Origin of the sequence: Streptomyces sp. NPDC002490 (assembly GCF_040296045.1) — a bacterium.
GTDB lineage: Bacteria > Actinomycetota > Actinomycetes > Streptomycetales > Streptomycetaceae > Streptomyces.
Genome location: NZ_JBEOWM010000019.1, coordinates 1 through 87909, shown reverse-complemented (window position 1 = coordinate 87909; position 87909 = coordinate 1). Strand labels below are relative to the sequence as shown.

The window sequence follows — 87909 nt, the reverse complement described above, 5'->3', positions numbered from 1 at the left end:
GGGCCCGGCGCACGCCGCGGGTGGCGGGCGCCCCGCCCCCCACCCCCCCCCCGCCCCCCGGCCCCCCCCCCCCGGGGGGGGCGGCGGGGGCCGGAGGCCGCTGCGGAAGGCGTCAGGCGTCGATGCGCGAACGGTCGAGGGTCGCCGCGGAACTGGTGATGAACTCCTTGCGGGGCGCCACCTCGTTGCCCATCAGCAGGTCGAACACCTGCTCGGCGGCGTCGAGGTCGGCGATGTTGATCCTGCGCAGGGTGCGGTACCGCGGGTCCATGGTGGTCTCGGCCAGTTGGTCGGCGTCCATCTCCCCGAGGCCCTTGTAGCGCTGGATGGCGTCCTTGTAGCGGACGTTCTTGCGCCGGAACTCCAGCAGCGTCTCGCGCAGTTCCCGGTCCGAGTACGTGTAGACGTACTTGTCCTGGCCCCGCTTGGGCTGGATCAGTTCGATCCGGTGCAGCGGCGGAACGGCCGCGAAGACCCGGCCCGCCTCCACCATGGGACGCATGTACCGCTGGAACAGCGTCAGCAGCAGGCACCGGATGTGGGCGCCGTCGACATCGGCGTCCACCAGCAGGATGATCTTGCCGTAGCGGGCCGCGTCCAGATCGAAGGTCCGTCCCGATCCCGCCCCTATGACCTGGATGATCGCACCGCACTCGGCGTTCTTCAGCATGTCCGAGACCGAGGACTTCTGAACGTTGAGGATCTTGCCGCGGATCGGCAGCAGGGCCTGGAACTCGGAGTTGCGGGCCAGCTTCGCCGTGCCGAGCGCGGAGTCCCCCTCCACGATGAACAGCTCGCTGCGCTCCACGTCGTCGCTGCGGCAGTCCGCGAGCTTGGCCGGCAGCGAGGACGATTCCAGGGCGGTCTTCCGGCGCTGCGCGTCCTTGTGCTGGCGCGCCGCGATGCGGGTGCGGGCGGCGGCGACGACCTTGTCCATGACCGCCCGGGCCTGCGCCTTGGCGTCCCGCTTGGTGGCGGTCAGGAAGGCCTTGAGTTCCTTGGCGACCACGGCGGCGACGATGCGGTTGGCCGCGGAGGTGCCGAGCACCTCCTTGGTCTGCCCCTCGAACTGGGGCTCGGCCAGCCGGACCGTGACGACCGCCGTGAGGCCCTCCAGGGCGTCGTCCTTGACCACGTCGTCCTCGGCGACCCGGAGCAGCTTCTGGGCGCGCAGGACCTCGTTCACGGTCTTGGTCACGGAGCGTTCGAAGCCGGTGACGTGGGTGCCGCCCTTGGGGGTGGCGATGATGTTCACGAACGACCGCACCGTGGTGTCGTAACCGGTGCCCCAGCGCAACGCCACGTCCACGCCCAGTTCCCGGGTGACCTCGGTGGGCACCATCTGCCCCCGGTCGTCGAGGACGGGCACGGTCTCCTTGAAGGTGCCCTGGCCGGAGAAGCGCAGGACGTCGCAGACGGCCTTGTCGGTGGCCAGGTACTCGCAGAACTCGCTGATGCCGCCGTCGAAGCGGAAGGACTCCTCGCCCTTGCTGCCGCCCTCGCCCAGGCCGTACTCGTCCCGGACCACGATCGTGAGCCCGGGCACCAGGAACGCCGTCTGCCGCGCGCGCTGGTGGAGCGTCTCCAGGTTGAGCTTGGCGTCCTTGAGGAAGATCTGCCGGTCGGCCCAGTACCGCACCCGGGTGCCGGTGCGCGTCTTGGGGACGCGCTTGCCCTTGCGCAGGCCACTCGCGGCGTCGAAGGACGCCTCCGGGCCGGCGCCGGCGAAGGCTCCGGGCACCCCTCGCCGGAAGCTGATCGCGTGGGTGTTCCCGCCGAGGTCGACCTCCACGTCCAGCCGCGCGGACAGGGCGTTGACCACCGAGGCGCCGACCCCGTGCAGACCGCCGGAGGCGGCGTAGGCGCCGCCGCCGAACTTGCCGCCCGCGTGGAGCTTGGTCAACACGACCTCGACGCCGGACAGGCCCGTCTTGGGCTCGATGTCGACCGGGATGCCCCGACCGTTGTCCCGCACCTCGACCGAGCCGTCGTCGTGCAGGACGACGTCGATGTGGTCGCAGTACCCGCCGAGGGCCTCGTCGACCGAGTTGTCGATGATCTCCCAGAGGCAGTGCATCAGGCCGCGGCTGTCCGTCGACCCGATGTACATGCCGGGCCGCTTGCGCACCGCCTCCAGGCCCTCCAGGACGAGCAGGTGCCGCGCGGTGTAGTTGGAACCGTCGTCTGTCGCGGTCAGCAGCGCAGTGGACGGCACGGACGTCTCGGCGGTCACGCGGTTCGCTCCTCGCTGAATTTCAGATGGGGCCCGTGGGGGTGGGCCCCGGCTTCGGTAGCCGCTCAGAGGGTACCGAGCCCTGGTGGAGCCGTGTGTCACGCCACCCGCACACGCCATCAGCCTAGTCCACGATCGCACTCCCGTTCGATTCCCCGATGGGGTGAAGCACACATCACGTTCCCTTCCAGGCATGAACCATTTAGGCTCCGGGCACGTCCTCATGAACAACCGGCAACAGCCGGCGAGGACCGAACCGGACAACAGCGCGAACCCGTACGACACGAAGACACGCAATACGGCACATTCGCCGCCACCCGGCAGCAGACAGCCGCCCCGGAGGGATCGGAAAGATTTTTTCGGGGAGAAGCCGCGAGCGGGAACGTTTTCGGCCTGGTTGGATGTTGACCCTGGTACGACAGCTCGTCGAGCTAGAGAAGAGGCGACGTGACTACTGTTCTGACCCCCGCGAGCCCGCTGACGGCCGCTGACCGCTGCGATCGTTGCGGCGCCCAGGCTTATCTCCGCGTGGTCCTGTTGAGCGGCGGTGAACTGCTCTTCTGCGCCCACCACGGTCGTAAGTTCGAGCCGGAACTCAAGAAGATCGCCGCTGAGATACAGGACGAGACGGAGCGTTTGAACGCCGTCCCGGCCTCGGCCGAGGCCGAGGAACGCTGACACTTCGCATCCACGACGAGCCAGCACCGGCCCCGGCCGGCGAACCGGGCGGTCCCCGCACGACGGGGCCCGCCCGTTCTCCTTGGCCCGGGCCCGGGCGGGCTCAGTCGTCCGCGGAGTCCTCGGGAGCCGCGGGCTCCGGCCCCGTCACCACCGCCGACAGCCGGGTGTAGACGCCCGGACTGCCGGCACGACCGCACCCGCTCCCCCACGACACCAGTCCGATCACCTTCCCCCGCGCCACCAGCGGCCCGCCGCTGTCGCCCTGGCAGGCGTCCCGCCCGCCGTGCGGCGCCCCGGCGCAGAGCATCGTTTCGGCCAGGTACCGGCCTTCGGGTCCGCCCGGGTAGGCCCGTCCGCAGACCTCGTCCGCCAGCACCTGAACCTGGCCGGAACGCAGCGCGAAGGCGTAGTCGCCCCGCCCCGTGGCATCGCCCCAGCCGTAGACGGCGGCGGTGGTGCCCGGCGCGTACGCCTGGTCACCGGGTCCGGCGACCTCGATGGCGTACCCCTGCGGCAGGGGCTCCACGAGCGTCAGCACGCCCACGTCCCAGGCGTTCGTCGTCCGGTCGTGGCGGGCGCTCACCCGGACGTCCCGCACCCGCACCTCCACGCCCTCCGTGCCGCGGAGGTCACTGCGGCCCGCGATCACGGAGAGGTCTGCCGGTCCCGGTGCGGTGCCCAGCGCCTCCGGCCCCAGGCAGTGGGCGGCGGTCAGCACCGTCGTCGGCCCCACCGCGACCCCGCCGCAGAACTGCCCGGCCCGGGTACCCCCGAACCGGTCACGGCTGGACAGGGCGACCACCCACGGGTTGTCCGCCGCGGCGACCGGATGTCCCCCGACGACGAAGCCGTCCGCGGACGCCTCCTCAGGGCCCGCCGGGGCCAGTACGGCGGCGAAGGCCGCCAGGAACAGGGCACCGGACAGGGTGCGGGCACGGAGACGGGGCATGCGCTCTCCTCACTCGGGGTGTGCGGTGACCCACCCAGCGTCGGCCGGCCGGAGTCGTCCCGCACCCGCACGCCGCAGGCCCGGCCCCCGTCGGGGGCCGGGCCTGCGGACCGTGGCCGGGACCGGCCGATCAGTCGAGGTAGTCGCGCAGGACCTGGGAGCGCGAGGGGTGGCGCAGCTTCGACATGGTCTTCGACTCGATCTGGCGGATGCGCTCGCGGGTGACCCCGTAGACCTTACCGATCTCGTCCAGGGTCTTCGGCTGACCGTCGGTGAGGCCGAAGCGCATGGAGACGACGCCCGCCTCCCGTTCCGACAGGGTGTCGAGCACCGAGTGCAGCTGCTCCTGGAGGAGGGTGAAGCTGACGGCGTCGGCCGGGACGACGGCCTCGGAGTCCTCGATCAGGTCGCCGAACTCGCTGTCGCCGTCCTCACCGAGCGGGGTGTGCAGCGAGATGGGCTCGCGGCCGTACTTCTGGACCTCGATGACCTTCTCCGGGGTCATGTCGAGTTCCTTGGCCAGCTCCTCCGGGGTGGGCTCGCGGCCCAGGTCCTGGAGCATCTGCCGCTGCACGCGCGCCAGCTTGTTGATGACCTCGACCATGTGCACCGGGATGCGGATGGTGCGGGCCTGATCGGCCATGGCGCGGGTGATCGCCTGACGGATCCACCAGGTGGCGTACGTGGAGAACTTGTAGCCCTTGGTGTAGTCGAACTTCTCGACGGCGCGGATCAGACCGAGGTTGCCCTCCTGGATCAGGTCCAGGAAGAGCATGCCGCGGCCGGTGTAGCGCTTGGCCAGCGAGACCACGAGGCGGAGGTTGGCCTCCAGCAGGTGGTTCTTGGCGCGACGGCCGTCCTCGGCGATGATCTCCAGCTCGCGCTTGAGCTTGGGGGCCAGCTTGTCGGCGTTGGCCAGCTTGTCCTCGGCGAAGAGCCCGGCCTCGATGCGCTTGGCCAGCTCCACCTCCTGCTCCGCGTTGAGGAGGGGGACCTTGCCGATCTGCTTCAGGTAGTCCTTGACCGGGTCGGCGGTGGCACCGGCCGCGGCGACCTGCTGGGCCGGTGCGTCGTCCTCGTCCTCGTCGGACAGGACGAAGCCCTGGCTGCCGTCCTCGGCGGGCTCGTCACCGGGCTTGCCGGGAACGCCCGTCGTCTCCTCGGACGTCTCGTCGTCGAGGATCTCGTCGGCGTCCTTCTTGGTGGTCGCCCGCTTGGCCGTGGTCTTCTTGGCGGCGGTCTTCTTCGCGACCGCCTTCTTGGCCGTGGTCTTCTTGGCCGCCGCCTTCTTGGCGGGGGCGGCCTCCGCCTCGGACCCGTCGGCGGCCGCGGCGCCGGTGGCCGACGAGGGAGCGGCCTTCTTGGTGGTGACCGTCTTGGCGGCGACGGTGCGGGTCGCGGTCCGCTTGGCCGGACTCTTCGCTGCGACGCTCTTTCGGGTGCGCTTGGGCTCCGCGGCACTGACCATCAGCGTCACACCCTCTTCCTCGAGGATCTGATTGAGGCTGCGCAGTACGTTCTTCCACTGAGTGGCCGGAATCTGGTCAGCTTCGAAGGCCCGACGCACGTCATCGCCGGCGATCTGCCCCTCAGCCTTTCCCCGCTCGATGAGCGCCATGACAGAGACGGACTCGGCGATCTCCGGCGGGAGCGTACGGGATGTGCTGGCCGACACGAACAACCTCTCGGAACGTTGGAAAACGGCTTCCGGCCCCGTCCACGACGGACGGGTGCCGACGACCGCCGACTGGGGATGGGTCGACGACGCGCGGGCTCGGGTCCAGGAGATCGCAGCGCCGGCTACGGCTGCCGCACGTCCTCCTCGACTGTCACCTCTTAGGTCATCGCACAGTCCCCAGGAGCGTTACGGTCAATCTGCGTGGCCCGAGTCACACCTCGTACTTACCCAAAGCCTGCTAGACCCGACCAGAATCGGTCAGGGGTATGCGACCGGCCACTCCAACCCGATCTCACATGGCCGCACTCGATCAAGCTGCGGATCTGGCAGAACGAGCGCCCCGGGTGGGACCGGGGCGCTCCGGAAGCACTCCGGGTGGCGGTTCGCGCCGGAGCGGAATCCCCGCCCCGTTGCGCGACGGGAAGACGGTGCGCCCCCACCCGCCCTGGGTCGGGCGCCGGCGCGGAGACCGGCCCGGCGCGCCGGGGGTTCCCGGACGGCACGGGCCGGGCGAGCCTCCTGGGGCTCCACGAGGAGGCACCGAACCCCGTTCGCGCACGAGGGAACGGTTCCCCGCCGGGCCCCGGACGGGCGGCCCGGCACGGCCGGCGCAGCCCCGTTCGCAACGTCCTCCCGGGGCCGGGCGCCTCCGACGGGTGACGGTCGGGCTCAGTGCTCCCGCGGGGCCGGCACGACGTGCTCCACCTCGGGGTGGGCGGTCAGCAACTGACGCATCGCGGCCTCGGCCGCGGCGCCGTCCCCCTGGGCGAGCGCGTCGACGATGCGGGCGTGGTGGACCAGGGCCCCCTCGTGCGGTCGGTCACAGCCGGTGACCGGCCCGCCGGACACCTGGAGGGCCGCCGAGACGATCCCCGACAGGTGTTCCAGCATCCGGTTGCCCGCGGCCTGGATCAGCAGGCCGTGGAACTCGGCGTCCGCGCGGGCGAGGGTGACCGTGTCCCCCTGGCCGAGCGCGTGGCCCATGATCTCGACCATGTCGGTGAGCCGCTGCTGCACGTCTTCACGGCCGTGGCCGGCGGCGAGACGGGCCGCCAGGGGGTCGATGGTCCACCGCAGCTCGTTCAGTTCGCGGCGCTGGTCATCCCGCTGGGGCCCGAAGGCGCGCCACTCGATGATGTCGGGGTCCAGCAGGTTCCAGTCGCTGACCGGCCGCACCCGGGTCCCGACGTTGGGGCGGGCGCTGACCAGTCCCTTGGCCTCCAGCACGCGCAGGGACTCCCGGACCACGGTGCGGGAGACCTCGAAGCGCTGCCCGATCTCCTCGGGCACGAGCGGACGGTCGGCACCGAGATCACCGGAAACGATCATCTGGCCGAGCTGTTGGACGAGTTGGCCGTGCAGACCGCGGCCGCGGCTGCCCGCCGCTCGCCTGCCGACCCGACCCAGTTCCTGGTCGGAACCGTCCCAGACGGGAGTTCCGCGATCCGGGACGGAGGTCTCGGGGTAGGGGTAACGGTCGAGTCCGCCCGACCCGGACAGGCCGGACTCCGTGGCGCGGGCGGTGGTCATCATGGTGTGCGCAAGGGTACTCACGGATCCTTTGTCGGCCTTGCCCCCGGACGCCTTGAGGTCTTTGGTGAAAAGCACACGAAAGGGTGATCGCTCGCCCCTTCGCAATTGACGCCTTATCGGAAAGAAGTGAACGTCCCCTGGGAAGTCCTGCACACCCGGCGATCGATTGGGCCGGACCAGTGCGTCAACGCACTCTGCTGCGGCCCACGATGAGGAGGTACGCGCCCAGCAACGCGGTGAGCGAGAGGGCCAGGGCGCCCCCGACCGGTTGGGCGATCACCCGGAACGCCGCCGCGAGGTAGCGCTCCGCCCCGAAGGGCCACATCGTGAACTCGTGCAGTCGCGCCGGCAGTCCCGCGACGGAGCGCACCGAAGGCCCCGACAGCACCCTCTGCACCAGGGGGACCACCAGCACCGGCACGGCCAGAACGGCCGCCAGTCCCGCGGCCGTCGATCTGAACAGGCCCGCCGCGAGGACACCGGCCCAGGCGCAGCCGGTGACCAGCCCCAGCCAACTCGCCGCGAGCGTCGCCCACCGCTCGGGGAGTCCGCCGACGTCCGGCCCGTAGAGGAGGTGCAGGAGTGCCGCATCGCCGACCGCGGTGACCACGGCGAGGACGAGGGCGGTGACCGCCGCGACGACCATCTTGGCGCCGAGCAGTCCGAGTCGGCGGGGCACGGTGCCGCGGTGCGCCGCGAGCGCCGGGTGGCGGTACTCGTCCCCGAAGGCGAGCGCGCCGAGCAGGCCCGCGGCCAGGGCCGCCGGCGGTAGGGGGAGTTGCTCGGGCCAGCCGGCCAGCAGTCTCGGCTGCGGTGTGTGGCCGATCCCGCCCAGGACGACGGCGAGCACCGCCGAGGCGAGGAGCGCCGCCGCGCAGGTGCGGTATCCGGTGGCGATGCCGGTGGCGCGGCGCAGTTCGTAGCGGATCGGATGGAGCGGCGGTCGAGGGGGGCCGGCCGTGAAGGCCGGGGGCGAGGCGTCCTCCGGTTCACCGGTGTTCCCGGTGGCGGTCGGCGTCGGGGGCGGCTCGGCGGCTGGCGGACCGACCGGCTCCGCCGCCGGGCCGAGCGGGTCGGGGGTCCCTGCGTCCGCGGTCTCGTCGGCGAGTTGGTGCAGGAGGATGCCGTGCCGGTAGGCGGCTTCGCCGACCTCCGGGCAGTTGCTTCCGTACACGGCCAGGCGGTTGCCGTCCTCGGCCCGCACCTCGACCGGCCGTCGGGCGGCCCTGGCCTCCTTGGTGATGAGCTGGGCCAGCCGCAGGGCCTGCGGGCTGCGCACGACGACGCGGGGGCGCAGCCGGGTACGCGCGAAGTCGGCCGTTTCCTGGTCGGCGATGACCCGTCCGGCGTCGAGCGTGACCACGCGGTCGGCGTGGCGGGCGGCCTCCTTGGCGTCATCCGTGGTGAACAGGACCGTGCCGCCACAGGAGGCGTGTGACCGCAACAGGCCGTGCAACCAACGGCGTTCGGGAAGGGAGAGGCCGTTCGACGGGGCGTCGAGCACCAGGGTGTGCGGATCGGCGAGCAGCGCGCAGGCGAGGGCGAGGCGGCGGTCCGTGTCGCGCGAGAGGCGGCCGAGTCGTTCGTCGCCCAAGCGGTCCAGGCCCATGGCCTCCAGGACGTCGTCGGCGCGCCGGGTGCTGGCTCCGGCAGCGGCGCACAGCATCCTCAGGTGGCCCCGCACCGATCGGGCGGGGTGACCGGGGACATCACCCAGGACCACTCCCACCTCGCGCGCGGGATCGGGGATGCGGTGCAGGGGGCGGCCGCGGAAGTGGCCGACTCCGCGGCCCGGCTGGAGTTCGAGGAGCAGGCGGAGCACCGTGGACGTGCCGGCTCCGGGCTCTCCGAGCAACGCGGTGATCCGACCGGTCGGCGCCTCGAAGGAGACGTTGTCGACAGTCGACGTCCGCTCGCCGTCGTGTGGTGTGCTGGTCAGTCCGATGGCCTGGATCATCGCTTCTCCCGGGGGAGGACGACCGCTCGGCGGCCCGCGGGGCGCGCGCCCGACGGCGGGGCGGACGAACGTGTTGGGTACCCGAGCAAGATAGCGCGACGAACAAGACTTTTCGGTCATTGTGGAGTGCGGGAGTCGACGGGGCCGGACTTTCCGTGGTGCCGCCGTGCCGACCGCGTCCCGGTTGTGCGTCAGACCTCCGGCCTCAGCATGGGCGGGTTCAGGAGGGTGGCGCCCCCGGCGCGGAACAGTTGCGCCGGCCGCCCGCCCTGGCGCGTGGTCGTGCCGCCGGCGGGGACGAGGAACCCGGGCGTCCCGGTCACCTTGCGGTGGAAGTTGCGCGGGTCCAGGGCGACGCCCCAGACGGCCTCGTAGACCCTGCGCAGTTCCCCCACCGTGAACTCGGGCGAGCAGAAGGCGGTGGCGAGTGAGGAGTACTCGATCTTCGAGCGGGCCCGCTCCACCCCGTCGGCCAGGATACGGGCGTGGTCGAAGGCCAGGGGGGCCGGCCGCTCGTCCCCCCGGCCGGGACCGCTCTGCGCGAGCAGTTCCTCGACCGGTGCCCACCGGGCGTTGCTGGCGTCCCCTCCCGCCCGGGGTGCGGGCAGATCCGGGGCGAGGGCGAGATGGGCGACGCTCACCACCCTCATGCGGGGGTCCCGCTCGGGGTCGCCGTAGGTGGCGAGTTGTTCGAGGTGCGCGCCGTGCGGCCGGGTGGGGTCGGACGGGTCGTGGACGGACAGCCCGGTCTCCTCCGCCAGTTCGCGGGCTGCAGCGGCCGACAGGTCCTCGTCGGCCCGCACGAAGCCGCCGGGGAGCGCCCAGCGCCCCTGGAACGGGGACTCTCCCCGTCGCACCGCCAACGCGCACAGCGCGTGGCGTCGCACGGTCAGCACCACCAGGTCGACGGTGACGGCGAAGGGCGGGAAGGCTGACGGGTCGTAGGGGGGCATGTCCGTGATCATAGTCGTCTCCCTGACGATAAACACTCCCTTCCACGGTCCTGACAGATCCCTTTCGCCCCGCCGCCGCCTCCGGGGCGGCCCCTTCCGGGTTCCGGAAGGGGTGCGGCGGCAGGGCTCCGCACCCGGGCCCGGTGGCCCCTGCGCCGGCCGGCCGCCCCCCGCTCATTCGCTCCGGTCGTCCCCCGGCCCGGCGGCGCGGTCCGGGCCGGTGCGGGGCACCGGACGGGGGCGGGCGGTCGGGCGGGGGCGGGACTTCGGGCGGGCGGGGGGACCGCTGGGCAGCGGGCCGCGCGCTCCCCCGGACGCCCGCTGACGCGCCTTGGCGCGGCGGAGCGCCGCCCCGGTCCGTGCGGACCTCGGAAGGGCCGGGGCGGTGGCTCCCGGGCGGGGGCCGTGCGCCGCTTCGGCCGGGCCGGCGGTACGGCTGCGGCTTCCCTCCCGGCGAATGCACTCCCGGACCGTCTCGGGGCTCAGACCGTCGTTGCACGCCTTGTGCAGCAGCCGGGCGAAGAGGTAGTCCGGGTCGGCGGCCAGGGACATCGCCAGCGCCTCGCGCGCCTCCAGGTCGTCCCCGGTGGACCAGGCGACCCAGCCGGCGAGCGCCAGCGGCGCCGCCGCGTGGTGCGCGTACGGGCCGACGCACCGCCGGGCGAGCGTGCGCCAGAGCCTGAGTGCGCCGAGCGCCTCGGGCCCTTCCATCCACTCGGCCGCGCGGTCCCGGGTGCCGCGGTCCTGGAGGCCGATGAGGAGGGCGGCCGCGTCCTCGTGACCGAGCAGGGCGTCATCGGCGCGGTCCGCGGCCGCCGGATCGGGGGCGACGGGCGCGGCGCACAACCGGCTGACCGCGCCGCGGGCCCGTGCGAGGGTGGCCTCGGACACCTCGGGGCGACCGGTGCGGTCGCCGCCCGGAGGCATCAGCGCGGCGCGCGCCAGGTCGAGGGCCGCTTCCTGGGCCCGGGCCGCACCGCCCTGCCAGGGGGCGAACCGCGCGCGCAGGTCCTTCAGCGTCCCCCGCACCCGGATGCCGGCGTAGGCCGCCGCCGCGGCCAGCACGGAGGAGCCGGGCAGCCCCATCGGGAGGCCCTCCGGCGGGCAGCAGCGGTCGTCCGGGCAGCAGAAGGACCAGAAGGACCCCCCGGACAGGCACAGCGCCTCCACCACGGGAACCCCGAGGGTCCCGCACGCCCGGCGCAGGGCTCCGGCGAGCGGACGGAGCTCCTCCACGACCTGACGGCCCGCCCCGTCCCGGGCCGGTTCCCGGCAGACGAAGGCGATGACCGCGTCGGCACGGCAGCCCCGCAGTCGTGATCCGATCACCAGGGACCGGGCGAGCTCGTCCGCCGCGGCCTGCCAGTCCGCGGGGTGGGAGGGAATGCCGACGCGCACCCGTCCGCCGAAGCGGCTGTGCCCCTGCTGCCGGTGCAGGGCCAACAGGACGACGATGTCCTCGGGGCGGAAGCCGAGGATGTACGGGAGCGCGTCGGCCAGCTCCGCGGCGGAGCGCAGCTTGATGGGGTCTCCGAAGTCGGGGCAGTCGATGAGTCGGGCCGCGGGACCCGGACTCCGGGCGAGGTGCGCGGAGCCGTGGGCGGGGTGGTCGCCGGCCGCGGAGCCGTGGTCCTCGCGTCCGCGCTCGCCGGGCCCGGGGGTGTCGTCGTGGTTGGTCATGGATCGACGATCCCCCGGAATGAAATGTTCCGGTTCTTCCTGTGGATAACCCATGTCAGGGACACGCTGGAAGTTTTCCACAGGAAGGAGGGCTCGGTCGCGCGATGTCGGCCCCATCGGGTTGCATGGGGGCATGAGCGACGAAGACCTCCGCACGGCCGCCGACACCGTCCTCGCCCGATTGGTCGGCGCCCCCACCGCCCGACTGCGGGAGGACCAGTGGCGCGCGATCGAAGCCCTGGTCGCCGAACGGCGCCGGGCGCTCGTGGTGCAGCGCACCGGCTGGGGCAAGTCCGCGGTGTACTTCGTCGCGACCGCCCTGCTGCGCGAGCGGGGCAGCGGCCCCACCGTGATCGTCTCCCCGCTCCTGGCCCTCATGCGCAACCAGGTGGAGGCCGCCGCCCGTGCGGGCATCCACGCCCGCACGATCAACTCCGCGAACCCGGAGGAGTGGGAGACCGTCCGCGCCGAGATCGCGGCGGGCGCCGTGGACGTCCTGCTGGTCAGCCCCGAACGCCTCAACAACCCCGACTTCAGGGACAACGTGCTTCCCCAACTGACAGTGGCCACTGGCCTGTTGGTGGTGGACGAAGCCCACTGCATCTCGGACTGGGGACACGACTTCCGGCCCGACTACCGACGGCTGCGGACGATGCTCGCCGAGCTCCCGCCCGGTGTCCCGGTGCTCGCCACCACCGCGACGGCGAACGCCCGCGTCACCGCGGACGTCGCCGAGCAGCTCGGCACGGGCAACACCCCGCCCGACGACGGGTCGGACACCGGGAGCGCCCTGGTCCTGCGCGGGCCGCTGGACCGGTCCAGCCTCAGCCTCGGCGTCCTGACCCTGCCGGACGCCGCCCACCGCCTGGGCTGGCTCTCCGAGCACCTCGACGCCCTGCCGGGCTCGGGCATCGTCTACGCCCTCACGGTGGCCGCGGCCGAGGAGGTGACCGCCCACCTGCGCCAGCAGGGGCACACCGTGGCGTCCTACACCGGGAAGACCGAGAACGCGGACCGCCAGCAGGCGGAGGAGGACCTGTTGGCCAACCGCGTCAAGGCGCTGGTCGCCACCTCGGCCCTGGGCATGGGCTTCGACAAGCCGGACCTCGGCTTCGTGGTCCACCTCGGCTCCCCCGCCTCCCCGATCGCCTACTACCAGCAGGTGGGCCGGGCCGGCCGGGGCGTGGAGCACGCGGAGGTGCTGCTGCTGCCGGGCCGCGAGGACGAGGCGATCTGGCAGTACTTCGCCTCCCTGGCGTTCCCTCCGGAGCAGCAGGTGCGCAGAACCCTGGAGGTGCTCGCGGAGGCCGACCGCCCGCTGTCGCTGCCCGCCCTGGAGCCCCTGGTGGACCTGCGGCGCAACCGGTTGGAGACCATGCTGAAGGTCCTGGACGTCGATGGTGCGGTACGGCGGGTCAAGGGCGGCTGGACCTCCACCGGCCGCCCCTGGGCGTACGACGCCGAACGCTACGCCTGGGTGAACCGGCAGCGCTCCGCCGAGCAGGAGGCCATGCGGGAGTACGCCCGGACCACCGGGTGCCGCATGGAGTTCCTGCGCCGCCAACTGGACGACGAGACGGCGGCCCCCTGCGGCCGCTGCGACAACTGCGCCGGAGCCCGGTTCGAGGTCGAGGTCTCCGGCTCCGCGCTGGAGTCCGCGCGCGGCGAGTTGCAACGCCCCGGGGCGGAGGTGGAGCCCCGACGCATGTGGCCGACCGGGCTCGCGGCCGTGGGCATCGGCCTCAAGGGGCGCATCCCCGCCGGGGAACTCGCGTCGACCGGCCGGGCGCTCGGACGCCTCTCGGACATCGGCTGGGGCAACCGGCTGCGCCCGATGCTGACCCCGCACGCCCCCGACGGTCCGGTCCCGGACGACGTCGCGGGGGCCGTGGTGGACGTGCTCGCCGACTGGGCCCGAGGACCGGGCGGTTGGGCGTCGGGCACCCCGGACGCGGTGGCCCGGCCGGTCGGCGTGGTCACGGTGCCCTCGCTCGGCAGACCGCAGTTGATCGGCTCGCTGGCGCACCGGATCTCGGAGGTGGGGCGCATCCCGTTGCTCGGTTCCCTCGTCTACGCCCCGGGGCACGAGACCACCCACGTCCCGCGGAGCAACAGCGCCCAGCGGCTGAAGGCGCTCGACGGCGCGCTGACCGTCCCCTCGGAACTGGCGCTCGCGGTGAAGCGCGCCGAGGGGCCGGTGCTCCTGGTGGACGACCGGACGGAGACCGGGTGGACACTGGCAGTGGCGGCACGCCTGCTCCGCAGGGCCGGCGCGACCGAGGTGTTGCCCCTGGTGCTCGCCGTGCCCGGGTGAACCTCCGCTCCGGATGGGGCGGATGGGTCGGCGGCCGGAGTCCCCACGGCGCACGCGGGCGCGCCCGGCCGGCTCATCCGGCTTCGGCGGGGCGGAAGCGGGGTACGAAACCAAGATGGTGGAGGGTGACCGCGATTCCCCACATCTCGGCCCAGGGATATACGTAACGAAGAGCATCAAATCGGTCGACGGTCTCAATTGCTCGTTGCCGCAATCCCGTACGCCGGGAAGAATCGGTCTTGCTCCCCTGCGGCTCGCCGTCTCCCGAGAGGGTCACGCCGTGGTGCGCTCCCCCACGTCCGTTTTCGCCCCGAATGTGGGCGCGTAGCCGAAGGGAGGGCCGTGACCTTCGGATTTGCTCCGTCCAAGGCTGCATCGTTGTCTGCGTCCTCGACGCGTGAGGACCTGTCGACCGATGCAGCCAACCAACTGGCCCGGATGTTGGAACCCGCTGAATGGGCAGCGGCCGGGATACCCCTGCTACGGAACCCACGCGAAGTCGTCAGCGGGCTGCACGCCCGCCACCGACCGACGCCCGCCACCGCGGTCGTCGCCGTCCTCGATCCCGACGAGCGCCTCAGAGCGAGCGCTTCGTTCACCCGTCGTGCCGTCACGCCCGACGGGTGGGTGTTCCGCAACGCCCTGCTGGCCCAACTCCGCCGGGTGATCCCGCACGACCTCCGGCGCCGCGCCCCGGTCCGCACCGCGGTCCTGCTCTACTGCCGGGACGGGGACGCGCGCTGGACGCGGGAGGACGGGGCCTGGATGTGGGGGCTCCGTGACGCGTGCACCCTGCACGGGCTGCGCTGCGGCGCCTACATCACCCTGACCCGTGACGGATGGCAGGTGCTCGGCGAGGGACGCGGTGGCCGCAGGCCCAGCTCGCTCTCGTCCTCCCAGGACTTCGCCGCGGATCTGACGCCCCTGCCACCGCGCGCGGGTGGGGCCGCTTCCGACCTGATGCGGCGCGCGGCGGCACGCTGAGTCACCACCGACCGGACGGCAGGGCACCGGGACGCACCACGCGACCCGGGGCCCCGGCCGGCCGGCACGGGTGCTGCGGCTGCTCAACCCGCCCGCGGGGGGTGGTCCGGAAGGTTCCGGACCACCCCCCGCGGCGTGTGGTCAAACCCCCGCGCCCAGCATCTCGTTGACGCGCTGCGGGTCACCGCAGACGATCAACAAGCTGCCCGCCTTGGCCCGGGCGAGCGACAGGCCGGCAGAAACGTCTCCGCCGTTGACCGCGGCGACCACCACGGGCCGGGCCTCAGCCCGGTCCAGGGCCAGCGCATCGGCGTAGAAGACGTCGTCCCGGGCGTCGTGCTGCGCCCAGTAGCCCTCCTCGCCGAACGACAGCTCGTGGGCGGCCCAGGGGTGCTGCTCCCCGGTGGTGACCACGAGGATCTCCTCGGGGGACCGACCGGAGTCCAACAACAGGTCGACGGCCTCCTCCGCAGCGTCCAACGCGCCCTCGGCCGAAGCCGGGATCAACTGGAGCTGCGGAGTGCCGGCGGCCGGCGGCGCGACGGCTCCGGCGCTGGACGGCCCGCGCGGCGTGCGCTGCGCGGGAGGCGTGGGCCGGGGCGGACCCGGGCGCGGTGGCACCGCGGAACGCGGACCGGGTACGGGGCGGGGGGTCGGCGCGGACTGGCCACTGGCCGGGGTTGCGCGGGGACCCTGGGCACTCTCGTGAATCTGAGGCTCCTCGGGAATGAGAGGCATGAGCTGACATCTATCAAACGCCGGTGCGACTGGCCCCGGCGGGTGGCACATCAGTGCGGGCGAACGCGTCAGAAGTCGAAGCCGAGCTGGCCCTCGATCCCCGGAGCGCTCTCGTCCGCCCAGCTGCGGGCCTTCTTGAGGTGGCGCCACCGGGGCAGCCCGTCAAGATAGGCCCACGTCAGGCGGTGGTACGGGGTCGGCCCCCGCTCCGCCAGCGCGGCCCGGTGCACCGGTGAGGGGTAACCGGCGTTGGCCGCGAAGTCGAAGTCTGCATGCTCGAAGCCCAGTTCGGCCATCATTTTGTCGCGCCGGACCTTGGCGATCACGGAGGCGGCGGCCACCGCGACGCAGGACCTGTCCCCCTTGATCACGGTCCGTACGCGCCAGGGGGTGCCCAGGTAGTCGTGCTTCCCGTCGAGGATGACCGCGTCGGGGCGCACCGGAAGGCCCTCCAGAGCCCGTACGGCGGCGAGCCGCAGGGCGGCCGTCATGCCCAGGGCGTCGATCTCCTCGTGCGAGGCGTGCCCCAGGGCGTGTGCGGTCACCCACCCCTCCAGTTCCGCGGCGAGCGAGGTGCGCCGCTTGGGGGTGAGCAGCTTGGAGTCCGTCAGCCCTTCCGGAGGCCGTCGCAGTCCGGTGACCGCGGCGCAGACGGTGACGGGGCCCGCCCAGGCGCCACGACCCACCTCGTCGACGCCAGCGATGACTTTCGCCCCCGTGGTGGCGCGCAGCGAGCGCTCAACGGTGTGGGTAGGTGCTTCGTATGGCATGGCACCTGCCAGCCTACGCCGCCGTACGGGCCGGCCGACACCCGGTCCCGGTCACCGGCGCACCGGGCGCCTCCCGGCACGCGTCCCTCACCCATGTCACCCCGGTCGAGCGGGGCTTGGTGCCTAGCGCCGGGCGGGCAGCCATCCGGGCAGGGGCTCGGTGCGCTCCAGCCAGGCGCCGGGCGGCGATCCGTTCGACGCGTCCGCCGCCACGATCCCGCCGACGATCGCACAGGTGGTGTCGACGTCCCCGCCGACCTGCACGGTCTCCCAGAAGGCCCGGGCGAAGTCTCCGAGTCCCCGGGCCGCCGCCCAGAGGGCGAAGGGAACGGTGTCGTGGGCGCTGGTGCGCCGTCCGCACCCGAGCACCGCGGCGACCGTGCCGGCGTCCTCGTAGTCGAGCATGTCCCGGGCCCGCCTCACGCCCGCGTCGACGGCGCTGCGCGGCAACAGGGCGATGACCCCGTCGAGCAGGGCCTCGGCGGTCGGCGGACCGGCGGGGTCGGCCACCAGTGCCGCCGCCGCGGCCACGGCCATCGCCCCCGCCACGGCCTCGCGGTGCTGGTGGGTCGGGTACGCGGAGACCTCCGCCTGGTGCGCGGCCTGCTCCGGGTCGCCCGCGTACCAGGCGCCGAGCGGGGCGATGCGCATCGCCGCGCCGTTGCCCCAGGAGCCCTGGCCGTCGAAGAGGGCGGAGGCCAGTGCCCGCCAGTCGCCGCCCTCGCGCACGAGCCTGAGGAGCCGGTTCACGGCGGGCCCGTAGCCGCGGTCGAAGTCGTGCCGCGCGGCGAAGGAGGCCGCCAGCGCGTCCTGGTCGACACGACCGTGGGCGGTCAGCACGGCGACCACCGAGCAGGCCATCTCGGTGTCGTCGGTCCACTGCCACGGCCCTTCGGGCAGCTCCTGACGGCCCAGGAGGGGGCGGTGCGCCGGCACGAAGAACTGGGAGCCGAGCGCGTCTCCCACGGAGAGGCCGCTCAGGCTGGCGAGGGCCCGCTCCCGGCGGGCGTCGGACGGAGAAACGGCGGGGTCAGCAGTCATGGGCCCGCCACTCTAGCCGGTGATCCCGTACGGCTCCGGTTCGCGCCAGCGCCCGAAAGGCCGGTCCAAGACGTACTTGCCGTCCGCGCCGAGCTCCAGGACCCGCACCTCGCCGTTGCCCGGGTTGGACAGGGACTCGAATTCGGCCACGCTCCAGTGGAACCACCGCATGCAGAACAGCCGCATGGTCAGGCCGTGGGTGACCAGGAGGACGTTGGGCGGGTGGTCGGACTCCTCGAAGCTGCGGAAGAGGCTCTCCAGGAAGGCCCCCACCCGGTCGTACACGTCGGCGCCGGACTCCCCCTGGGCGAAGCGGTAGAAGAAGTGCCCGTAGGCGTCCCGGTACGCCTTCTGGAGCAGTACGTCCTCCCGGTCCTGCCAGTTCCCCCAGTCCTGTTCGCGCAGCCGGGGTTCCTCCCTGATCCGGACCAGGCCGGGGTCGAGCCGGAAGGCGCGGAGCGTCTGGTGGGTGCGCCGGTAGGGGGACACGTACACGCTGACGCGCTCGCCGCCGAACAGCTCCCGCAGGTGCCTGCCGGTCTCCTCGGCCTGGTGACGGCCGGCACCGGTCAGCGGGAGCGCGTGGTCGGGCTCCCGCTCGTAGACGGTGTCGTCCGCGTTGCCCTTCGACTCCCCGTGCCGGACGAGAACGATGCGCCGTGGTCGTGCCATGGGGGAACCCTAGATCGGGTTCGACGTTCGAGCGATCGCCGGATCACCGCGCGGCGGGTCGCCGCGGGCCGCGGAACGCGGCCCCGCCCGCCCGTACGGACGCCCCCCTCACACGGTCCAGGCGTCCTCCATGTCCACGACGTCCCCGCTCAGCGCGGCGATGTCGGCCTCGGTCTGCGCCCGCAGGGACAGCCGTTCGATGCGTTCGGTGCGGTACTTCCCGTGCTCGGCGTCGACCTTCCACATGGAGAGGATCAGGAACTCGTCCCCCGGGGCCTCGCCGAAGAGTCCGCGCACCATGCCGGGCGAGCCGGCCATGGCCGGGTTCCACACCTTCTCCTGCATCAGCGCGAAGTGCTCGGCGCGCTCGGGGTGCACCCGGCAGTGGGCGACCCGCAGCAGGTCGCTGTCGGTGAACCGGGGCTCGAAGCCCGTCTTCACGTCGAACCGGTAGTCGAACAGCTTCACCTGGGCGCGGGCGAAGGTACCGGCTTGGGAGGCGGCCAGGCGGTCGTGGGAGCGCGCCATGAACGAGTCGTAGAAGGCCCGGCTCTCCCAGAACGCGAAGACATGGGCGACACCGGGCCGGGTGCGGCTCCAGCCGCCGCCCTGCGCCCGGAACCCCGGCTCACCGAGGAGTCCCGCCCACTTCCGCTGTCCTCGTTCGAAGCCTCGACGGTCGACGACGGTGCAGCGAATCCACTTGACCAGCACCGCGCCATGGTAAGGCCACGGAGCGTTCCAGTGACTACGCTCCGGCGCAGTGCGCCCCCTGCAAGCCCCCGAAGAACGGGGGTGCGCGGGCCCGTGCACCGCCGTACGCCCGGGCGTGCGGACGGGACGGGCGGCCGTTCCCCGCCACCGCCCGGTGTCCGACCGGACACGGTCAGTGGCCCGTGGCACCATGGAGGACAACACGCACACGACGCCGGGAAGTTGGCTCGACCCGAGGGGGAACTGGTGAGTGGTGGTCTCAACAAGGGACTCACGAAAGTCGAAGTGGGCGTCCAATGGGACATGGCTCCCAAGGGGGCGGCGGCGCACGACCTGGACATCGTCGCCGCGACGTACACCGAGGAGGCCCTCGACGCGGCCCCCGCGTACCTGGTGCACTTCGGCAGCAGGTCGCCGGACGGCACGATCACGCTGAACCGCGACAGCCGCACCGGCCAGGGCTTCGGCTACGACGAGGTCATGGTGCTGGAGTTGGACCGGCTGGCCCCGCGGTACGCCCGGGTGGTCGTCGGGATCGCCATCCAACAGCCCGCGCAGGAGCTGACGTTCCGCGACATCTCGGGAGCGGGGGTCCGCATCCGCAGCGGCCCGCTGGACCTGGCCCGGCACGACTTCGCCGACGTGCTGGACCACAACTCCACGACGATCGCGGAGTTCACCCGGGACGGCGCCGGCACCTGGCAGTACCGCCGGGTGATCCGCGGCTACGACGCGGACCCCGCGGCCTTCGCCCGGCAGATGGGGCGGACGGGGCCGGTCTCCTGAGTCCGGGGTCCCCGCACGACCCCCCGGCGGCGGCCGACTGGCGCGCGGACCGGATCGGCAGCGCCCTCAGGGGCGAGAACCCCACCGTGCTGCGCCGGCTGGAGGCGGGGTTCGCGGTGATCGGGGACGTCCAGTTCCTGCCGGGGTACTCGGTGCTGTTGGTCGACGAGCCGGGAGTGCGCCAACTGTCGGACCTTCCGAGGTCCCGGCGGCTGTCCTTCCTCTCCGACCTGGACCGTCTCGGCGAGGCGGTCGAACGCGCCTGCCGCCGGCTGGACCCCGCCTTCAGACGTGTGAACCTGGAGATCCTCGGCAACACCGACGACTTCCTGCACGCCCATGTGTGGCCCCGGTTCCACTGGGAACCCCCCGAGTCGCTGCGCAGACCGGTGTGGCTGTACCCGCGCGAGCGGTGGAGCGACGAGCGGTTCGCCCTGGGACCGCGGCACGCTGCCCTGCGTCGGGCCATCGGGGCCGCACTGGACGGATCGTCCACCGTGCGGTGAGCGGGACCCCGCCGCGCCGGTCCGGGGACGGGACGGGGGCGCCGACCACTCGGTGGTCGGCGCCCCCTCCCCGCGCCCGCTCAGTGCCCTCGGCGCTCACCCGCGCGTCGGGCGACGGGCCACCGGTCAGCTGCAACCGCTGGTGGAACCGCAGCCCTCGCAGATGTAGCAGGACCCGGCGCGCTGCATCTTCGTCCCGCAGGAGAAGCACAGCGGGGCGTCGGCCTGGATGCCGAGCTGCATCTCCACCAGTTCGGCGCTGGTGTGCGCCTGCCGGGGAGCGGCCTCCGCAGCGGGAGCCTCCGCCTTCGGGGTGGCCACCGCCCGCAGCGTCTCGGTCTGCCGGGGGGCCGACTGGGCCAGGCCCTCCACGTCGACCTCGTCGTCGGCCGGCTCGTAGGAACCGGTCTCCAGGTGGCGCTGGCGTTCCTCGGCGGAGTGGATGCCGAGCGCGGAGCGGGTCTCGAAGGGCAGGAAGTCGAGCGCCAGGCGACGGAAGATGTAGTCGACGATCGACTGCGCCATCCGCACGTCCGGGTCGTCGGTCATGCCCGCCGGCTCGAAGCGCATGTTGGTGAACTTCGAGACGTACGTCTCCAGGGGCACCCCGTACTGGAGGCCGACCGAGACGGCGATGGAGAACGCGTCCATCATGCCCGCGAGGGTCGAGCCCTGCTTGGACATCTTCAGGAAGACCTCGCCGAGACCGTCGTCCGGGTAGGAGTTGGCGGTCATGTAACCCTCGGCGCCGCCGACCGTGAAGGAGGTGGTGATGCCGGGGCGTCCCTTGGGCAGCCGCTTGCGCACCGGACGGTACTCGACGACCTTCTCCACCGCGGCGCGGATGGTCTCCTCGGCCTTCCCAGCGACCTCCGCCTTGGCCTCGTCGTCCTTCTTCTTCGCCGAGAGCGGCTGGCCGACCTTGCAGTTGTCGCGGTAGATCGCGAGGGCCTTGACGCCCATCTTCCACGCCTCGAAGTAGATCTCCTCGACCTCTTCGACGGTGGCCGTCTCCGGCATGTTCACGGTCTTGGAGAGCGCGCCGGAGATCCACGGCTGGATGGCGGCCATCATGCGCACGTGGCCCATGGCGGAGATGGAGCGCTCGCCCATCGCGCAGTCGAAGACCTCGTAGTGCTCGGTCTTGAGGCCGGGTGCGTCCACCACGTTGCCGTGCTCGGCGATGTGGGCGACGACCGCCTCGATCTGCTCCTCCTGGTAGCCCAGGCGGCGCAGGGCCTGCGGGACGGTGCCGTTGACGATCTGCATCGAGCCGCCGCCGACCAGCTTCTTGAACTTGACCAGCGCCAGGTCCGGCTCCAGGCCGGTGGTGTCGCAGGACATGGCCAGGCCGATGGTGCCGGTGGGGGCGATCACGGACGCCTGGGCGTTGCGGAAGCCGTTCTTCTCGCCGAGCCGGAGCACGTCCTGCCACGCCTCGGTGGCGGCGGCCCAGATCGGGGTGTCGAGGTCGTCCGTGCGCACGGCGACGGCGTTGGCGTCGGCGTGCTGCTTCATGACCCGCAGGTGCGGCTGGGCGTTGCGGGCGTAGCCGTCGTACGCGCCCACCACGGCCGCCAGCTCCGCGGAGCGACGGTAGGAGGTGCCGGTCATCAGGGAGGTGATCGCACCGGCGAGGGCCCGGCCGCCGTCGGAGTCGTAGGCGTGGCCGGTGGCCATCAGCAGGGCGCCGAGGTTGGCGTAGCCGATGCCGAGCTGGCGGAAGGCGCGGGTGTTCTCGCCGATCTTCTGGGTCGGGAAGTCCGCGAACGAGATGGAGATGTCCATCGCGGTGATGACCAGCTCGACGACCTTGGAGAAGCGCTCCGCGTCGAAGGACTGCTTGCCCTTGCCGTCGTCCTTCAGGAACTTCATCAGGTTCAGGGAGGCGAGGTTGCAGGACGTGTTGTCCAGGTGCATGTACTCGCTGCACGGGTTCGAGCCGTTGATCCGGCCCGACTCGGGACAGGTGTGCCAGTGGTTGATGGTGTCGTCGTACTGGATGCCGGGGTCGGCGCACGCCCAGGCCGCCTCGGCCATCTTGCGGAAGAGCGCCTTGGCGTCGACCTCCTCGATGACCTCGCCGGTCATCCGGGCCCGCAGACCGAACTTCTCGCCGTTCTCCACGGCGCGCATGAACGTGTCGTTGACCCGGACCGAGTTGTTGGCGTTCTGGTACTGGACGGACGTGATGTCGTCGCCGCCCAGGTCCATGTCGAAGCCCGCGTCCCGCAGGGCGCGGATCTTCTCCTCCTCCTTGACCTTGGTCTCGATGAAGTCCTCGATGTCGGGGTGGTCGACGTCCAGGATGACCATCTTGGCGGCCCGGCGGGTGGCGCCGCCCGACTTGATCGTCCCGGCGGAGGCGTCGGCGCCGCGCATGAAGGAGACCGGGCCGGAGGCGTTGCCTCCGGAGGACAGCAGTTCCTTGGAGGAACGGATGCGGGAGAGGTTGAGGCCGGCCCCGGAGCCGCCCTTGAAGATCATCCCCTCTTCCTTGTACCAGTCGAGGATCGACTCCATGGAGTCGTCGACGGAGAGGATGAAGCAGGCGGAGACCTGCTGCGGCTGGGGCGTGCCGACGTTGAACCACACCGGGGAGTTGAAGCTGAAGACCTGGTGCAGGAGGGCGTGGGCCAGCTCGTGCTCGAAGATCTCGGCGTCGGCGGGCGAGGCGAAATACTTGTAGTCCTCACCGGCCTTCCGGTAGGTCTTCACGATCCGGTCGATCAGCTGCCTGAGCCCGGTCTCGCGCTGCGGGGTGCCGACCGCGCCGCGGAAGTACTTGCTGGTGACGATGTTGACCGCGTTCACCGACCAGAAGTCGGGGAACTCGACGCCGCGCTGCTCGAAGTTGATCGAGCCGTCGCGCCAGTTGGTCATCACGACATCACGGCGTTCCCAGACCACCTCGTCGTACGGGTGCACGCCCGGAGTGGTGTGGACACGTTCCATGCGCAGCCCCTTGGTGGCCTTCGCCCCCTTGGCACGGGAACTCCGTGCCGGACCGCTCGCCGTCTCTGTCATGCCGCCTCCCTGTATCGGGCCATAACGCCCTGAAGTGCCGTGTTCTTCCCACGACACGGTGTGCTGTTGCGCGCTGCGGGCACCCTGACCGTCGCCCCCAGCGAAATTAGGTGGTCGCCCTCGTCGACCTGTCGGGACCGGGTGGCCCCACCCGGTCCGACCGCGGGCCGGCCGCTAGCCGCCGGCCGGCGCGGGGGCCACCGGGCCCCGCAGCGCCTCGCAGCCGACGACCTCGGCGTCCGGGCCGTCGGCCCCGGACGCGCTCCCGGGCTGCTCCCGCAGCTCCGCGATGGCCGCTTCGAAGTCCTCCAGCGAATCGAACGCCCGGTACACGGAGGCGAACCGCAAGTAGGCGACCAGGTCCAGTTCCCGCAACGGGCCGAGTATGGCGAGCCCCACGTCGTGCGTGGTCAACTCGGCGCTACCGGTGGCCCGCACGGCCTCCTCGACCCGCTGGCCGAGTTGGGCGAGGGCGTCCTCGGTGACGGGACGCCCCTGGCACGCCTTGCGGACGCCGTTGATGACCTTCGTGCGGCTGAAGGGTTCGGTCACGCCACTGCGCTTGACCACCATCAGCGAGCAGGTCTCCACGGTCGTGAAACGACGGGAGCAATCCGGACACTGACGGCGCCTGCGGATCGACGTGCCGTCGTCGGTGGTACGACTGTCCACGACACGGCTGTCGGGGTGCCTGCAGAAGGGGCAGTGCATGTGGTTCCAGCCTCCTTCAGGGCACGTCTCCATGACTTCCGTACGGCACGCGCCGTCTGGAAGCAGCCCCCAGCATAGGCGATGACCGAAGCGGGTCGGACCGCGGGACCACAACTTCTGGGCTGCGACCGCAATCCAACCACTAGATCTGGGGTTTGGCCGCAATTCACCGCCCGTGCGTGTCGCGTATTCGCAGGGAAACCGGGCGGACGGCGAGCGCAGGAGGGACGGCCAACGGGCGGGCCGTGCGGTGACCTTCGCACGCGGGGAAGGACCGCTGCGGGCAAGGTCGACTCCGGCGGCTCCGGGGGCCCTGCGGAGATCACGCACGGTGGCCGCGACCCGGGTGCACGCGCGCCCCCGGCTCCGCCGCGGACGCCCTCCCCGGACACCGTAGCCGCCGCCTCCGACCGGCCGGGAGGCGGGGCGCCGACCCCGCCACCTCGACGGACACGGGCACGTGACCGCCGGCCATACACCGGACCGTCTCCACACGCAGGACGCTCGCCGTTTTTTCACTCGAACGTGTGTTTGGCGCAACCTTTCGAAAGCAACTACCGTTGGCTAGCTAGGGAGAACGTCCGAGAGGGGCTGCCGACATGACCACGACCGCCGACAGTGTCACCATCACCGCCCACGACCGCGGCCAGAACCGTCTGGAGTCAGTGCACACCATGACAGACGCGGCCACGAACGGGGAGGGGCCCAAGGCCGCACGCTCCCTCCCCGGACGACCTCCCGGCATCCGGGCGGACAGCTCGGGACTCACCGACCGTCAGCGCCGGGTCATCGAGGTGATCAGGGACTCGGTCCAGCGGCGCGGCTATCCGCCGTCGATGCGGGAGATCGGTCAGGCCGTGGGCCTGTCCAGCACCTCCTCGGTGGCGCACCAGCTCATGGCCTTGGAGCGCAAGGGGTTCCTCCGCCGCGACCCCCACCGCCCCCGTGCGTACGAGGTACGCGGTTCCGACCAGCCCTCGACCCAGCCGACGGACACCGCGGGCAAGCCCGCCGCCTCCTACGTCCCGCTCGTCGGTCGGATCGCCGCCGGTGGCCCGATCCTGGCCGAGGAGTCCGTCGAGGACGTCTTCCCGCTCCCCCGGCAGCTGGTGGGCGACGGCGAACTGTTCGTGCTGAAGGTCGTCGGCGACTCCATGATCGAGGCGGCGATCTGCGACGGCGACTGGGTCACCGTGCGTCGTCAGCCCGTCGCCGAGAACGGCGACATCGTGGCGGCCATGCTGGACGGCGAGGCCACGGTCAAGCGCTTCAAGCGGGAGGACGGCCACGTCTGGCTGCTCCCCCACAACGCCGCGTACCAGCCGATCCCGGGCGATGAGGCGACCATCCTCGGCAAGGTCGTGGCGGTGCTCCGCCGCGTCTGATCCGCCGCCCACGGCAGGACCACGCCCCCTGGCCGGCCCCGGAACCTTCTGCGCCTGGTTCCGGGGTCGTTTCCTGCCCGCCGCCGATGAGTCCGGCGGCGGGGCCGTGGGACCACGCCCGTGGGGCGCGCGCTCAGTCCTGCTTCGCCGCCGCATCGATGGCGGCCAGGGACCGACGGACCTGGTTGCGGTCCGTCGTGGACCAGAAGTCCGGGAGCGAGGACTTCAGGTAGCTGCCGTAGCGGGCGGTGGCGAGCCGGGGATCGAGGACGGCCACCACCCCCCGGTCCTCCGAGGCACGGACCAGTCGACCGGCTCCCTGGGCCATCAGCAGGGCCGCGTGGGTCGCCGCCACCGCCATGAAGCCGTTGCCGCCCGCCTCCTCGACCGCCTTCTGCCGGGCGCTCATCAGCGGATCGTCCGGGCGCGGGAACGGGATCTTGTCCATGACGACGAGCTGGCAGCTGGGCCCCGGCACGTCGACCCCCTGCCACAACGACAGGGTGCCGAACAGACAGGTCTCCGGGTCGGCCGCGAAGTTCTTGATCAACTCGCCCAGCGTTTCCTCGCCCTGGAGCAGGATCGGGAACTCCGGGAGGCGCGAGCGCAGCTCCTCCGCGGCGTTCTGCGCCGCCCGCATCGAGGAGAAGAGCCCCAGGGTGCGTCCCCCGGCCGCCTGGATCAGCTCCGTCAGCTCGTCCAGCATGTCCAGCCGGTCGCCGTCCCGGGCGGGCCGGTTCAGGTGCTTGGCGACGTAGAGGATGCCCTGTCTGGGGTAGTCGAACGGGGAACCGACGTCCACGCCCTTCCAGACCGGTTGCTCCTCGTCCCCGGCGGCGGCCGTGCCCTCGGGAGCCAGGCCCAGGGAGGCACCCACCCCGTTGAAGTCGCCGCCCAGCTTGAGGGTGGCGGAGGTGAGGATCACCGAGCGCTCCACGAACAGCTTCTCCCGCAACAGCCCCGACACCGAGAGCGGCGCGACCCGCAGCGACGCCCCGAAACGGTCGTGGCGCTCGTACCACACGACGTCGTACTCCGAGCCCTGGGCGATGCGCTCGGCGACCGCGTGCACCGTCTCGACGGAGGCCTGCGCCTGCTTGCGCACCGCGTCCTCGTCGACGAGGGACTTGTCGCGCGTCGCGCCCAGCGCCACGATGACGTTCCGGGCGGCGTCGCGCAGCGCCATCAGGGCGTAGCCGAGGTCCTCCGGGACCTCTTCGAGACGGCCCGGCAGGGCCAGCTCCATCACGCGCTCGAAGCCCTCGGCGGCGGTCTGGAGCTGGTCGGCGACCTTCTCGTCCACCAGCTTGGCCGCCCGCCGCACCGCCCGGGTGACCTGCCCGGAGGTCAGCTCGCCGGTGGCGGCCCCGGTGACCCGGGAGACGAGTTCATGGGCCTCGTCGACGATCAGCACTTCGTGCGGGGGCAGCACCGGCGCGCCCTCGATGGCGTCGATGGCGAGCAGTGCGTGGTTGGTGACCACGACGTCCGCGAGCTTGGCCCGTTCGCGGGCCAGCTCCGCGAAGCACTCGGCACCGTAGGCGCACCGGGTGGCGCCCAGGCACTCCCGCGAGGACACCGACACCTGGGCCCAGGCCCGGTCGGAGACGCCGGGGGTGAGGCCGTCGCGGTCGCCGGTCTCGGTCTCGTCGGACCAGTCCCGCAGGCGCAGCAGGTCCTGGCCCAGCTTGCTGGACGGCGCAGCGGCCTCGAACTGGTCGAAGAGGCCCTCCTCCTCGTCCTGGGGCATCCCCTCGTGCAGCCGGTGCAGGCAGAGGTAGTTGGAACGGCCCTTCAGCATCGCGAACTCGGGTCGGCGGCGCAGCAGCGGATGCAGGGCGTCCACGGTGCGCGGCAGGTCGCGCTCCACCAGCTGGCGCTGGAGCGCGAGGGTCGCGGTGGCCACCACGACGCGCTCCCCGTGGGCGAGCGCCGGCACCAGGTAGCCGAGGGACTTTCCGGTGCCCGTGCCCGCCTGGACCAGGAGGTGGGAGCCGTCGTCGATGGCGTCGGCGGTCGCTTGGGCCATGGCCACCTGGCCGGGCCGCTCCGTACCGCCGACCGCGGACACGGCGGCGTGCAGGAGCTCGGGGAGAGAGGACTTGGTCATAGACCGTCCAGCGTAGTCCGTGGGTGTGACAGCGGGGGCCCGGACCGCGGGCGCGGGACACGGCGGGGTCACGGCTCGTACAGCGGGTTGGGGACGGTGCCGTGCACGGCGGCGTGGGGGCGTTCGGCCCGGTCCCGGTAGCCGTCGAGGTGCAGCCGGTTGCGGTTCAGGCAGAGCCGGGCGATCCGCGGGGTCAGCAGGTCGAAGGCCTCGTAGCGTTCCTTGAGCTCCGGGAACCGGGCGTGGTGCCGCAGCACCTCGGCGCGCACCAGGGCCCAGAAGTCCCGCTCGTCCACCCCGAGCTGCTGTTCGCACAGGGGTGCCAGGTACCGGAACACGCCGACGAACAGGCCGGAGTGGATGAACTGGGTGAGGAAGCCGGGGGGTTCGGTGAGCAGGACCTCGCGCACGTCGTCGGGCATCGAGGCGTGCTCGGGAAGGCGTTCGGAGCTGACGTTGACGTCGTCGACGAAGTCCTTCACGGCCAGTCGTACGGGTACGTCCCGCTCGTCGAAGAGCACGATGGTGTTCTCCCCGTGGGGGGAGAACACGGTTCCGTACCGGTAGAGGAAGCGCAGCAGGGGCGGCAGCAAGGCCGCGAAGAGGTGGCGCAGCCAGGTGCGCGGTGCCAGGCCGGAGCGGGCGACCAGTTCGGCGGTGAACGACCGCCCGGTGGGATCGACGTGGAGCAGGGCCGCGAGGGTGCGGGCCCGTTCCCCGGGCCCGAGGTGGCGGCTCAGGGGCTCCCGCCAGATGGCCCCCAGCAGTTCCTTGTACTGGTACGGCACCTCGCGCAGGGTGTCGTAGACGGGGTGTTCGACGGTGACCGAGGCGACCTCCCCGAGGAGGACGACGGCGCACTCGTCGCGCAGGAAGGGATCCGCGTCCCTGAGGCCGAGCATCCAGCGGGTGACCGAGGGGGCGGCGAGGGTGCGCTCGGTGGGCAGTCCGCGCCAGACGAGGGTGTTGAGGACGGAGAGCGGCAGCTTCACGGTGTGCCGGGCGGGGCGGCTGAGGTTGAGGAAGGTGCGGATCGACTGCTGGGGCAGGCGGACGTCGCCGTCCGGGGGCAGCGGCACGACACGGCCGGCCGCCACCGAGGGGCTGAACAGGGGGAGGACGACGTCGTCCCACTGCCAGGGGTGCACCGGCAGGTACAGGTAGGCGGCCGGGTCCAGGCCCCGGCCGCGCAGGACGGCGGCGAACGTCTCCCTGGTGTCGGGATCGAGCTCGACGGAGTAGAGGTCGTCCGGGGTGTCGAGGCCGCTCACCCCGCGGTAGGTGGCGAGGTCCCGGTGGACCGCGATCCAGGGCAGCGGACGGGCGGCCCGGGCCTCGGGTGCCCAGCGGGCCGTGTCGGCGGCGGAGAACCCGAGCCGCCCCTTGTTGAGCACCAGCCAGGGGTGGCCCGTCTGGTGTCCTTCGAGTTCGGCGTACGGGAGCGCGGCGAGCTCGGCGGCCGGGAGCGCGGTGTGGTCGAGGCGGGCGTCGGCGGCGAGCGTCGCGGTCAGCTCGCGGATCACGTGGCCCAGGGTCGCGCCGTCGATGCCGAGGGTCCGGCGGGCCCGGGCGAGGAACTCCAACGGGTCGCCGAACGGTCGGGGCCAGGCTCCGGCGTCGGTGAGGGTGATGGTGTCGGGGTCGACCCGCCAGCAGTCGTAGGCGTGCCGGCGGGCGTGGAAGGTGAGGTGGCTGGACGGGGAGTCGAGGACGAGGGTGTGGGGCAGCAGGTCGGCGGCCCGGTCGGACCGGGGGTCCCGCCCCTCGGCCGCGTCCGCGGTCGGCGGCGCACCGGGGTCGCCGACCGGGGGACACCCGGCGGCGTCCGCGGCCCCGGGACGCGGGGGGCCCGGCTGGGGCACCGGCCGGATGATCTCCTCGTAGGCGAACTCCGCGAGCATCTTGGCGAGCAGCCGGCGGCCGGCGCGGGCCCAGTTCTCGCTGGTCAGCTCGGCGGGGACGGGGGGCGCGGCGGAGGTGGCGTCGGTGGTGGGTCCGGCGGACGGGCTCGGCACGGGTACTCCTCGGGAGGGAACCGGTTCGGGTGGGACGGTGTGCTCAGGGTGCGGAGTCGTGCGGGTGGGCGGGGGGTCGTTCCCGGATCATCAGCGCGGCCCGCTTGTCGGGGAGGGCCACCTCGGCGGCGAGCCGGAAGCCGGCGCGGCGGAAGGCGGCGACGGAGGCGCGGTTGCGGAGGTCGGGCTCCGCGACGACCCGGGAGCAGGCGGGCCGGTGGCGGAGGATCAGGGTGGTCACGGTCCGCAGCAGGAGGGAGCCGAGGCCCCGCCCCCGGCGGGCGGCACCGGCGACGAGCAGGTGGACGCCGGTGTCGTGGGGGCGGGCGGGGTAGTGCCGGGCGAGCGGGTCGAGGTCGGCCCGGTAGACCTCCCAGTAGCTCACGGGCGTGTCGTCGAGCAGGCCGAGGCAGGGGACGCTGTGCCCGTCGCCGTCGTGGAGCTGCTGGCCGAGGTGGCGGGCGGTGACGGCGGGGGGTCCGTCGAGTTCCCAGAAGGCGGCCACCTCGGGGTCGTTCATCCAGCCGGCGACCAGCGCCAGGTCACCGGGGAGCACGACCGGCCGCAGCCGGAAGGTGCCCGCGGACGTGGCGAGGGGGTGCCAGCCGGGGGGAGCGTCGAGACCGTCCAACGGGTCCTGCTCGGCACCGTGCCCCCCTCCCCCGGGCCGGGGCGCACGGTGCGCGGGCGGTGCGGCCCGGTCCTGCCCGGGGGGCAGGGGGCCGGTCCGGCCGCCGGGTCCGTCGCCGGTGGGGGTGGGGGGCACGGAGGCGTCCTCTCGGGGCGGGTCGGGGCGTTCCTCAGGGATGGAGCGGATTGGCGATGGTGACGTAGACGGATTGGGTGTCCACCGGGCCGACGAGCTCGTCGAGTCCGTGGAGCCGGGTCAGCAGGTTGGCCTTGCAGCGCAGGGTCGGGGTGTCCAGGAGCAGGGCGGGCAGGGTCGAGCCCGACCGGTCGGGCCCGGTGGCGGCCCCGTCCAGGAAGCCGCGGAGCACGTCGAGGAGGGTCCGCTCCTCGGCGAGCCGCTGCGCGCCGAAGGCGCCGATCAGTCCGAAGACGTTGTTGATGGCGAGGTAGTAGGCGAAGCGCTCGTCGGTGACCTCGTCGGAGACGAAGGTGTCGCTGTGCTCGCCGATGCCGGGGAGCCTGCGGTCGAGGGCCTCGCGGTGGGACTCCCGGAAGTAGTAGCCCTGGTTGTCCCGGTAGCGTCCGCCGACCGGCCAGCCGTCGCCGTCGAGGAGGAGCACGGTGTTCTGCTGGTGGGCCTCCAGGGCCACCCCGGCCACGCCGTCGAGCCAGAGCAGGGGGCGGACCACCTGGTGCAGGTAGCGCCGGAACCACTCGGCGGCGATCGCGCCGCGGGGGCGGCCGGTGCGGCCGGCGAGTCGGGTGATGACCTCGGAGAGCCGTGAGCGCATGGGGGTCGGGGCCGGGTGGGTGGCGTCGGGGAGGTCGGCGGAGGACCGGCGGCCCGCGGTGGGCCGGGGCGAGACCAGGCCGGCCACGCACAGGGCGTCGGCGTGTTCGGTGAAGGGGTTGTGCCGGATCATCACGTCCAGCCCCGGCACCGGCTCCCCGTCGGTGCCGGTGACGGCGAGCCAGGCGGGGTCGCGCACCACGTCGAAGCCGGGGTGGGCGGCCCGCCACTGGTCGGCGAGGCCGGTGCCCAGCAGCCGGTGCACCTCCACTCCGCGGTGGAGTTCCTTGCGGAGGTTCTCCCGGCGGGAGTTGGTGATCCGCAGGCCGAGGGACAGCTTGAGCATGGCGGGTGCGCCGGGGCGGTACAGGGTGCGCACCGAGGAGGTGGGGTACCAGTGCGGGCCGTGGGCGCCGAGGTCGCGCAGCAGACCGGTGTCGAACAGGTCGCGGGTGTCGGCGCGGAGCGCGAGTTCGCGCATCTGCCAGGGGTGCAGGGGCAGCACCGCGTACCCCTCGGGCAAGGGCAGGGGGGTGCCGGCGAGCCGGCTGGTGAGGTGGGTCGCCGGCACGGTCCGACCGCACTCCGTCCAGGCGGAGTCGCCGACGAGGACGGCGGGCGCCACGGCGAGCCAGTGCAGCGGGAAGGAGCCGCGCAACTCCGGTGAGTAGCGGGCGGATTCGGCGTCGGAGAGTCCTTCCCGGCTCTTGGGTGTGGGGTGCAGGGGGTGTCCCAGCACGAGCGCCTGCTCGCCGGCGAGGAAGGCGTCGTCCGACTCCTCGGGGTGGCGCCGCCGTCGGGTGAGGAAGGCGGCCGTGCGACGGGCCGAGTCGGCCACCCGACCGACGAGGTCACCGCCGTCGTCCCGGGCGCCGGACTCCCGGCCCAGCAAGGCGGCCAGGGTGACCGCGTCGATCGGCGGAGCGGTGTCGGGGGCGCCCTCCAGGTAGGGCGGGCCGAAGCGGTGCCATCCGGTGACGGACCAGTACTGCACCGGGACCAGCACGGTGGTGGTGCTGGCGGGCAAGTGTAGGCGCAGGATGCCGTGCTCGGGGGCGGTCAGGTCCTTCTCCCGGACCCAGCAGCGCAGGAGGTTCTCCACGGCCGCGGCCTGGGCGGCGGTGCGCGGGTCGGGGTGGTCCAGGAGGTCGACGGTGGCGCCGCGCAGTCGCTCCGCGTCGCGGCTTCCTCCCGTCTGCCGGGGTACCGTACCGGGCTCCGTCTCCCGCGGGGACGGCGCGCGCAGTCCTCGGGTCGGGGGGTGGGGACGGCGGTCGGGTGCGGGGGTGGCGTTCAACGGGGCTTCCTCGGGGGGTCGTTCGACCCGCGGGGTGCGGGTCCGGTCGTTCGGTGCCGGGTCGTTCCGGTCGGCTCCGGATGCGGTTGCCGTGGTCGGGGGCGCTGGGGTCCTCGGGGGCGGGCCCGGTGGGCCGGCCCCCTCATGGCCCTGGTCGGCGGGCGGTGGTGGTGGCGAGGGCGTCGGCGAGCCGGTCGAGGACCGCGGTCGCCTGTTCGTCGGTGAGGGTGAGCGGGGGCAGCAGGCGCAGCACGCCGGAGTCCGGACCGCCGCGTCCCAGGATGAGGCCCCGTTGCAGACAGGCGCGTTGGACGGCGGCGGCGAGCGCGGGGGCGCGGGACGGCCCGACGGTCCCGGCGGGTGCCGGGGTCTCGGGGTCCACCAACTCCACCCCGATCAGCAGGCCGCGGCCGCGGACCTCGCCGATGTGGGGGTGCTCGGCGGCCAGCTCCCGGAGTCGGTCGAGCATGTGGGCTCCGAGCCGCCCGGCACGGGCGGCGAGGCCGTGTTCGTGGACGTGGGCGAGCGTGGCGGCACCGGCCGCCCTCGCGAGTCGGTTGCCGCGGAAGACCTCGGTGGCGGCACCGCCGGGCCCGGGGTCCAGCGCCGTGCGGTGGACGAGGACGGCGAGCGGGAGACTGCCGCCGACGGACCGGGCCAGGACCATGATGTCCGGGGTCACGCCGCTGTGTTCGACGGCCCAGAAGGTCCCGGTGCGCCCGACCCCGGTCCGGGTCTCGTCGACGATCAGCGGGATGCCCCGGGCGGCGGTGACCTCCCGGGTGCGGCGCAACAGGTCGTCGGGGACCGGGAGCACGGTGTCGCCCCGGACGGGTTCGAGGAGCACGGCGGCGGGGTGGGGGGCGTCCGGTCCGGGATCGTCGTGGAAGGGTTCGGTACGGACCGCGGACGGTGCGGTGCGGCCGGCGCCGTCCACCAGGAGTCCGTCCCGGCCGGTGGCGGCACGGGCGAGGGCGAGTGCCTCCTGGACGGCGCGGGTGCCGGTCGGGCCGCAGAACCGGATCCGTGAGCACCCGACGAGCCCGGGGGGCAGGGTCCGGCGGAGCACGGCGACGAAGGGGTCCCCCGCCGGGGGGTCCGGCTCGGGCGAGGGGCCCACGGAGTCGAGCGCCCGGCGGACGGCCTCCAGCACCACGGGGTGGTTGTGGCCCAGGGGGAGCGTGCCGGCTCCGGAGAGGCAGTCGAGGTAGCGGCGGCCGTCCGGGCCTTCGACGGTGAGTCCACGGGCGCGCACCGGCACGATGGGCAGGGCGCGGGCGTAGGTGCGGGCCGCCGGTTCCCGTACCGGCTGCCGGCGGAGGGTTCCTTCGTGAGCGGTGGTCACCGCCGAGGGCGCCGGCTCGGTCACGGCCACGACTGGGTTTCCTCCCGCGGATAGGGGCGCGCGTGCCGGCCCGGGACGGGGACGGCACGGGGGGATCGCCGCCCGCGGCGGACCCCCCGTTCGTACCAACGACGGGACTCGCCCGGGATCACGGGGCAATCCCAAGATCCTTGCCGTGACGGAACCGTTGCCGTTCCGTCAGCCCGCGCGTACGGCGCCGCCATACTGTGGGGGAGCCGTACGGCCGGAACGGGCCTGGTGGGGGCGGTACATGGGGGTGCCCGTCGAAGGATTCCACCGGTTCCGCCGGTTTTCGGGGGGCTTGGCCTTCCCTCTGCCGGTCCGTCCCGTTCGGTCGGACCCGGCTCGTCCTCCGTCGTCCCGAACCAGGGGAGTCACACCATGCGATCCATACGCCCGCTCTTCACCGCGCACCGTGGAGGGGGCGCGCGCCGCAGGCGACCGGTGACGGTCGCGGTCGCGCTGGGCGCGGCGCTCGCGCTCACCGCGACGGCGTGCGGCAACGGGGACGACGGCGCGGGTGAGCCGACGGCGCAGGCGAGCGCGGCGGGTGACGGCAAGATCCAGATACCCGACGACATCAAGAACCGCCTCAAGGACCACGGCATCGACCTGGACAAGTGGCGCAACGGCGAGTGGAAGAACTGGGACCAGGACACCTGGCTGCGGGAGGCTCAGGACTTCGTCAACCCGATCATCGACGGGCTGTGGGACGAGGACCGGATGCGGGAGGCCGAGCAGCCCGACCAGGGGGTCGACGAGGGGGACATCGCGGATGACCAGGGGGTGACCGACCCGACGCCGGCGAAGGTGGCGGCCAAGCCGGTGAGCGCCCCGTACCAGTCCAGCGCGGCCGAGGCGGGCAAGGTCTTCTTCGACGGCCCGAGCGGTTCGATGGTCTGCTCCGCGACGGTGGTCGAGGACCCGGCGAACCCCGGCAAGTCGAACCTGGTCTGGACGGCCGGGCACTGCGTGCACGCGGGCAAGGAGGGCGGCTGGTACCGGAACATCGCGTTCGTGCCGTCCTACAACGGTGCGGGCAAGTCGGCCGCGGAGTTGGAGAACGCGACCCGCGAGGACGTGGCTCCGCTCGGGGTGTGGTGGTCCAACTGGGCGCAGACCTCCACCCAGTGGATCGAGCAGGGCGGTCCGACCGGCGGCGACGGCGCCCCCTACGACTTCGCGGTGCTGCACGTGACCCCGGAGGGCGGCGGCGGGAAGTCCCTGGAGGAGACGGTGGGTGCGGCGCTTCCGGTCGACTTCGACGCTCCGGCGATGGCGGAGATCGAGAGCATCACGGCGACCGGGTACCCGGCGGCGGCGCCCTTCGACGGGCAGCGGATGTTCCAGTGCCCCGACGAGCCGGGCCGACTGTCCCTGGCGGCCGATGCCCCGACGATGTACCGCATCGGCTGCACGATGACCAGCGGTTCGTCCGGGGGCGGCTGGGTCGCCCGGGGATCGGACGGCGAGCCCGCGCTGGTCTCGAACACCTCGATCGGCCCGGTGACGGCCGGCTGGCTGGCCGGACCTCACCTGGGTGCCGAGGCGAAGGGCATCTACGACGCGGTGAGCAAGAAGTTCGCCGGGCAGTGACCGGCGGCTGAACGCCGTCGGGCTCCCGTTCCCCGGGCGGGGAGCGGGAGCCCGGTGCGCACGGGCCGCTGGGCGACCGTCAGACGGAACTCGCGGCGGGTGCGAACGGCGCCAGTTCGGCGGCGAGTTCCTGGTGCACCCGGACCTTGATCAGGGTGCCCTCCGCGGTGTGCTCCTCGGAGTCCACCTCGCCCTCGGCGTGGGCGCGGGCGACGAGCCTGCCGTGGGTGTACGGCACGAGCGCCTCGACCGCCACCTCGGGCCGCGGCAGTTCGGAGTCGATCAGGGCCAGCAGTTCCGCCATGCCCTCGCCGGTCCGGGCGGACACGGCGATCGAGTGCTTCTCGATCCGCAGCAGCCGTTGGAGGACCAGCGGGTCCGCGGCGTCGGCCTTGTTGATCACCACGATCTCGGGCACTCCGGTGGCGCCCACGTCCCGGATGACCTCCCGCACGGCGGCCAGCTGCTCTTCCGGTGCGGGGTGGGAGCCGTCCACGACGTGCAGGATGAGGTCGGAGTCGCCGACCTCCTCCATGGTGGAGCGGAACGCCTCGACCAGGTGGTGGGGCAGGTGGCGGACGAAACCCACGGTGTCGGCGAGGGTGTAGACGCGTCCGCCCGGAGTCTCGGCCCGGCGCACGGTCGGGTCGAGGGTGGCGAAGAGGGAGTTCTCCACCAGGACGCCGGCCCCGGTCAAGCGGTTGAGCAGGGAGGACTTGCCGGCGTTGGTGTAGCCGGCGATGGCGACCGAGGGCACCTTGTTGCGGCGGCGTTCCTGGCGCTTGATCTCGCGGCCGGTCTTCATCTCCGCGATCTCCCGGCGCATCTTCGCCATCTTCTCGCGGATGCGGCGCCGGTCCGTCTCGATCTTGGTCTCACCGGGACCGCGGGTGGCGAGGCCGCCGCCCTTGCCGCCGCCCATCTGACGGGAGAGCGACTGGCCCCAGCCGCGCAGCCGGGGCAGCATGTACTGCATCTGTGCGAGCGCCACCTGCGCCTTGCCCTCGCGGGACTTGGCGTGCTGGGCGAAGATGTCGAGGATCAGCGCCGTGCGGTCGATGACCTTGACCTTGACGACGTCCTCCAGGTGGATGAGCTGCCCCGGGGAGAGCTCGCCGTCGCAGATCACGGTGTCGGCGCCCGATTCGACCACCAGGTCCAGCAGCTCTCGGGCCTTGCCGGAACCGATGTACGTGGCGGCGTCGGGCTTGTCGCGGCGCTGGATCACGCCGTCCAGCACCTGGGCGCCCGCGGTCTCGGCCAGGGCGGCGAGTTCCGCGAGGGAGTTCTCCGCGTCCCGGGCCGTGCCCGTGGTCCAGACGCCGACGAGGACCACCCGCTCCAGGCGGAGCTGCCGGTACTCGACCTCGGTCACGTCTTCGAGTTCGGTGGACAGACCCGCCACCCGGCGCAGTGCGGCCCGCTCCGAGCGGTCGAACTGGTCACCGTCCCGGGCGCCGTCGATCTCGTGGCTCCAGGCGACGTCCTCTTCCATCAGGGCATCGGCCCGAAGACCTTCAGTGCTGTTCAGCGGGAGACTCTGCGTGTCCTGGGAAGGGGAAGAAGAGGAGGTCATTGGATCCTAACGTCGATGGGAGCGGTACCGGGGTCGGGAGCACCGGCCCCCGCCCGGGCGGCGGGCGGCACCCGTCGCCCCTCTTCCTGTGAACGTGCGGGAGCGCCCGAGGATTCCCGGGCGACCGCGGGCCCGGAGCCCCCGGCCGGTGCGGTGCCGACCGGACGATGGTCGCACGGCACGGGGCGTCTCGTCACCGTGGTTTTCCCCGGGGTGCCGGGGAACCGCCGGGGCCGGGGCGACGGGGTCCCGGCCCTTGGAGCCCGGGGCGGGCGGCGGGCTGGCACGGGAGTACGGCTATCAGCCACCGCCGCCGGAACGGCGGCGGCTCGCTCGGACCCCACCCGACCGGCCCGGCCGGTGTCGCCCGTTCCGGGCCCGGGTCAGGACGGGGCCGGCCGGGTCCGGCTGACGTCGTAGACCCCGGCGACGTTGCGCATGGCCTTGATCAGGGCGGGCAGCCGGGCCGCGTCGGGCAGGTGGAGGGTGTAGGTGTGGCGGACCTGTTGCCGGGCCGGGGGCTCGACGGTGGCGGAGACGATGGCGACGCCCTCCTGCGCGATGGCCTCCGTGAGGTCGGCGAGCAGGTGGGGGCGGCCGAAGGACTCGGCGACCAGGGTGACGCGGTACTCGGCGGTGTCCCCCCAGCGCACGCCGACCTCGGGCCGTCCGACGTCCTTCATCCGGGTGACCGCGGGGCAGGCGACGCGGTGCACGGTGACCACTCCCCCACGGACCGCGAAGGCCGTGATCCCGTCGGGGGGCACGGGGGTGCAACAGCCCGCGAGCCGTACCGAGGCGCCCGGCAGGTCGACGACGGCGCCGGCGCCGTCCGGGCGGGCCGAGGGGCTGGGCTGGACGGCCCGGGGAGCGGTCTCGGGCGCGTCCGCGGCCTCGGGGTGATCGGCCAGCCAGCGTCCGATCGCGATGCGCGTGCCGGGTGCCACGGCGTGGTCGAGCCACTCCGGGGAGGCGCCGGCGGTCGGGTCCTGGCTCAGCAGGGGCTGCACGGTGTCCCCGTCGCGCAGGACGGTGCCGAGCGCGGCGAGGCGTCCGTTGACCCGGGCGCCGATGCAGGCGTGGGCCTCCTCGCCGTACTGCGCGTACGCGGCGTCCACACAGGTCGCGCCGACGGGCAGGCCCAGGGTGTGGCCGTCGGTGCGGAAGACGGTGATCTCCCGGTCCTGAGCCAGGTCCTCGCGCAGGGCGGACCAGAAGGTGTCCGGGTCGGGTGCGGACCGTTGCCACTCCAGGAGGCGGGAGAGCCAGCCCGGGCGGGTCGGGTCGGCGCGTTCGCCGTCGCCGGTCGCGGTCTGCGGATCGGCACCGGCCCCCGGGGGCACCGGGCCCTCGTCGGCGCCGGTCACGTAGGGGTTGCCGAGGGCGACGACGCCCGCCTGCGCGGTGCGGTGCATCTGGTGCGTGCGGACGAGGACCTCGACGACCTCGCCGTCCCGGCGGGCCACCGCGGTGTGCAGGGACTGGTAGAGGTTGAACTTGGGGACCGCGATGAAGTCCTTGAACTCCGAGACGACCGGGGTGAAGCAGGTGTGCAGTTCCCCGAGGACCGCGTAGCAGTCGGCGTCCTCGCCGACGAGGACCAGCAGCCGGCCGAAGTCGGCGCCCCGCAGTTCGCCGCGTTTGCGGTGCACCCGGTGGACCGAGAGCAGGTGCCGCGGCCGGATCTGGACCTCGACCGGGATGCCCGCCTCGCGCAGCACGGCGCGCACCTCGTCGGCGGTCTCGGCCAGGGGGTCCTCGGCGCGGGCGGCGTTCTCGCCGACCAGGCTCCTGGTGCGGGCGCACTCCTCGGGGTGGAGGATGGCGAACACCAGGTCCTCCAGCTCGGTCTTGAGCGTCTGGACGCCCAGTCGCTCGGCGAGGGGGATGAGGACGTCCCGGGTGACCTTGGCGATCCGCACCTGTTTCTCGGGGCGCATGACCCCCAGGGTGCGCATGTTGTGGAGCCGGTCGGCGAGCTTGATGGACATCACCCGGACGTCGTTGCCGGTGGCCACGAGCATCTTGCGGAAGGTCTCGGGTTCGGCCGCCGCACCGTAGTCGACCTTCTCCAGTTTGGTGACGCCGTCGACGATGAAGCACACCTCCTCCCCGAACTCGGTGCGCACCTGATCGAGGGTCACCTCGGTGTCCTCGACGGTGTCGTGGAGCAGGGAGGCCGTCAAGGTGGTGGTCTCGGCGCCGAGTTCGGCGAGGATCAGGGTGACCGCGAGGGGGTGGGTGATGTAGGGCTCGCCGCTCTTGCGCATCTGGCCGCGGTGCGAGGACTCGGCGAGGAGGTACGCCCGGCGCAGCGGATCGAGGTCGGCGTCCGGGTGGTGGGCGCGGTGCGCGTCGACGACGTGGCCGATGGCGTCCGGCAGTCCGTCCCGGGCGGTCGCTCCCCACACCGCCGCCCGACCCCACCGGCGTAGGTCCAGACCGGGACGACCGCGCCTGCGGTGCGCCTTGGGCGTGAGGGGAAAGGGGGTCGCAGGGTTTGTGGCCTCCGCGCTCATGGGCACCTCCGGCTGCGTCGACCGGCGGTGCGGAGCGGTCGCCTCCAGTCGTCACTGCTGGAGGTGTGCGGGTGGTCTCCCGTCCGGGCCGGTGCTTGATGCTACCGAGCCCACGACGCGCCCATGGCCCGCTCCCGTCGAGCGTGAAACGGATCACCCATTCGAGGGAAGCGCCGGGCGGGGCGGTTGCGTCGGCCCGATCCCCGTCCACCATCTCCGACCTGCGAAGGAGCCGTTCGGGTGAACATCGCGGGGGTGCGGGGGGTGTTGACGGGTCGTTCAGTGACCGGAGCCGCCCTCGGCCCCGGGGCTCCCCCGGGGGCCTCCGTGCGGGCGTTTCAGCGCAGTCGTGCGACCCGCCACACCGCGAGGACCACCACCACGCCCACCACCAGCGCGTAGAGGGCCGCGACCCGCCAGTCGACGCGCCGGCCGGAGCCGCGCTGCGGCAGTCCGGGCCAGGTGTGGCCCACCCGACGGGCGGCCATCATGCCCCAGCCCGCGGCGCAGGAGCAGATCAGCACTCCGAGCATGGCGACGACGGCTCCGCCGTCGCCGAACTCGAAGGCGAGGGGGAAGGCGAACATCAGCGAGCCGAGCGCACCGAGCCCCACCACGGGCGCCAGCTGCCACCAGCCCAGTTTGCGCCGGGGGCGCAGCTCGACCTCGTCCACCTCGGCCGCGTCCTCGGGGGCGGGGCCGTCCCCGGAGAGCGTTCCGGGGGCTTCGTCCGGACCGTCCGGGGTGAGTCCCTCGGGGGTCGGGGCGGGCACCCGGGGCAGCGGGGTCGGTCGGGGAACGGGCTCGTGCTGTTCCTCCGGCGCGGCGTCACGTCGAGGGCCGGCCTCCATCGCCACGCGCCCTCCCACTCCGGACTCCACTGGTCGATCGTCGCTCGATGATGGCACGGCGCAGTGGGCCGCGATGACGGGCGGGGCGTCCCGATGCCATCACGTGATCAGGCTGTGACCGGTCGTTCGAGCAACGCCAGCGCGCGCTCCGGGAGTTCCCCGTGGTCCTGCCGGGTACCGCTGAGCCAGTGCACCCGCGGGTCACGGCGGAACCAGGAGTCCTGACGGCGCGCGAAGCGCTTGGTGGCGCGCACGGTCTCGTCCCGCGCCTCCCGCTCGTCGCACCGCCCCGCCAGGGCGTCCAGGACCTGCTGGTAGCCGAGTGCGCGGGAGGCGGTGAGTCCGTCCCGCAGCCCTCGGGCCTCCAGCGCCCGCACCTCGTCCACCAGGCCCGCGTCCCACATGCGGTCCACCCGGGTGGCGATGCGTTCGTCCAGCTCGGGGCGGGGCACGTCCACGCCGATCTGCACCGTGTCGTACACGGAGTCGGGGCCGGGCAGGTTGGCGGTGAAGGGCTTGCCGGTGATCTCGATCACTTCGAGGGCGCGCACGATGCGACGGCCGTTGCTGGGCAGGATGGCGCGACCGGCCTCCGGGTCGGCCGCGGCGAGCCGGGCGTGCAGGGCACCGGGGCCGCGCAGCGCGAGTTCCTCCTCCAGGCGGGCCCGCACCCGGGGGTCGGTGCCGGGGAACTCCAGGTGGTCGATGGCCCCGCGCACGTACAGACCGCTGCCGCCGACGAGGATCGGCCAGCGTCCGGCGGCGAGGAGCCGGTCGATCTCGGCACGGGCCAGGCGCTGGTAGTCGGCGACGTTGGCGGTCACCGTGACGTCCCAGACGTCCAGCAGGTGGTGCGGGACGCCGCCGCGCTCCCGGGGCGTCAACTTTGCGGTGCCGATGTCCATCCCGCGGTAGAGCTGCATCGAGTCGGCGTTGACGACCTCGCCGCCGAGCTGCTGGGCGAGGAAGACGCCCAGATCGGACTTTCCGGCGGCGGTCGGCCCGACGACGGCGATGACCCGGGGTGCGGGGGGTGCGGTGCTCACCCCACCAGTCTCGCAAACCTCCCGGCGCTTCCCGAACGAGTTACGTGACGGGGCGCGCACGGGGTCGTTGCCTGTTGCGAGGTTCCGTCGCCGGTGATCGAGAACGGGGAACCGGGTGACGCAATGAGGCACCCCGGACGGCGAGGGATTTCACCCGAACAAGTAGGGTTTGGAGCACTCATGAGCGTTTTCACGCGGTTCTTCCGTAGGGCGAAGGGGCAGGACGGGGCTCCCGCGGCGGACCCGGCCCCCGCGGCTCCGGCAGCGGAGGCCGGGGACCAGCCGGTCGGGACCACCACCGAGGACGTTCCCGCCGGCGAGCGTCAGCCCGGATCCCCCGACGCCGCCGGAGCCGGAACGGCGTCCGCCCCCGAGTCCGGCGCCCCCGTGGAGATCCCCCAGCAGCAGTCCGCGGGGCGGGCCGCCGACAACGAGGCGGGCGAGGGCGCCCGCGCATAGGCCCCGTCGTCGCCCGGCGGACGCCGGTGCGACGCCGCCGGGCCCGGACGATCCGGGCCCGGCGGGCCCGTCAGTTCCAGAGCGCCACGAAGTAGCCCACCCCGTAGGGCGCCGCGTCGTACAGCAGCCGGCCGGTGAGGTCGCGCCCCTCCGCCGCCCCGTCGAGCACCTGCCAGGGCGAACGTCCCGAGACCATCAGCTCCCGGGCGAGGTCGGCGTCCAACCAGGGCAGGAACGCCTCGTCGTCGGCACGGGCCAGGGCGCGCGCGAGGTCGGCGTCCACCGCGGGGGCCCGCTCGTCCAGGTAGCCAGGTGCCTTCAGGTCGCGGCGCGCACTGCCCTCGCCCAGTACCAACAACCCCACCCGCTCGCCCGACTCCGCGGCCCGGGCCCCGTCCGCGCGGTTGTCCGCCCAGTCCCGGTCTGCGCCCGCGCTCAGCCCGCGCACCGGCCCCGTCCACCCGGCCCGGTCCAGCAGCCAGGCGCCGATCGCCAGGGGCAGGGGCAACGGGGGGCCCTCGGCGGGGGGCTCCGACCCGGGTCGGCCCAACCGCACGTCGAGCGGGACGCCGAGGCCGCGGAAGGTGCCGGGCACGCCCTGCGCGTGGGCGGTGGCCCCGGTGCCGGGCCCCGGGCCGACGACCACGATCAGCTCGGGGCGCGCCGCGAGCACCCCGCGCAGCGCCTCGTCGCACGCCGTGCGCAACCCGTCGAGTTCGGGTGCGGCGCCCGCGGCGACCTCGGGGACCAGCAGGGGCGGGCAGGGGCACAGGGCTGCGGCGACAAGCATGATCGGCAGCGTAGCCCGGCACCGGGACGCTTCCCAGCCCGCCCGGTGCGACCGGGCGGGCCGAGGGACTCAGCCGGCGTCGCAGGAACTGCCGCAGGCGCCTCCGGGCGCGGCGGGCAGCGGCTGCGGCGCCCCGATGCCGGGCAGGCCGAGCAGCACGCCGGCCGGCTTCGCGGCGGGCCGGGCCCGGCGCTTCTCCCAGGCGTCGCCCGCGCGGGTGCGGCGGACCTTCAGCACCTCGCCCTCGGCGAGGAGGTGGTGCGGCGCGGCGTAGGTGACCTCCACCGTCACCACGTCGCCGGGGCGCACCTCCTCGGCGGGCTTGGTGAAGTGGACCAGCCGGTTGTCGGGGGCGCGTCCGGACAGCCGGTGGGTGGCGCCGTCCTTGCGGCCCTCCCCCTCGGCGACCATGAGGTCCAGGGTGCGGCCGACCTGCTTCTTGTTCTCGTCCCAGGAGATGTCCTCCTGAAGGGCGACCAGGCGTTCGTAGCGGGCCTGCACGACCTCCTTGGGGATCTGGCCGTCCATCTCCGCCGCGGGAGTGCCCGGGCGCTTGGAGTACTGGAAGGTGAACGCCTGGGAGAAGCGCGCCTCGCGCACCACGTGCAGGGTCTGCTCGAAGTCCTCCTCGGTCTCGCCGGGGAAGCCCACGATGATGTCGGTGGTGATCGACGCGTGCGGGATGGCGGCGCGCACCTTGTCGATGATGCCGAGGTAGCGCTCCTGCCGGTAGGAGCGGCGCATCGCCTTGAGGACGGGGTCGGAGCCGGACTGGAGCGGCATGTGGAGCTGCGGCATGACGTTGGGCGTCTCGGCCATGGCCGCGATCACGTCGTCGGTGAAGTCCCGGGGGTGGGGGGAGGTGAAGCGGACCCGCTCCAGGCCCTCGATGGTGCCGCAGGCGCGCAGCAGCTTGCTGAACGCCTCCCGGTCGCCGATGTCGGAGCCGTAGGCGTTGACGTTCTGGCCGAGCAGGGTGATCTCCGAGACGCCCTCGGCGACCAGGGCCTCGATCTCGGCGAGGATGTCGCCGGTCCGGCGGTCCTTCTCCTTGCCGCGCAGCGCGGGGACGATGCAGAAGGTGCAGGTGTTGTTGCAGCCGACGGAGATGGAGACCCAGGCGGCGTAGGCGCTCTCGCGCCGGGTCGGCAGGGTGGACGGGAACGCCTCCAGGGATTCGGCGATCTCGACCTGCGCTTCCTCCTGGATCCGGGCCCGTTCCAGCAGCACGGGGAGTTTGCCGATGTTGTGGGTGCCGAAGACGACGTCGACCCAGGGGGCCCGCTGGACGATGGTGTCGCGGTCCTTCTGGGCCAGGCAGCCGCCCACCGCGATCTGCATGCCGGGGCGCTTGGTCTTCATGGGGGCCAACCGGCCGAGGTTGCCGTAGAGGCGGTTGTCGGCGTTCTCCCGCACGGCGCAGGTGTTGAAGACGACCACGTCGGCGTCGCCGTCGGAGCCCTCGGGCGCCCGGACGTACCCGGCGCCCTCCAGCAACCCCGAGAGGCGTTCGGAGTCATGGACGTTCATCTGGCACCCGTAGGTGCGCACTTCGTACGTCTTCGTTCCGTCCACCGTTCCGCCTGCCACGTCGTTGCCGCTCACCCGTCCAGGGTAAGGGTTGCGGCCGGCCGGCCCGGCGCCGTCCCCGGCGGGCCGGGGACGGGGGCGCGACCCGGGGCGGTCCTGAGTAGGCGTACTCATCCCCCGCGTCCCCGGCCCGCCTAGCCTCGGCGCAGGCGACGAGCGGCGGGAGGCGGCATGAGGTGGCGGCGGGGTTTCGGGGTGCCGGCGGCGGTGGCCCTGGCCGTGCTGGTGAGCGGCTGCGTGGCGTCGACCGGCGAGGACCGGGACCGGGCGAGGGAGACCGCCGAGGAGGTGTACCCCGGGGAGCTGACCGTGGTCGGGGCGCGGAGCCTGTTCCCCGCGTTCGAGGGCTCGGAGGTCACCTTCGCCGTGCGCGACGACCCGGACGCGGCGGTCGTCCTGCGGGTGGACGCCGAGGGGGACCGCTGCGACGGGGGCGCCTGCGGACCGGCCCTGCGCGCGGCGCGGGAGCGGGCGGAAGCGTCCGCACGGGCGTGGCGGGCCCTGGAGTGGGAGTTCTCCCGCTGCGGCCACGAGGTGCTCGGGGTCAAGGCGAGCGGGGGCACCGTGACCGAACCGTGGATCGCGGCCCGGCTGGACGACGGGAACGTGACGGCCGTGCTGCGCCGGATCGGCGGGTGCCTGGAGGCGTACGGCCGGGCCGTGCCCCCGCCCCGGACCGCCCCCGGCACGTCGGCGGGGGCCGTCGTCGTCCACGTCGTGGACCCGTCCGTGGTGGACGGCCTGCCCGAGCCCGCTGCCGAGGCGCCCACGCTGGTCGGCAGGACCTCGACGGAGCGGCACGCCGCGCTGGCCCGCCGGGCCTACCGCGCGGTGCTCTACCGCTGGACGCGGGAGGGCATCGAGCCGCAGCCCGTGTCGGCCCGTCTGGTCATGCCGTTCGAGGAGAAGCAGGCGTTCGAGGAGGAGGTGCACGCGAACGTCCGCGCCTGGCTGCGGCCGTACCGCCCGCACGCCGTGCTCTCCGCCTACGGCGGGATCTGGAAGCTGGCCGGGGGACGGGTCGACCGGCTGGAGGGGGTGGTGAAGTACTGCGACGAGCCCCGGGGGGGAACGGCCCGCCTGCGTCGGGGACCACACGCTGCACGTCACCGTGGACCGTGCGGGGCGGCTCGTCGGCGACCCGGTGGGCACCCGGGCTCCGGGGGGCCCGGCGGACCCTGGTCAGTCGCCGGGGTGAGCTGGCAGGATCGCGCGCATGGTCCCCGTCCTGTCCTCCCTCGGTCGCCGCCGTGCCCTCCGGGGCGGCACGGCCGCCCTCGCCGTGCTCGGGCTGCTGCTGTGGTGGCTGCTGCCGCTGGACGACGGGCCGCCGAACGACGAGATCACGGTGAGCACGGGCGTGCGGTCCGGCGTCTACGAGCGCTACGGCATGTTGCTGAGGACCGCGCTCAAGGAGGACATGCCCGACCTGGAGGTGCGGCTCAAGTCGAGCGAGGGGTCCCAGCAGAACGTCGAGCGGGTCGCGGCCGGCACCGCGGACTTCACCATCGCCGCGGCCGACGCGGTGGAGGCCTACCGCCTCGACCGGCGGCCGGGCGCCGACCGGCTGCGCGGTCTGGCCCGGCTGTACGACGACTACGTGCAACTGGTCGTCCCGCGCACCTCCCCGGTGCACGAGGTCGAGCAGTTGCGGGGCAAGAGGGTGGCGGTCGGCCAACTCGGCTCCGGCGTGCGGCTGATCGCGGAGCGGGTGCTGAGCGCCGGCGGCCTCGACCCGGAGCACGACATCCAGCCGGTCTCCATCGGCATCGACACCATGACCAGCGCCCTGAAGGCGGACCGGATCGACGCGTTCTTCTGGTCCGGCGGGCTGCCCACCGCCTCCGTGCACAGGCTGTCGGAGGAGCACGACATCCGGTTCGTGGAAATCGGCGGCCTGGTGGACGCGCTGCACGACCAGGGCGGCGCCTCCCGCTACTACCGGAGTTCGGTGATCCCGGCCGACGCCTACCCCTCGGCCCAGCAGGGGGCGGAGGTGACCACCCTCGCGGTGGCGAACCTGCTGGTCACCACGGACCGCGCGGGAACGGAGCTCACCGAACGGCTCACCCGCACGGTGATCGACAGCCGCGACCACATCGGCCGGAACGTCCACGCCGTCCAACTGGTCGACCTGCGCACCGCGATCTACACCGCCCCCTTGGAGCTGCACCGGGGCGCCCGACGCTACTACCGGTCGGTCAAACCCTGAGCGGGCGCGCCCGGATCAGCCGCCGTCCCGGCTCCGCGGCACGCTGACCGTCACCCGCAGTCCGTGCGGTTCCCGACGGGCGTAGTCGATCGTGCCGCCGCCCGGGGCCAGCAGGGCGCGGGAGATGGAGAGGCCGAGGCCCGAACCCTGCACGTTCTGGTGCCGGGGGGAGCGCCAGAACCGGTCCCCCACCCGTCCCAGTTCCTCGTCGGTGAGTCCGGGGCCGGCGTCCGTGACGACGATCCGCGACCGGGTGCCGGTGGCATCGACCGCGACCGAGACCTCGGACCCGTCCGGCGAGAACTTCAGGGCGTTGTCGATGACCGCGTCCAGGGCACTGGACAGGGCCACCGGGTCGACCCAGGCCGTCACGGGGGGCGTCCGCTGGCGCAGTCGCACCCCCTTGTCCTCGGCGAGAGGTCGCCAGGCGGCGGCCCGGTCCGCGGTGAGCTCCCCCACGTCCACGAGCCGCAGTTCGGCCTCGGCGTGCTCGGCCAGGGCCAGGTCCAGCAGGTCGTCGAGGACCCGGGCCAGCCGCTTGCCCTCGGTCCGCACCGAGGCGATCTCGGCGTTGCCCTCCGGGAGTTCCAGTGCGAGGAGTTCGATGCGCAGCAGCAGCGCGGCGAGCGGATTGCGCAGTTGGTGGGAGGCGTCCGCGACGAACGCGCGCTGCTGTTCGAGGACGTCCTCCACGTGATCGGCCATCTCGTTGAAGGAGCGGGCCAACCGGCGCAGCTCCGGCGGGCCGCCCGAGGGGGCGACCCGGGACTTGAGCCGTCCGGTGGCGATGTCGTGGGTGGTGGCGTCCAGCACCCGCACGGGTCGCAGCACCCACCCGGTCAGTCGGAGCGCCGCCCCGACCGCCACCAGCATCGCGGCGGACTCCCCCACCGCGATCCACAGCCATCCGCGCAGCGTCTTGGCGCGCATCTGCCCGGTCGGCGAGTCGGTGACGACGACGGCGACCACGTCACCGTCCCTGATCACCGATGACGCCACCACCAGCCGACCGTCCTGCCAGGGCCACACCTGGTCCGGGTCGTGGCCCGGCCGGGAGTACAGGGCCTGGGCGAACGTGTCGCGCACATCGCCCTGTTCGGGTAGGGGCCAGTCATCGGGGGCAGTGGCCATCATCCGGCCGTCGCGGTAGAAGACCCCCGCCCGGATGCCGTACACCGCGTGGTACCGCTGGAGTTCCTGGCGCAGGGTCTCCAGGCGCTCGTCGGTGGTCGCCACCCGCGAGCCGGGGCCGCGCGCCGTGACGAACTGGGCGAGGGACGCGAACCGGGCGGTGTCGTCGATGCGGTCGATGACCACCGTCTGCTGCTGCTGGGCGGCGACGCTCGCCCCCAGCGGGAACCCGAGGGCGAGCAGGACGCCGGCCATCAGGACGATGAGCAGCGGAAGGAGACGTGCGCGCACCCGCGGCCTCTACGGGGTGGGGGCGACGAGCCGGTAGCCCACGCCCCGTACGGTCTCGATGAGGGCGGGCAGGCGCAACTTGGACCGCAGGGACGCCACGTGCACCTCCAGGGTGCGCCCGGTGCCCTCCCAACTGGTGCGCCACACCTCGCTGATGATCTGTTCCCGGCGGAACACCACCCCGGGGCGCTGCGCGAGCAGGGCCAGCAGGTCGAACTCCTTGCGGGTGAGTTGGACGACGGCCCCGTCGACGCTGACCCGCCGGTTGGGCAGCTCGATGCGCACCGGCCCGAAGGCGAGCTCCTCGGTGCCGGTGGACGCCTCCTCCTCGGAGACCGTGCGCCGGCTGACGGCGTGGATGCGGGCGAGGAGTTCACCGGTGTCGTACGGCTTCACCACGTAGTCGTCGGCGCCCAGGTTGAGGCCGTGTATCCGGGAGCGGACGTCGGAGCGGGCGGTGACCATGATCACCGGAATGCTGGTGCGCTTGCGGATCTTGCCGCAGACCTCGTAGCCGTCCTGGTCGGGCAGTCCCAGGTCGAGCAGGACGACGGCGAACGGCGGCGTGTCGGGGGAGGTGGCGGGCAGCAGGGCGCGCAACGCCTCCTCGCCGCTGCGCGCGTGCACCACGCCGATGCCGTGGCGCGCCAGGACGGCCGACAGTGCGGCTGCGACGTGGTCGTCGTCCTCCACGAGGAGGAGTCTCATGCCGGCTCCCTCCGGTCCGCCTTCGATTCCCTTGCCGCTTCCGGCATTTGCCCCGTCGCCCCCTGCGTTCGGCCGGCCCGTACCCCCGGCGCCGGTGCCGTCCCGGCCGACGGGTGCCGTCCGGGGCGTGCGTCGCCCGGATCGCTGGGCGCGGGGCGCGGTCGTTTCCCTCCAGCATCCACGCGGATCGGAAAGGACCACGTCAAGGGGGTCTCGGCGGAGGGAGCCTACCGTTACGTACCCGGTACGCGCCCCGATCCACCTCCTCACGCGCAGTGATGCTCTGCTATCGGATTGTTATCCTCAAGTTCCCCTCAGATGTGATGACGATGACATCGGGGCGTCATTACTGTCCTCAACAACCGAGGAGGACGGAGCCATGGCCGATGACTGAAGATTCGGTGAACCGGAACGCCGCGCCGGCGGCCGAGGACCTGGTCGTCCTGAAGAACGTCAACAAGCACTTCGGTGCGCTGCACGTGCTCCAGGACGTCGACCTGACCATTGCCCGGGGCGAGGTCGTCGTCGTGATCGGTCCGTCCGGCTCGGGCAAGTCCACCCTGTGCCGGACGATCAACCGGTTGGAGACGATCGACTCGGGCGCCATCACCATCGACGGGCGCCCGCTCCCCCAGGAGGGGCGGGAGTTGGCCCGGCTGCGCGCCGACGTGGGCATGGTGTTCCAGTCGTTCAACCTCTTCGCCCACAAGACCGTGCTCGAGAACGTGGTGCTGGGGCAGACGAAGGTCCGCAAGACCGATCGCCCGGCCGCCGAGGCCAAGGCGCGCAAGCTCCTCGACCGGGTCGGCGTCGGCACCCAGGCAGACAAGTACCCGGCCCAGCTGTCGGGCGGCCAGCAGCAACGGGTGGCGATCGCACGGGCCCTGGCGATGGACCCCAAGGTGATGCTCTTCGACGAGCCCACCTCGGCCCTCGACCCGGAGATGATCAACGAGGTCCTGGACGTCATGCAGCAACTCGCCCGCGAGGGCATGACCATGGTCGTCGTCACCCACGAGATGGGCTTCGCCCGCTCCGCGGCCAACCGGGTCGTCTTCATGGCCGACGGGCGCATCGTCGAAGAGGCGGCACCGGAACAGTTCTTCAACAACCCGCGCAGCGACCGCGCCAAGGACTTCCTGTCGAAGATCCTGCACCACTGACCGCGCGCCCGGCTCCGGGACGCACCCCGTACCGCGGGGCCGGAGCCCGTGCCCGCACGCACCACCGTCGACCGGGGGCGGACGCCCGCCCGCACCGGCGCTCCGCCGACCCACCGATCCCGCCGACCGAAGGATCTCCCATGAAGCTCCGCCAGTCCGCCGCCGTGGCGGCCGTCGCCGTCCTCGCCCTGACCGCCACCGCCTGCGGCGGCGAATCCGGCAACGCCGGTGACTCGCCCGGCAAGGGCAACGCCGACAAGGACGCCCCCAAGCTGCCCACCTACGCGGTGGCCGAGGACGTCTCCGTCGACTCGCCCGTGCTCAAGGCGGCGCAGAAGAAGGGCAAGCTGGTCATCGGCGCCAAGAGCGACCAGCCGTACCTCGGCTTCGAGGACACCGACGGCAAGCGGTCCGGCTTCGACATCGAGATCGCCAAGATGGTCGCCGCCGACCTGGGGTTCGCCGTCGGCGACCTGGAGTTCAAGACCGTGGACTCCAACGTCCGCGAGACCGCCATCTCCAAGGGCGAGGTCGACCTGTACGTCGGTACGTACACGATCAACGACGAGCGCAAGAAGCAGGTCGGCTTCGCCGGCCCGTACTTCCTCGCCGGCGCCGACCTGCTGGTCCGCAAGGACGAGTCCGGCATCAGCGGGCCCGAGGGCCTCAAGGGCAAGAAGGTCTGCTCCATCAAGGGCTCCACCCCGCTCCAGGAGATCAAGAAGCCCAAGTACGGCGCCGAGACGGTGGAACTGTCGAAGTACTCCGAGTGCGTGCAGCAGCTCATCAACAACGAGGTCGACGCGGTCACCACGGACGACGCCATCCTCAAGGGCTACGCGGCCCAGCGCCCGGGCAAGCTGAAGGTGATCGGGAAGCCGTTCACCGAGGAGCCCTACGGCATCGGCATGGCCAAGGGCGACGCGGGCCTCCAGAAGGCCGTGACGAACGCCCTGGAAGCGCACCAGAAGAACGGCGACTACAAGAAGGTGTACGAGGCGACGCTGGGACTGTCCGGCTCCGCCTACGCCGCGCCGCCGGCGCTCGACCGCTCCTGACGCCGCTCGCTGACCGTCGTGCGGAGGCCCTCCGCACCGCCGCACGACGGAACACCGGCAGCACCGCGACCGCCCCGGGCCCGCCACGACGACGCCCGCCGGTGGCCTTCCCTGCCCGCCCGCCGCCCACGAGGACATCCCCGTGAACGTACTTCTCGACCATCTCCCGGAGTTCCGCGAGGGGTTCATCGGCACCATCCTGCTGACCCTGGCCAGCGGGCTGCTCGCGATGGTGTTGGGGCTCATCGTCGCCGGATTCCGCGTCTCCCCCATTCCTCCGCTGCGCCTGTTCGGCACGGCGTGGGTGACCCTGTTCCGCAACACCCCCCTGACCCTGCTCTTCCTCATCGCCTGGTTCGTGATCCCCGCCATCTTCATGCCGGGGCTGAGCCCGTGGACCAAGGCGCTGCTCGCCCTCGGCTGCTACACCTCGGCCTTCGTCTGCGAGGCGGTCCGCTCGGGCATCAACACGGTGCCCATGGGGCAGGCCGAGGCGGCGCGTTCCCTGGGCATGACGTTCTTCCAGACCCTGCGGCTCATCGTGCTGCCGCAGGCCACCCGGACCGTGCTGCCGCCGCTCAGCTCCATCTTCATCGCGTTGACGAAGAACTCCGCCATCGCGGGCGCCTTCAGCACCGCCGAGTTGTTCGGCGTGCAGAAGCTCCTCAGCGACAAGGGCATCGCCATCGCCTTGATCTTCCTCTGGGTGGCCCTCGGCTACCTGATCATCACCTTCACCATCAGCGGCGCGTTCAAGCTGCTGGAGCGACGCATGGGGGTCGCACGATGAGTTCGAGCGTCCTGTACGACGCGCCCGGTCCCAAGGCGCGGGTGCGCAACCGTCTGCTCAGCGTGATCGGCGCGGGCGCGATCGCGGGCCTGGTGGTGTTCGCCGTCTACCGCCTGCACGCCAAGGGCCAGCTGGAGCCCGAGGTCTGGAACATCTTCAACAACGCGGGGGTCCGCGCCAACATCCGGGACGGAGTCCTCAGCACCCTCAAGGTGTTCGCCATCGCGGGCGTGCTCTCGCTGGCACTGGGTCTGCTGCTCGCGGTCGCACGGCTGTCCGACCACAAGGTCGTCCGGGCCCTCGCCGCCGGATTCATCGAGCTGTTCCGCGCGGTGCCGCTGCTCATCACCATCTACGCCCTGTGGGTGCTGGTGCTGTCCTACCGCACCGACCTGGGCGTCATCGGGGAGAACTCCGCCTTCTGGGCCCTGGTCGTGGGACTCACGGTCTACAACGGTTCGGTCCAGGCCGAGGTGCTGCGAGCGGGCATCAACGCCGTGCCGCGCGGGCAGGTCGAGGCCGCCTACGCGCTGGGCCTGCGCAAGTCGCAGGTGATGGTGCTGGTCCAACTGCCGCAGGCGATCCGGGCGATGCTGCCCTCGATCATCAGCCAGTTGGTGGTGACCCTCAAGGACACCTCCCTGGGATACGTGATCATGTATCCCGAACTGCTCTACAAAGCAAGGGAGATGGCCAACAACATCATCGTGAACGACGAGAACCCGATCACCGCGGTGGTCATCGTCGTCGGCGCCATCTACATCGCCCTCTGCCTCGCCCTGTCCTCACTGGCCAGTTGGATCGAGAAGCGCGGCAGCCGGAGCAAGACCGGGCCGGCGGACCCCGGGCAACCGGTGGTGCCGGCACCCGCGGGCGCTGCCGACACGGGCACCGGCACCGCGGTGGGCAAGACCGACCGGCCCTGACCGGTGGTCGGGCTCCGGCGGCCGGCCACGGGGGTGCCGGCCGCCGGAGACGGTCTGTGCCCGACCGGCCCGGTCGCGTACCGTGGCAGCGGACCCGGGTGACCTGTGGGGTTGAGCCATGGAGGCACGGGCGGTGAGGTCATCGTCTCTGTCACTTGACGCGAGCACGGGCAGTGGGTTGCATACGTTCTGTGATCGCTCACCCCGCTCCCGTGCTCCGCTGCCGTGCGTTCCGTACACCTGACCAGCCGTCGCGGACTCTTCTCCGGGCAGGGGGCACCACACCGTGGACCCGGTGATCATCGTCGGCGCGGGGCCCGTGGGGCTGACGCTGGCCCTCTCCCTCGCGCGCTACGGAGTGCCCACCGTCCTGTTGGACGAGGGCCCCGGCAAGGACGAGCCGCGGCACGCGCGCACCGCAGTCCTGCACGGAGACACGGCGGAACTGGTGGACCGGCTGACCGGTGGCGCGCTCACCGCGCCGGACACCGGCACCCGCTGGACCGGTTGGCGGACCTTGCGGCGCAAGCAGTCCGGGCAGCGGACCGCCTTCGACGCCGACGCCCCGTCCCCGCTCCACCTCGCCCAGCACCTGCTGACCGCGGCGCTGCGGAGCGCGATCGAGGGGCAGAGCCTGGTCAAGGTCGCGGTGGACAGTCGGGTGGACGCGATCGAGCAGGAGAAGGACGGGGTGAGCGTCCGCACCCGGGGGGCCAAGGGCACCTGGTGGCGCGGCAGTTACCTGGTCGGTTGCGACGGGCCCCGGTCGACGGTGCGCAAGCTCCTGGACGTCCGCTTCCCGGGCCGCACCGCCGTCGAACGGCATGCCGTCGCAGCCCTGCGCACCGAACTCCCCCACCCGGGCGAAGCCTTGCTGCACCGGATGCCGCCGTGGCGACTGGCCGGCGACGAGGTGACCGGGCGGCCGTTGCCGGACGGGATGTGGCGGCTGGACTGGTTGCTGCCCCCGCAGAACGCGTTGGTCACCCCGGACGCCCTGGTGGCCCTGGTGCACGAGACCCTGACCGGTTGGAACGGGGGCAGCGCACCCGCGTACGAACTCGTCGACACCGGGGTCCACACCGTCCACCACCGGCTGGCCCGCAGATGGCGGGTCGGGCGGGCGTTCCTCGCGGGTGACGCCGCCCACCTCCTGGGCGCCCTCGGCACCCAGGGCCTGGGCGAAGGGTTGCGGGACGCGGAGAACCTCGCCTGGAAGCTCTCCCACGCCTGGCACCACGGTCCCGCCGAGGCGCTCCTGGACAGCTACCAGACGGAGCGCCGGGCCGCCGTCGCCGCCCGGCTGCGCGCCGCCGACCAGGCCCTTCCGCTGCTGCGCGGGGGCGGCGGGCTGCGGTCCTACGTTCCGGGGTCCGCCCGGGGGCGGGACGCCCTGCTCACGGACGGCCACCTGGGGCGCGGCCTGCTGGGGGCGCTGGGGGCGCACGCCCGCTCGCCGCTCACCCCGGCGCCCTTTCCGTCCGCGGTGCCGGTGGGCACCGCACCGGGCGAGCCGATGGCCGACGTCCGGGTGACCGCCGAGGACGGCACCTTCGTCCACCTGCGGGAGCGGCTGGGTCGGGAGCAGCTGATCGTGCTGCTCATCGCGCCGGGCACCGGGGTGTGGGAGCGGCGGCACTGGGCGAGCGCCGGGCTCATGCCCCGGCTCGCGGCGGCCGTCTCCGCGCTCCCCTGCCGTGCCGAACTCCTGGTCGCGGAGTCCTACCGGGACGCGCCGGCCCACTCCGTGCTGTTGATCCGGCCGGACGGCTTCCTGGTGGCGACATTCGACGGGGTGCAGGCGGCGGAGCTCCGGGCCGCGGCCGACACCGCTCTCGGCGGTGCGCACGCGTCATCGGACGCGTCCACCGACTGACCGGGACCGGACGGGGGCGGGCGGGGCCCTGTTGACCGGGTTCCGACGTCGTGGTCTACTCCGGCACGTGACCGACACCGATGTGCGCCTGTGGCGGAGGGTCCATATGGACCTGGTCCGCTACGCGGGCTGCGTGTGTCGCTGGTCCTGCTGACTTCGCCCTTCCCCTTCCGCACACCGCCGTTCGGTCCGGCTCGTCCGCGTGCGCCTCCTCGTGCACCGGCGTGGCCCGGTCCCCGCGGTCGTGCGCGTTCCCGCGAACTCCAGGACGGCAGCGTGCCCCCTTCCGCATCCCTCGCTTCCCCTTCCCCTTCTTCCCCTTCCCCCTCCGTCCCGTCGACCCGGGCGCCCGGCCCGGCGGAACTCCTCGACTTCGTCGGCCGCACCGCCGCGGACGGCGAGCTGATCGCTTCCCTGCCCCTCGATCCCGACGACCGCACCTGGGTCCGCCTCGACGGCCCGGGCGGCAGCGAGGCGTGGCTGATCGGCTGGCCGCCCGGAACGGGCACCGGCTGGCACGACCACGCCGGTTCGGTCGGCGCCTTCTTCACCGCGCGCGGTGCACTGCGGGAGCACTCCCTGAACGCCCGGCTCCCCACCGAAGGGTGGCGGAGCCTCGAACTCGACGAAGGGCTCGACCGCACCCGCCGGTTGACCGCGGGGCGGGGCCGCGCGTTCGGCCGTCACCACGTGCACGAGGTGCTGAACGACTCTGCGACCGCGCACGCCGTCTCGGTGCACGCCTACTACCCGCCGCTGCCGCACATCCGCCGCTTCAGTCGTTCCGGACCGCTCCTGCGGCTGGAGCACGTCGAGCGTCCGGAGGACTGGCGGTGAGCGACCCCGCGGACGCCGCCGGAACCGGTTCCGGCGCGGTGTCCATCGACGTCCACCTGGAGCGGGTCCGCGCCGGGCTGGACCGGCTCGCCCCCGGCGAGGCCCATGCCGCCGCGCGCGCCGGTGACGCACTCCTGGTCGACATCCGCTACGCCGCGCTGCGGGACCGTGACGGGCTGATCCCCGGGGCCCTGGTGATCGAGCGCAACGAGTTGGAGTGGCGACTCGATCCGCTGGGCAGCCATCGTGCCGCCGAAGCCCGCCACCACGACCTGCGGGTGGTGGTGATCTGCAACGAGGGGTACGCGTCCAGCCTGGCCGCCGCATCGCTGCACCGACTCGGACTGCACCGGGCCACCGACCTGGTGGGCGGCTTCCAGGCGTGGCGCGCGGCCGGGCTGCCGGTCACCGTTCCGAGGGGAGGGCCGCCGGGGAGCCCGCCGAAGGCCCCGACCGCCCCCGGCTGAGCCCCGTCCCGTCGTACTCCCCGGGGTGTCCCGCTGCCGGGGCACCCCGGTCCGGCCGCCCGTCCGATCGTGCGGCCCCCTCCGTCGGCTACGGCTCGGGGGGCTCGTACGCCCTGTGGCCGGGCTCCCACTGCTCCGCTTCCCGGCCGTCGTCGGCGTCCGCGCGCAACGCCTCCCTGACCACGCGCAGGGCGAGGCCCTCGGGGTAGCCCTTGCGGGCGAGCATGCCGGCGAGACGGCGCAGCCGCTTGTCGTGGGGGAGGCCGCGGGTGCCGGGCAGCTTGCGGGCCACCAGGGCACGGGCGGTGGCCTCCTCCTGGGCGGGATCGAGCTGGGCAACGGCACCGTCGATCACGGCCGGGTCGACGCCCTTGGTGCGCAGTTCCCGGGCGAGGGCACGACGGGCGAGGCCACGGGCGTGGTGCCGGGACTCCACCCAGGCGTCCGCGAACGCCCCGTCGTTCACCAGGCCCACCTCTTCGAAGCGGGTCAGGACCTCCTGCGCCACCTCCTCCGGGACGTCCTGCTGGTGCAGGGCATCCGCGAGTTGCCGGCGGGTGCGCGGGGCTCCGGTGAGCAGGCGCAGGCAGATCGCGCGCGCCCGCTCGGCGGGATCCCTGGGCGGCTCCCCCTGACCGGCCCTCGACGGAGAGGGGGAGCCGCTGTCGTGGCGGCCGCGCGGGCGCCCGCGGCGCCGGACGCCGCGGCCGGGTTCCTCCGCCGCCGGGTCGTCGTGGAGCTCCCGCCCCCCGTGACCGTCCGGCGCCGTTGCGTGACCGGGAGACGGGTCGGCCCCCCGGGGCCCCGGGGCCCCGGGGCGCTCCGACCAGTCGGTGCGCCGTGTCACGGGCTACGCCTTGGCCGCCGCGGTCTTGGCCTTGGTGGTCTTCGCCGCGGGCGCGGGGACCGCCTTGGCCTCCTCCGCCGTGGCCCCGGTGTCCGTCTCGCCCGCCGGCGCCTCGGGCTTGACCCCGACCCCCAGCTTCTCCTTGATCTTCCGCTCGATCTCGTTGGCGAGGTCCGGGTTGTCCTTGAGGAAGTTGCGGGCGTTCTCCTTGCCCTGGCCGAGCTGGTCGCCCTCGTAGGTGTACCAGGCGCCGGCCTTGCGGACGAAGCCGTGCTCCACGCCCATGTCGATCAGTCCGCCCTCGCGGCTGATGCCCTGGCCGTAGAGGATGTCGAACTCGGCCTGCTTGAACGGCGGGGCGACCTTGTTCTTCACGACCTTGCAGCGGGTGCGGTTGCCGACCGCCTCGGTGCCGTCCTTGAGGGTCTCGATGCGCCGGATGTCGATGCGGACCGAGGCGTAGAACTTCAGCGCGCGGCCACCGGTGGTCGTCTCCGGGGAGCCGAACATCACGCCGATCTTCTCGCGGAGCTGGTTGATGAAGATGGCCGTGGTCTTGGACTGGTTGAGCGCGCTGGTGATCTTCCGCAGGGCCTGGCTCATCAGTCGGGCCTGGAGGCCCACGTGGGAGTCGCCCATCTCGCCCTCGATCTCCGCCCGCGGGACGAGCGCGGCGACGGAGTCGATCACGATGAGGTCGATGGCTCCGGAGCGGACCAGCATGTCCGTGATCTCCAGGGCCTGCTCACCGTTGTCGGGCTGGGAGAGGATGAGGTTGTCGATGTCGACGCCGAGCTTCTTGGCGTACTCGGGGTCGAGGGCGTGCTCCGCGTCCACGAAGGCCACCTGACCGCCCGCCCGCTGGGCGTTGGCCACGGCGTGCAGGGTCAGGGTGGTCTTGCCGGAGGACTCCGGGCCGTAGACCTCGACCACGCGGCCCCGCGGCAGCCCGCCGACCCCGAGGGCGACGTCGAGCGCGGTCGACCCGGTCGGGATGACCTCGATGGGCTCGTTCGGCCGCTCGCCCAGGCGCATCACCGCGCCCTTGCCGAATTGTCGTTCGATCTGCGCGAGTGCGGCGTCGAGCGCCTTCTCGCGGTCGTTTCCTGCCATGGGTTCCACCCGGTGTGCTTGAGTCGATCGCTTCACGTCAAAGACGCTAACGCCTGCCACTGACAACGCGTCCCGACGCCGGTCCGGCCTGTGGACGACTCCGGTGACACGCTCACCGGCATCACCCTCACGGGCCCCGGAGGACCCGGTGATCCACCGGTTCCTCAGCGGCCACGTCGACGCGGACCCCTCTTATCAGAATAGATGTTCGATTTTCATGTCAAGCGTGCCGCGCACGGTCCGGCCCGCGACCGCACGGGCCGGACCGGACCGGACCGGGTCAGCCGGGGGTCCCGTCCGCCTCGGACGTGGTGCGGGCCGCCCCGCCGAACATCGCCCGGGCCCGGGCGATCCCGCCGGCCGGCACCGGCCGGCGGCGCCCCTGGACCCGGGGATCGTCGGTCACGTCGTACCGGCGCACGTACGCCCCCAGGAACGCCTGGAGGGTGGCGACGGCGGGAATGGCGATCAGCGCGCCCACCGCACCGAGCAGCGCGGTGCCCGCGATCACCGAGCCGAAGGCGACGGCCGGGTGGATGTCGACGGTGCGCGCGGTCAGCTTCGGCTGGAGCAGGTAGTTCTCGAACTGCTGGTACACCACCACGAAGACCAGCACCCACAGCGAGTACCAGGGGTTGATGGTGAAGGCGATCAGCATCGGCAGCGCCCCCGCGAGGTAGGTGCCGATGGTCGGGATGAACTGCGAGACGAGGCCCACCCACACCGCCAGCGCGGGCGCGTAGGGCACGCCGAGCACCTGGAACAGCACGTAGTGCGCGACGCCGGAGACCAGCGCCATCAGACCGCGCGAGTAGAGGTAGCCGCCCGTCTTGTCCACGGCGATCTCCCAGGCGCGCAGCACCTCGGCCTGCCGGGCGGGCGGCAGCACGGAGCACAGCGCGCACCGCAGCCGCGGGCCGTCGGCGGCGAAGTAGAACGAGAACAGCAGCACGGTCAGCAGTTCGAACAGCCCGCCGAGCACCTGCGCGGAGACGTCGAGCACCCCGGTCGCGCTGTTCTGGAGGTACTTCTGGAGCCAGTCCGAGTGGACGACGCTGTCCTGCACCTTGAGACGGTTCAGCTCGGTGCCGAACGTCGTGTTGATCCAGTTGATGACGGAGTCGACGTACTCCGGGAGGTCCTCGGTGATGCTGGCGATCTGATTGGCGAGCATCGATCCCATCATGGTGACGAAGCCCGCCGTCACCACCACCAGGCCGAGGAACACGGTGGCCGTGGCGACGCCCCTGCGCACCCCCCGCGAAGCCATCCAGCTCACCGCCGGCTCGATGGCCAGGGCGAGGAAGAAGGCGATCAGGACGTTGATGAGCAACCCGGTGAGCTGGTGGAACGCCCAGCTGCCGAGTTGGAAGCAGGCGTACAGGGCGAGCGCCAGGGCGATGGCCCTGGGCAGCCAGCGGGGCATCCGGGCGCCCCGGAGCGCCGCGCCCACGTCGGCGGCGGGCGACGGCGGCCGGGCTCCGGGGGCGGGTGACGACGGCCCCGGGGCCCCGCCCCCGCCGTCGGTGCCGTCGCTCTTCGAGGTGCTGGCCCCCGGGCGCGCCGGGTTCGCGCTGTCGTCCGTGTCTTCTATGGCTGCCACGCTGCCAGTTTGACGCACGTCGCCCGGGTTCCGACCCCGCCGGGCCTCAGCGCAGGTGCGCCGGCACGCCCGCCGCCTCGCAGACCGCCCGCCACACGTCCTTGGCCTCCCAGCCGTCGTCCAGCGCCTGATGCACCGTGCGCCCGCCCAACTCCGCCATCACGTGGTCGCGGGCGTAGGTGTCGGCGTACCCGGGTCCGAAGTGGTCCGCCATCCGCTGCCAGAAAACCGTCAACCGCATGCCCCCAGTATCCCGCCCCTGAGAGTGCAGCCGGGCCGGTACCGCTCCCCGCGCCATGATCGGCCTCTACGGTCGTGGCATGGCCGATTCCGGAGCTTTCCCCCCTCCCCCGCAGTCCGCCGCGACCCGCGGCGCCACCCCCTCGACCGGGGCCGCGCACCCCGGGCCGGCGCACACCCCCCTCGCCCGAGCGGCGGAGTTCCTGTGGCTCACCGCGCGGGTGCTGGAGCAGCGCAGGTTCGCGTACGAGTTCCTGGGCGTGGCCTGCGCCGACGCGGTGGAGGCCGCGCTGGACGCGTACCGCACCGCCGACGACGGCTACGGCCACGGCCTGGAACCGGACCTCCGGGGCCCCGTGAGCCAGCCGCTGCACGCCGCGCACGCGCTGCGGGTGCTGGACGCGATCGGGCGGTGCGGGGGGCAGCGGGTGGAACGGCTGTGCCGGCAGTTGACGTCCGCGTCGACGGCGGAGGGCGCCCTGCCCTCGGTGCTGCCCTCGCAGCGGGCCTACCCCTCGGCCCCGTTCGTCCCCGTCGTCGACGATCCGCCCGGGGACCTGCTGGCGACCGGCCCGGTGGTGGGGCTGCTGCACCGCAACGACGTCTGGCACGCCTGGCTGTTCCGGGCGACGGACTTCTGCTGGCAGGTGGTGGAGTCGCTGGAGAAGTCGCACCCCTACGAGATCGAGGCCGCGCTGGTGTTCCTCGACGCGGTGCCCGACCGTTCGCGGGCGGAGGCCGCCGCGGACCGGTTGGGGCGGCTGGTGCGGGAGCAACGGCTCGCGGTCCTCGACCCCGAGCGGCTGGACGACTTCCCGGTGGCCCCCGGCTACGCCCCCGCCGAGCACCACTACCCGCACCACTTCGCGCGCACCCCCCGCTCGCTCGCCCGCCGGTGGTTCACCGACACGGAGATGAACCGGTCCCTGGACGCCCTCGCGGCCCAGCAGCAGGGCGACGGGGGCTGGCCTATCCAGTGGCGGCTGTGGGCGCCCGGCACCGCACTGGAGTGGCGCCCGATCGTCACCCTGGACGCCCTGCGCACCCTGCGCGCGTACGGCCGGCCCATCGGGTGAGCCGGTCGGGCGGCGGCCGGCCCGGGACTCAGCCGGCCACCGCCCGCACGGCGGCCGTCACCACCACGGCCGCCCCCACGACCACCAGGAACGGCGCCCGCAGGAGCAGGGCGACCGCCGCGGCGGCCAGCCCGGCGGCCCGGGCGTCGAGGACCAGCGCGCGCCCGTCCGCGAAGGTCTGCTGGGCGGTGAGCGCGGCGAGCAGCGCGACGGGCACCAGGGCGGCCAGCCGGCGCACCAGGGGGCGCTCCAGGACCCCGGCGGGGACGAGCAGTCCGAGCAGCTTCGCGGCGTAGCAGCCGACCGCGGTGACACCGATCGCGATCCACACCATCGTCGTCGTCACCGGGCGACCCGCCTTCCCGGACGGTCCGGGGCACGGGGGGTCCGCCGTCCGCTGACGTAGAGGACCACGGGTGCGGCGAGGGCGGCGGCGAGCACGGGCACCCCGGCCGGCAGCAGCGGGAGCAGTCCGAGGCCCAACAGCACCGCGAGGCCCGCGACGGCGCGTTCGGCGGTGGTGCGCAGCATGGGGGCCAGCAGGGCGAGGAACACCGCGGGCGCGGCGGCGTCGAGCCCCCAGGCGTCGGTGTCGCCGATGGCGTCCGCGCCGAGCGCCCCGAGCAGGGTGGTGAGGTTCCAGAGCACGTAGAGGGTGAGCCCGGTGACCGTGAAGCCGATCCGGGCGGCCCGGCGGGTGGGCTGGGCGAGGGAGACCACCGCGGTCTCGTCGATGACCCAGTGCGCCGCCAGCGGACGCACCGCGCGCGGGAGGGCGAGCACCTGGGACAGCCGCAACCCGTAGAAGGCGTTGCGGACGCCGAGGAAGAAGGCCCCCGCCGCGGCGGTGAACGGGTTGCCGCCCGCGGCGAGCGCGCCGACCAGGGCGAACTGGGAGGCTCCGGTGAAGACCAGGAGGCTCAGGACGCAGGTCTGGAGGAGGTCGAGGCCACCGCCGGCCGCGGTCACCCCGAAGGCGAAGCCGGAGAGGCCGACGGCCACTCCGACGCCGAGCGCGTCCCGGACCACGGCGGCGTCGCGCTTGCCGGGTCCCTCCGGCCGGTCCGGTACGTCGGTCCTGCCGGCCGACGCGGCGGATATCCGTTCTGTCGCTTCTGTCACGCCCTCGACAGTACGACGAGTGCGCCGGAGGCTTCTTGTACGTTCTTGCGCCCCCGTTGGTAGGCGCCCGGGGGAACGCCGACGATCCGGGCGAAGTGGCGGCTGAGGTGCGACTGGTCGACGAAGCCCACGGCGAGGGCCACCTCCGCGGGCGGGGTTCCGGCGTCCAGCAGGTGCCTGGCCCGGCGCACCCGCGCATCGGTGAGCCAGGTGTGCGGGGGCATCCCGTAGGTGTCGCGGAAGGCTCTGAGCAGGGAGAACGGCGAGGTGCCCAGGGCGGCGGCGAGGCGCTCCAGGCTCGGCGGCCGGTCCAGGCCCTCCTCCAGCACGGCACGGGCCCGGGCGGCCGTACGGGCCCCGGCCGAGCGGACCGGACGCGCGGGCAGGGCGCCGCCGGCCCGGCGCAGCAGCCGGGTGACGGTGGCCCGCAGCAGCGTGTCGGCGGCCAGGGCGTTGCCCTCCTCGGTGGCCCGCAACAGGTCGACGCCGGGCAGCCCGGCGTACTGCCAGTGCCGTGCGCGCTCCTCCTGACCGGCCACGGTGCCCATTCTCCCCCGGCGGCCGGCCCCGCCCTCCGGGGCCGTATGCGCAGGTCGGGGGGAATGTCAGTGGCGGGGTGCAGGATGGGGGCATGGTGACGTCCGCTCTCGACGCGTTCTCCCCCGCGACCCGCGGCTGGTTCTCGGGGGCGTTCTCCGCGCCCACGAGCGCGCAGAGCGGTGCGTGGCGGGCCATCGGCGAGGGTTCCGACGTGTTGGTGGTCGCGCCCACCGGCTCCGGCAAGACGCTGGCCGCGTTCCTCGCCGCGCTGGACCGGCTGGCCTCCACGCCCGTGCCCGCCGATCCGAAGCAGCGGTGCCGGGTGCTGTACGTGTCCCCGTTGAAGGCGCTCGCCGTGGACGTGGAGCGCAATCTCCGCAGTCCGTTGACGGGCATCCGGCAGGAGGCGGTCCGGCTCGGGCTGCCGGAGCCGCAGGTGCGGGTCGGCATCCGTTCGGGCGACACCCCGGCCGCCGAGCGGCGCGGCCTGGCGAGCCGCCCGCCGGACATCCTGATCACCACCCCGGAGTCGTTGTTCCTGATGCTGACCTCGGCCGCCCGGGAGGCCCTGGCCGGGGTGGAGACCGTCATCCTGGACGAGGTCCACGCGGTGGCGGGCACCAAGCGCGGCGCGCACCTGGCGCTCTCCCTGGAGCGGCTGGACGCCCTGTTGCCGCGGCCGGCCCGGCGCATCGGCCTGTCGGCGACGGTCCGCCCGGTGGACGAGGTGGCGCGCTACCTCTCGCCGCACCGCCGGGTGGAGGTGGTGCAGCCGCCCTCGGGCAAGGAGTTCGACCTGTCGGTGGTGGTGCCGGTGGAGGACCTGGGCGAGTTGGGCGGCTCCCCCGCCTCCCAGGCCGGCGAGGACGGGGAGCGGCCCTCGATCTGGCCGCACGTGGAGGAGCGGATCACCGATCTGGTGCAGTCCCACCGCTCGACGATCGTCTTCGCGAACTCGCGGCGGCTGGCGGAGCGCCTGTGCAACCGGCTGAACGAGATCGCCTACGAGCGGGCCACCGGCACCCCGCTGGCCGAGGGGCACGCGCCGGCCGACCTGATGGGCGGCTCGGGCGCGGCCCGCGGCGCCCCGCCGGTGATCGCCCGGGCCCACCACGGTTCGGTCTCCAAGGAGCAGCGGGCGCTGGTCGAAGAGGACCTGAAGGCCGGCCGGCTGCCCGCCGTGGTGGCCACCTCCAGCCTGGAATTGGGCATCGACATGGGCGCCGTGGACCTGGTGGTGCAGGTGGAGTCACCGCCCTCGGTGGCGTCCGGGCTCCAGCGGGTGGGCCGCGCCGGGCACCAGGTGGGCGCGGTGTCGACCGGGGTGGTGTTCCCCAAGTACCGGGGTGACCTGGTGCAGTCCGCGGTGGTGACCGAGCGGATGCGGGCGGGCGCGATCGAGTCGCTGCGAGTGCCGGCGAACCCGCTGGACGTGCTCGCGCAGCAGCTGGTCGCGATGGTCGCCCTGGACACCTGGCAGGTGGACGACCTGCTGGCGCTGGTGCGGCGGGCCGCGCCGTTCGCCTCCTTGCCCGAGTCGGCGTTCACCGCGGTGCTGGACATGCTCGCGGGCCGCTACCCCTCCGACGCCTTCGCCGAGCTGCGGCCCCGCGTGGTGTGGGACCGGATCGCGGGCACGGTCACCGGCCGCCCCGGCGCGCAGCGCCTCGCCGTGACCTCCGGGGGCACCATCCCGGACCGGGGACTGTTCGGGGTCTTCCTGGCCGGTGCCGATCCCAAGAAGGGCGGCGGCCGGGTCGGGGAGCTCGACGAGGAGATGGTCTACGAGTCCCGGGTGGGCGACGTGTTCACCCTGGGCACCAGCTCGTGGCGGATCGAGGACATCACCCGGGACCGGGTCCTGGTCTCCCCCGCGCCGGGCGTGCCGGGCCGGCTGCCGTTCTGGAAGGGCGACCAGCTCGGCCGACCGCTGGAGCTGGGGCGGGCCCTCGGGGCCTTCCTGCGCGAGGTCGGCGCGCTGCCCCCCGAGGACGCCCGCGCGCGGCTGCGGGCCGCCGGGCTCGACGCCTGGGCCGCCGACAACGTCCTCGCCTACCTGGACGAACAACGGACGGCGTGCGGACACGTACCCGACGACCGGACGATCGTGGTGGAGCGGTTCCGCGACGAGCTGGGCGACTGGCGGGTGGTGGTGCACTCCCCCTTCGGCGCGCAGGTGCACGCCCCCTGGGCCCTCGCCCTGGGCGCCCGCCTCGGCGAGCGGTACGGCATGGACGCGCAGGTGATGCACGCGGACGACGGACTGGTGCTGCGCCTGCCGGACGCCGACCTGATGGGGCTGGACCTGCTGGACGCGGACCCGCCGGCCGCGCGGGGCACGGAGTACGACGCGGAGCAGGCCCCGGTGGGCGCCGCCGACGTGCTGTTCGACAAGGACGACGTCCAACAGGTCGTCACGGACCAGGTCGGCGGCTCGGCACTGTTCGCGTCCCGGTTCCGGGAGTGCGCCGCACGGGCCCTGCTGTTGCCGCGCCGCAGCCCCGGCAAGCGCACCCCGCTCTGGCAGCAGCGGCAGCGGGCCGCCCAACTCCTGGAGGTGGCGAGCGACTTCGGTTCCTTCCCGATCGTCCTCGAAGCGGTCCGCGAGTGCCTCCAGGACGTGTTCGACGTGCCGGGCCTCTCGGAGCTGATGGGCGACATCGCGTCCCGTCGGGTCCGGCTGGTGGAGGTCACCACCCCCGAGCCCTCGCCCTTCGCCCGCTCCCTGCTCTTCGGGTACGTCGCCCAGTTCCTGTACGAGGGCGATTCGCCGCTGGCCGAACGGCGGGCGGCGGCCCTCTCCTTGGACTCCCGGCTGCTGTCCGAACTGCTGGGCCGGGCGGAGCTGCGCGAACTCCTGGACGCCGAGGTGCTGGCCGAGTTGGAGGCCGAACTCCAGTGGCGCACCGAGGACCGCCGGGTCAAGGACGCGGAGGGCGTCGCCGACCTGTTGCGGCTGCTCGGCCCGCTGACCCCCGGGGAGTTGGCCGAGCGCGGTGCCGAGGAGGCGTGGGCGGCGGAGCTGACCGCGGCCCGGCGAGCGATCCGGGTCCGGATCGCCGGCACCGACCACTGGGCGGCCGTCGAGGACGCGGGACGCCTGCGGGACGCCCTGGGCACCGCACTGCCGGTCGGGGTGCCCGAGGCCTTCACCGAACCGGTACCGGACCCGTTGGGCGACCTCCTCTCCCGCTACGCCCGCACCCACACCCCCTTCACCTCGGCCGCCGCGGCCACCCGCTTCGGGCTGGGCCCCGCCGTCACGGATGGCGCGCTGCACCGGCTGGCGGCCGCGGGACGGGTCGTCCAGGGCGAGTTCCATCCCGCGGGCATCGGCCAGGAGTGGTGCGACACCGCGGTGCTGCGCCGCTTGCGCCGGCGCTCGCTGGCCGCGCTGCGGCAGGAGTTGGAGCCGGTGCCCGCGCCGGCGCTCGCCCAGTTCCTGCCCCGGTGGCAGCACATCGGCGAACGCGGCGGACTGCGCGGCCCGGACGGACTGGTCCGCGCCGTCGAACAGCTCCAGGGCGCGGCCGTCCCCGCGTCCGCCCTGGAGAAGCTGGTCCTGCCCTCCCGGGTCGGCGACTACGCCCCCAGCCTGCTGGACGAGCTGACGACCTCCGGCGAAGTGGTGTGGGCGGGGGCCGGCTCCCTGCCCGGCAAGGACGGCTGGATCTCCCTCTACCTCGCCGATGCGGCGCCCCTGCTCCTCCCCCCGCCCCATCCCTTGGAGCTGACCGAACTGCACCGGTCCGTGCTGGACGCCCTCTCCGGCGGCTACGGGCTGTTCTTCCGTCAGATCGCCGAACGGGTCCGGGCCACGGGTCACCCGGAGGCCACCGATCCGTCGCTAGCCGAGGCGCTGTGGGACCTGGCCTGGTCGGGTCGGCTGACCAACGACACCCTCGCACCACTGCGTGCCCTGCTCGGCTCCGGCCGCACCGCCGGTGCCACGGCGCACCGGGCCCGCCGTACCGTCCCCCGCGGACGGTACGGCTCGCTCACCGCCGCGGCCCGCCCGGCGGCCTCCCGCAGCGGTCCGCCCACCGTGGGGGGACGCTGGTCCCTGCTCGCCCCGGTCGAGCCCGACCCGACCGTGCGCGCCCACGCACTGGCCCGCACCCTGCTGGACCGGCACGGGGTGGTGACCCGGGGGGCCGTCGCGGCCGAAGGCGTCGAGGGCGGCTTCGCCGCGGCCTACCGGGTGCTGTCCGCGTTCGAGGAGAACGGACAGGCCCGGCGCGGCTACGTGGTGGAGGGCTTGGGCGCGGCCCAGTTCGCCGTGGACGGGGCGGTGGACCGGCTCCGGGCGGTGGCGACGGCTCGGGAACGCGGCGACAGTGCCCCGCTCCCGCCCGGGGAGGCCGACGCCTTCGACCCGGCTCCCCGTCGTCCGGCCCGTGGCGCCACCGCCGGCCCGCGCGCGGTGGTGCTGGCCGCGGCGGACCCGGCCAATGCCTACGGGGCGGCCCTGCCCTGGCCCGACCCGCCGACCGGTGCCGGTCACAAGCCCGGCCGCAAGGCCGGCTCGATGGTCGTCCTGGTGGAGGGGGAGCTCGCCCTCTACCTGGAGCGGGGCGGCAAGACCCTGCTGGCCTGGCCCACCGACCCGACGGCGGAGGCTGGCGCCTGGCGCAGCGACCCGAGGTTGACGGCCGCCGCCGAGGCAGTGGCCCGAGCGGGTCGGGACGGCGCCCTGGGCACGGTCACGGTGGAACGGGTCAACGGCACCCCGGCGCTGAACTCGACGTTCGGTGAGCTGCTGGAGGCGGCCGGCTTCCACGCCACGCCCCGGGGCCTGCGCCTGCGCGGCTGAGGCGTCGGGCCGGGGACGGAGCTCCGGCGGCTGCGACCCTCAGCGCACGTAGCGGCGGATGCGGTAGCGCAGCCCGGACGCGGACTCCCGCCACCCTTCGTCCTCCACCACGGCCGTCCAGCCGGCGTCCAGGACCGGCGCGTGGGTGTCGCCGTCCACCGCCGAGTCGATCTCCGTCACCGAGAGCGTCGTGGCGTGCCCCAGGGCGGCCCGGTAGATCTCCCCCCCGCCGATCACCCAGGTCTCGGTGGGCGTCTTCGCCCCGACCGGCTCGGCGGCCCGCGCCAGGGCCTCCTCGACGGAGCCCGCGCGTTCCGCGCCCCCGGCCGCCCACCGGGGATCACGGGTCACCACGACGTTGCGCCGCCCCGGCAACGGACGGAAGCGCGCCGGCAACGAGTCCCAGGTCCTGCGGCCCATCACCACCGGATGACCGAGGGTGGTCGCCTTGAAGTGCGCCATGTCCTCGGCCAGGCGCCACGGGATGCCCCCGCCCGCGCCGATCACGCCGGCACGGGTCTGCGCCCAGATCAGCCCGACGTTCACACCGCCACCGGCGCCTTGATGGGCGGGTGGTGCCGGTAGCCCAGCACCTCGACGTCGGCGTAGGCGTAGTCGAAGAGCGAATCGGCCCGGCGCAGCCGCAGCTCGGGGAAGGCGAACGGGACGCGCGAGAGCTGTTCGGTCACCTGCTCGACGTGGTTGTCGTAGATGTGGCAGTCACCGCCGGTCCAGATGAAGTCACCCGGCTCCAGATCGACCTGCTGCGCCACCATGTGGGTGAGCAGGGCGTAGCTCGCGATGTTGAACGGGACGCCGAGGAACAGGTCCGCGCTGCGCTGGTACAGCTGGCAGGAGAGCCTGCCGTCGGCGACGTAGAACTGGAAGAAGGCGTGGCACGGGGCGAGCGCCATCCGGTCCAGTTCCCCGACGTTCCAGGCGGACACCACCATCCGGCGGGAGTCGGGGTCCCGGCGCAGGGTGTCGAGGACCTCGGAGATCTGGTCGACGTGCCGACCGTCCGGGGTGGGCCAGGAACGCCACTGGGCACCGTAGACCGGACCCAGTTCGCCCTTCCCGTCGGCCCACTCGTCCCAGATGGTGACGCCGTGCTCGTTCAGCCAGCCGACGTTCGACTCGCCCCTCAGGAACCACAGCAGCTCGTACACGATCGACTTGAGGTGCACCTTCTTGGTGGTGACCAGCGGGAACCCGCGCGAGAGGTCATAGCGCAGTTGGTGCCCGAAGACACTCCGGGTGCCCGTGCCCGTCCGGTCGTCCTTGGCCGTCCCGGAGGTGAGCACCAACCGCAACAGGTCTTCGTACTGGGTATCCGCCACGTTCGCCGAGTCTACTCACCGGCCGCCGGCTCCCGCAGCCGCGCCCGGGAGCGGCTGCGAGGATGGGACCGGAGGCCGGCCGACACGGCGAGGAGGTGCGGCAGGTGCCCGAGGGCGACACGGTCTGGCAGGCCGCACGGCGGCTGCACCGAGCACTGTCCGGGCAGCTACTGACCCGGTCCGACCTGCGGGTTCCCCGTCTGGCGACGGCGGATCTGCGGGGCCGCACCGTCCTGGACACCACACCGCGCGGGAAGCACCTGCTGACCCGGCTGGAGGGCGGGCTCACCCTGCACTCCCACCTCCGCATGGACGGCTCCTGGCAGGTGTACCGGGCCGGGGAGCGCTGGCGCGGCGGCCCCGCGCACCAGATCCGGGCGGTCCTGGGCACCGGCACGGTCACGGCCGTGGGCTACCGGCTGCCGGTGCTGGACCTCCTGCGTTCCGCGGACGAGGCCCGGGTGGTCGGCCACCTCGGCCCCGATCCGCTCGGCCCCGACTGGGACCCGGAGCGGGCGCGGGGGAACCTGCTGGCCCGGCCCGGTCGCCCGCTCCTGGAAGCGCTGCTCGACCAGCGCAACCTCGCCGGCATCGGCAACGTGTACGCGGTGGAGCTGTGCTTCCTGCTCGGGGTCACGCCCTGGCTACCGGTCGCGGAGGTGCCGCCCGACCGGCTGGCCGCGCTGCCCGGTCTCGCCCGGGACCTGCTGGTGGCCAACCGCGACCGTCCGGTCCGGGTGACCACCGGCCGCCGCGACGAGCGGCTGTACGCGTACGGTCGGGCCCCGCGCCCCTGCCTGCGGTGCGGGACCCCGGTCCGCCGGGCCGACCGGCCCGAGGGCTTCGGGACCCGTCCCGTCCACTGGTGTCCGTCCTGTCAGACCGGTCCGGCACCGCCCTGACGGCGCCGTACCTTCGGCCGGGCGGGAGCGCTGTGCACCGGAAGCAGGCTCAGCCCCCAGCCGGTGGCCGTCACCAGGCCCTCCCGCAGTCCGGCCCCGGGGGCGAGGGCCAGCCGCAGGGCGGCCCACCACCACAGCACCCCGCCGACCACCGCCGTCAGCCGGAGGAGGGTGCGTCCGGGCCCGGTGGACCGGGCGGAGCCGGTCGGGCGGGGGCGCAGCGTGCCGCTCAGCCGTTCTCGGCCTGGAACATCCAGTGGTGCTTCTCCAGATCGGCCGTGATCTGGATGAGGATGTCCTGGCTGACCGGGTCGGCGTCGGCGGTGGCGTCCACCCGCTCCCGCATCCGTGCGATCACCGAGCCGAGGGCGCCGACCAGGGTGCCCACCGCGTCCGCGTCCTTGATCCAGCCGTCGGGGACCTTGCCGGTGCCGCTGGTGCGGGCCACCGTCTCCGCACGGCCGTCCGGCGGGACGCCCAGGGTCGAGGCACGCTCGGCCACGGTGTCCGAGTGCAGTCGGGCGGTGTCGACCACCTCGTCGAGTTGCAGGTGGATGGAGCGGAAACGCGGTCCGACGACGTTCCAGTGGATCTGCTTGGAGATCAGCGACAGGTCCACCAGATCCACCAGAGCTCCTTGCAGGGCCTCGGCCACGGTCTTCATGGCGGCGTCAGACAGCGGGCTCTTCACGACGTACATGCCGGTCCTCCGGTTCCGCAGGGGGAGATCATTCCTCTCCCACCATGGCACACCTACCCGAACGGGGAGATGTACACCTGGTCCGGTCGAACCGGGGCACAGGAAGAAGCCCCGGTCCGAACGGCTCCCTCGGGGGAGCGTCCGGACCGGGGCTTCGGAACCCCAGGGGCCTCGTGGCGCGTGCGGACACCGCGGACCGTCAGGCCGCGACGACGTCCACCGCCTCCGCGGGCGCCTTGATCGTGACCCGTTCCGGTGGCACACCGGTCACCGACACGGAATTGAGCATCGGGCGCACCGGTGCGGGCACCGACTCGTTGGCCGCAGACTCGGCCAGCTCCGCGAGGGCGAGCTCGTCGCTCACCTCACGCATCAGCTCGGACATCCGTACGTCAAGCGCGTCGCAGATCGCGGAGAGCAGCTCAGAGGATGCCTCCTTCTGCCCCCGCTCCACCTCGGAGAGATAGCCGAGTGACACTCGGGCGGACGAGGAGACTTCGCGCAGAGTACGGCCCTGGCGCTGGCGCTGCCGACGCAGCACGTCACCCAACAGGCGACGGAGCAGAATCATCGGTTGCTCCCTCCTCGGACCGTGTAGCCGCATCCTTCACGCCCCACCGTACCGCCTTGCGCCGCGGCCGTGCGGGGAGCGATGTCGTGTTCACTCAGGGCTGCAAACATCAAGTCCCCCCGTTCTGTTCCGTATCCTGTGCCCGGGCGCCTCCCGGCCGGTCGGACAGACGTTCCAGCAGGAGGGCGAGCACACTGCGCACGCTCTCCCTACGGATTTCCGTCCGATCGCCGTTCAACCTCAATGCGACCACTTTGCCGCCGTCCCGTGGCCCGCGCACGGCGACGTACACCGTGCCCACCGGCCGCCCGTCCTGCGGCTCCGGCCCCGCGACGCCCGTGGTCGCGATCCCCCAGTGCGCGCCGAGCGCCCGCCGCACCCCGTCCGCCATCTGGAGCGCGACCGCGTCGTCCACGGCGCCCCGGGCCGTCAGCACACCGGCGTCGACCCCGAGCAGACCGGCCTTGAGGTCCGTCGCGTAGGCCGTCACCGAACCGCGGAACGCGGAGGAGGCGCCGGGCACCTCGGTGACCGCAGCAGCGACCAGGCCGCCGGTGAGCGATTCCGCCACGGCGAGGGTCTCGCCCCGGTCCCGCAGCAGTCGCAGTGCCTCGGCGGCCGGCGTGCTCACCGCTCGGCTTCCCGCTCCACCGCGGCCGGCGGTCCGGCGGCCAGGGCCCGGCGCTCGGCGATGCCGCGCCGGCGCAGCACCACGGCCTGGCGCACGTAGTCGAGTCCGGTGACCACCGTCAGGACCACGGCCACCGCCATCACCCAGAACCGCAGGGTGGCCAGCGGCCCGGTGAGCGCCAGCACGTACATGCCCACGGCGGTGCCCTGGGCGAGCGTCTTCATCTTGCCGCCGCGGCTGGCCGGGATCACCCCGTAGCGGATCACCACGAAACGCAGCAGGGTGACGCCCAGCTCACGGCCGAGGATCACCCCCGTCACCCACCAGGGCAGGTCGCCCAGGGACGACAGGCAGACCAGCGCCGCGCCCATGATCGCCTTGTCGGCGATCGGGTCGGCGATCTTGCCGAAGTCGGTGACCAGGTTGTACGTCCGTGCCAGGTGGCCGTCGAAGAGGTCCGTGATCATGGCGATGGCGAACGCGGCCCAGGCCAGGGAGCGCCAGGCCGGGTCGTATCCGCCGTCCGCGAGCATCAGCACCACGAAGGCCGGGACGAGCAGCAGCCGGATCATGGTGAGGATGTTGGCGATGTTCCACAGGCTGGCCTGGTTGACGGCCGCAGCGCCCAGCTTGCCGCCGGGCACCGGCCTGCCGGAACCGCCCGTCGCGGATGCCGGGACTCCGGTCATCTGGCCGCCTCCTCGGAACGCACGTCGCTCGCGGTCAGCTCCACGACCTCCGCCAGGAGGTCGACGCCTTCGGTGCCCACCACCTTCGCCCTGACCATACGGCCCACGGTGAGCGGGACGGCGTCGGTGAAACGCACCTGCCCGTCGGTCTCGGGGGCCTGGTGGGCCCCGCGCCCCACGGCCGACCCGTCCTCGTCGAGGTCGTCGCCGGTGCCCGGGGACTCGACGAGTACCTCCAGTGTCTCGCCGAGGCGTTCCTCGGCGCGCTGGGCGGTGAGCTCGTCGGCGAGCCGCGACACCCGGGCCAGCCGGTCGGCGACGGTGTCCTCGTCGTGCTTGACGGCGTAGGTGGCCGCTTCGGTGCCCTCCTCGTCGGAGTAGCCGAACACGCCGATGGCGTCCAGGCGGGCGTGGGTGAGGAAGCGCTCCAGCTCGGCGAGGTCCTCCTCGCTCTCGCCGGGGAAGCCCACGATGAAGTTGGACCGCACTCCGGCCTGGGGCGCCTTGGTGCGGATCTGGTCGAGCAGCTCCAGGAAGCGGTCGGTGTCGCCGAAGCGGCGCATCGCCCGCAGCACCGCGGGCGCGGAGTGCTGGAACGACAGGTCGAAGTAGGGCGCGACCTTCTCGGTGGAGGTGAGCACGTCGATCAGGCCGGGGCGCATCTCGGCGGGCTGGAGGTAGCTCACCCGCACCCGCTCGATGCCGTCGACCGCGGCCAGCTCGGGCAGCAGGGTCTCCAGGAGGCGGATGTCGCCCAGGTCCTTGCCGTAGGAGGTGTTGTTCTCGGAGACCAGCATGACCTCCTTGACGCCCTGCTCGGCCAGCCAGCGGGTCTCGCCGAGGACGTCGGAGGGACGGCGGGAGATGAAGGAGCCGCGGAAGGAGGGGATGGCGCAGAACGTGCAGCGCCGGTCGCACCCGGAGGCCAGCTTCACGGACGCGACGGGCGCGGCGCCGAGCCGGCGGCGCAGCGGTGCCCGGGGACCGGAGGCCGGGGCGAGGCCCTCGGGCAGGTCCCGGGGGACGGTCGCGGGGGCGTGGCCGGGCAGGGCGACGTCCGCGCCGGCGGCCTGGCGCTCGGCGGGGCTGACGGGCAGCAGCTTGCGGCGGTCGCGCGGGGTGTGGGAGGCGTGGATGCCGCCGCTCAGGATGGTCTGGAGTCGGTCGGAGATGTCCGCGTAGTCGTCGAAGCCGAGGATGCCGTCCGCCTCCGGAAGGGCCTCGGCAAGGTCCTTCCCGTACCGCTCGGCCATGCAGCCGACGGCCACGACGGCCTGCGTTCTCCCGTGTCCCTTGAGGTCGTTGGCCTCCAGGAGGGCGTCGACCGAGTCCTTCTTGGCGGCGTCGACGAATCCGCAGGTGTTGACGACGGCGACGTCCGCGTCCTCGGCGTCCTCGACGAGTTGCCAGCCGTCCGCCTCCAAGCGGCCTGCCAGCTCCTCCGAGTCCACCTCGTTACGGGCGCAGCCAAGAGTGACGAGAGCGACGGTGCGGCGTTCGGGCATGGACTCAAGACTACTTCGTCCCGGTGACCGCCCTTGCGCCTCGGGCACGGTTCCGGCCCCTTCGGCCCGTGCCGGCTCCGGAGCGTGTCGCCGGGCGGCGGTGCACCGCCCGGCGACACGCGGGGGATCAGCCCGCCGCGGGGTCGCCCTTGGTGTAGGTCAGGCGCTCGACCATGCCGGGCTTGAAGTCGTCCTCGATGGCCTTGCCGTTGACCAGCAGTTCGATGGCGCCCGCGTTGCCGAGGACCAGGTTGATCTGCTGCTTGTCCTCGAAGGTCTTGGCGTCGCCCTGCGCCAGGAGGCCGTCGAAGAGGGTGCGGCCGTTGCGGTCGCGCGCGGAGATCCAGCTCGTGCCGTGCGGGGCGCTGACCTTGACCGTCACCTTGTCCTGGGGGGCGGCGGCGATCGCGCTCTCGGACGGGTGGGGCTTGGGGTCGGCGGGCTTCGGCGGGTTCGGCTTGGCCGTGGCGGTGCCGGCGGAGGTGGAGCCGCTGCCGGCGACGGGGGTCCGGCCCCCGTCCGGTTCGGAGTCGCCCCGGAACGCGGTGAAGCCGACGAAGGCGATCACCACGACGATCGCCGCGACCATGGCGGCCGTCCAGTTGGGGCGGCGCGGCTCGGGCCGGATGCGCTCGGCCTCGAAGAGCGGGGCGGCGGGGGTCGGCGCGGGACGGCCCCCGTGATCGGCGGCGAACCGCTCCAGCAGTTCGGCGGGGTCGAGGCCGACCGCACGGGCGAGCGTGCGGATGTGCCCGCGGGCGTAGACGTCGCCGCCGCAGCGGCTGAAGTCGTCCTGCTCGATGGCGTGGATGATCGGGACGCGCACCCGGGTGGCGGTGCTGACCTGGTCGACGGTGAGTCCGGAATCGATCCGCGCCTGTTGGAGGGCGCGCCCGATCGGGGGACGGTCGTCGGCCGGGAGCTCGGCGGGGCCGAGGTCGTCGGCGGGCCGGTCGTCTTCAGGGGAGTTGCCGATGGACACGGGGGCGCCTTTCGAGCGTGAGCCACCTGCTGGAGGTTCAGTCTAGGGGGGGTGCGAAAGGGTGGGGCAACCGGTCGGTACGACTTTGTACGCCATTTGTACGGTGCGGGAAACGGCCGCCCACCCGGACGGGGCGACAGCGTGCTGTCCCTCTCCCCCCAACTTGACGAACGTCGTGGGGAAACGGTTGCTCTGCTCTCCCGATCGGGTGAGACCCGACCGTCGTCGCGACGGCCGGGCACCCCCGCCGGACGGGGGAACCCGGTGACGGGCCTCAGCCGCCAGTCTCCCCCCTGATGACCGCGAGGACCCCGTCGAGCTCGTCGGCCTTCACGAGAACGTCACGTGCCTTGGACCCCTCGCTGGGGCCGACGATGTTCCGCGACTCCATCAGGTCCATCAGCCGCCCCGCCTTCGCGAAGCCGACGCGCAGCTTGCGCTGGAGCATCGAGGTGGAACCGAACTGGGTGGAGACGACCAGCTCGGCGGCTTGGCACAGCAGGTCGAGGTCGTCGCCGATGTCCTCGTCGATCTCCTTCTTCTGCTTGCCGCCGACCACCACGTCCTCGCGGAAGACGGGCGCCATCTGGTCCTTGCAGTGCTGGACCACCAGGGCCACCTCGTCCTCGGTGACGAAGGCGCCCTGCATCCGGGTCGGTTTGTTGGCACCCATCGGCAGGAACAGGCCGTCGCCCTTGCCGATCAGCTTCTCGGCGCCCGGCTGGTCCAGGATGACGCGGCTGTCCGCCAGCGAGGAGGTCGCGAACGCCAGCCGGGAGGGCACGTTCGCCTTGATGAGTCCGGTGACGACGTCCACGGACGGCCGCTGGGTCGCCAGGACCAGGTGGATGCCGGCCGCGCGGGCGAGCTGCGTGATGCGGACGATGGCGTCCTCGACGTCCCGGGGCGCCACCATCATCAGGTCGGCCAGCTCGTCCACGATCACCAGGAGGTAGGGGTACGGCTGGAGTTCGCGTTCGCTGCCCGCGGGCGCCGTGACCTTGCCCTTCCTTATCGCCTCGTTGAAGTCGTCGATGTGGCGGAACCCGAAGGCGGCCAGGTCGTCGTAGCGCAGGTCCATCTCCCGCACCACCCACTGGAGGGCCTCCGCGGCGCGCTTGGGGTTGGTGATGATGGGCGTGATCAGGTGCGGGATGCCCTCGTACGCGGTCAGCTCGACGCGCTTGGGGTCGACCAGGACCATCCGGACGTCCTCGGGGGTGGCCCGCATCATGACCGAGGTGATCAGGCAGTTGATGCAGGAGGACTTGCCGGAGCCGGTGGCGCCGGCCACCAGGATGTGCGGCATCTTGGCCATGTTGGCCATCACGTAGCCGCCCTCGACGTCCTTGCCGAGCGCCACCAGCATCGGGTGGTCGTCCTCGGCGGCGTCCGCGAGCCGCAGCACGTCGCCCAGGTTGACCATCTCGCGGTCGGTGTTGGGGATCTCGATGCCCACCGCGGACTTGCCGGGGATGGGGCTGATGATCCGTACGTCGGGGCTGGCGACGGCGTAGGCGATGTTCTTGGTCAGCGCGGTGATCCGCTCCACCTTGACCGCCGGGCCGAGCTCGACCTCGTAGCGGGTGACCGTGGGCCCGCGGGTGAAGCCGGTGACCGCGGCGTCGACCTTGAACTCCGTGAAGACGTTGGTGAGCGAAGCCACCACCGCGTCGTTGGCGGCGCTGCGCGCCTTGCCCGGGCCGCCGCGCTCCAGCAGGTCGAGCGAGGGCAGGGCGTAGGTGACGTCCCCGCGCAGTTGGAGCTGCTCGGCGCGCGGGGGGAGTTCCCGGTGCACCTCGGGGGCGGCCTTGGTGAGGTCGGGAACCAGGGCTCCGGTCGGCGCGGACTCCCGGTCCGCGGCCTTCCGCGTGCTCCCGGCCGGGGGGGCGCCCGCGCCCCGGGCCGGCGGCACCGACGGGGTCGGCTCGGGGTCGCGGTCCACGCCGACGCCCTGGGTGAGGTCGGCGACGAGGGGGGAGGGCGGCATGCCGTTCAGCACCGCGCCGTCGAGGGCCGCGGCAGCGGCGGCGGCGACGTCCACCGGGTCCAGGGGCCGGTCCCAGTCGGGCGGGCCGGACCGTCCGCGGGGCCGGCGACGCCGGGAGAGGGCGTCGTCCTCCTCCTGCTCGGGGTCGTACTCCCCCGCGGCCGGGGAACGCCGGCGGGAGCGGGCGGGCAGCGCCTCGCGCCACTGCTCGTCGTACCGCTCGTCGTCCTCCGGGTCTCCGACCGGGGCGTCGACCGGTTCGACCAGGCCGAGGCGGGCGCCCAGCTGCCGCAGTCGCTGGGGGATGGCGTTGACGGGGGTGGCGGTGACCACCAGCAGGCCGAAGACGGTGAGCAGCACCAGCAGCGGGACCGCCAGCACCTCGCTCATGGTGTACGTCAGCGGAGTGGCGGCACCCCAGCCGATGAGTCCACCGGCGTCCCTTATCGCCTGCATGCCGTCGGTCCGGGCGGGCGACCCGCAGGCCACGTGCACCTGGCCGAGCACCCCGACGACGAGCGCCGAGAGGCCGATGACGATCCGTCCGTTGGCGTCCTGCTGGTCCGGGTGACGGATGAACCGCGCGGCGACCACGACCAGCAGGATCGGCACCAGCAGGTCGAGGCGGCCGAACGCCCCGGTGACCAGCATCTCGACGAGGTCGCCGACCGGGCCGCGCAGGTTCGACCAGGTGCCGGCGGCGACGATCAGCGCGATGCCGAGGAGGAGCAGGGCGAGCCCGTCCTTGCGGTGGGCCGGGTCCAGGCCCTTGGCACCGCGCCCTATCCCACGGAACACCGCCCCCACCGCGTGCGCGATGCCGAGCCAGCAGGCCCGCACCAGCCGGTAGAGGCCGCCGGTGGGGCTCGGTGCCGGACGCGGAGCCGGTTTGGCCGCCGGTTTCCGGGCGGCCGTCTTCCTGACCGGTGCCTTCTTCGCCGGGGCCTTCTTGGGCGGCGGCTTGCGGGCCGCGGCCTTCCTCGCCGGGGCCTTCGCCGGTGCTGCCGCCTTCTTGGCGGGCGACTTCTTGGCTGCGGGCTGACGTGAGGCCATGGGTGTGAGGTTACCGGTGCCGGGCACCGGGAACACGCGCCGCGCTGTTTCACCCGTTCGTGTCGCCACTGTCGGGGAGGCGCTTTGACGGCGGGGGAAGCAACACCTACTGCGCCCTCTTCCGCCCCACACGAAGCCGTGGCCCCACCCCCCACAAACGCACAGGAGGCATCAGCCGTCCCGCACTGTCCGCCCCGGGGCGACCCCCACAACTCCACGGGCCCGCACAGTCCCTGACGTCACGGAGCCCCGGCTCCGTGACGTCCGCGGTGCGGAGGGCGGAGCCGGGGCCGTGTCGGGTCGTCAGCTCGGCGAAGGCACCGAGGGAGCCCCGGCGCCCGTCCCGGGCTCCAGGGCGTCGAGCGCCCTCCGCAAGCCGGTGAGCTTGCGTTCGAGATGGGCGGCCGTGGCCACCGCGGCGGCGTCGCCCGCGTCGTCGTCGAGCTGCTTGGAGAGGGCTTCGGCCTGCTCCTCCACCGCGGCGAGCCGCGCAGAGAGTTCGGCCAGCAGTCCCGCGGCCTCCTTGCCGCCGGAACCGCCCTGACCGCCTCCTTCGAGCTGGAGGCGCAGCAGCGCGGCCTGTTCCCGCAGCTGGCAGTTCTTCATGTACAGCTCCACGAAGACCGAGACCTTCGCACGGAGCACCCACGGGTCGAACGGCTTGGAGATGTAGTCCACCGCGCCCGCCGCGTAACCGCGGAAGGTGTGGTGCGGCCCGTGGTTGATCGCGGTCAGGAAGATGATGGGGATGTCCCGGGTCCGCTCCCGCCGCTTGATGTGCGCGGCGGTCTCGAAACCGTCCATCCCCGGCATCTGCACGTCCAACAGGATGACCGCGAAGTCGTCCGTGAGCAGCGCCTTCAACGCCTCCTCCCCGGACGATGCCCGCACCAGCGTCTGATCGAGCGCGGAGAGAATGGCCTCCAGCGCGAGCAGATTCTCCGGCCGGTCATCGACCAGGAGGATCTTGGCCTTCTGGACCATGGCCCGTCCTCCTCGCCCCGGCAGTGCACCGGGCGCCGCCCCAGGGGACGACTCTGTTGTGCCGTCCGTTCTTGTGCCGGTCATGGTAGCCGCACCCCGCCTGTCGCCACACCCTGTCACCGCGATGTCACTGTGCACGTAGCAGAAACTCCGCGGGGGACCAGAAGGTTCCCCGAATCCCGCACTTCTACACGGGATCGGCCACGGCCCGTCAGTCCGAGCGGAGGGCGCGGCCGTTCACCGCGAACGCACCCGCACCCGTTCACTCGCCCCGCATCCACTGTTCCATCACCGTCAGCAGTTGGTCCGAGTCCACCGGCTTCGTCACGTAGGCGGAGGCGCCCGACTCGATCGCCTTCTCCCGGTCGCCCTTCATCGCCTTGGCCGTGAGCGCGACGATCGGCAGCCCGGAGAACTGCGGCATCCGCCGGATCGCGGTGGTCGTGGCGTACCCGTCCATCTCCGGCATCATGATGTCCATCAGCACCAGCCGCACGTCGTCGTGCTGTTCCAGCACCTCGATGCCCTCCCGGCCGTTCTCGGCGTACAGAACCGACAGCCCGTGCTGTTCCAGGACGCTGGTCAGGGCGAAGACGTTGCGGATGTCGTCGTCGACGATGAGCACCTTCTCCCCGTCGAACCCGAAGTTCCGCGGCGGCTCCTGCTGTCCGTCCCCATCCGTCTCCGGCACGGCGACGAGGGCCTCGCGTTCCGGCTCGCCGAGGGCGGAGTCCTCCACCGGCCGTGCCGGTTCCGCGGCGGGCAGCGCCGCCGTGGAGCGGCGCCGGCGCCGGAAGTTGGCGGCCGGGCCGCGCTGGGCGTCCTGGTAGGAGCGCACCTCCGGCGGGGTCTCCAGCGCCGCCGGCCCGAGTTCGGGGTCGACGCCCGGCTCCAGCACCGAGGGCACCGGTGTCAGGCCCTGCCCGGGCGCCCCGGTCGGGTGCAGCGGCAGGTACAGCGTGAACGTCGAACCGCGGCCGGGTTCGCTCGCCGCGTGGATCTCGCCGCCGAGGAGCCGGGCGATCTCGCGGCTGATGGACAGGCCCAGCCCGGTGCCGCCGTACTTGCGGCTGGTGGTCCCGTCCGCCTGCTTGAACGCCTCGAAGATGACCCGCATCTTGCTGGCGGCGATCCCGATGCCCGTGTCGCTGACCGAGAACGCGATCAGCTCGGCGTCCGGGGCCGTGAGGGCACCGGTCTCCAGGAGCTGTTCGCGGATGGAGACGGGCACGTCCGCCCCGGCGGTGCGGATCACCAGTTCGACCGCCCCCGTGTCGGTGAACTTCACCGCGTTGGAGAGCAGGTTGCGCAGCACCTGGAGCAGCCGTTGCTCGTCGGTGTGCAGCGTGGCGGGCAGTTCGGGCGACACCCGCACCGAGAAGTCCAGTCCCTTCTCCGCGGTGAGCGGCCGGAAGGTGGCCTCCACGTAGTCCACGAGCTGGACCAGGGCGATCCGGGTCGGGGACACGTCCATCTTGCCCGCCTCGACCTTGGACAGGTCGAGGATGTCGTTGATCAGCTGGAGCAGGTCGGAGCCGGCGCCGTGGATCGTCACGGCGAACTCGACCTGCTTCGGCGTCAGGTTCGCGTCGGCGTTGTCCGCGAGCAGCTTCGCCAGGATCAGCAGCGAGTTGAGCGGCGTCCGCAGTTCGTGGGACATGTTCGCCAGGAACTCGGACTTGTACCGCATCGACACCGCGAGCTGCTCGGCACGCTCCTCCAGGACCTGCCGGGCCTCCTCGATCTCGGTGTTCTTCACCTCGATGTCACGGTTCTGCTGGGCGAGCAGCTCGGCCTTCTCCTCCAGCTCCGCGTTGGACTCCTGGAGCGCCGCCTGCCGGTTCTCCAACTCCTCCGAGCGCTCCCGCAACTGCTCGGTGAGCTCCTGCGACTGCTTGAGGAGGACCTCCGTCTTGGTGTTGACGCTGATCGTGTTGACGCTGGTCGCGATCATCTCGGCGATCTGGCTGAGGAAGTCCTTCTGGATGTGCGTGAAGGGCTGGAACGACGCCAGCTCGATCACGCCCAGCACGGCCCCCTCGAACAGCACCGGCAACACGATGACGTGCGCGGGCGGCGCCTCGCCCAGCCCGGAGGAGATCTTCAGGTAGCCGGTCGGCACGTTCCCCATCAGGATCGTCCGCTTCTCCTTGGCCGCCGTTCCGATCAGCGTCTCGCCGGGCCGGAAGGAGGTGGGCATGGTGCCCATGGAGTACCCGTACGAGCCCAGCATCCGCAGCTCGTAGCCGTCCTCGGCGTCCGTCTGGGTGGTGACGACGTCATGGCCGTCGTCCGGCACCGCGATGAAGAACGCACCGTGCTGCGCGGACACCACCGGCGTCAGCTCGGTCATGATCAGTCTGGCCACGTCCTCCAGGTCCCGGCGGCCCTGCATCAGACCGGAGATCCGCGCGAGGTTGCCCTTCAGCCAGTCCTGCTCCTTGTTGGCGATGGTCGTGTCCCGCAGGTTCGCGATCATCGTGTTGATGTTGTCCTGGAGCTCCTGGATCTCCCCGGCCGCGTCCACGTCGATCTTCAGGCTGAGGTCGCCTCGGGTCACCGCGGTGGCCACCGCGGCGATGGCCCGCACCTGGCGGGTCAGGTTCCCGCCCATCTCGTTCACCGACTCCGTCAGGTCGCGCCAGGTGCCGTCGACGTCCCGGACCCGTGCCTGACCACCGAGCTGCCCCTCGGTGCCCACCTCGCGGGCCACCCGGGTCACCTCCTCGGCGAACGAGGACAGCTGGTCGACCATGGTGTTGATGGTCGTCTTGAGTTCGAGGATCTCCCCGCGGGCGTCGATGTCGATCTTCTTGGTCAGGTCGCCCTTGGCGATGGCCGTGGTCACCATGGCGATGTTGCGGACCTGGCCCGTCAGGTTGGACGCCATCGAGTTCACCGACTCGGTGAGGTCCTTCCAGGTCCCGGAGACCCCGGGAACACGCGCCTGCCCGCCCAGGATGCCGTCCGTGCCCACCTCACGGGCCACCCGGGTGACCTCGTCCGCGAACGAGGACAGGGTGGTCACCATGGTGTTGACGGTGTCGGCGAGCTGGGCGACCTCGCCGCGGGCCTCCACGGTCACCTTCTTCGTCAGGTCGCCGTTGGCGACCGCGGCGGACACCTGGGAGATGTTGCGCACCTGGCTGGTCAGGTTGTTCGCCATCAGGTTGACGTTGTCGCTCAGGTCCTTCCAGATGCCGGTGGCGCCGGGCACCCGGGCCTGGCCCCCGAGGTTGCCCTCGGTGCCGACCTCGCGGGCCACCCGGGTGACCTGCTCGGCGAAGTTCGAGAGCTGGTCCACCATCGTGTTCACCGTCGTCACCAGTTCGAGGATCTCGCCCCGGGCGTCGACGGTGATCTTCTTGGAGAGGTCGCCCCGCGCCACCGCGGTCGTCACCTCGGCGATGCTGCGCACCTGGATGGTGAGGTTGTTCGCCATGAAGTTGACGGACTGGGTCAGGTCCTTCCAGGTGCCGGAGACCCCCTGCACCTCCGCCTGACCGCCGAGGATGCCCTCCGTGCCCACCTCGCGCGCCACCATGGTGACCTGCTCCGCGAAGTTCGACAGCTGGTCCACCATCGTGTTCAGCGTGTTCTTGAGTTCGAGGATCTCGCCGCGCGCGTCCACGTCGATCTTCTGCGACAGGTCACCCCGCGCCACCGCCGTGGCGACCTGCGCGATCTGCCGCACCTGCGAGGTCAGGTTCCCCGCCATGCCGTTCACCGAGTCGGTGAGGTCGCGCCAGACGCCCGCCACCCCCGGCACCTGCGCCTGGCCGCCGAGCCGGCCCTCGGTGCCGACGTCCCGGGACACCCGGGTCACTTGGTCGGCGAACGCGGAGAGCTGGTCCACCATCGTGTTGATGGTGTTCTTGAGTTCGAGGATCTCGCCGCGCGCGTCCACGTCGATCTTCTGCGACAGGTCACCCCGCGCCACCGCCGTGGTCACCTGCGCGATCTGCCGCACCTGCGAGGTCAGGTTCCCCGCCATGAAGTTGACGGAGTCCGTCAGCTCCTTCCAGGTGCCGCTCACCCCGTCGACCCGGGCCTGCCCGCCGAGCCGGCCCTCGGTGCCGACGTCCCGGGCCATCCGCGTCACCTGGTCGGCGAAGCTCGACAACTGGTCCACCATGGTGTTCACGGTGTTCTTCAGCTGGAGCATCTCGCCCGACACGTCGACGGTGACCTTCTGCGACAGGTCGCCGTTGGCCACCGCCGTCGTCACCTGGGCGATGTTGCGCACCTGCCCGGTGAGGTTGCGGAACGCCGTGTTCACGGAGTCCGTGAGGTCCTTCCAGGTGCCCGCCGCGCCCTGGACGTGTGCCTGACCGCCGAGTTCGCCCTCGACGCCGACCTCCCGCGCGACCCGCGTCACCTCGGCACCGAACCCGGAGAGCTGGTCCACCATCGTGTTGACGGTGTTCTTCAACTCCAGCATCTCGCCGGCCACGTCGACCGTGACCTTCTGCGACAGGTCGCCGTTGGCCACCGCCGTCGTCACCGCCGCGATGTCCCGGACCTGCGTCGTCAGATTGCGGAACACGGTGTTGACGGAGTCGGTGAGGTCCTTCCAGGTGCCCGCCGCGCCCGGCACCTGCGCCTGACCGCCGAGCCGCCCCTGACCGCCGACCTCGTTCGCCACCCGGGTGACCTCGTCCGCGAACGTCCGCAGCGTCTCGGTCATCTGGTTGATGGTCTCGGCGAGTTGGGCGATCTCGCCCCGCGCGCTGACGGTCACCTTCTGCGAGAGGTCGCCGTTGGCCACCGCCGTCGTCACCTGGGCGATGCCGCGGACCTGCGCCGTCAGGTTGCCGGCCATCAGGTTCACCGAGTCGGTGAGGTCCTTCCACACGCCCGCCACCCCGGGCACCCGGGCCTGACCGCCCAACTCGCCCTCGGTGCCCACCTCGCGGGCGACCCGGGTCACCTCCGAGGAGAACGAGGACAGCTGGTCCACCATCGTGTTGACGGTGTTCTTCAGCTCCAGCATCTCGCCGTCGACGTGGACGGTCACCTTGCGCGACAGATCGCCCCGGGCCACCGCCGTGGTCACCAGCGCGATGTCCCGCACCTGCGCCGTCAAGCGGTCCGCCATGGTGTTGACCGAGTCCGTGAGGTCCTTCCACGACCCCGACATCCCCCGCACCCGTGCCTGGCCGCCCAGCTTGCCCTCGGTGCCGACCTCGCTGGCCACCCGGGTGACCTCGTCGGTGAACGTCGACAACTGGTCGACCAGGTTGTTGACCGTGCGCCCGACCTTCAGGAACTCGCCCCGCAACTGCGGCGCGGTGCCGTTCCCGCCGTGCGGACGCAGCTCCATGCGCTGTTCCAGGTCGCCCTCGGCCACCGCCGACAGCACCCGACCCACCTCGGACACCGGCCGCACCAGATCGTCGACGAGGGCGTTGGACGCCTCCACCGCCGCGGCCCAGGACCCCTCGCACTGCCCCTGGTCGAGCCGTTCTGTGATCTTTCCCTCACGTCCGACCACCCGGCGCACCCGAGCCAGTTCACCCGTGAGGTGGAGATTGCGGTCCGCGACCTCGTTGAAGACGGCCGCGATCTCGGCGAGGACGTCGTCCCCGGTGACCGGCAGGCGCTTGCGGAAGTTCCCGTCCCGCATCGCCTCCAGGGCCGCCAGCAGACGGTTCAACTCCGCCGTGCGCACGGCGGTCGTCCCCCGGTGCGCCGAACGCGCCTTCCTCACGGGCGCTCCGCCTTTCGTGCGCGTGCTCGTGCCACGCGCCGACGCGCCAGACTCCACCGTGTCCCTCCCGCAGGGGTCGACCTCGTGCATTGGACCGTCCTCATCAAGCCTGCCCAGTGTTTCACCCCGGCTGAACCAGGCCATAACAGTTCGGCAGCTTCGCACAACCTCCGCACCCCTTGGGGGCGGAAACTCCCTCGGGCGGCATCCGCATGGACCGCGAAGGTAAGTAACCTGGCATGCGGCTGTCCACCCACCAGGCCCGCCCGGCCGGGACGGTGGCAGGAGTACGAGCGGGCATCGGAGGCGGCCCCAGCATGACCACCGGACTGCACTTGCCCGGGGGACACCCCCGGGATCCCCGGCCGCGACAGGCCGGCGACCGGGGAGCACGGCACGACGAAAACCGAACGAGGAGTTCTGTGATCACCGCGCGCGCGGCAGCCACCTTTCCCCCCGCGAGCCGGTCCGTGGCCACGGCCCGATCCTTCGTCCGGGACACGCTCCAGGGCTGGGGCCTGACCGACCTCATCGACGACGCCGTCGTCCTCACCAGCGAACTCGTCACCAACGCGGTCATCCACGCGGGCACCGCAGCGGAGGTGCAGTGCCTGCGCTCCGGCGACAGCGTGCGCGTCGAGGTCGCCGACCGCTACCCGGAGCGGGAGATCCCGCTCCAGCAGTCGCACGCCGCACTGCGCAGCCCCGACCGGGAGGGCGGCCGCGGTCTGCAACTGTGCGCCGCCCTCGCCCACCGTTGGGGCGTCGAGTACACCCCTACCCACAAGCACGTCTGGTTCCACCTGGAGCTGCCCGACCGACCCATCGGCACCCGCTCCGCCGGCCCGAGCCTGCCCACCGGCCTGCTTCCCGCCTCGGACGGACGGATCAGGGTCGCCGTGCTCCAGATCGACGGCACGGGAACCGTCCACGCCTGGAACGAGGACGCCACCGCGCTCTTCGGCTACGCCACCGAACAGGTGATCGGAAAGCCCCTCACCGACCTGGCTGCCTGGCCGCACACGCCCGGCACCGGCACCGGCGTCACCGAGGCCCTCCAGCTCTCCCGCTGGGAGGGCAGCTACGGAATCCGCAGCGCCACCGGCCGGGTGGTCCCCGTCTACGCCTCGCACCTGCGGGTCCGGGACAGCGAGGGCGAACCGTCCACGGTCTGCCTGCTGGTCCACGACCACGAGCGGGCCGTGATCCAGACCCCGCTGCGCTCCGCCGCCCCGGACACCACAACCGCCACCGAGCCGGGTGCCGCCGACCCGTTCGAGGTGTTCATCGGCACGCCGGCGCCCGACGACCTTGACGGCCTGCTCCAGCGCACCGTGGAACGCGCCCGGGACATGCTGGACGCCGACGCCGCGTTCCTGCTGCTCGCCACCGACGACGAGACGGAACTGGAGGTCCGCGCCTCCACGGGGCTGCCGTCCGCGCGCCAGCGCTTCGCCCGGGTGCCCGTCGAGGCGGGCCCCGGTCGGTACGGCTCGGCGCGCATGCCCGCGGTCCACGAGGACCTGTCGGTCGTCCCGGGGGCCGTGCCGCTGTTGAGCGGCACCGGCATGCGGTCGGTCGTCACCGTCCCGCTGAAGGTCGAGGGCCGGCTCACCGGCTCGCTCGGCGTGGCGGCCGAATCACCGGACCGCTACTCCAACGAGGAGGCCCTCCGCCTCCAGTTCGCCGCCGACCGGATCGCCCTCGCCGTGGAGTCCGCCCGGCTCGGCGAACTAGAGCGCCTGCGGCGCGGCTCCCTGAGCTTCCTCGTCGAGGCGTCCGACCTGTTGGCCGGCACCCTCGACCGGGACCAGACACTGGCTCTGATGGCCCAGATGACGGTCCCCACCCTGGCCACCTGGTGTGCCGTCTATACGATCGCCGACCAGTCGTCGGACCCCCAACTGTCGTTCGTCCTCCACGAGGACGAGGACCGCATCGACGCGCTCAAGGAACTCCTCGCCGGCATCGCCGCACCCGAGCCCGTCCTCGCCCCCGGCGCCCGGGTGTGGCACGCTCCGGGCCTCGCCGCCCGGGACGCGGCCCAGGACCTCGACCGCCCGGGCGCGCCGTCCGCGGACGGTCAGGCGGTCGGCGGCGAGAGCGTGGTCCTGCCGCTGGTGGCCCGCAACCGCGTCATCGGCATGCTCACCCTGGGACGTCCTGCGGGGGACCACTTCCGCCAGGAGGTCCTGGAGCTCGCCGAGGACCTGTCCCGGCGGGCCGCGCTCGCCCTCGACAACGCCCGCCTCTACTCGGAGCGCACGGCGATCAGCCAGTCCCTCCAGCGCAGTCTGCTGCCTCCGCAGACCCCGGAGATCCCCGGTGTGGAGGTGGAGGTGATCTACCGCGCGGCGGGCGAGGGCAACGAGGTCGGCGGGGACTTCTACGACCTGTTCCCGATCCGGGACGGCGCCTACGGCTTCGCCATCGGCGACGTCTGCGGCACCGGCCCGGAGGCCGCCGCGGTGACCGGCCTGGCCCGGCACGCCCTGCGCCTGCTGGCCCGCGAGGGCTTCGGCGGGCCCGCGGTCCTGGAGCGGCTCAACACCGCGATCCTCGACGAGGGCGCCCGCAGCCGGTTCCTCACCCTGCTGTACGGGGAGCTGTGGCCGCAGTCGGACGGCAGCGCCCTGCTGAAGGTGGTGTGCGCCGGGCATCCCCTGCCGTTGCGGCTCCGTCCGGACGGCACGGTGACGGCCGCCGCCGAATCCCAGCCGCTGCTGGGTGTGATGGAGGAATTGGAGCTCTTCGAGGAGACGGTCACCCTGGATCCGGGCGATGTGCTGCTGTGCGTCACGGACGGGATCACGGAACGCCGCGAGGGCTCACGCATGCTGGGTGACGAGGGCCTCACGGAGGTCCTGGCCTCTTCCACCGGGCTCACGGCGGGGGCGGTCGCCGCCCGGGTGATGCGCGCGGTGGAGCGCTTCGCCAGCTCGACGCCCTCCGACGACATGGCGATCCTCGCGATGCGGGTGCCCGGGCTCACCGTCTGATCCCGGAACGAGAGGAGAGGTCCTGACCATGTGGTCAGGACCTCTCCTCTTTGGCTGAGCCCCCAAACGGAATCGAACCGTTGACCTTCTCCTTACCATGGAGACGCTCTGCCGACTGAGCTATAGGGGCCTGTTGTCTTCGCGGTCCCCCGCGCTTCCAACGGAATAGATCATACCCCGAAGACGCGGGTGCTCCGCACCACCCACCGCCCCCGGTGCGTTCAGAAAGCAGCGGCCCACCAGGCGCCCGGATCGGACCGCACCACGCCGCCGCCGAGTGCATTGCACCGGGAGACGAGGTGTCGCGCCTGGCGTCGGGTGAACGGGCTGGCAACGGGGAGCGCGAGGGTCTCGTCCGCAGCCCGTTCGGTTTCCGGAAGCGAGGTGTTGCGCCAGTACTGCGGCAGCCGGTGAAGGGGGGTCCGCACCGGTATCCGGCAATCGATGCGCTCGGCCCGGAGTTCGCGAGCGAAGGCGTCCCGATCCGGTCTGCCGTTGCCGGGCACGCGAACCACGTACTGCCGATAGGTGTGCCCGGCGCTCCCTTCCGGCACGCGCACACCTCGCAACCGGACGTCGAAGTAGGCTGCCCTGGCTCGTCGGAGGGCCACCTCGTCCCGGGTGTCGGGCGGTTGGCCTTCCTCCGCTTCCAGGACCAACAACCCGTGCCGCCGGCTGAGTTCGACGAGCGGTTCGCGTTCCACGGGGCGCCCGAACCGGGGGGTGGTGAGGACGGCAGCGGTCCGCGGCCCCAGCACGGCGGCGACGGCATCGCGGGCGAGGCCGTACGTCATCGGGTCGATGTCCGCGAACACGGGGACCGCGCCCACTTCGGTGATCGAGCGAACGGTGTCCACGTCGCCGAAAGCCGATACGACGACCTCGTCTCCCGGGCCGATCCCTGCTGCCCGCAGCTCTGCGTCTGTGCCCATGGGCACGATGCTCTCGGCGGGACGTGAACAGCGCATGACGCGGAGGCGGCGCAAAACAAAAAAGGAGTGGTTCACCGATCCTGGGATCGGTGAACCACTCCTTATGAAATTTAGTTCGGCGGCGTCCTACTCTCCCACAGGGTCCCCCCTGCAGTACCATC

Annotated in this window: 67 protein-coding genes, 1 tRNA gene and 1 pseudogene; 21 read left to right on the top strand and 48 right to left on the bottom strand. The window is 72.7% G+C overall.

Annotated elements, in window-relative coordinates:
- Nucleotides 1-112: 112 nt before the first annotated feature.
- Entirely contained in the window at nt 113-2233 is a 2121-nt protein-coding gene (locus tag ABT092_RS14795; protein ID WP_351243661.1) for a DNA gyrase/topoisomerase IV subunit B, read from the bottom strand.
- 447 nt (nt 2234-2680) lie between these two features.
- On the opposite strand from ABT092_RS14795, the gene ABT092_RS14790 reads away from it, so the two are divergent.
- A complete protein-coding gene (locus ABT092_RS14790) occupies nt 2681-2911 on the top strand; it encodes a DUF7455 domain-containing protein (RefSeq protein WP_351243659.1) in 231 nt (76 codons plus the stop codon).
- 103 nt (nt 2912-3014) lie between these two features.
- On the opposite strand, the gene ABT092_RS14785 is transcribed toward ABT092_RS14790, so the two are convergent.
- From ABT092_RS14785 to ABT092_RS14760, 6 genes are all read right to left on the bottom strand, one after another.
- Nucleotides 3015-3863, bottom strand: a complete 849-nt coding sequence (locus tag ABT092_RS14785) for a S1 family serine peptidase (protein ID WP_351243657.1) — start codon at nt 3861-3863, stop codon at nt 3015-3017.
- 130 nt (nt 3864-3993) lie between these two features.
- Nucleotides 3994-5538 (bottom strand): RNA polymerase sigma factor, encoded by a 1545-nt coding sequence (locus ABT092_RS14780; RefSeq protein ID WP_351243655.1) that lies wholly within the window; start codon nt 5536-5538, stop codon nt 3994-3996.
- Between the two features lie 672 nt (nt 5539-6210).
- Complete coding sequence (locus ABT092_RS14775) at nt 6211-7095, bottom strand: FadR/GntR family transcriptional regulator (RefSeq protein ID WP_351243653.1); 885 nt, start codon at nt 7093-7095, stop codon at nt 6211-6213.
- Nucleotides 7096-7258: 163 nt separating this feature from the next.
- The gene (locus tag ABT092_RS14770; protein WP_351243651.1) at nt 7259-9031 is read right to left on the bottom strand and encodes an ATP-binding cassette domain-containing protein; all 1773 of its coding nucleotides are present in this window, start codon (nt 9029-9031) and stop codon (nt 7259-7261) included.
- Nucleotides 9032-9222: 191 nt separating this feature from the next.
- Nucleotides 9223-9984 carry an NUDIX hydrolase gene (locus ABT092_RS14765; RefSeq protein WP_351243649.1) on the bottom strand — a complete coding sequence of 254 codons (762 nt, stop codon included), beginning with the start codon at nt 9982-9984 and terminating at the stop codon, nt 9223-9225.
- A 174-nt stretch (nt 9985-10158) separates the two neighbouring features.
- Entirely contained in the window at nt 10159-11664 is a 1506-nt protein-coding gene (locus ABT092_RS14760) for a DUF4192 domain-containing protein (protein ID WP_351243647.1), read from the bottom strand.
- Between the two features lie 133 nt (nt 11665-11797).
- Between ABT092_RS14760 and ABT092_RS14755 the strand changes: the two genes are divergently transcribed.
- Complete coding sequence (locus ABT092_RS14755; RefSeq protein WP_351243645.1) at nt 11798-13978, top strand: RecQ family ATP-dependent DNA helicase; 2181 nt, start codon at nt 11798-11800, stop codon at nt 13976-13978.
- Between the two features lie 342 nt (nt 13979-14320).
- A complete protein-coding gene (locus ABT092_RS14750) occupies nt 14321-14962 on the top strand; it encodes a hypothetical protein (RefSeq protein ID WP_351243643.1) in 642 nt (213 codons plus the stop codon).
- Between the two features lie 141 nt (nt 14963-15103).
- Here ABT092_RS14750 and ABT092_RS14745 read toward each other — a convergent pair whose 3' ends face one another.
- The 5 genes from ABT092_RS14745 to ABT092_RS14725 form a co-directional block, all read right to left on the bottom strand.
- A complete protein-coding gene (locus ABT092_RS14745) occupies nt 15104-15700 on the bottom strand; it encodes a hypothetical protein (RefSeq protein WP_351243641.1) in 597 nt (198 codons plus the stop codon).
- A gap of 68 nt (nt 15701-15768) precedes the next feature.
- Nucleotides 15769-16470: a ribonuclease HII gene (gene rnhB / locus ABT092_RS14740; RefSeq protein ID WP_351243639.1), complete on the bottom strand. Its 702-nt coding sequence runs from the start codon at nt 16468-16470 to the stop codon at nt 15769-15771.
- Between the two features lie 123 nt (nt 16471-16593).
- Nucleotides 16594-17511 carry an ADP-ribosylglycohydrolase family protein gene (locus ABT092_RS14735; protein WP_351243637.1) on the bottom strand — a complete coding sequence of 306 codons (918 nt, stop codon included), beginning with the start codon at nt 17509-17511 and terminating at the stop codon, nt 16594-16596.
- 12 nt (nt 17512-17523) lie between these two features.
- Nucleotides 17524-18183, bottom strand: a complete 660-nt coding sequence (locus tag ABT092_RS14730; RefSeq protein WP_351243635.1) for a histidine phosphatase family protein — start codon at nt 18181-18183, stop codon at nt 17524-17526.
- A 108-nt stretch (nt 18184-18291) separates the two neighbouring features.
- Nucleotides 18292-18897: a YdbC family protein gene (locus ABT092_RS14725; RefSeq protein WP_351243631.1), complete on the bottom strand. Its 606-nt coding sequence runs from the start codon at nt 18895-18897 to the stop codon at nt 18292-18294.
- Nucleotides 18898-19143: 246 nt separating this feature from the next.
- On the opposite strand from ABT092_RS14725, the gene ABT092_RS14720 reads away from it, so the two are divergent.
- Nucleotides 19144-19683, top strand: coding sequence for a TerD family protein (locus tag ABT092_RS14720; protein WP_351243629.1), 540 nt, complete (start codon nt 19144-19146; stop codon nt 19681-19683).
- Between the two features lie 86 nt (nt 19684-19769).
- Nucleotides 19770-20189, top strand: a complete 420-nt coding sequence (locus ABT092_RS14715; RefSeq protein ID WP_351243627.1) for an HIT family protein — start codon at nt 19770-19772, stop codon at nt 20187-20189.
- A 126-nt stretch (nt 20190-20315) separates the two neighbouring features.
- Here ABT092_RS14715 and ABT092_RS14710 read toward each other — a convergent pair whose 3' ends face one another.
- Both ABT092_RS14710 and nrdR read right to left on the bottom strand, forming a co-directional pair.
- Nucleotides 20316-23216 carry a vitamin B12-dependent ribonucleotide reductase gene (locus tag ABT092_RS14710; RefSeq protein WP_351243625.1) on the bottom strand — a complete coding sequence of 967 codons (2901 nt, stop codon included), beginning with the start codon at nt 23214-23216 and terminating at the stop codon, nt 20316-20318.
- Between the two features lie 174 nt (nt 23217-23390).
- The gene (nrdR, locus tag ABT092_RS14705; protein WP_351243623.1) at nt 23391-23927 is read right to left on the bottom strand and encodes a transcriptional regulator NrdR; all 537 of its coding nucleotides are present in this window, start codon (nt 23925-23927) and stop codon (nt 23391-23393) included.
- Between the two features lie 599 nt (nt 23928-24526).
- Here nrdR and lexA point away from each other — a divergent pair.
- Nucleotides 24527-25312 carry a transcriptional repressor LexA gene (lexA, locus tag ABT092_RS14700; RefSeq protein WP_351243621.1) on the top strand — a complete coding sequence of 262 codons (786 nt, stop codon included), beginning with the start codon at nt 24527-24529 and terminating at the stop codon, nt 25310-25312.
- Between the two features lie 133 nt (nt 25313-25445).
- Here lexA and ABT092_RS14695 read toward each other — a convergent pair whose 3' ends face one another.
- From ABT092_RS14695 to ABT092_RS14675, 5 genes are all read right to left on the bottom strand, one after another.
- On the bottom strand, nt 25446-27422 hold the full coding sequence (locus ABT092_RS14695) for an ATP-dependent DNA helicase (RefSeq protein WP_351243619.1): 1977 nt from the start codon (nt 27420-27422) through the stop codon (nt 25446-25448).
- A gap of 68 nt (nt 27423-27490) precedes the next feature.
- Complete coding sequence (locus ABT092_RS14690) at nt 27491-29323, bottom strand: IucA/IucC family protein (protein WP_351243746.1); 1833 nt, start codon at nt 29321-29323, stop codon at nt 27491-27493.
- Nucleotides 29324-29480: 157 nt separating this feature from the next.
- A complete protein-coding gene (locus tag ABT092_RS14685; RefSeq protein ID WP_502968443.1) occupies nt 29481-30203 on the bottom strand; it encodes a GNAT family N-acetyltransferase in 723 nt (240 codons plus the stop codon).
- Nucleotides 30204-30237: 34 nt separating this feature from the next.
- Entirely contained in the window at nt 30238-32154 is a 1917-nt protein-coding gene (locus tag ABT092_RS14680) for an IucA/IucC family protein (protein WP_502968442.1), read from the bottom strand.
- 142 nt (nt 32155-32296) lie between these two features.
- Entirely contained in the window at nt 32297-33529 is a 1233-nt protein-coding gene (locus ABT092_RS14675) for an aminotransferase class III-fold pyridoxal phosphate-dependent enzyme (RefSeq protein ID WP_351243617.1), read from the bottom strand.
- 372 nt (nt 33530-33901) lie between these two features.
- Here ABT092_RS14675 and ABT092_RS14670 point away from each other — a divergent pair, with 372 nt between their 5' ends.
- Complete coding sequence (locus ABT092_RS14670; RefSeq protein ID WP_351243615.1) at nt 33902-35116, top strand: trypsin-like serine peptidase; 1215 nt, start codon at nt 33902-33904, stop codon at nt 35114-35116.
- 79 nt (nt 35117-35195) lie between these two features.
- Here ABT092_RS14670 and hflX read toward each other — a convergent pair whose 3' ends face one another.
- The 4 genes from hflX to miaA all read right to left on the bottom strand — a co-directional run bounded on the left by hflX (nt 35196) and on the right by miaA (nt 41108).
- On the bottom strand, nt 35196-36692 hold the full coding sequence (gene hflX / locus ABT092_RS14665; RefSeq protein ID WP_351243613.1) for a GTPase HflX: 1497 nt from the start codon (nt 36690-36692) through the stop codon (nt 35196-35198).
- 383 nt (nt 36693-37075) lie between these two features.
- On the bottom strand, nt 37076-39211 hold the full coding sequence (locus tag ABT092_RS14660) for a RelA/SpoT family protein (protein WP_351243611.1): 2136 nt from the start codon (nt 39209-39211) through the stop codon (nt 37076-37078).
- A 338-nt stretch (nt 39212-39549) separates the two neighbouring features.
- Nucleotides 39550-40062 (bottom strand): hypothetical protein, encoded by a 513-nt coding sequence (locus tag ABT092_RS14655; protein ID WP_351243740.1) that lies wholly within the window; start codon nt 40060-40062, stop codon nt 39550-39552.
- A gap of 107 nt (nt 40063-40169) precedes the next feature.
- Nucleotides 40170-41108 (bottom strand): tRNA (adenosine(37)-N6)-dimethylallyltransferase MiaA, encoded by a 939-nt coding sequence (gene miaA, locus ABT092_RS14650; RefSeq protein WP_351243609.1) that lies wholly within the window; start codon nt 41106-41108, stop codon nt 40170-40172.
- Between the two features lie 180 nt (nt 41109-41288).
- Between miaA and ABT092_RS14645 the strand changes: the two genes are divergently transcribed.
- Nucleotides 41289-41567 (top strand): hypothetical protein, encoded by a 279-nt coding sequence (locus ABT092_RS14645; RefSeq protein ID WP_351243607.1) that lies wholly within the window; start codon nt 41289-41291, stop codon nt 41565-41567.
- Between the two features lie 70 nt (nt 41568-41637).
- Here the strand turns inward: ABT092_RS14645 and ABT092_RS14640 are convergent, their stop codons facing one another.
- Both ABT092_RS14640 and miaB read right to left on the bottom strand, forming a co-directional pair.
- The gene (locus tag ABT092_RS14640) at nt 41638-42357 is read right to left on the bottom strand and encodes a class III extradiol dioxygenase subunit B-like domain-containing protein (RefSeq protein ID WP_351243605.1); all 720 of its coding nucleotides are present in this window, start codon (nt 42355-42357) and stop codon (nt 41638-41640) included.
- Nucleotides 42358-42426: 69 nt separating this feature from the next.
- Nucleotides 42427-43947 carry a tRNA (N6-isopentenyl adenosine(37)-C2)-methylthiotransferase MiaB gene (miaB, locus tag ABT092_RS14635; protein ID WP_351243738.1) on the bottom strand — a complete coding sequence of 507 codons (1521 nt, stop codon included), beginning with the start codon at nt 43945-43947 and terminating at the stop codon, nt 42427-42429.
- Nucleotides 43948-45163: 1216 nt separating this feature from the next.
- Between miaB and ABT092_RS14630 the strand changes: the two genes are divergently transcribed.
- Nucleotides 45164-46159 (top strand): TAXI family TRAP transporter solute-binding subunit, encoded by a 996-nt coding sequence (locus ABT092_RS14630; protein WP_351243603.1) that lies wholly within the window; start codon nt 45164-45166, stop codon nt 46157-46159.
- A gap of 15 nt (nt 46160-46174) precedes the next feature.
- Here the strand turns inward: ABT092_RS14630 and ABT092_RS14625 are convergent, their stop codons facing one another.
- Nucleotides 46175-47581 carry a sensor histidine kinase gene (locus ABT092_RS14625; RefSeq protein WP_351243601.1) on the bottom strand — a complete coding sequence of 469 codons (1407 nt, stop codon included), beginning with the start codon at nt 47579-47581 and terminating at the stop codon, nt 46175-46177.
- 9 nt (nt 47582-47590) lie between these two features.
- Nucleotides 47591-48289, bottom strand: coding sequence for a response regulator transcription factor (locus tag ABT092_RS14620; protein WP_351243599.1), 699 nt, complete (start codon nt 48287-48289; stop codon nt 47591-47593).
- Between the two features lie 386 nt (nt 48290-48675).
- Here ABT092_RS14620 and ABT092_RS14615 point away from each other — a divergent pair, with 386 nt between their 5' ends.
- The 8 genes from ABT092_RS14615 to ABT092_RS14580 all read left to right on the top strand — a co-directional run bounded on the left by ABT092_RS14615 (nt 48676) and on the right by ABT092_RS14580 (nt 55406).
- Nucleotides 48676-49452: an amino acid ABC transporter ATP-binding protein gene (locus tag ABT092_RS14615; protein ID WP_351243597.1), complete on the top strand. Its 777-nt coding sequence runs from the start codon at nt 48676-48678 to the stop codon at nt 49450-49452.
- 140 nt (nt 49453-49592) lie between these two features.
- Complete coding sequence (locus tag ABT092_RS14610) at nt 49593-50510, top strand: glutamate ABC transporter substrate-binding protein (RefSeq protein ID WP_351243596.1); 918 nt, start codon at nt 49593-49595, stop codon at nt 50508-50510.
- Between the two features lie 142 nt (nt 50511-50652).
- Nucleotides 50653-51300: an amino acid ABC transporter permease gene (locus ABT092_RS14605; RefSeq protein WP_351243595.1), complete on the top strand. Its 648-nt coding sequence runs from the start codon at nt 50653-50655 to the stop codon at nt 51298-51300.
- Complete coding sequence (locus ABT092_RS14600; protein ID WP_351243594.1) at nt 51297-52226, top strand: amino acid ABC transporter permease; 930 nt, start codon at nt 51297-51299, stop codon at nt 52224-52226. The genes ABT092_RS14605 and ABT092_RS14600 overlap by 4 nt, the downstream gene beginning before the upstream one ends.
- Before the next feature lie 286 nt (nt 52227-52512).
- Nucleotides 52513-54102 carry an FAD-dependent monooxygenase gene (locus ABT092_RS14595; RefSeq protein ID WP_351243593.1) on the top strand — a complete coding sequence of 530 codons (1590 nt, stop codon included), beginning with the start codon at nt 52513-52515 and terminating at the stop codon, nt 54100-54102.
- Entirely contained in the window at nt 54068-54256 is a 189-nt protein-coding gene (locus ABT092_RS14590) for a putative leader peptide (protein WP_351243591.1), read from the top strand. The genes ABT092_RS14595 and ABT092_RS14590 overlap by 35 nt, the downstream gene beginning before the upstream one ends.
- A gap of 122 nt (nt 54257-54378) precedes the next feature.
- Entirely contained in the window at nt 54379-54939 is a 561-nt protein-coding gene (locus tag ABT092_RS14585) for a cupin domain-containing protein (protein ID WP_351243589.1), read from the top strand.
- Complete coding sequence (locus ABT092_RS14580) at nt 54936-55406, top strand: rhodanese-like domain-containing protein (RefSeq protein ID WP_351243587.1); 471 nt, start codon at nt 54936-54938, stop codon at nt 55404-55406. The genes ABT092_RS14585 and ABT092_RS14580 overlap by 4 nt, the downstream gene beginning before the upstream one ends.
- An 88-nt stretch (nt 55407-55494) precedes the next feature.
- Here the strand turns inward: ABT092_RS14580 and recX are convergent, their stop codons facing one another.
- The 4 genes from recX to ABT092_RS14560 all read right to left on the bottom strand — a co-directional run bounded on the left by recX (nt 55495) and on the right by ABT092_RS14560 (nt 59210).
- Nucleotides 55495-56253, bottom strand: a complete 759-nt coding sequence (recX, locus tag ABT092_RS14575) for a recombination regulator RecX (RefSeq protein ID WP_351243585.1) — start codon at nt 56251-56253, stop codon at nt 55495-55497.
- A 3-nt stretch (nt 56254-56256) separates the two neighbouring features.
- Complete coding sequence (recA, locus tag ABT092_RS14570; RefSeq protein WP_351243583.1) at nt 56257-57366, bottom strand: recombinase RecA; 1110 nt, start codon at nt 57364-57366, stop codon at nt 56257-56259.
- Nucleotides 57367-57646: 280 nt separating this feature from the next.
- Nucleotides 57647-58969: an AI-2E family transporter gene (locus ABT092_RS14565; protein WP_502968441.1), complete on the bottom strand. Its 1323-nt coding sequence runs from the start codon at nt 58967-58969 to the stop codon at nt 57647-57649.
- A 46-nt stretch (nt 58970-59015) separates the two neighbouring features.
- Entirely contained in the window at nt 59016-59210 is a 195-nt protein-coding gene (locus tag ABT092_RS14560; protein ID WP_351243581.1) for a DUF3046 domain-containing protein, read from the bottom strand.
- Nucleotides 59211-59289: 79 nt separating this feature from the next.
- Here ABT092_RS14560 and ABT092_RS14555 point away from each other — a divergent pair, with 79 nt between their 5' ends.
- Nucleotides 59290-60285 (top strand): hypothetical protein, encoded by a 996-nt coding sequence (locus tag ABT092_RS14555; RefSeq protein WP_351243579.1) that lies wholly within the window; start codon nt 59290-59292, stop codon nt 60283-60285.
- Nucleotides 60286-60313: 28 nt separating this feature from the next.
- Here the strand turns inward: ABT092_RS14555 and ABT092_RS14550 are convergent, their stop codons facing one another.
- The 3 genes and pseudogenes from ABT092_RS14550 to ABT092_RS14540 form a co-directional block, all read right to left on the bottom strand.
- The gene (locus tag ABT092_RS14550; protein ID WP_351243734.1) at nt 60314-60619 is read right to left on the bottom strand and encodes an AzlD domain-containing protein; all 306 of its coding nucleotides are present in this window, start codon (nt 60617-60619) and stop codon (nt 60314-60316) included.
- 8 nt (nt 60620-60627) lie between these two features.
- The gene (locus ABT092_RS14545; RefSeq protein WP_502968445.1) at nt 60628-61386 is read right to left on the bottom strand and encodes an AzlC family ABC transporter permease; all 759 of its coding nucleotides are present in this window, start codon (nt 61384-61386) and stop codon (nt 60628-60630) included.
- Nucleotides 61387-61436: 50 nt separating this feature from the next.
- A pseudogene (locus ABT092_RS14540) lies at nt 61437-61886 on the bottom strand (helix-turn-helix transcriptional regulator); the annotation flags it as partial.
- 152 nt (nt 61887-62038) lie between these two features.
- Here ABT092_RS14540 and ABT092_RS14535 point away from each other — a divergent pair.
- Entirely contained in the window at nt 62039-66760 is a 4722-nt protein-coding gene (locus ABT092_RS14535) for an ATP-dependent helicase (RefSeq protein WP_351243577.1), read from the top strand.
- A 39-nt stretch (nt 66761-66799) separates the two neighbouring features.
- On the opposite strand, the gene ABT092_RS14530 is transcribed toward ABT092_RS14535, so the two are convergent.
- Both ABT092_RS14530 and ABT092_RS14525 read right to left on the bottom strand, forming a co-directional pair.
- Nucleotides 66800-67306 carry a dihydrofolate reductase gene (locus tag ABT092_RS14530; RefSeq protein ID WP_351243575.1) on the bottom strand — a complete coding sequence of 169 codons (507 nt, stop codon included), beginning with the start codon at nt 67304-67306 and terminating at the stop codon, nt 66800-66802.
- Entirely contained in the window at nt 67303-68100 is a 798-nt protein-coding gene (locus ABT092_RS14525; protein WP_351243573.1) for a thymidylate synthase, read from the bottom strand. The genes ABT092_RS14530 and ABT092_RS14525 overlap by 4 nt, the downstream gene beginning before the upstream one ends.
- A gap of 104 nt (nt 68101-68204) precedes the next feature.
- Here ABT092_RS14525 and ABT092_RS14520 point away from each other — a divergent pair, with 104 nt between their 5' ends.
- Nucleotides 68205-69002: an Fpg/Nei family DNA glycosylase gene (locus ABT092_RS14520; protein ID WP_351243730.1), complete on the top strand. Its 798-nt coding sequence runs from the start codon at nt 68205-68207 to the stop codon at nt 69000-69002.
- Here ABT092_RS14520 and ABT092_RS14515 read toward each other — a convergent pair.
- The 10 genes from ABT092_RS14515 to ABT092_RS14460 all read right to left on the bottom strand — a co-directional run bounded on the left by ABT092_RS14515 (nt 68978) and on the right by ABT092_RS14460 (nt 83874).
- Nucleotides 68978-69154, bottom strand: coding sequence for a hypothetical protein (locus ABT092_RS14515; RefSeq protein ID WP_351243571.1), 177 nt, complete (start codon nt 69152-69154; stop codon nt 68978-68980). The genes ABT092_RS14520 and ABT092_RS14515 overlap by 25 nt on opposite strands.
- A 77-nt stretch (nt 69155-69231) precedes the next feature.
- A complete protein-coding gene (locus ABT092_RS14510) occupies nt 69232-69702 on the bottom strand; it encodes a Dps family protein (RefSeq protein WP_351243569.1) in 471 nt (156 codons plus the stop codon).
- A gap of 199 nt (nt 69703-69901) precedes the next feature.
- Nucleotides 69902-70273, bottom strand: coding sequence for a helix-turn-helix domain-containing protein (locus ABT092_RS14505; protein WP_351243567.1), 372 nt, complete (start codon nt 70271-70273; stop codon nt 69902-69904).
- Between the two features lie 109 nt (nt 70274-70382).
- A complete protein-coding gene (locus ABT092_RS14500; protein ID WP_351243565.1) occupies nt 70383-70904 on the bottom strand; it encodes a CinA family protein in 522 nt (173 codons plus the stop codon).
- Nucleotides 70901-71593, bottom strand: a complete 693-nt coding sequence (pgsA, locus tag ABT092_RS14495; RefSeq protein WP_351243563.1) for a CDP-diacylglycerol--glycerol-3-phosphate 3-phosphatidyltransferase — start codon at nt 71591-71593, stop codon at nt 70901-70903. The genes ABT092_RS14500 and pgsA overlap by 4 nt, the downstream gene beginning before the upstream one ends.
- On the bottom strand, nt 71590-73098 hold the full coding sequence (gene rimO / locus ABT092_RS14490) for a 30S ribosomal protein S12 methylthiotransferase RimO (protein ID WP_351243561.1): 1509 nt from the start codon (nt 73096-73098) through the stop codon (nt 71590-71592). The genes pgsA and rimO overlap by 4 nt, the downstream gene beginning before the upstream one ends.
- 127 nt (nt 73099-73225) lie before the next feature.
- Nucleotides 73226-74080 (bottom strand): helix-turn-helix domain-containing protein, encoded by an 855-nt coding sequence (locus tag ABT092_RS14485; RefSeq protein ID WP_351243559.1) that lies wholly within the window; start codon nt 74078-74080, stop codon nt 73226-73228.
- Nucleotides 74081-74354: 274 nt separating this feature from the next.
- Entirely contained in the window at nt 74355-77123 is a 2769-nt protein-coding gene (locus ABT092_RS14480) for a DNA translocase FtsK (protein ID WP_351243557.1), read from the bottom strand.
- Nucleotides 77124-77426: 303 nt separating this feature from the next.
- Nucleotides 77427-78107 (bottom strand): response regulator, encoded by a 681-nt coding sequence (locus tag ABT092_RS14475; protein ID WP_351243555.1) that lies wholly within the window; start codon nt 78105-78107, stop codon nt 77427-77429.
- A 262-nt stretch (nt 78108-78369) separates the two neighbouring features.
- Complete coding sequence (locus ABT092_RS14460; RefSeq protein WP_502968440.1) at nt 78370-83874, bottom strand: HAMP domain-containing protein; 5505 nt, start codon at nt 83872-83874, stop codon at nt 78370-78372.
- A gap of 260 nt (nt 83875-84134) precedes the next feature.
- On the opposite strand from ABT092_RS14460, the gene ABT092_RS14455 reads away from it, so the two are divergent.
- The gene (locus tag ABT092_RS14455) at nt 84135-86816 is read left to right on the top strand and encodes a SpoIIE family protein phosphatase (RefSeq protein WP_351243728.1); all 2682 of its coding nucleotides are present in this window, start codon (nt 84135-84137) and stop codon (nt 86814-86816) included.
- A gap of 57 nt (nt 86817-86873) precedes the next feature.
- Here ABT092_RS14455 and ABT092_RS14450 read toward each other — a convergent pair.
- A tRNA-Thr gene (locus ABT092_RS14450) sits at nt 86874-86946 on the bottom strand.
- 91 nt (nt 86947-87037) lie between these two features.
- Nucleotides 87038-87748, bottom strand: coding sequence for a DegT/DnrJ/EryC1/StrS family aminotransferase (locus ABT092_RS14445; protein ID WP_351243553.1), 711 nt, complete (start codon nt 87746-87748; stop codon nt 87038-87040).
- Nucleotides 87749-87909 lie beyond the last annotated feature (161 nt).

Bases quoted from the DNA above. Each gene is read 5' to 3' on its own strand.
- rimO (WP_351243561.1), bottom strand. From the start codon at position 73,098: ATGCCCGAACGCCGCACCGTCGCTCTCGTCACTCTTGGCTGCGCCCGT.
- ABT092_RS14600 (WP_351243594.1), top strand. From the start codon at position 51,297: ATGAGTTCGAGCGTCCTGTACGACGCGCCCGGTCCCAAGGCGCGGGTG.
- ABT092_RS14745 (WP_351243641.1), bottom strand. From the start codon at position 15,700: ATGCCTCTCATTCCCGAGGAGCCTCAGATTCACGAGAGTGCCCAGGGT.
- lexA (WP_351243621.1), top strand. From the start codon at position 24,527: ATGACCACGACCGCCGACAGTGTCACCATCACCGCCCACGACCGCGGC.
- ABT092_RS14755 (WP_351243645.1), top strand. From the start codon at position 11,798: ATGAGCGACGAAGACCTCCGCACGGCCGCCGACACCGTCCTCGCCCGA.
- pgsA (WP_351243563.1), bottom strand. From the start codon at position 71,593: ATGACCGGAGTCCCGGCATCCGCGACGGGCGGTTCCGGCAGGCCGGTG.
- ABT092_RS14655 (WP_351243740.1), bottom strand. From the start codon at position 40,062: ATGGAGGCCGGCCCTCGACGTGACGCCGCGCCGGAGGAACAGCACGAG.
- ABT092_RS14475 (WP_351243555.1), bottom strand. From the start codon at position 78,107: ATGGTCCAGAAGGCCAAGATCCTCCTGGTCGATGACCGGCCGGAGAAT.
- ABT092_RS14760 (WP_351243647.1), bottom strand. From the start codon at position 11,664: ATGACCAACCACGACGACACCCCCGGGCCCGGCGAGCGCGGACGCGAG.
- ABT092_RS14620 (WP_351243599.1), bottom strand. From the start codon at position 48,289: ATGAGACTCCTCCTCGTGGAGGACGACGACCACGTCGCAGCCGCACTG.
- ABT092_RS14510 (WP_351243569.1), bottom strand. From the start codon at position 69,702: ATGTACGTCGTGAAGAGCCCGCTGTCTGACGCCGCCATGAAGACCGTG.
- recA (WP_351243583.1), bottom strand. From the start codon at position 57,366: ATGGCAGGAAACGACCGCGAGAAGGCGCTCGACGCCGCACTCGCGCAG.
- ABT092_RS14610 (WP_351243596.1), top strand. From the start codon at position 49,593: ATGAAGCTCCGCCAGTCCGCCGCCGTGGCGGCCGTCGCCGTCCTCGCC.
- nrdR (WP_351243623.1), bottom strand. From the start codon at position 23,927: ATGCACTGCCCCTTCTGCAGGCACCCCGACAGCCGTGTCGTGGACAGT.
- hflX (WP_351243613.1), bottom strand. From the start codon at position 36,692: ATGACCTCCTCTTCTTCCCCTTCCCAGGACACGCAGAGTCTCCCGCTG.
- ABT092_RS14770 (WP_351243651.1), bottom strand. From the start codon at position 9,031: ATGATCCAGGCCATCGGACTGACCAGCACACCACACGACGGCGAGCGG.
- ABT092_RS14480 (WP_351243557.1), bottom strand. From the start codon at position 77,123: ATGGCCTCACGTCAGCCCGCAGCCAAGAAGTCGCCCGCCAAGAAGGCG.
- ABT092_RS14630 (WP_351243603.1), top strand. From the start codon at position 45,164: ATGGTCCCCGTCCTGTCCTCCCTCGGTCGCCGCCGTGCCCTCCGGGGC.
- ABT092_RS14645 (WP_351243607.1), top strand. From the start codon at position 41,289: ATGAGCGTTTTCACGCGGTTCTTCCGTAGGGCGAAGGGGCAGGACGGG.
- rnhB (WP_351243639.1), bottom strand. From the start codon at position 16,470: ATGCCATACGAAGCACCTACCCACACCGTTGAGCGCTCGCTGCGCGCC.
- ABT092_RS14615 (WP_351243597.1), top strand. From the start codon at position 48,676: ATGACTGAAGATTCGGTGAACCGGAACGCCGCGCCGGCGGCCGAGGAC.
- ABT092_RS14560 (WP_351243581.1), bottom strand. From the start codon at position 59,210: ATGCGGTTGACGGTTTTCTGGCAGCGGATGGCGGACCACTTCGGACCC.
- ABT092_RS14670 (WP_351243615.1), top strand. From the start codon at position 33,902: ATGCGATCCATACGCCCGCTCTTCACCGCGCACCGTGGAGGGGGCGCG.
- ABT092_RS14505 (WP_351243567.1), bottom strand. From the start codon at position 70,273: ATGATTCTGCTCCGTCGCCTGTTGGGTGACGTGCTGCGTCGGCAGCGC.
- ABT092_RS14555 (WP_351243579.1), top strand. From the start codon at position 59,290: ATGGCCGATTCCGGAGCTTTCCCCCCTCCCCCGCAGTCCGCCGCGACC.
- ABT092_RS14730 (WP_351243635.1), bottom strand. From the start codon at position 18,183: ATGGCACGACCACGGCGCATCGTTCTCGTCCGGCACGGGGAGTCGAAG.
- ABT092_RS14710 (WP_351243625.1), bottom strand. From the start codon at position 23,216: ATGACAGAGACGGCGAGCGGTCCGGCACGGAGTTCCCGTGCCAAGGGG.
- ABT092_RS14535 (WP_351243577.1), top strand. From the start codon at position 62,039: ATGGTGACGTCCGCTCTCGACGCGTTCTCCCCCGCGACCCGCGGCTGG.
- ABT092_RS14735 (WP_351243637.1), bottom strand. From the start codon at position 17,511: ATGACTGCTGACCCCGCCGTTTCTCCGTCCGACGCCCGCCGGGAGCGG.
- ABT092_RS14765 (WP_351243649.1), bottom strand. From the start codon at position 9,984: ATGCCCCCCTACGACCCGTCAGCCTTCCCGCCCTTCGCCGTCACCGTC.
- ABT092_RS14660 (WP_351243611.1), bottom strand. From the start codon at position 39,211: ATGAGCGCGGAGGCCACAAACCCTGCGACCCCCTTTCCCCTCACGCCC.
- ABT092_RS14695 (WP_351243619.1), bottom strand. From the start codon at position 27,422: ATGACCAAGTCCTCTCTCCCCGAGCTCCTGCACGCCGCCGTGTCCGCG.
- ABT092_RS14445 (WP_351243553.1), bottom strand. From the start codon at position 87,748: ATGGGCACAGACGCAGAGCTGCGGGCAGCAGGGATCGGCCCGGGAGAC.
- ABT092_RS14690 (WP_351243746.1), bottom strand. From the start codon at position 29,323: ATGCTCGCGGAGTTCGCCTACGAGGAGATCATCCGGCCGGTGCCCCAG.
- ABT092_RS14550 (WP_351243734.1), bottom strand. From the start codon at position 60,619: ATGGTGTGGATCGCGATCGGTGTCACCGCGGTCGGCTGCTACGCCGCG.
- ABT092_RS14640 (WP_351243605.1), bottom strand. From the start codon at position 42,357: ATGCTTGTCGCCGCAGCCCTGTGCCCCTGCCCGCCCCTGCTGGTCCCC.
- ABT092_RS14785 (WP_351243657.1), bottom strand. From the start codon at position 3,863: ATGCCCCGTCTCCGTGCCCGCACCCTGTCCGGTGCCCTGTTCCTGGCG.
- ABT092_RS14455 (WP_351243728.1), top strand. From the start codon at position 84,135: ATGACCACCGGACTGCACTTGCCCGGGGGACACCCCCGGGATCCCCGG.